Consider the following 115,343-nt stretch of genomic DNA (forward strand, 5'->3'; position numbering starts at 1 on the left):
AACTGTCCCAGAAGGTCTCCGAGTACAAGGCCGCCGCCGATGCCGCAGCCGAAGAGTATACGACCGCCATGTGGAAGCTGTCCAACATCGTCGAGCCGGAGGCTCCGGAAGGCGGCGAGGACGACTACGTGGTCGTCAAGAAGGTCGGCCAGATCCGCGATTTCGCGGCGGAAGGCTTCGAACCGAAGGATCATCTGACCCTCGGCCGTGGCGTTGCCGGCATCGATATGGAGCGCGGCGTGAAGGTCGGTGGCTCCCGTTTCTACTTCCTGCGCGGCCAGGTGGCACGCATGCAGATCGCCATGCTGACCATGGCCGTCGACCAGGCCGAGGAGCACGGTTTCACCTTGGCCATCACCCCGACGCTGGTGCGCCCGGAAGTGATGCGCGGCACCGGCTTCCTCAACTCTCATGCGGACGAGATCTACCGTCTGCGCGAGCCCGACGAGCAGTATCTGGTCGGTACCTCCGAGGTGGCGCTCGCCGGCATGCATGAGAATGAGATCCTCGATCTGTCCGACGGCCCGCTGCGCTACTGCGGTTGGAGCTCCTGCTATCGCCGTGAAGCCGGTGCCGCTGGCAAGGACACCTCCGGCATCATCCGCGTGCACCAGTTCGACAAGGTCGAAATGTTCGTCTACACCAAGCAGGAAGACTCCTACAAAGAGCATGAACACCTGCTGGCCATGGAGCAGGAGATGCTCGGCAAGGTCGAGGTGCCGTACCGCATCATCGACACCGCCGCCGGCGACCTCGGCTCCTCCGCGGCCCGCAAGTTCGACTGTGAGGCCTGGGTGCCGACCCAAGGCCGCTACCGCGAGCTCACCTCCACCTCCAACTGCACCGAGTACCAGGCCCGTCGCCTGAATATCCGTGAGCGTATGGAGGACGGCAACACCCGTGCCGTCTCCACGCTGAACGGAACGCTTGCCACCACTCGCTGGCTGGTCGCCATTCTCGAGAATCACCAGCAGAAGGACGGCTCCATCGTCATCCCGCAGGCCATGCGTGCCTACATGGGCGGCAAGGAAGTCATCGAACCGACCAAGTGGGAGGCCTGATTTCAGGCATTGCTGAATTTGGCATGCGATTGAGATAAAAACGGCGTCAGCGTGGTGCTGGCGTCGTTTTTTGATTCACAATTCGGTGTTTCGCTACGGATCTTGGCTGGGAATCCTCTTTTTCCGTTTTTGGATGGACGAATCGAGATTGTCGTCTCACGACGCTGTTTATGTGTGTGCGATGCTGAAGATTTCCGAATGCTGTGCTATATTGACGTTTCGTGCATTGCACATTGGACAGATGTCTGAGCGGTCTAAAGAGACGGTCTTGAAAACCGTTGAAGGGCAACCTTCCGCGAGTTCGAATCTCGCTCTGTCCGCCTTTGGGCTTATTGGATTTTTCAGTAAGCCCTTTTTCTTTTTGAAGGTGGTTGATTCCTGACCTTATTGAGGGAAACAAGGGAACTCTTACGATTCCTGCAGGGACCGTTCCTGCAGGAAGATATTCGGCGGTGGTGAGTTTCTCCAACGACGCGTTCATCGGAAACCATGACTACAATCCTCAGATTGTGGATTTGGGATTGCAGATCCGCGCAGGTAACGACGAAGGCGAGGAGCTTTCGAGGGATGCATTCAGATACACGTATTCAGATACCAATTTTCTTGATAGAACTTTGAGTGTTACGACGGATGGCGGTGCTCTTGTGTTCGGCAACTGGGATTCCCCGGGATTGGGCCAGGGTGCGGTATCGTGGGGTGTCGCGCCAAATATCGACAAGATCGTGTTCTATCCCATTGTGGCTGGGGAGGTTGTCGGACGCTCTCTTGGATGATGGGCGATTTAAGAACGTCGTAGTTTTGTGAAAACGATACCAAGGCATTCCCGGTTCGGTCTAGAGGTCGGACTGGGAACGCCTTCTGTGGGAACTGCGTAAATCCAACGTTTGCGAAAGCGGGAAATATGTTGCTCTGATTTGACGTGAAAACGTTATCGAAGTACACTTAAGTCATCGAATAAAAAAGCTCGCATTTATTGCAAAGTTGTAGTGCGGGTGGGAATGTTGAATCAACTGTCTTGCTTGATAACGTTATCGGGTGAATATACAGAATGACCTTGCGAAGGAGCGGTCCCATGGAAAGGCAATATATGTGGGGAAACGATAGCGTGTCTCTTGCCTTCGAAGTGAATGCGGACGAGCATGTATCGCTTTCCCGCATCGTCTTTGGGATGGTGGAGAAGGTTTTTGCACAAAGGCTGCCGCTTGCGGAAATCATCCTCTCCGGTACGGGACATTGGATCGCATGTGATCGGCTGATACATACGACCATCGGCAGGGATTTGGTCCTTTTGTCGTTTGATGAGAGGACTAAGGGGGAGTCGCGATGTCTTGACGTCAAAATGAGGGATGAGCAACATGCTCTCGATGTGGTCGTGACATATGTGATTTCTCCGGGAACGTCCGTGGTCTGCGCATATGCGACGGTTATCAACAGGGGGGCGGGGCATGTGTTTCTTGAGTCGGTGACCAGTGCCGTTCTTCCTATGGGGTCGATGTCTAATGATGAGACCTGGAAGAAGGAATGGATCCTGCTTGAAGGTCATTATGATTGGCTTGGCGAGGGGCGTTGGTCCTATACGAAATGCTCGGATCTGTTCCCAGTGCTTCGTCAGGAGCTTACGAATCATAATCCGCGCAGTGAGCATGCTGTCGTTTCCACGGGAACATGGTCTACGGGCGGATCGGTGCCGATGGCGTTCTTGGAGAGCCGGGAGACGGGCAATGTGTGGGCTTTCCAGGTTGAGCATAATGGCGCATGGCGTTGGGAAATCGGCGACAACACAGTGGATGGATACTTCGCGTTGTCCGGCCCTACGAGCGTCAATCATTCATGGATGAAGGATTTGGGGGAAGGCGAGTCTTTCGCGACTGTGCCGGCGTCGTTCGTCATGGGTGGGGACATGCAGACCACCGTTGAGGAAATGACGAAATACCGGCGAATCGGAAGGTTGGTCGATGAGTCGTCCGCTGTTTCCCAAGTGATATTCAACGACTATATGAATACGATAAATGGCGACCCGACCACGGAAAAGTTGTTGCCGCTGATTTCAAGCGCGGCGCAGGTTGGTTGCGAGGTCTTCGTCATAGATTGCGGCTGGTATGACGATTCCGGCGATTGGTGGCCGAGCGTCGGAGAGTGGAAGCCGTCAAAAACCAGATTCCCGGGGCCTAGGGGAATCGGGGAAGTGATTGATGCGATTAAAGAGGCGGGAATGGTTCCCGGTCTCTGGCTGGAGCCCGAAGTCATTGGAATCAAATCACCTGTTGCGCAAGAGCTTCCTGACTCTGCGTTCTTCCAACGCAACGGGCAGCGTGTGGTTGAGCAGGAGCGGTATATCCTTGATCTGCGCGATGAGTCTGCCCGCCGATATTTGGATGGCGTTGTGGATCGACTGATCGGTGACTATGGCGTTCAGTACTTCAAAATGGATTACAACGTCTCTCCAGGGGCTGGAACCGACTACCACGCTGATTCGGTGGGGGATGGATTGCTTGGCCATAATCGAGCCTTCCTTGATTGGGTTGATGGTCTGCATCGTAGATATCCGAAATTGATTCTTGAAAATTGTTCTTCAGGTGGAATGCGTGAGGATTTTGCCCAGACGTCCAGATTCCAAGTGCAATCCACATCTGATCAGCAGGACTACCGCTTGTACCCGGTTATTGCGGCGACGGCTCCGTTGATGGTACTGCCGGAGCAGGCTGCCAGTTGGGCGTATCCGCAGGCCGAGATGGATGCGGAGCAGACGGCGTTCAATATCAATACCACGTTCTTGGGGCGTTTCTTCCTTTCCGGATACATCAATCAAATGGAAGAGTGGCAGAAGAACATTATCCAGCAAGGTATTCAGGCCTATCGAGAGCATGTGCAGCCGATGATTGGGGAGTCGGTGCCCCTCTGGCCGCTTGGGTTGCCATCGTGGGATTCTGCGGTGGTGGCGTTGGGTGTGAAGGCCTCTCGGCGGACGATAGTCACCGTGTGGGCGAGGAACGCTCCGGAAACGGTGAAGGAGGTTGCGCTCTTCTTGCCACACTTACACGGCGAGGGCGTTCAATGCCGAACGATTTTCCCGGTTGGTCCCGCTTTTGATGAATGGGATGCCAAATGGTCAGAAGCTGATTCGAGTCTTATCGTGTCCATTCCGCATGGAATGTATGCGTCAAGATCTTTCGAACTCGTTGAGAAAGGCGGTGAAACCCTTCTTTCGTAGTGAGTTCGTATGAGTGCGTTGCACGAACACAATGGATTGTAATAAAAGAGAAAAGAAAGGTGATATCAATGAAGATGTTCACAAAGGCCCACGTTGCGACGGCGGTCGCTATGGGAGCGGCCCTGTCGATGGTTCTTTCGGGATGTTCGAACCCTACGGCCGGAGATGGCAATGGTGATGTGGATACCTCCGCGAAGGATTACTGGCCGTCTGCCACACAAAAGCTTGACGGTGTGGAATTGACCATGTGGGTTGCACAGAATTCCAACAAGATTCCGGTCAAGGTCGTCAATGATTTCGAGAAGGCAACTGGGGCCAAAGTTAAGCTGGAAACGATTCCTGACCCATATGAGCAGAACATCCAGACCAAGATCACAACGGGTGACACTCCCGATCTTGCTTTCTGGCAACCCACTCAGTCCATGCTTGCTGGATTCATCGCCCAAGACAAACTACAGAAGCTGGATAACGCACCTTGGGTGGACGATTATACGGACGGCATAGCCGATGCCGGCGGCGTAGTCGATGGCACTCGTTATGCGGCACTGGTATCCACTCCGCCAGTGATGGGTGTTTTCTACAATAAGAAAGTCTTTGAGAAAGCCGGCATCACGGAGATTCCAAAAGGTTGGGATGAGTACGTGGCAGTAGCCAAAAAGATCAAGGATGCCAATATCGACGGAGTCGAATCTCCGCTGTTCGAGATGGGTGGATCTCAGTGGGGAACCCAGTACTCCGTTCAGATTCAGCTTGCCGAGGCTGCTCAGGACGGCTTGTGGGATCGTGTTAATTCCGGTAAGGAGAAGTTTACGGACAAGACGATTCAGACTGCCATCGACAACTACAAGCATCTCTTTGATGAGGGGTTGTATAACAAGAATGCCGGTTCGGCGAAGGACACCGATGAGGCTCAGGCCCTTTGGGAAGGCAAGGCAGGCATGATTGTCTGCGTGAACTCCTTGTTCAACCAGATTGCCGCGTTGGCGGACAATGACAAGGCGGCACTTGATGAGAACATAGGTTTCTTCCCGTTGTCTGCCAAGGGCAACATCGGAACGGTCATTCCGGAACAGAATAACTCGGTGGTCGCATTCAAGACGAGTGATTCCAAGAAGGAAGCCGCCGCACGACAGTTCATCAATTATTGGATGACTGAGGATTATGAAACGTTCGTCAAGGATCAGGGCATTGTCTCCGTTATTAAAAACGTGGACACGCCTGACAATGTGCCGCAGGCATTGCTTGACTCGGCAGATTCCATCAAGGATTCCGTCGGTTCCATGCAATCCTTGGCCGTGGCGAATCCGGATCTCTATATCAACTTGGCCGATATGATCAATGGCACCAAGTCCGCAACCGATGTAGCGAAAGCGACTCAGGATCAATTTGCTCAACTTGCAAAGGCGCAAGGGATCAAGGGGTTCTGAAAGAAATCCAAGTAATTACGGTGGGGCACCGCAAATCTGGTGCCCCACACCCATCAGCCACAATCGATAGGGGAAGAACAATGTCAGCACAAGCAGTGGCACGTGCGGTGCCCAGACCAGAGAAGAAGAAAAGAAACAAGAGTCAAAAGGTGCTTATGCGGCAGAACTATCCAGTTCGTTATCTCATTCCGGCTTATGTGATGCTACTCATCTTCTTCTTTGTTCCGACTATTCTCAACCTTATTTACGCCTTCACGAATTGGTCTGCTTATTCCAAGACGATATCGTTCGTAGGTCTTTCCAATTTCGTAGATCTCTTCAGGTCGGGAAATCTGCTGCGTGACCTCCGTATTACACTAATCTATGCTTTGCTGGTCGCGATCTTCCAAAACACATTCGGATTAATGCTTGCGGTTTTCCTTGAGGAGGACACTAGAATCAATCGCTTCGCTAGGACTATGTTCTTCATTCCCGTCATCATGTCCGCTTTGGCGGTTGGCTATATCTGGCAGGCGGTACTCAAGTCCGATGGGGCTTTGAACCAGATTCTATCCTTCCTGCTTGGTGCGAATATCGATGTGGCGTGGCTGGGATCTACGATATGGACGATTATCGTCGTAGCCGCAATCCATGGATGGAAGTGGATGGGACTGTCAATGCTCATCTTTCTGGCTGGGCTCAAAACCATCGATTCTGACGTAATAGAGGCGGCGGCCATTGATGGAGCGACCCGTAGGCAGACCTTCTGGCGTATCAAATTTCCGCTTCTTGCACCGGCTTTCACTTTTAATGTGGCGACGTCTTTACTTGGCTCCATGAACGGTTTCGACATCGTTCAGGCAACAACGCAGGGCGGTCCTGGAAGCACTACCGAAATCATCAATATCTTCATCTGGAGAACATTCGGCCAAGGACTGTATTCGCAGTCCACGACGATGAGTCTTGTTCTGTTCATTATGGTTATGATCATCGCAGTGCCGCTCATTTGGTATCTGCGCAGAAGGGAAGCGAAAATCCTATGACATCCGCAACGTATGGCGCAGCGCCCAAGACCAATGATTCCGTCACGGTCAATAGACCTTCCAAGGGGCATGCCATCTTCCACGCCATCATGGTTTTCGTGGTGATGATAGTACTTCTCGGCATTCCTTTCTGGCTGTTGGTGGTTACAGCAGGGAAAACTCAAGCGGAAGCTGTGGTCCCTAATATGAGTCTGCCAAGTCAGTGGCATCTTCTGGAGAACTTCAAAACGGTATTGGTGGACGGTAAAATGATTGCCGCGTTCTTCGGATCCATCGTTGTTACCGTTCCGTCGGTGTTCCTCGCACTGCTGTTCGGTTCGATGGCCTCGTGGATTCTCGCGAGACGGACGACCAAGCTGCTTGCCGTTGTGTATGCGTTGGGCATCTCCGGTCTGATTCTTCCTCCGGCCGTGGTCACTGTGATGATGCTGCTGAAGATCATCGGCCTGTCCGGCACCGCAGTGGGTATGGTCGGCGTATATGTGGGCATCTACATGTCGACGGTAATTTTCTTCGTCACTGGTTTCATCCGTACCATTCCGGTGTCGCTCGAGGAAGCGGCGCGTGTGGATGGTGCTAAGCCGATACGAATCTTTTTTACCATCATTCTGCCGTTGCTCGGTCCTACTCTCGCTACCGCGACGATTTTGGTAACCCTGTACATCTGGAATGATGTGTTTTATTCGCTGTTTATCCTGTCGGGCAAGATGGATCTCCTTCCTTTGAATCTGTATAACGTGGCTAGCGCCGGCTTATATCTCAACAATTGGCATTTGATTTTCGCTTACATCATTTTGATGAGCCTCCCGCTCCTGATTATTTTCGCGCTGGCTCAGAAGAAGATCATTAGCGGCATTACAGGCGGAGCCGTGAAGTAGATTTGTGGGTGAGATATCGATACCCACCTACAAATCCGTCCAGTAGTATTTTCGGTGCTTTTCATCATTGAATTTGGAACTATATGATGAATAGGTACGGATTTTCTAGTGGGACGCGATGGCGAAAGGGGAAGTATGGCCCGGGGTGCAAGGCAGACGAAAGCAGCCTCAATCAAAGATGTTGCTGCCTTGGCGCAAGTATCGGTTCCTACGGTATCGCGCTACCTCAATGATCGGGAGCGCGTTAGCGACGAGAAATGTGAGAAAATCGCCAAAGCGATAGAAATGCTAGGGTATAGGCCGAATCCAATCGCTCGAGCCTTGGTGAAGGAGCGGACAAAATCGATTGCGGTTCTGTCTACGAATACGACGCTGTACGGCCAATCGCACTGCATTGAAGGCATTGAAGAAAGTGCAAGAGCTGCCGGGTATTCGTTGGCCATCGAGATTTTGTCGGACACCAGCCGTAGCAAGCTTAGGGCAAGTGTGCAATCAAGCTTGGATCAAAATCCTGCGGGTGTGATCCTTCTCAACTTCGATCAGGTGGGCAACGATGCGTTCGCATATCTGCCATCCGACCTCCCCACGGTACTGATTGCCGGTGGGCGGGAGAAAGAGACGGCCCAGATTTCATTGTGTGAGAGGGAAAGCGGGTATGAGCTGACTAAGTATCTTCTTTCACTGGGCCACAGAACCGTATATCACGTGGCGATTCCCGGTGATGGCGGTGATTACACGCGTCTTAGCGGATGGCGCCGAGCGTGCGAGGAGGCCGGCGTGCCGACCACTGTTCCCATTGAAGCTGGATGGAATCCCGAGAGCGGTCGTGAGATCGGGCGAAAACTCGGTGCCGATCCGGAGGTAACCGCGATTTTTGCGGGCAATGATGAGTTGGCTATGGGCATTATCCGTGGTCTGAATGATGCCGGGCGCAAAGTGCCTGAAGATGTCAGCGTTGCTGGATTCGATGACCATCCGATTGGGAGTATCTGGAATCCGGAACTTACTACGATAAGGCAGGATTTCCGTTTGGTGGGCATGAAATCCTTTGAGCTTCTTGAAGCCAAGATCAATGACCTTGTGGAGGGGAACGGACATACGGAGAACTGGAATCGTTATGTGGAGATTCCAGGTGAGCTTATTGTTCGTGAATCCACGAGGAGTGTGCGTTAACGACAACGGTGACTGAGCATCTTGAGTGAGTTGAACTTTTCAGGGTGGCAAATGAGTGCCCCCTGTTTGTGCGTATTTGATGTTGTGAATCCTGGTTCGATTGGTGGGCGTCTTCTCGGTTTGCGGATGAAATTGTCGTCACATTGGAACCCCAACCGGAACGTACCGTAAATGAGACTGTGCTGCTGCGCCGCTGATGGAAGCGGTTATGGGGTAATGCGAACAACTCCTATACCGTCGGCGTGGCCAGCGTGGCGCTGTCGGTCACGCCGACGGGATTCATTACCCCTCCTTCTTTCGGTCTTCCGCCAAAGCTTGGGTATATCGGGTCCTGTTGTGAAATCGACGAGATTCCGGCGTTCGTCACAATCGCTGTATACAATGAATTCCGCAACTTTGCCTCCCCCTCGGAAGGATGACATGACAATGCTGAGTCTTGGCTACTGCATCTTGGGCGTCATGCTCTGCATTGCCACCTTTTTTCTGGCCAAAAAACACCCCAACCGCATTTCGAACGGATTTATTCTGGAGCTGGCCGTCATTCTTCTTCTCGAAAGCCTCCTTGGTCTGATGGCAGCTCACATGGGGGCATCTCCTTGGCTGATGGGCGTAGCTTACGTCCTCGCATACATTCGTCCGGTTCTCTTCGTAATTCTGGGATTCGCCCTGTTGGTCAACGGCATCATCGGGGTGCGGCGCGAAGGTTTCTCCCTTACCAGTGCGCTTCCCTTCGCTTGGGGTATCATGTTGCTCTTTTCCGGTTACTGGTTCCTTTGGGGGCCGGGGCAGGGCATGTCGGGCTCGGAGTTTTACGTCCGCGTTATGACCTTCGTGAGCATGATGGTGAACTACATTCCTATCGCGCTCTTTGGTGTCTGGTTCTCGAACGACATCTGCTATAAGTCCGGCAAGGCTCCTGAAACCGAATACATCATTGTGCTGGGTTGTAGCATTCTCGACGACGGCACGGTCACGCCGCTGCTGCGGGGGCGCCTGGATGCGGCGATCGCGGCTTGGGAGCAAGGCGGACGTCGCGCAACAATCATCACGTCCGGCGGTCAGGGCCATGACGAGGTGATTTCCGAAAGCCGTGCCATGGCCAACTACCTGCTTTCGCAGGGCGTACCGGAAAGCAGCATTCTCTTGGAAGACAAGTCCTCAACGACCGAAGAGAATCTGAAGTTCTCGCATGCCATCATGGATGCCCGCGGTGGAGCCGCACATTGCACCATTGCCACGAGCTCCTACCACTGCCTGCGCGCCGCGATGTTCGCACGACGTCTTGGCATCAACGCAAGCTGCGTAGGCGGACACACGGCGGCCTTTTTCTATCCGGCGGCGTTCTTCCGCGAATATATCGCCCTGATTATGCGTAACCGTCCTGCCGTCATCATCTTCTTCGGGCTCGTTGTCGTTCGCTTTGCGCTCATGCTGATGGATATCGTTCCGGAAGGCGTCTTCTTCTAACCGGAGGTGGACGCATACGGGAGGACCCGTATGGGTTGGTGAGCCTGCCGAGGCAAGTGTGTTTGGCCTGCAACGTCGTGGGGAAGAGCATTGGCCTGTCCATATGGAACATCAACGACGAATCCGACAAGACGATGCCAATGCATAAGTTTCATCATCCGGCGTAGGTGACGGAGCCTTCACCGGCAAGGCAAATAGTCAATCCACGCCGTTCGTGACTCTCATCCATGTCGAGTCCCGTGGTAACGAGCCATTAATTTTCAGAGGGCTTTTCTTTACTGGCACGTAACAGTGCGGTGGTGAGTGTGACGGTCGATTCCGGCACAATCTTGGGTAATAACAACGTGAATCAAAGGTTTTTCGATAAGAGACCTTATCGTTGGTTGTTTTTCCGAAGCGTCATGAATCGAGGTCACTATGGCACAGCAGATCACCAGCCTGCTCGACGACCCGACACAGACCGTCAGCCTCGACACGTTCAGTGGGCTGACCAAAGGGTGTCCGGCACCATTCTGGTTGTTTCAGGGAGTATGCGGCGCATGGGGCATCGACCATTCCCGCGCCCAGCTCAATCTCATCACCGTCTCCGAAAACGCAACGTTCCTGCTGTTGCTTGACGGCGAGCCGCAAGGCGTGGTGCGCGTCTCACAGCCCGGCTACGTGGGCGGACCGGAGGCCGTCGCCTCGGAAATCAGTTGGCTCAACGCGTTGCATGACATCGATGGCATCAGCCTGATCAATCCGGTACCCACCGTACGCGGCACGTTCGTGACGAAAATCAACGACCTCAACGGAATCGGCTGGACGGTCATCTCGACCAAATACGTGGAAGGCACCGTGCTGGAGGATCTCGACAATCCCGCACCTTACTACGAGACCATCGGCCAGTGGGCGGCGAAGTTCCACGAACAATCCCGTAACTGGAACAAGCCATACGGCTTTACCCGTTTCAACTGGGACCTGTCGAACATGGTCGGTCCGGCCCCGCGTTGGGGACGCTGGGAAAGTGCGAATCTCACCGATGACGAGAGGGCATTGTGCGACACCGCCCTATGGAAGGCCATGGACGTGGTGATGAAAGTGCCGCGGACCAACGACACCTGGGGACTGATCCACGCCGACCTACGTCCCTCGAACGTAATCCGCGGCGACGATGGCAGACTGACGGTCATCGATTTCGACGACGCCGGTTACAGCTGGTACCTCTACGACTATGCATCCTCCTTGAGCTTCATCGAACATGAATCCTACGCGCCCGACCTCGCCAAGGCATGGGTGAAAGGCTATCAGGCGGTCGCCGGAACATTCACCGACGACGAACTGCACATCATGTCGGCATTGTCGATGATCCGCCGTCTGCAAATGCTCGGCTGGACCACCAACCATCGTGAGGACGCACTGCCTGACGGCCTGGCGGCTCAACAAGCCCCCGGCAGCGTGATGTGCGCCAAGCGGTACCTTGACGATCCGCTATGGCTGTTGCACTGAACGGCAACGCGCTCCAGGAATTTGATAACTGAATATCCAACCGAATCCAACAACCACAACTGAACGAGGAAATCAATGGCATAACTCGCCGAACAGTAAGAGAGGAAGGCGATTGCAATGACGGCATCAACCGTTTCGGGAAGCTCCATAGGCAGCGTGACCTATGTGGAAACCGACAAGGACTATTTCAAAAAACGTCAACTCAAGCGGACCGCGGGAGCATTCGGCCTATGGGCCATCGGCATCGCGGCAGTCGTTTCCGGCGACTTCTCCGGATGGAACGGCGGCATAGCGCAGGCCGGCTGGGGTGGCATGCTCGTGGCCGCCCTCGTGGTGTACCTCATGTACGTACTCATGCTCAATTCCATCAGTGAAATGGCCTCCGCCATGCCACACACCGGCGGCGCATACTCGTTCGCCCGAGCGGCCATGGGGCCATGGGGCGGCTTCTTCACCGGGCTTGCGGAAACCGTGGAATACGTGATGACCGCCGCCACCATCGTCTACTTCTCTTCGGCATACGCCGACGCGATCCTGTCCGACCTGACCGGCTACTCGCTTGACGACCACGGTTTGCGCTGGATCTGGTGGCTCGGCCTGTATGTCATCTTCGTGGTAGTCAACTGGCTCGGCGCCGAAACCTCATTCCGCTTCGCCGAAGTCGTGTCGATTGCGGCGCTCGCCATCGTAGCGCTGTTCGGCATCGGCGCGTTCGTAACGGGCAAGGCCGACTTCTCCACACTGCTCAACATCACGCCGACGGACGGCAACTCCGCATTCCTGCCGTTCGGACCGGGCGCCATCTTCTACGCCATGCCGTTCGCCATGTGGCTGTTCCTCGGCATCGAACAGCTCCCGCTGGCCGCCGAAGAGGTGCGCGAACCGGAAAAGAACATTCCGAAGTCCTCCCGCCTGTGCATCTTCACCCTAGGTCTGTCCGCACTGATCATCGTGTTCCTCAACCCGGCCGTGGTCGGATCCGAGGCGCTCGCCGGTTCCGATGAGCCTCTACTTGACGGGTATCGTGCGATTCTGCCCGGCAATCTTGCCGCGGTGCTCTCCGCCTTCGCGCTCATCGGCTTGCTCGCTTCCATCCAGGGCATCATGTTCGCTTACGGACGCAACCTGTATTCGCTGTCCCGCGCAGGCTACTATCCGGCGTTCCTGTCGCTGACCGGCAAGAAGAAAACGCCGTATTGGGGCCTGATCGTCGGCGCCATCATCGGCTTTGCCGCGCTGTTCATCATCGCCTACGGCGGTTCCGGCGCAGGTTCGGTGGTACTTAACATCGCCGTATGGGGTGCCGTGCTGGCTTACCTGCTGCAGATGGTCTCCTACGTGTTGCTCAAGAGGAACATGCCCGACATCAAGAGGCCGTTCACCAGCCGCTTCGGCGTACCGGGCGCGGTGATCGCGGGACTGCTGGCCTTCTGCATCTTCGTGGCGGTGTTGCTCAACCCTGACTACCGCCTAGCCGTCTACACCATGGTGGCCATCTACATTCTCGCCACCATCTTCTTCGCGGTCTACGGCCGCAAGCATCTGGTGCTCTCCCCGGAAGAGGAGTTCGCGGCATCCGGAGGCAAAGCCGAATACAAGACCGAGGACTGAACGGCAACACCTCATCGGATAACGGCATGCATCGCGTGGAATTCATCAATGCGGGCATGCCGTTTTCCATGGAGTCGAATCTCGGCAAAAGGTCAACCAAATACGCAAAAAATGGCGGAAATGGTTTGTTTCCGTACTGTATCAGTCCCTCAACAAAGCTGCGTTACCGTTTGGGTAATGCCAAGGAGAGCCAACGAAAGAAGGAATCATGGCCACTCGATCAACCATCATGGACACCAACAGCTTCCGTCCGGAGATGGCGGACGCACTCGATCCGGCAACGCGCAAGCTCACTGAGGAACGCGACGTACTCGGACCGGCTTACCGCCTGTTCTATCGCAATCCGGTGCATCTGGTGAAAGGCGTCGGGTCTCATCTGTGGGATGCCGACGGCGAGGAATACCTCGACGTGTACAACAATGTGGCATCCGTGGGCCACTGCCATCCGCGCGTGGTCGAGGCGCTGTCCAAGCAAGCCTCAATGCTCAACACCCACACCCGCTACCTGCACGAGAACATCCTGCATTATGCGGAAGATATCCTTTCCACCATGCCCGACGAGCTTGACCGCATCATGTTCCAGTGCACCGGCTCCGAAGCCAACGATCTGGCCATACGAGTGGCCCAGACCTACACCGGCGGCGAAGGCGTGATCGTGACGCACGAGGCCTACCATGGCAACTCCGCCCTGACTTCCAAGCTGTCACCGGCACTCGGTACCGCACAGACCTTGGGCCTCACAATGCGCATGATTCCCACCCCCGACACCTACCGTCTCGAAATCGACGGGAAAGCGGCCTCCGAATGCACCGCCGAGGAATTCGGCAACTGGATGGCGGGTGAGGTACGCAAGGCCGTGGCCGATATGGAACGTCATGGCATCAAGTTCGCGGCACTGCTCGCGGACTCCATCTTCTCGTCCGACGGTGTGTATCCGGATCCGGTCGGTTACCTGAAGCCGGTCATCGATACCGTGCACGAGCTTGGCGGCGTGTGGATTGCCGACGAGGTGCAGCCCGGCTTCACCCGTACCGGCGACGCCTTCTGGGGCTTCGGGCGCCAGGGCATCGTGCCGGATCTGGTCACCTCCGGCAAGCCGATGGCCAACGGTCTACCGACCTCGCTGATGGCGGCCCGGCACGAAGTGCTCGAACCATTCGCCGGGTCCATCCCGTATTTCAACACCTTCGGTGGCAATCCGGTATGCATGGCCGCGGCCCAGGCCGTGCTTGACGTGATGCGTGACGAAGACACCATGGGCAATGCCAAGAAGGTGGGCAAGGTATTCAAGGATGCCGTCGCCTCGCTCATGCCGTCTCATCCGTGCATCGGCGACGTGCGCGGCGCCGGTCTGTACATCGGCTGCGAAATCGTCAAGCCGGGTACCAAGGAGCCAGATCAGAAAGCGGCGCTCGATATTCTTGAAACCCTACGTGACAATCACATCCTCACATCGGTGTGCGGCCGATATGGCAATATTCTCAAGCTGCGTCCGCCACTGGTGTTCAGCGAATCCGACGTGGACTGGTTCATGGATGGATTCACCAAGACACTCGAAACATTGAAACTGTAAAACGAAAGGAAATGCAGCAGGGAGGGCACGGATATGGAAGATCGCATCGACGCAGGCCAAGGAAGGCTGGCGACGAGTGAGCTGGTCTACCGTATCCGTGCCCTTATCCGTGACCGGGAACTGCAGCCGGGGGAGAGACTCGGTTCGGAACGGGCGCTCGCACAATCACTCGGCATCAGCCGTTCCGACCTGCGTATGGCTCTGGCGGTATTGGAAGCCTCCCATGAGGTCATCCGCAAGATCGGCCGTGCAGGTGGCATCGTCGTGTCCGACGGTCGGCTGGAACGTAACATCAATACCGTTGAATCGTTGCCGACCATTGCAAGACGGCAAGGCATGCGGGTCTCGTCGAAGGTGTTGCAGGCTGTGATCGCCCCGGCTTCGCCTTCCGACATACGGTTGCTGAAACTGCCCGGCGAGCATCCGATGGTCTACGACATCACCCGTCTGCGCTATATCGAAGACCAGCCGCTGTCTTTGGAACGTTCGCACCTGCCCGCATATCTGTTTCCGATGTTCCTGACGCGCGATCTGACCACGCCGTTCTACACGATGTTCGAGCGTGACTACGACGTTCGCCCGTATAGCGTGGACGAGACGCTGGAATCGGTGGTCGGCGACGCTCAGGAGAACGAGTTGCTCGAAATCGAGCCGGAGACGCCGCTGATGCGCATCCATAGAATCGCGTTCACCGCCGAAGGAACGCCGTTCGAGCGGGCCATCGACGTATACGTCGCGGATCGTATGCGCTTCACCATGCATCATTCCGGTTACGTGCGGCTTTCCGCCACGCATGGGTCGGCAAAATGACTGAAATGGGTTGATTGCCCGGCTGGGTTCGATGCAATCCAACTGATTCCGGTTAAAATCAGCTGATTCCAACGGAAATGATCGATTCACAACGAATACTGCCGTATCTGCACCGGTAAGTGGTCCATTCCCGTAAAAACTGTCTTATCTATGATGTTCAGTGATGGATTTCGACCGGTTTCTGTGGGAATCAGGTGGTTTTTGGGGGAATGGACCACTTACCGGCGGGAATCAGGCGGGAATCAGGCAGGGCGTCGGAAACGGGACGATCGGATCAGACGATGCGACGATCGGCGGCCCAACGGGTGAGCTCGGTACGATTCGACAGCTGCAGCTTGCGCAGCACGGAGCTGACATGCGTCTCCACGGTTTTGATGGAGATGAACAGCTCGGCCGCCACTTCCTTGTAGGTGTAGCCGCGTGCGATCAGGCGCATGACCTCCTGTTCGCGATTTGACAGACGGTCCAGCTCATCGTCGTGAATCGGGCCGTTCGCACCACCGGCCGCCATGCCGCCGGAAGGCGCACTCTGAAAGGCGGAAAGCACGAATCCCGCCAGCTTAGGCGAAAACACGGCATACCCTTCGTGCACCTGTTTGATGGATGAGATCAAGTCGTCGCCGGAAATCGTCTTGGTCACGTAACCTTGCGCTCCTGCGCGGATTACGGAACCGACGTCCTGCGGCGAATCCGATACCGACAGCGCCAGAAACACGGTATTGGGGGAGTAGGCCCGTGACCGGGTGAGAATTTCCGCGCCGCCACCGCCTTCGCCGCCCGGCACGTGCACGTCAAGCAGTACCACATCCGGCTTGGTCTGTGCGATCATCGCCACTGACCCCTCGACATCCGGCGCCTGCCCGACGATGTTGAAGTGCGGTTGTAATGTGGCGATCACGCCCGCGCGGAACATCTCATGATCGTCGACCACGGCGATGCGGATCGGCTGCTCCTGCTGCTCGTTCATTGCTGCTCCTTGATTTGGCTTGCGTCGGGTTCACCGGCTTTGGATTGCCTGGCGACGATCGGCATATGCATGCGTACCTCCGTGCCCCATTTCGGTCGCGACACAATCTCCACTGTACCGCCACGTCGTTTGATACGTCCGATGATCGACTCGCGGATGCCCAGACGATTCGCGGGAATCGTAGCGATGTCAAAGCCTTCGCCGTGGTCACGTACGAACACTTCGACCATGTCATCACCCGCTTCGCAATACACGGAAATCGGTTCTCCGCCGTGGGTCACGGCGTTGATGAGCGCCTGCTGCGTGGCGTCGAGCAGCGCGTCGGTCTGCGCGCTCGGCTGTGCGTCGCCTACCGTCACCACCTCGATCGGCTTGCCATGCGTATCCTCCACTTGCGCCGCGATCTCCTTCAAGCCGGCGTTGACGGAACGATCTGACGTAGTGCGTTCCTGATACAGCCATTCACGCAGCTCACGCTCCTGCGAACGGGCCAACGAGAAGACGGTCTGCTGGTCGTCGGCATGCAGTTGGATCAACGCCAACGTCTGCAATACGCCATCATGCAGATGAGCCGTCATGTCGGCGCGTTCCTCCTCACGTTCCTTCAACGCGCGTTCGGTGCCGAGGTCGCGAATCAGCGCGACGATCCATGGTACGATCGCCAGCATCCCGCCGACCAGCAGTGCCAGACCCGCGATGATGAATGTCCATGTCGGATGGCTTGAACCGGGCAGGTAGCGCACCTGGCCGAAGATATAGACCACATAGCCGATGAAAATCAGTGCGATGCCGCCAAGCATCGTCCACAATTGACCTTCTTCCGCGTTGTAGCGCAGCCAGGATACGCCGATGCCGATGGCTCCGAACAGTAGCGGAAGAATGAGCATACGGTCGATGCCGCTGAGCAGCATTGCGCAACTGATGGCGAGCAGCATCAGGCCGGTCAATGCGATCAACGCGGGTTTCGGTGCGTTTTTCAGCAGATGTTCCAGGCTTTCCCCGGAGGATCGCGTGTGCTCGACATCGTCGACATCGTCGGTTTGCATGCCGTCGAATTGCGATTCGTCCGTCATTGCGCGCGTCGTATGCCGCGCGATGCCTGCGTATGGCGCGTTGCCATGGGAGAGGGGTGACCGGCTGATTGGCTGCTGTTCGGCCAGCCAGTATGCCTGCTGCACGGGGTCGCCCAATGGAACGGTCAGCCATAGGAAGACGTAGGCGATGACGCCTGAACCGAACGCAAACGTCGAGGCGATGGCGATCAGACGAATCAGCCCGACCGACACGCCGAGATGCATGCTGATGCCTTTGCAGACGCCCGCGAACCAGCGTCCATACTGCGGGCGCATCAATGGCAGGCGGGCGGGTCTGATCGGCGCGGACTCGTGCGGATCGCGATTGGCTAGGCAGTAGCGGGCATACACCGAACTGGCGTAGTCATACTCGTATTGCGTATATCGCGGTGCTCCATAGGACTTCATGGTTCCATTGTGCCGTGTGGGGGATGCCGAATCGGGGCTTTTATCTCGTGTTCAGGGCAGATTCAGGGTGTTCCCCGATAAGTATGGCAGTCGCGGGTTGGTGTAATGGAACCATGAGCAATGTACACCATGATCCGCGAAGCAACCAGTGGAACGCGCCGCAGCGGCCTGCAGGCCAGCCGCAACCCTCCTCGTCCAACCGGTTCTTCGCATGGATTCGAAAAAGTCAGCTGAAGCGAGGGCGCGACCGTTGGGTCGGCGGTGTCTGCGATGGGCTTGCCCGTCGTCTTGGTTGGAATGTGGCGTTGGTGCGTGCGCTGGTGATTCTCACCTCGCTGTTCTTCGGATGCGGCGCCGCCTTCTACGGCATGGCCTGGTTCCTGCTGCCGGACGAGACCGACGACCGTATCCTGTGTGAGGAACTGATCGCAGGCCACTGGGATTGGAGCTGTATCGGCGTGTTCGTGTGCATGGCGATCGCCATCTGCCTGCCCGGGGCGGGCTGGGTGGCCTTTGCGGTGGCGGCACTCATATTGTGGCTGATAGTAAATCGGCAGACCTATGTGCCGGCTTGGCAGCAGCAGGCGCAGTATGGTCCGGTACCGCACAATTCTTACGTTCTCGGCGCGCAGGGTGCCGCCGGGCCGATGCCACCGCAGGCCCCACCGTTCGTGGCGACAATGGACGGACCGAAGCCGGTTTCGCCGTGGTATCAACGTGGCATGCCGCAACAGCAGGGAGTCCCGCCGTACGATTCCGTCTATCGGCAGGGGCCTGCGGGCGGTACGGGTGACGTCCCGCCGCAAGCCCATGTGTCGCAGCAGCCGATGAACGGGCCGGCCGCGTTCGCCACGGCCAACGTGCCGCCGACTTTCACCGCGCCAGCCGCCCCGATCGAACCGCAGCCGCGATACGGGCGCAGGAAGCCGGCCGGGCCCTTCCTGGTGCTTATGACCTTCGGTCTCGCACTGCTCGCGGTCGCCGGACTGTACTGGTATGACACGTTCGACGGTTCCAAGACCAGTCAGAACATCATTGCGGACAAGCTGCAGGTGACGACGCTGGTTGCCGGTGGATTCTGCCTGCTGATGGGCGTGATCATCATCATCCTTGGAAGCATGGGCCGACGTGCCGGCGGCCTGCATCCGCTGACGTGGCTCGCCGCGACCATGGCCGTCATCATGGTGATATGCACCGGAACCTATTCCATCTGCTGGTACAGGTTCAAGCAGAACGACACCTACCAGACCGTCGCGCTTGCAGGTACCAAGGTGATGGGCTCGTCCGCCGCGCAGATGAAGCGATACGGCAACGGCATCGCCGTCGTCGGCAACGACTATGACAGCGACATACTGCACATCGACCTGAGCCAGTATGGCAAGAACAATGGCTCGCACAAGGTCAGGCTCAACGACGGCACCATGGGCGACAGCACCTGCCCGACGGGAACGATCAATATGACCGTATCGAGTGCCCAAGTGGTGGTGACCATTCCCGATGGATGCTGGTGGACCCTCGGCGGGTACGAGGACGAGGATTACGACGAGTACTCCGTTCTGGATCACATCGGAGGACCGTCCGAAATCAACATGATGGATGCCGGCGGCGCCATCGACGGTACGCTCTCGTTCGGTTCGGACTATCGGTCCGACGCCATGGCGGGGCAGCGGGCCTTTGATACGACGGACCGCGACACAGGTTGCCGGTTCATGCATCCGGACGATTCCACGGATTCGGACGATTCGGATGATTCCGCCGATGCCACGAGCGGTCAACGGTTCGACTCCCCATTCAAGGACGCCGATACCGACAAAGCCCTGAACAAGGTCTACGCCCAGCATTGGTACTGGCCATGCCTGGCCGGGGAAAGCAAAGCCCCGAAACCGGATCTGACAATCAACCCGCATGTGACCATCGGCGGCAGCGTCACCGTACAGTACGCTTCGCAGAACACGCTGCCGACCTTCAATGGAAAAGAGACGAAATGACCGACGATGATACCCGTGTAATGCCGGTGAACGACACGGCACCGGAAGATGAGCCGACTACGGTATTGCCGACCGACGCGCAGACGACCACGATGCCGACCATGGAAGACACGCCGGATTCGGCGGCGACCGTGCCGACGTTCGAACAGCCGATGGAACCTGCCGGCCATCCCATGGGACAGACCGCAATGCCGGTGAGCATCACCAAATCGAACGGCGATCTGGTGATTCGCCCCTCAGGTCCGTCAGGCGCGACCATCGCCCTGGGCGTGTGCATCGCGCTGATCGGTGTGGTGACGGTGATATGGGGCTTGCAATCCCCGATGAATCTATGGGGAGTCGATCCGCAACTGTTCGTCGTCGGCACCATCGGCGGGCTGGGCCTGATACTGATCGCCGTCGCGTTCGCATGGGCGATCGTCAAACTGGTGCAGGAAGCCAAGGCCGAACGCAAGGCCTCCGAGTCCGCCGATGGCGCGGCCGACCCTCACGACAGTCGAGCATGATGCGGCAGTCAGCCGAATAATCCCCAGAATGCCAGCAGCGCCAACGACAGCGCGGCCGACAGCATCACACACGTGGCCACCGCGACATGGCCGAATCCGACACCCGCTTTTCCATGATCGTTTCGGATTCCCGCCATATTGCGGTGGCCATCATGCGTATCCTCATGCGTATCCACGAGATGCGCGTGCAACGGCCAAGCCGATTCCTGACGGCGGCGCGCACGAACCGCGAACACGCATTCGACCAGCAGCCACGCGAAGGCAATCAGACTTACGATGGCGCCGATCACTATGTACTGCCAGTATCTGGCAAGCAACGTCGAATCATTGGTGAGCGTGATGGCATCCCGCACCACGGCAAACAGGTAGGCGAGGAATATGCCGGTCATGCCAGCGGCGAGTATGGTGTTGACGGCCAACGCCATGCGCAGCGGACCGGCGAAACGACGGGAATCCTGCGGGCTGCGGGACATGCCGACGATCAGCAGTATCAGCGCACCGACAATCGCAGCCAACGCGAGCAACAGGCATGATGCGATGCCGCCGACGAGCACGTCCAATGTCTTGATCAGTGCGGGCTTGGTGCTGAGCGGTGCGGCAATCCGCTGATTGGGCTGCGCGCCGGCGATCATCGGCGTGGCCCAGCCGTCGGCCGTCGTGCCGGCTGCGACGGCGTTGATCCAATCCTCCAGATCATGCGTGTAATGCTCCTCCAACGGCAGCCCCGGCACGGTTGCGTTCGAACCGGTGCGCATCTGATGATTCGCATCGAAATAACGCAGCGTCACGTTATCGTTGCCGGCTTCGTTCGCAGCCTGCATGAGCAATCTCGCACCTTGCTCGATTGGCATGGCACTGTCTCGCACGCCATAGTTGATGAGCAGTGGCATGGTCAGCGACGTGCGGTATTGAGCGGCATCGAAATCCGCGTATTCCAGGCCGATGGATTTGAGGCTCAGACTGGTGAGTCTTGGAATGATCCCCTTGACGGCATCCGGTGCGCCCACGGTGGTCAGATAGCTGGTGGCGGCGAGCGTCATCTGCTGCCGACCCGATACCACCGGGGAAGAGGTGAGAATCGCGAATGCGATGTCCTGATGTTCCTGGGTGAGCACGGTGGCGATCCATGTGCCTTCCGACTCCGCATACAGTCCGGTTTTCGCCGGATCGACGCCAGGCCATTGCCTGAGCGTCTCCAATGATCGTGCATAGTCGTGCGCACTGGACACATAGTCGCGATGCAACGCCGAATAGTTGTCAAGACGTTTGTCGGGCACCAGGGTGGTGATGCCGGCGGAAGCCATGGCGTTGGCGATATCGCCATATGCCTCGGCGGATTTGCCGGTGCCGGAACCATGCATGAGCAGGCATGCCGGATGGCCGTCGGGAGCGCCGATCGGTTCGCGGACGATGGCGTTTACCGTCACGTTGGCTGCAAGCGGCACCGTGATGTGCGTTTCCTTGGTCTGATAGGTGCCTTCCTGCGGGGTTTGCAGGTCAGTCGCGCGAATCGCGGTATCGGCGGATTCGACCGCGATGTGGTCGGTGAACGGCCCGACCCGCCATTGCGGGGTCATATCCCTGCCCAGAGCGCCCAACAGTACGAACAGTACGACGGATGCCATCGCGGTGGCCGCCACGGTAACGCCGATCCTTTTCAACAAAGCATGCACGTTAGGTCACTTTAGGTCATATTTCTTGATGAGGAAACCCTCGGTGCCGGGGCGGATGGGCCCGCCCTACAACGACCAGCTCTCGGCCCGGCAGCGAGCCTCGTAGAATTCGCGATACATGCCGGGCTCCGCAATCAGCTGGTCGTGGGTGCCACGCTGCAGCATGCCGCCGTCGCGTCCCATGACGATGATCGTGTCCGCATTGCGGATCGTCTCCAGCTTGTGCGCGATGACGATCACCGTCGACGTGGCACGCAACTGCGCCATGCACTCGTTGATATGAGCCTCGTTTTCCACGTCCAACGCACTGGTCGCCTCGTCGAACAGTACGATCGGCGCCTGCTTGAGCACGGCGCGCGCAATGGATACGCGTTGGCGCTCGCCGCCGGACAAGGATTTGCCGCCTTCGCCGACGTTCGTCTGCCAGCCGTCGGGCAGGCGTTGCGCGATTTCGCTGACGCCCGCCAACTCGGCCGCGCGCATGACCTCATCATCCGACGCTTCCGGCCTGCCAAGGCGGATATTGTCAATCAGCGTGCCATGGAACAGGTACACGTCCTGGAACACCATCGACAGCTGCGCCACGACATCCGACGCACGTTGATCGCGCACGTCGAGTCCGCCCACGCGCACCGTGCCGGCGTCCACGTCATAGAAACGGGCGATCAGCTTCGCCATGGTCGTCTTGCCGGAGCCGGACGGGCCGACGACGGCAAGCATGGAACCGGGCCGTGCGGTCCACGACACATCGTGCAGCACCGGTGCGGAAGCGGTGTAGCCGAAGCGAACACGATCGAACTCGACCGCGCCCGGTCTCGTCACCGGCTTGGGGTCGGCAGGTTCGGGCAACGGTCGCTCACGCATGACGGACAGGTAGTAGTCCAAAGACTTGCGTGATTCCTCAATGCCGAGCAGCATGGCGAACATGTCGTTGACGGTGTTGGAGAACCGTAGCGAAACACCCATGCAGGCGATGCCGACGAGCGGGGAAAGCGCGCCCTGCAACGTCAATGCCGCGCATGCCATGATCATCGAGACCGGCAGCAACTGGCTGGCCATGCCGTTGAGCAGATTCGCGGCGACGCCCCAGCGCAGCGATCTGCGTTGACCCGCGGTGCGGGCATCCAACGCATCCGTCAACGGCTGGTATGGATGGCTTGCTCCGCATGAACGGAGCGCGCCTTGGCAGGTCGCGAATTCCACGAGTCTGCTTGAAGCTTCGAAATCCAGGGCAAGCATGGCGTCATCCCCGCGATGGAGCATCATCGAAGACAGTTTGCCGGCGCCCCACAGGAGCGGCAGCGGAATGATCAGCGTCAGTCCGATGCGCCAATCCCACAGCAGCATGGCCACGCACAGGGTAACGGTGCTTGCGGCGCCGGTTACCATCGGCGAGATCAGATGCGCGAATGATTGGCCGATGGACATCAGATCGTGTGTCGCGAAGCGGGAGAGTCGGCCGGCGGTGCCTTTGGCGAACCAGCCAAGCGGCAATGATGCGATTTTGTCGCCGATGCCATGCAGTGCGATGGCGAGGAAGTCAAGCGCGGAATTGTAGGAGATGACGGATTTGAAGTAGTCGATGACGCCGGACAGCACTGCGAGTATGGCCAGTACGGCCACCCACTGCCAGAAACCCAGTCCCATCACGGTGGATGCGCCGCCCAGCGTCTGCGCGGCGGGAATGATCGCGGCGAACGTCAGACCGGTGACCACACCGGACATGACGGACAACAGCATCGCTTTGTCGAATCCGCCGACATGACCGGCCAAGGCCTCTCTCAGACATTGCAAAGTGCTGGTCTTACGCATGGTATGCGCCTTCCTGTGCTGCGATTCGATTGTGTCGTGCGACGGCATCCAACGCGCGTACGTGCGTTTCGTCGGCAAGTTGCTCGTGTGTGCCGCAGGCGACGATTTCGCCGCGATCCATGACGACCATCTGATCGGCGCCCACCACGGCGGATGGCTTATGTGCGATGACGATTACGGTCCGGCCCGCGACCAATGCGTTCAACGCCTGCTGAATCTGCGCTTCCGATTCCGGATCGACGCTGGCCGTGGCCTCGTCGAGAATCAGGATCGGCGTGTCCTTCAGCAGCGCACGGGCGATGGCGATACGTTGCTCCTGTCCGCCGGACAGGCCGACCCGACCATCGATCACCGTGTCGTAGCCGTGTTCGAGCGCCATGATTTCGTCGTCGATGAATGCGGCCTTGGCTGCGGTGCGGATTTGTTCCAGCGTTGCGTCAGGACGCCCCAATGCGATGTTGTCGCGAATCGATGCGCGGATTAGCTGCGGATCCTGGAGTACGAAACCGACGGTGCGATACAGTTCCTCGGAGGTGATGTCGCGAAGATCGACGCCGCCGATGCTGATCGATCCTTCGGCGGGATCGTCAAAACGGGCAATCAGCGTGGCAAGCGTGGATTTGCCGGATCCGGATGGTCCGATGAGTGCGGTCATCGTGCCTGCGGCGACATTCAGACTGACGTTGTCAAGCGCCGTGGTGGGGCCGTAGGCGTAGGTCACATGGTCGATGGCCACGTCGTAGCCGTTCGGATGTTTCGGTTGCGTCGTCTCGGCGAGCGGCGTTACGCGCAGATTCCGTTCGATGCGCAATGCCGCAGCGCCGGCGAGTTGATAGCTCCACTGCATATTGCCGATCGTGGTGATGGTGGATGGCAGCATCATGGCGGTCAGCGTGGCGGCCAACACTTGCGGCGCGGTCACATAGCCGGCCTGTACCAGCAGCATGCCGACGGCGAGATTGATCGCGGTAAGCAGGGCGGGGGCGATGAATGCCTCGGCGATCGCACACCAACGAACGAGCGGCCCGCACCAATCGTTGTACTGTTTGATGAAGTCGTCGGCGGCGCGCTCGTATTGCCGCAGTGAATGGCCGCTGCGGCCGAATGCCTTTACCACGGCGATGCCACTGGCGAATTCGACCATCGTACTCGACACGTTGCTGATCTTCGTGTCCATCAGCGCGGTCTTCTCGCTCATGCCGGCCATGCTGAACATCTGAATGCCAAAGTATAGGGGCAGCGTGGCGATGGAGAGCAGGGCCAGACGCCAGTCCAGCACTACGATGTAGGCGAACAATGCAAGCGGCGTCACCGTGGCCGCGGTGCCTTCCACCGGCCAGTGCGCGACCAGTGCATGCAGTGTCTCCACGTCGTCGTGAATTGATTTGCGGATCATGCCGGATGTCGATGCGTTGAATGTGGAAAGCGGTGCCCTTCCAAGGGAATCCGCCATGGCTCGGCGAATGCCGGCACCCAGCGTGCAGTCGGCGAAATGCGTGATGGACAATGCCGCGAAATAGAGGAAGCTGCGCAACATGTATGCGCCGACCAGGATGAACACATACCGCCATACGGTGTTCGCATCCGGCTGCGTATGCTGTTGCCAAGCGCGCAGCAGCACGTCTCCGATACTTACCAGCGCCGCGTAGGGCGCTACGCTCAGCAGACCTGAGATCGCGGCCAGCGCGCGCCCGCAATTCAACCTGCCTTGGATGGGCTTCATGGCTCTGTTCAAGGCGGCCTTGCCCTCCACCGCCTTTGCCTTGTCTCCGGTTTGCGCCGTGGACTCGTCGGCGACGTCATCTGCCACGGTTGGTTCCTTTCTATGCGCCCATCTCCTTGCGCGGGGATGTTCCGATGGTGATGTGCATCATAACGTAAAATGAGAATGATTCTCAATAATAATATAACATGATGCCTATCTCGAAACAATTTCAGGCAGTCTTGCAAAGCTGGATTTCAGGCATACTCCACCTTTGGAAAGACTGCCTGAAAATTGTCGTCACGGAAAAACCGTGACGATGTTCATCGTGGCAATGCTTGCGCAGAAAGTCAATACCTTGGTATCGAAAACCATGAAAAATTCCGAATGGTGATGTTCCGGCCCGCGACTGCCGGAATCATCATCGGGGTCAGACGTGGACTTCGCGCATGCGCTCCATCGCCTGCGTATCCGTCTCATAGCGGCGCGTGTAGGTTATCAGGAACATGACCGCGATGATGGCGATCGGCATGCCGGAAAGTCCGGTGTAATGGTAATTCATGGCCGTGGCGGTCAGTGCGGCACCGCCGACGATCGAACCGACCGCGTTGCCGAAATTGAAGGCGATTTGCACGGCCGCGCCGGCGATGAGTTCGCCACCGCCTTGCCCGGCCTGCACCATCAGCAACTGTTGCGGAGCGGAATTGAAGAACAGGGCGAAGCCGAGCACGAACGTCAGCATCGCCGTGGACATCCGGTTTCCCGGAATCAGGAAGACCAGCAGCAGACCGACCACCGCAATCGACTGCGACAATGCCGCCGTCGCGGCCGGCTTCCACAGATCGGTCAGGCGTCCGCCGGCGATGCCGCCGAGCACCATGCCGAAACCGGCCAGCACCATAAGCAGGGGAACCGCGGAAGACGACCATCCACCGGTCTTCTGTAGCCAGGGGGAGATGTAGCTCCACCAGCAGAAGATGCCGGAATTGCCGCAGAACACGGCCAACAACACAAACCATGGGCCCGGGTGAGTGAGGAACCGGAACTGGCCCTTGATGCCGGCATCCTTGATCGGAGGCACGAACGGCACCCAGGCAAGCGTCAGCAGCATGGTCATCGCGGCCCAAGCGGCCAAAAGGCCGAATGCCACACGCCAAGACAGCATTTCGGCGAGCAGGGTGCCGGCCGGTACGCCCAACATGTTGGCTACCGTCTGACCGGTCACCATCATCGAGACGGACTGCGCCTCCTTGCCCTTATCGGCCAGGGTTTTGGCGATCAGCGTGGCCGTGCCGAAGAATGCGCCGTGCGGCAGTCCGGAAATGAAACGGGCTGTCAGCAGCATGGGGGAGTTCACGGCGACCGTGCTCAACGTGTTGCCGACCAGTGCGATGATCATGAACAGGATGATGAGGTTCTTCGGCGGCACCTTGCGTCCGAACACCAGGATCAGCGTGCCGAAGCATACGCCGATCGCATAGGCGGAAATATAGTGTCCGGCGGCTGGAATGCTCACATTCATAGCGGCGGCGGTCTGCGGCAGTATGCCCATCATCACGAATTCGGCGGCGCCCAGAATGAAGGCGCCCGAAGCCAGGGCCAGAATGCTTCTCTTCAAGGTCTCTCCTATAGGTACGGGCATACAGCGTGCGCGAGTATGTACAACGTTTGAACCAAATGTCATTTTAGGAATACCGTCGACCAGTGCGGCATGCGACGACACCGGTGTCGTGCGTATGATTTGACGATTTGTGCGCCTGTGGATTCGGGGGCCTCGGATTGCGTTTTTCCTATAATGGATCAGGTGATGCACATAGCCGTGGTCGAAGACGATGACGAATGCGCGCAGGCGGTGACGCAGTGCCTGGAGCGCTTCTCGAGCGAGCACGGCGAACCCATCGAAACCACGGTGTTCCGTGATGGCGCGGCAATCGTGGAAGACTATCGGCCGGTCTACGACATTGTGCTCATGGATATCGAAATGCCGGGCATGGATGGCATCTCGGCCGCGCGGGAAATCCGAAAAACCGACCGCGACGTGGTCATCATCTTCGTCACCAACATGGCGCAGTATGCGCTCAAAGGCTACACGGTGCAGGCGCGCTCCTACATACTGAAGCCGGTCAACTACTACGGGCTTTCGATGGAACTGCAGGAGGCGATCGATTACATCAATCGCAACCGGCGCCAGAACGGACGCGCGTTGCTTCTGCCAAGTGGCGGAGGCATTGACAGGGTCAACCTGAGTGACATCACCTATATCGAAAGCCAACGGCACAACCTGTTCATACATACCACCGGCGGTGTGCTGCGCATACGTGAGTCGATGAACGCCATGGAGGCGAACATCGACGATCCGGCATTCGTCCGTTGCGGCGTGAGTTTTCTGATCAATCTGGCGTGGGTCAGCGGCATCACGGAAGGCAGGGAAGTACTGGTCGGCGGCGACCGGGTGCCGATCAGCCGGCAGAAATACAAGGATTTCATGGCGGCGCTGAGCGCATATCTGGGAGGCATCCATGATTGACGTGCTGAATCTGCCATCGTTGCTGCTGTGCGGCATCGCGGTGGAGATGGCGTTGACCCCCGCGGTGCTTCCAACGATCGGGCCCCGCGACATGCGGCAGCGCAACGGCGTGCGCCTAGAACCGCCGGCCGGCTCGCGCATGGTCTGGTATATGGGCATCGTGATCGGATTGGCGTTGTCTATGGCAGTCGTGATCTGGGCTAAGGAGACGCTGGTCGACTTCGACACGAATTCCACCGCATTGGAGGCGCCGATCTGCCTGGCCGTACTGGTGGCGTTCGCCGTGGTGCCGTTGCGCAGTGGCGTGGCGCAGGGCATCTATGAGGCGATATGGGCGCAGGTGATCGCCTCCCTGAGTTTCGAATGCATGGACTGCGCGACCATGTGGCTTCCCGATCCCATGCGCGTCATCGCACTCGGGATGCTTACGCCGATCGTTGGCGTGGCGCTGTTCGCCGCGGTGCGGATGCGGCTGCTGCCGCAGTTGAGGGGCGGTCGCGGCGGTGTCGTAGGCAAACGCAAACTGCTGTTCGCGGTGACGCTGTGCATCATGTTCCTGCTGCTGTCGAACTATCAGATCATCTTCCTGTTGCTCGGTTCGCGTGAGCACACCTATATGATTCCCGCATTCCGCATCATGGTCGAACTGCTGAGCCTGATTACGCTGTACCTGCAGAACGACATCGAACAACGGCAGCATGCGCAGATGGAACTCAATCTGGTGCAACGATTATGGCAAAGCAAGCAACGGCAATATGAGATCTCCAAGGAGACGATCGACCTGATCAACCGCAAATGTCATGATCTCAAATACCAGCTGGCGGCATTCCGCACCATGCAGGACGACGCGGAGACCGACCGGCGGTTGGGCGAAGTGGAACGGTCGGTGATGATCTACGATTCCGCAATCCAGACCGGCAATCGTGTGCTCGACGTGGTGTTGACGGAAAAATCGCTGTACTGCGAAGCCGAGCACATCACCCTGACCTGCATGGTGGATGGCGCGAAACTCGGATTCATCGATCAGGCCGACCTGTATGCGCTGTTCGGCAATGCGCTCGACAACGCCATCGAAAGCGTGATGAAGCAACGGGATCCGGCCAAGCGTGTGATTCAGGTGTCGGTCTACCCCGACAACGGCTTTCTGATGATCCGCATACGCAACTACTGCGACGAACCGATCACGCTGGTCGACGGCCTGCCGGCCACCAGCAAGAAAACCGACAAGGGCTATCATGGCTACGGATTGCGCGGCATCCGTTATACGGCGGAACAATATGGCGGCACGATGAGCGTGAAGATCGCTCCCGATTCCTTTACCCTGCAGGTGGTGTTGCCGCTGAATTGAAAAGGTGCGAACCCGGGGCAGCGGGCTCGCACCTGTGTTGGTTACGGGCTGTCGGAGGATTCCGTCAGCGCTTGATGGCCTTGAGCATCACGTTTTTCAGCATGCAGGCCACGAATATGACGAGGCAGACGATGAATGCCGTAAGGCATGGCCCCATGACCGTCTCGTTCGTTCCGGAGGTGAGAATGTATCCGATCGACCAGCTCAGAATCTGCACGTTCGCCACGGCGAGTACATAGACTACGCCGGCGAGAATGCCGATGGAACTGCTGGCCACGATCAGCAGCAGCCAGATGAGATTGAGGATCGGGGAATCTTTGAGATTATGCTGCGCATTCATTGCGGTTCCTTTCGAGGATGCATCCGTTACTTGCCGGAGGTGGTGACGATGGGCTGCCCGGGTGCGCACCAGGCGCGTACCGGCAGGCAGATGAACAGGGCGAGCGTCACTACCGCGAGCACCACGTCGCCGACAATCCACATCCATTCCCAGTTCACGTCATACTTGCCGGAGACCTCGGAGGCCTTGGAATTGGCGTATACGTAGAGGATGTTCTTGGCGGCGCGTTGCATGTTGCGGATGCCGGCGTCGCTTTTGAGAATGGCGTCGGTGTAGCCGCAGTCGCCGCTGGCGCGGGTGAGCATCATGTCGTTGCCGGCCATGATGGCATAGTCCGGAAGCATGTAGTAGCTGCCGCCGGGGCCGACGCCGTCGGTGATGATCTTGCCTGTGAAGCCCCATTCGTCACGTGGCAGTTCGGTGCACAATGCCTTGGTGGCGGAGCTCCAGGAGGTGCCGATGCGGGAGAGTTCGGTCATCAGGCCCGTGCAGTCGGCGTTCTTGATGGCCAGTTCGAACGGACGGGCGTAGACCTCGCGCAGAGCCTGCTCGTTGCACCAGTTGGCGGCACCGTCTCGATTGGTGTCCTGCGTGTTGAGCATGTAGTGCTTGGCGTATACGTATGCGCCTTCGCCCTGCATGCCGCTGACTTCGGCCGCGCCCATCAGGCCGGAGAGGGTCGGATCTTCGGAGAAGTATTCGAAGTTGCGGCCGCCGAATGGGGAGCGGTGCGTGTTCATGGCCGGCGCGTACATGCCGACGATGCCCCAGGAGAGCGCCTCATCGGCGTAGGTGGAGCCCATCTGCTTGACCAGTTCCACGTTCCAGGTCATGCCCATGAGCACTTCGGAGGCATAGGCGTTCATCTTGGTGCCGGAGAAGTTGAAACCGTTGAGTCCTTGCGGGCCGTCGATGTCGGTGGTGGCCTTCTTGCCGACCGATTCGATGGCGGAGGTCTGCCAACCGGCGTTGCCGGTCAGTTCGACGAGTTCGTCGACGCTCATCTGCTGCACGAGCTTATCCCACTTCTCGTCGTTGTAGTCCACGCCGGTCATGTCGTCGACCTTGAGGCCGTTGTCGGCACCGGTGGTCGGCGTCGCATTGTCGGAGGCATCGGCATTGTCGGAGGTCAGTACGGTGGAACCCGGCCCGTTGGCCTCGAGGCGTTCCTTGACCTTGGCCGGGATCGACGTCGGATTCAGGCGGCGTTCGACTTTCGGGAAGGTGCCCGCCAGATCCGCGCGCGACAGATAGGTCACGTTCGTTTCGAGCGAGCCGGCGTCCTGGAACTCCTGCTGGGAGGTGGCGGCCACCTTGTCGGTGGAACGCTTGCCATCATGGGCGTCGTCGTAGGTGATGGTGTTTTCCACCGTGTAGGTGAAGGTGGCGTCGTCGTTCTTCACGGTGTGACTGTCGGTGCGCAGGGTGAAGGTGTAGTCGCCTTTGTCCATCACGTAGGCTCCGGTACCCTTGTAGTCGAAGGAGGCCATGTCGTCGAAGGTCATGGTCAGTTTCACTTCGTCGGATTCGCCGGGCTTGAGTTCCTTGGTCTTGACGAACGCGCCGAGGTCCACCGCGGACTTTTCGATGCCGCCCTTGGTGTATGGGGCGCTGTAATACAGCTGCACCACGTCCTTGCCGGCGACGTCGCCGGTGTTGGTCACCTTCACGGTGGCGGTCACTTCGCCGCCCTGACCGTCGACCTGGTAATCCTCGAGCTGCCAGTCGAAGGTGGTGTAGCTCAGGCCATAGCCGAACGGGTACTGCACGATGGAATCATAATCGCCGTAATCGTAGACGGTGCCGTCCGAGGCGGTAATCACGGCCTTGTCGGCTGCGGCGGTCTCATACCAACGGTAGCCGGTGTAGATGTTCTCTTCGAAGTAGAAGTACTTGTCGCTCATCTGTTGCTGGTAATCGGTGTAATAGCAATCGCCCATGTTGTAGTAGGACGGGGCGCTCTTCACGTCGTAGGCGTAGGTGTCCACGAGATGACCGCTCGGATTGACCTTGCCGAGCAGCACGTCGGCCACGCCGCGCATGCCGGTGGCACCGGGGCCCGCGATCTGCAATGCGGCATCCACACCGGCATCTTCAAGGAAGCCGAGTTCCATGGCGTGCGACGAGTTCACGAGCACGATCACGTGTTCGAAATTCTTTTCCACGGCCTTGAGCAGGTCGGTTTCCGCGCTTTGCAGTTCCAGATAGCTTTTGCCGGCGTCCCCGCCGATCAGGCCTTCGCCGGATTCGCTGTCTGTGACGCCCATATCCATCGGCAGGTCGCCGCCTTCGCCACCCGCACGGGAGAACACGACTACGGCGGTGTCGCTGTACCGCTTGGCGCTGTCCATCATGTCGAGCACATCGGTGCATTTCGCGTCGTAGATGTTGTAGTCGCCGCCGTTGGGGGAGAACACGTTCCAGGAGCCTGCGCTCTGCGACTGCTTGGTGTAGTAGTTCCACAGATCCTCGTTGATGCTGAGGCCTTCGGCTTCGAACGACTGCTTCAACGTGTCGTTGTAGGAGGCGCCCGACGTGGAGCCGGAACCGGAGCCACCGTACACCAGGTTCACGCTACCGTAGCCGAACACGTTGATTTTCTTGGTGTCGAGCGGCAGTGCGCCGTTGGTGTTCTTGAGCAGGGTGGCGCCTTCTCCGGCGATTTCCTGTGTCAGATTGCGTGCCTTCTGATAGGTGGCCTCGTCGCCGCCTGCGCTGATCTGCTTGTTGAGATCCAGCGTGGACGAAATGGTGTTGGAATATCGGCTGAGCGCCACGTTGGCGACGATCATCACCATCGTGAGCAGTACCGTCAGTACCAGACCGAAGACACCGAATCGCTTCGATATGGGATGGAAGAACTTCCTCTTCATCATCACTCCCTCAATATGTCCGTTTGATTGGATTCAGCGGTCGGGCCGTTGCACTGCATCGTGCATGACGGTTGCCGCTGATGATTCCATTTCAGCTGAGAATGTGTGATTTCGTGTTCCGGCCGGCACTTTCGGTACGTTCCGCGGCACGTTTGGCAATCATGGGATGAGGGAAAAATGAAAAGGCGGAACCGAAGTTCCGCCTGTGTTGTGGTCGGGCTGGCGGGATTTGAACCCGCGGCCTCTTCGTCCCGAACGAAGCGCGCTACCAAGCTGCGCTACAGCCCGTTTTGCAACAGTTGGATATGTTACACGAATGAGCCATGCGCGCAAATCCGGCGTGTCGTGTGTTGTGTATTGCCATCTCGTTACACTGGGGGCTTATGACTGAGACCAACGAATCCCAAGAACATCAGAATGAAGAGGCCCCCGTTCCCGTTATGACCACGGTAGAACGCGCCGAAATGCTGCTGCGGCAGGATGCCGCGATTCGCGCCAAAATCAACGACGGCGCGACCTTGGATGAGGCTGTGGATCCGAGCAACAAGGAATTCGGCTCGCTGGCCCACCCGGAGCAGGTGCAGATGCGTGTGGCCAAGCGCGCCATGATGCTCAAGGAGGGTATCGCGCCGTATCCGGTGACCCTCGATGTGACCGACACCATCGAAGCGGTGCGTGCCAAGTACGATGGCAAGCTCGAAGCGGGCGACGAGACCGAAGACGTGGTCGGCATCGCCGGCCGCGTGCTGTTCCTGCGCAATGCGGGCGGCCTGTGCTTCGTGCAGCTGTCCGCCGGCGACGGTACCAAGATTCAGGGCATGATCTCCAAGAAGGAGATCGGCGCCGACTCCCTCAAGCAGTTCAAGCAGCTGGTCGACCTTGGTGACCATCTGTTCATCAAGGGCCGTGTGATCGCCTCCAAGACCGGTGAACTGTCCGTGTTCGCCACCGAATGGGCCATCGCAGCCAAGGCATTGCAACCGCTGCCGGCCCTGCACAAGGACCTGAACGAAGACACTCGCACCCGTAAGCCGTACATCGGCATGATCGCGGACGAGAAGATCCGCAACATGGTGCGCAACCGTTCCAAGGCCGTCGCCTCCCTGCGCAAGACCTTCGCCGACCATGACTTCATCGAGGTCGAGACTCCGATGCTGCAGACCGTGCACGGCGGTGCCGCCGCCCGTCCGTTCACCACGCACATGAACGCCTTCGACCTGGATCTTTACCTGCGCATCGCGCCGGAACTGTTCCTCAAGCGTTGCCTGGTAGGCGGCATTGACCGCGTGTTCGAAATCAACCGCGATTTCCGCAATGAAGGCGCCGACGCCACCCACGCCCCGGAATTCACCATGGTCGAGGCCTATCAGGCCTACGGCAATTACGACACCATCGGCGCACTCGTCAAGCAGCTCGTGCAGGACACTGCCATGGACGTGTTCGGCAGCCACAAAGTGACCTTGCTCGACGGCACCGAATACGATCTCGGCGGCGAATGGAAGACCATCAGCATGTACGATTCCCTATCCGAGGCGCTGGGCGAGGAAATCGTGCCGAACGGCGGCCCGGACAATCCGGGAACCTCCGTGGAACATTTGGGCGAGATCGCCGACAGGCTTGGCGTGGAACGCGACGACGTGGAGAACCACGGCAAGCTCGTCGAACACCTGTGGGAGCACTTCTACGAAGACAAGCTGTACGAGCCGACCTTCGTGCGCGACTTCCCGGTCGAAACCTCCCCGCTGGTCAAAGGCCACCGCTCCAAGGCAGGCGTAGTCGAGAAGTGGGATCTGTACGTGCGTGGCTTCGAGCTGGCCACCGGCTACTCCGAGCTCAACGATCCGGTCGTGCAGCGCGAACGCTTCGTGGCTCAGGCCAAGGCGGCGCTCGCCGGCGATGAAGAGGCCTGTGACATTGACGAGGACTTCCTCGAGGCCCTTGGCGTCGGCATGCCCCCGGCAGGCGGCATGGGTATGGGCATCGACCGACTGCTCATCGCACTGACCGGTGCCACCATCCGCGAGACCATCACCTTCCCGCTGGTGAAGCCGCTGAATTAATGCGAGGCATTAATAAGTAACGGGCTTCACGCGAGGCGAAACGGCTGACGGCCCACCGGGCCGTCAGCCCGCCAGAGCCATCCTTACAATCTGAAGCCACTGAATTAATGCGGAAATCGCGGTCGGCCTGTTCTCTCGCGACGGCAATTCCAAGGCATATCTTCGTCTCTGCGTTCTGCGAGGTGTAGCGGGCTCTTCGGGAGGGAACGGCTAAACTCCCACATATGGGGATGTTCTTTCGCCGGGGGAGTGCGGTATGCTCAGCTTGGTACATCAGAGCCTGTGGGGGTAGACGATATGTTTGGTTATAGAACAATAGAGGCTGCTGATGACGAAAGAATCGCTCAAATCATTCGTTCAAATTTGGAAAACCTCCATTTGAACATTCCGGGAACAGCATATTTTGATCCCGAATTAGATCATTTGAGTGATTACTATAATAGCCATTCGGATAAACGCATCTATTTTATCGCATTTGATTCTGAAGAGGATATTGAAAAACAGATTGTTGGCGGTGTTGGCGTAGCGGAATTCGATGGAATAGATGATTGCGCCGAACTTCAAAAACTCTATTTGGATGATTCTGCCAAAGGAAAAGGCTATGGAAAAGAACTGATGCAGATAGCCGAAGATTGGGCAAGGTCTGCAGGTTACAGAAAATTGTATCTTGAAACCCATACGAATCTTTCGGTGGCTTTGAAATTGTATGAAAGAATGGGTTTTCATCGAGTTGAAAAGCCATGTTCGACACAGCACGGCGCAATGAATCGTTTCTATGTAAAAGAACTGTAAGATGTCGGCAAATTACGGCTTATCACGCTTGTGCATAGCAGGATCTGTATCTGGAAATTGGAATTATCGATAATAATCGGCATAACGCTTGATTGGCTTTTTTGTTCTGCTGCTGCCTATGCTCATCAAGCTGAAAATACTACGGAAGATAGAAAATATACTTTGGGTAAACAAAGATAAACCAAGCGACCCGTATCTTGCATGCATGTGAGGGCAGGGCATGTCCGGGAATGTGGTCAAGACCTACACCAAACATGCCGTGGCGAAATTCAACGCCAGAACGAGAGGCCGGGCGATCGACATGTGACTCACCGAAAAATGGGAATGCTTGAAAACTGAATCCCGCGCGTAACCCTAGAATGGCACTCATGAAAATGTCGATTTGGATTCGCGGCGCTCGTTTGAAGACCCTGCCATTGGCGATTGCCCCGGTGATCATCGGAACCGCGCTGTCATGGAAGGGCGTGTTCGTCTATTCGCAGGGTGGTGACATACTGCACGAGCCGTGTCCGTTCTTCGGAGGCCAACATGATCTGAGGGAGACGAAACTCGGTTCGATGGTCGGTACATGCCAGACATCCCTGTCATGGTTCGTACTGGTGGCGGTGCTGTGTGGTTGCGTGGCGCTGTTCCTGCAAATCGCCGCGAACTTCGCGAATGACTACTCCGACGGTGTGCGCGGGACGGATGAAGGTCGAGGAGCCGATATGGAGCCGGGCCGCTCCTCCGCCGGAACACTGCCGACCCGTGACACGCCGCGTGGCCCGGCCCGATTGGTCGCTTCGGGCATGAATCCCAGGGCGGTGTTGGCGGCGGCCGGAATCAATGCACTGATTGCCTGCCTGTGTGGCTTGGTGGTATGCGCGTTGACCGGATACTGGTGGTTCATCTTGGTCGGCTTCGCCTGTCTCGTGGCTGGCTGGTGCTATGTCGGCGGCAAACATCCTTATGGCTACCGTTGCCTGGGTGAGGTGTTCGTCTTCGTCTTCTTCGGCCTCGTCGCCACCTGCGGTACGATGTTCGCCCTGTCCGGAACGGTTTCGCTTTCCGGTGTCTGGGGTGGGTGCGCCGAGGGTTTCGTCGCGGTGACGGTCCTGTGCGTCAATAATCTGCGCGACATCGAATCAGACCACGACCATGGCAAGCATACCTGGATGACGGCTTTGGGGCGGTCGAAGGGAGCCGTCCTGACCATCTCATTGCTGACGATGGCCTCGGCCATGGCGATCCTGTTCCTTCTTGTGCTTTGGCGGTCCACGTTCGTCGCGAAAAGCGTTCCAGCAGTATCAATCGTGCCGATTGCGGCAACCCTCATCATGTGCGCGATCCATGCTGCGGCCATCGCGGCCATCGCGAAGGAGCGCTATAAGGCCGCGTTGCCGCTTTGCTCCCTGGGATCACTCGTGCTGGCCGTGACGTTCGCGGTGTCGTCGATGTTCATGTAGCCGGTCGATTTGCGGTGCATGGGCGGGTCTGCAAGTGACCATCGCGGTCAATCGGGCAGAGTGGAATCCTACCAAAATCAGATTGTTGCACAAACGTAACCGGAATAATCGAGAAACCGTTCGTTTTTGGGCGGCAGGGGCGGTAGACTGGCAAGCATGACTTACAAACTAGTACTGCTCCGTCACGGACAGAGCGCATGGAATAAAACCAATCAGTTCACCGGCTGGGTCGACGTCCCGCTGACCGAGCAGGGTGTCGAGGAAGCCAAGAACGGCGGCCGTCTGCTCAAGGAGAAGAACGTCCTTCCGGATATCGTCTTCACCTCGATGTTGCGTCGCGCCATCAACACCGCCAACGTGGCTCTGGACGAGGCCGATCGCCTGTGGATCCCGGTTCAGCGCAGCTGGCGTCTGAACGAGCGCCACTACGGTGCTCTGCAGGGCAAGAACAAGACCCAGATTCGCGAAGAATACGGTGACGAGAAGTTCATGCTGTGGCGTCGTTCCTACGCCACCCCGCCGCCGGAGATCGATCCGAACGACGAGTACGCCCAGAACGGCGATCCGCGCTACACCGGCGATCCGGTTCCGGAAGCCGAGTGCCTGGCCGATGTGGTCAAGCGTGTCGAGCCGTACTTCAAGTCCGACATCGAGCCGCAGCTCAAGGCCGGCAAGACCGTCCTGATTGCCGCCCACGGCAACAGCCTGCGCGCCATCGTGAAGATGCTTGACAACCTCTCCGAAGAGGAGATCGCCAAGGTCAACATCCCGACCGCAATGCCGCTGCTGTACGAGCTGGACGAGAACTTCAAGCCGATCAAGCCGCGTGGCGAGTATCTGGATCCGGAAGCTGCCGCTGCCGGTGCCGCTGCCGTCGCCGCCCAGGGCCAGAAGTGAGCCTGAGCCGCTAACCGCATTCGGCAAACGAAGGGCGGGAATCCACAGTGTGTGGGTTCCCGCCCTTCGCGTTCTCCTCAGCATTGGCAGAACGCGGGCAAGTGAACGATTGCGGCTGCGCGGTCGTACAGGTGCGTATCGAAACCGCACAGCCTTATAATCGGCCTGCCTGCCTCCTGATCTGACCGGTTCGGATCAGACCACGCCATACTCTTTGAGTAGCATGGCGATGTCGGTATGCTCCAGTTTCTTCAGTATCTGCTTGAGCACGGTCTTCTCGATGACATTGAGATTCATGTCGGTGATCGGCTTGCCGTCGCGTAGCATCACCGTGGCGTTGAGCAGATTGCGCACGTCGTAGACCGAACCCCACACTTCCGGCACGCCTCGATCCACGTCGCACAGTGTGTACACCGCCTCCATGCCGGTGCGCATCGAATATTCCGTGGTGAAAATCGTGTCGCGTGGGGTCTCCGCGAACTGGCCGAGGAATGCGAAGTTCACCGCACCGTCCGGCACCACGTCGGGGCGGTCACCGGCGGAACGCGGCATGAAGAACGCGTCGATGTATGGCATCATCACCGGAACCGTGTTGGCATGGTTGTGCGCCAGGTCTTCGATCTTGTCGGTTGGCACGCCCATATGGTAGAGCCACTCCTCGCAGATCTCCTCGCCGGTGCAGTCCTGCATCGGCTTCTTCACATAATTGCCCGGCTTGTCGGGGAATAGTCCGTATACCCACACGCACAGCTGATCCTTCGGCTGGTCGCGGAACTGCTGCTGGCGGTTCAGGGTCCAGCTCATCAGCCAGTTGGAATCCTCCACGGTTACGATGCCGCCGGTCACCACATGGCCGGTGAACGGATCGCGCTTGCAGATCTTCTGGATGTATGGCGGGATCTCCATGTCGAGCGTGGTGACGGTGGCGCTCATCCACTTCGAATGCTCGGGATCGCCGCAGAATACGTCCGGATGGCCAAAGCTCGGATCCTGCTTGGCGATGCGGCGCCACATGTCCCAGCCACCACCGGGGCGGATCTGCGGATCCCACTTGGCCGGTTCGGTCTGTGAGCCCATTGAGGAGTTTTCCACGCAGCCGCCGTTGGTGATGAACACCAGATCGTTGTCGCTTAAAGCGATCGAGCGGGTCGCGCCGTCTGCTTCGGTCAGGTCGATGCGCGTGGCCATTTTTCTGGTCGGCGAGCTGTGCGGATTGCGTACGAACGTGCCGGATTCGGCCTGCTTCTTCAGAATCGTGTCCTGTCCGACGCCGGTGTGCGGGCGCGCAGGGCCCATGCCGCCGCCGATCTTGAACTCGACGTTGTCGACCTTGACGTTGTAGTGGAATTGCACGCCGAAGCCTTCAAGGTAGGTGATCATCGGGAGGATCATTGACTCGTACTGGTTGTAGCGGGTGAACCGCAGGGCGCTGAAGTCAGGCAGGCCGCTGATGTGGTGGATGTAGCGCTTGATGTACAGCTTCATCTCCAGCGCACTGTGCCAGTTCTCGAAAGCGAACATGGTGCGCCAATACATCCAGAAGTTCGAGTCGAATACCTCGTCGTCGAAGAAGTCGGAGATCTTCTTGCCGTACAGTTCCTCGTTCGGGGTGAAGAACAGTTTCATGATCTCCATGGAGGCCTTATCGGTCAGGGCGAACTTGCCGTTCGTGCCGGCGTCGATGCCTCGAGCCCTGGTGGAACGGCATAGCGAATAGTTCGGATCCTCTTTGTTCAGCCAGTAGTACTCGTCCAGTACGGACACGCCTTCGGTTTCGATGGAGGGGATGGAGCGGAACAGGTCCCACATCACCTCGAAGTGGTTGTCCATCTCTCGGCCGCCGCGCATCACGTAGCCGACGCCTGGAATGTTTGCGCCGTCACAGGCACCGCCGGGCACCGCGTCTTTCTCGAACACATGAATATGATCGCCGGGCATCTGTGCGTCGCGCACCAGATAGCAGGCCGCACTCAGTGCCGCAAGCCCCGTGCCGATGATGTAGGCGTTCTTGGAGTCCACGCCCTCCGGCTTCTTCGGGCGGGCGAATGCTTCGTAATTGCCGTTGGAATAGTACATGACTGCCTCCTTTGGATGTCACTGCCTTTTATTGTGCCGCGGCATCGCGCAAAAGTATATAGGCAGAAAATAGACAGGATGTGTGGTTCTAGGCATGCATGTGCCATTTATAAGCGAAATAGGTGGCCTCCACGGGCGTGGAGGCCACCTATTTCGCTTATAAATGGCGGATCAGTCGATATCAGTACCTTCGTCGCGGCTCGGCTCCTTGGTCGGGTCGAAGCCGGAGACGATGAACACCACACGACGGGCCGCGGAGACGGCATGGTCGCCGAGACGCTCCATGAAGCGGCCGATGAGCACCACGTCGATGAGCTGCTGGTTGGTACCCTGCCAATCTTCGGACTGTGCCAGTTCGAAGGTCTTCTTGTGCAGGGCGTCGAGCTTGTCGTCGCTGAGGATGATCTGCTCGGCCACCTGGGTGTCACGGTCGGAGAGCATGGAAACCACGCGATCGGCGGTCTCGTTCAGGAACGCCTGCATTTCGGCGAACAGCGGCTGAGCATTCTCCGGCAGCGGAGAAGCCGGATAGGTGCGGCGTGCGGCTTCGGCGATGTGGCGGGCCAGATCGCCCATGCGCTCAAAGGTGGCCGCCAGTCGCAGGGTGGAAACGACCACACGCAGATCGGTGGCGACCGGATTCTGCTTGGCCAGCAGCTTCACGCACTGGTCGATGACGCTGGATTCCAAGGCGTCGATTTCGATGTCGCCGTCGATGACGGCCTGTGCGGCTTCAAGATTCTGATTCAGCAGCGCGTCGCCGGCACCGTTGATTGCCTTGCGAACGCCGTGTACCATGCGATCGAGGTCATCGGCAACAGCCTTGAGCTCTTCGTTGAAAATAACGCGCATATGACTTGCCTTTCATAACGATTTCACGAATATGGGTCTGATGCAACCTCTCCTAAGTCTATTAGCAAACCGTGGATTGCACAGGCGTTCCTCGTGTTGTTCCGACAAAGTTCACCGGCGCGTTCACCGTATGTTCACGCGGCAGGTCATGCACGGGCATGTCGGGTGACTTAAGGGGAGTGTGCGAGAATGAAAGCATGTTGGAATCCCTGAGCACGTGGTGGCGCTCACTGCCGCACCGCGATGATAATACGCGGAACACCGATGAAGATACGTTGGATGACTCCACGAATGCATTGCTTTCCATGCTTCCGTTGGCTTCCATCGTGGTCGATGATGCCGACGAGGTGGTGCGTGCGCACCCTTCGGCCTACACGCTGGGCGTGGTGCGTGATGATGCCATCGTCGAGGAGTCCGTGCTCAGGGCTGTGCGCGAGGTGCGCAGGGAGGGTGGCAAGAAGCAGTTTGACCTGACCACCACCACTGCGCATGTGGCGCAATCGGCGCCGAGGGCCGGCAAGCCGACCACGCGCGAAGCCGCCAGGCAAGCGCTGATCGGGCAACGCAAGGATGAGCCGGCGGCCTCGGTGTCTCGTCCGAATTGGCTGAAGGTCATCGTCGGCAGACTCAATGAGAAGTTCGTGGTGGTGCTGATCTCCGATGTGAGCGAAACCATCCGCTTCTCCCAGGTGCGTGACTCCTTCATCACCAACGTATCCGAGCAGTTGCTGAAGCCAACGCAATCCCTGGAGCGGCTTGCCGACACGTTGGAACGTGACGGTGCCAACCAAGACGGTGTTCGGGAGAACGCGGCGCAACTGCGCCGGTCATGCACGCATTTGGAGCACATGGTCTCCGATCTGCTGTTGCTCATCAAAGCGCAGGAGCCGATTCTGCCGACCTCTGATAATCGCATCAACGTCATGGCGCAGCTCGAAGCGGTGGCGGCCAGCCATAAGGAGGAGGCCGCACGGCGTGGCATCACCATCGATGTGAGCGGTGACGAATCGTTGGAGACCAATGGTGAGGCCGAGCAGATTCAGACCGCGCTCGCCAAGCTTGTGGAGAACGCCATCATATATTCGCCGGACGGTGCGAGCGTCAATATGACGGCCAAGCCCGACGAGGACGGCGAGCGGGTGGTGATCCGGGTGCTCGATCGCGGCATCGGCATCGCCGACAAGGAGCAGGAGCGCGTGTTCGAGCGCTTCTACCGTGGTGGCAATCAGAATGGGCACTCGCAAGACGGCATCGGTCTGGGCCTGGCCATCGTCAAACATATAGCGCTGACGCATCACGGTTCGGCGTCGGTGTGGAGCAGCCCGGGGCAGGGGAGTACGTTCACCTTGACGCTGCCATTGGCGCGGGCGGCGCGGAACGTGCGGAACTGACCGGCGCTACTCACCGAGCCTGCGGTAATCCCAGCGGTCGAAATGCTCCCATAGGAGCATGAGCACGCCGATGACCGTGCCCGCCGCACACATCGTCTGGCCGCGTTCGACATCGAAGCCGAGCGCCAGCAGAATCATGCAGATGACCAGTCCGACGGCCCACAGCGATGTGCCGACCATGAACACCTTGCGTAGGTCCACGCGTACCGGCTTCGGTGATGGCTTACGTACGCTGGGGTCGATGATCGGGGCTAATTTCATACGGTCACCATACAACGCGGGGTAACCTTGTAGGGTGGAATCGTGAAATAGGCGGAAGGAACGCGGTGTTTTCGATCAGCCCGGTACCGAAGCGCTATGCTTGGGGCTCGAAAACACGGTTGCAGGATCTGTTTTCGCTACCGGCGAACGGTGAGCCGCTGGCCGAGATGTGGTTCAGCGGTCATGAGGAATCCCCCTCCGAAGTGGCGTTGGGGCCGGGCGTGCATGTGCCGCTGCCGCATGCGATTCGCAATGCGCCGGGCATGATGGTCGGCCCGACTTGTTCCGAACGTTTCGGTCCGGTATTGCCGTACCTGTTCAAAGTGATTTCCGCACGGATTCCGCTGTCGATGCAGGTGCATCCGGTCGGTTTCCAGGCTCGTGCCGGCTTCAACGCCGAGAACGTCGCGGGCATTCCACTGAATTCGCCGTTGCGTTCGTTCAAGGACGTGAACGAGAAAAGCGAGATGGTCGTGGCGCTGACTTCGTTCCAGGCCTCGGTCGGGTTCGCGCCACGTGCCTTTGCCCTGCGGAACTTGCATGCCGTCGATCATCCGCTGACCCGCCGCATGGAACATGCGTTGGGAGGCCACCCGCGGCATCATGAGCACTTGGAAGCGGCTGATTTTTCTGAGGCTGATTCACGCATGCCGCTTGCGTCCGTGGTGTGGCCGACTTCCTATATGAGGACTTTTCGAGCCTTCCATGCCGCGATTACGGCGGATGGCGATCAGGCGGCGGGATTGTTGCAGGCGTTGGTGCATGCGCGAGGATCGGTGGCATCGACGAAGTCCAGGATGGCGTTCGATTATGCGATTGCTGCGGCGCGGGCTTTTCCCGATGACGCCAGTGTGCTGACGTTGCTGATGATGAACCCGATTTCGCTGGATGAGGGCGGTTCCGTGTTCATCCCGGCGGGTACTCCGCATGCATACATTCAGGGTACCGGCGCGGAGATCATGACGAATTCCGACAACGTGCTGCGCGCCGGCATGACGGTGAAGCACCGGGACATCGATAATCTGCTGCAGTGCCTGAACTGTGCGTCCGCCGGGCCGATCGACCCTTCCGACGCGCGGCTGGGTACGTTCGTCATGCGAGACATCGTGCTTTACCGTCCGCCGGTCGATGAGTTCATGCTCGCCTACGGTCATGTGGACGGTGCGAGACGGCCGTGGCCGATACTCGATCGTATGGTGCAGCGCTACGGCAGACTTGCCGATTACGTAAGGGCCACCCGCCAGCCATTGCCGCATCGTGGTCCGCGAGTGGTGCTGTGCACCGAGGGCAGGGTGCTGTGCGACAGTGAACGGGATTCGCGCGTGCTCGCCGCCGGTGAGGCGGTGTTTGTGCCGGCGGGCGAAGGCAGGCTGTCCGTCGATGCGGTTCAGGCAACGAAAAAGCCGGAGGATTCCTCCGGCTCGTTCATCGTGGCTTCCACCCCGTTTTAGAGGTGTTCGACCACATAGTCGATGCAATGGATGAGTGCGGTCACGTCGGCCGGTTCCACAGAGGGGAATACGCCTACGCGCAGTTGGTTACGCCCCAGTTTGCGGTAGCCGTTCGTGTCGACGATGCCGTTTTCGCGCAGTGCCGCCACCACTTGGGAGGCGTTGATGGACTCATCGAGGTCGATGGTGACCACGGCGTTCGAACGTGCGGCCTTGTCGGCAACGAATGGCGAGGCGTAATCGGAATGCTCCGCCCATGTGTACAGCAGCGAGGCGGACTTGGCGCAACGTGTCGAGGCCCATGCCAGGCCTCCGTTGTCGTTGAGCCAGCGTATCTGGTTCTCCATCATCACCAGCGTGGCCACGGCGGGAGTGTTCAGCGTCTGATCCTTGCGAGAGTTCTCGATGGCTGAAGTGAGCGACAGGAACGGTGGGATCCAACGGCGCACGCCCGGCAGGTCCACGCTTTTGGCGATGCCGTAGGCACGTTCGATCGCGGCGGGGGACAGCACGGCCACCCACAGCCCGCCATCCGACCCGAAGGCCTTCTGCGGGGAGAAGTAGTAGGCGTCGGTCTGCGAGATGTCGACCGGCAGGGCACCCGCGGCGCTGGTGGCGTCGATCAGCGTCAGTGCACCCTGTTCCTTGGAGCCCGTGATGCGTCTGACCGGCGCGGACACGCCGGTGGAAGTCTCATTATGGGCCCAGCAGTAGGCGTCCACATATTCGGTGAGTTCCGGCAAACGATAGGTGCCCGGTTGCCCGGCGAAGATCTCCGGTTCTTCGAGGAACGGCGCCGACTGCGCGGATTTGGCGAACTTGGTGCTGAAGGAGCCGTAGGTGCCGAAGGCGGCCTTGCGGGTGATCAGCGAAGCGCAGGCGATGTCCCAGAAGGCGCTGGCCCCTCCATTGCCCAACACGATCTCATAGCCGTCGGGAACCTGAAAGAACTCCGACAGGCCTTCGCGTATGGAGGCCACGATCTGTTTGATGGGCGTCTGCCGGTGCGACGTGCCCAGCAAGTGGCGGGCGCCGTCGTCAAGGGCTTGGATCTGTTCGGGGCGGATCTTGCTCGGTCCCGAACCGAAACGTCCGTCTTCCGGCAGCAGTTTGGAAGGAATGGTCACGGTATTCGTCATGGTTCCTAGGGTAGCCAGATATAAGGATTGAGCGTTGCGATGACCGCTAGGCGGACTCAGGATGATCCGTTGGTAAGGGGGATTGATTCCGAGGTAAATCTTGGCCCCGGTGTAACGTGTCCTATCGTGACGGTTTTGTAGCTCCACGTGCTCGAGGGCGTGTGGGTTTAGGTACATCCGCGAGGAATCCGCAAGGAGTGATTGATTTATGAGGCATGCGGCGCATAAAGCTGCCCGGGTTTCGGATGAACGTTTCAGTGCTGCGAAGGCACTGTTCACGTCGAGCCGTGGTTCCCACACCGCCAAGGCCGTGCGTATGGTTCAGCTGGCTAATGGCGGGGGCGCCGTTGTCGGACTGGACCCGGCGGTTGCCGAAAAACTGAACGAAGTGGCTCCGATGACCCGTCGCGCCATGCGTGAGGCCGCTCGTGCGGCGGAACGCCGTTCCACGATTGTAACCTCCGCCTCGCTGGCCGCCTTAGTGGGCACCGCTGCCACGGCGGTGGCGCTTACCCAGCAGAATTCGATGAATCTGTTGGTGGCCGATGCGGCTACCACTACTACGCAGCTCAAGCGCGTATCCGACACTTCCGCAGCCTCCCGTTCCGAGGAACGTACCGCCCTTGACTCGCTGGTCGATTCCTCTGACGCCTCGCAGACTTCCAATAACGGTGAATGGCAGCTTGGTGACGCCAACACGATCGCCGACGTCAGCCAGCTTTCCAAGTCCAAGGCCAGCAATCCGAACGTTGCGGTGCTGATGGATCAGGATTCCGAGTCGTTGCCCGCCGGATTCGATTCCGAACACGCCACCGGCGATTCCGGCAATGCGTATGAATTCAGCCAGTGCACGTGGTGGGCGTATGTGCGTCGCCATCAGCTCGGCCTGCCTGCCGGTTCCCACTTCGGCAATGGATGCCAGTGGGCCGCTTCCGCGAAGGCCTTGGGCTATTGGGTCGACAATACCCCTCGCCATGTCGGTGACATCATCGTGTTCGCCGCAGGCCAGGAGGGTTCCGACTCCTATTACGGCCATGTCGCCATCGTCGAGAAGATCAATGACGACGGTTCCATCGTCACTTCTGAGTGCGGCTCCGTGATGAACGGTAAAACTTACTCCCGTACGCTCACAAATGTGAACGATTTCCAGTACATTCATTACTGATTCGGTTTTTGTAGTCAGCTTGTCGTACACTTGGTTGTTGATGAAGAATCTGACTAAACGTTGCTCAATGCTTACCGCTATCGTCGCCGCTACCGTGCTGTTCTCCGGTGTGGCGCCCGTGGCCCTTGCCGCTGATGATGCAGCAGGCCAAGGTTCTGTTGTCGCTACACGGTCGTTCCCCAAGGTGAGCGCCGTGAAGAAGAACATTCTGGCTGAATCCACCTCCACCGAAGTCGAACAGGATTCCGACTGGGGCGGCGTGGAAAGCCTGGACGTCCCGCAAACCAAGTCTCAGGCCGAAAAGGATGCCGAGGAGCGTGCCGCTGCCGAACAGCAGGCCCGCGAACAGGCTGCCGCGGCAGCCCAGCAGCAGGCTTCCCGTAGCTCGGACCGTAGTGATTTGACCACGGACAATTCCAGCAACAGCACTTCCACCGTCACCGTGACTCCACCGGACGGCACGAGCGTGTCCAGTCTGCTGTCGTTTGCCGGCCAATTCGTCGGCAAGGTGCCGTACGTGTCCGGCGGCAACACCCCGTCCGGCTGGGACTGCTCCGGTTTCGTGCAGTATGTGTATGGACAGATGGGCGTTTCCCTGCCGCATTACTCCGGTGCGCAGGCAACCGCGGGCCGCGCGGTCGGTAGCCTTGCCGAAGCGCAGCCGGGAGATATCATCGCCAACTCGCAGCATGCCGCCATCTATGTCGGCAATGGCATGGTCATCAACTCACAGCTGAACGGTACTCGCTACGATCCGATCGCTTGGGTCTTCCCGGGCAGCTACAGCATTCGTCGTATCTTCTGACGATTCTTGACTTTCGCTGAAGGCGTATCCCCATGACTGGGGATACGCCTTTGTGTTGCATGGACGATTGCAATTCAGTCGCGTCGCTACTGTCGGACACGCATGTCGCGCGGTATTGTTGTGGCTAGAGGCAGTGCACAGCGGCGCTGTACTAGTTCAAGGAGGTCGTCCATGATTAACGACAAGGCAATTCTCGTTGGCGTTGATGGTTCCCACGCCAGCTACAAGGCCACATGGTGGGCAGCGAACTATGCGAAGCATGCTGGACTGACGCTGCAGATCGTTTGCGCGTACTCGCTGCCGAGCTACGCGGCGGTGTCGTTCGACGCCACGTATACGGCGATGGGCGATGACAACGCGGCACACAGCGATGCTCAGGAGATTCTGTCGAAGGCCAAGGCCATCGCCGATGAGCAGGGCGTCGAGGCCGCGACGTTGATCGTTACGGGAGATCCGGCATCGGTGTTCGTCGAACTGTCGCGCAACTACAATCTGATCGTCATCGGCAATCGTGGCAAGGGCGGCTTGGCGGAGCGTCTGCTGGGAACCACCAGCTCCAGCCTGCCGGCCTACGCCTATTGTCCGATCGTGGTCGTGCCGTACACCGACGACGATGGCAATCTGATGCATCTGAACAACACCATCACCAAAGTGGCCGTCGGCTCGGATGAATCCAAGTGGGGTCTGAAGGCGCTCGAGATCGCCGCCGACTTCGCCGATGCCTGGGGCGCCGAACTTGACGTGATCTCTGCGGTGCCGAATATGAAGGGCTCGGAGGATGAAGGCGTCATGGCTTCCTTCAAGGAGGATCTTGACGTGCGTATCAAGCCGCTGGAGGAGTCCCATCCGAATCTGACGATCAACAAGCAGATCGTGCCCGGTCCGGCGGTCGGCGCGCTGACCAAGGCCAGCTACGATCATGACGTTGTGGTGGTCGGTTCTCGTGGCCGCGGCGGTTTCACCGGCCTGCTGCTGGGCTCCACCAGCCAGGGCCTGCTGCAGCATGCCGTCGGACCGGTCTACGTGGTGCCGCGCAAGTATGTGGAGGCTGCGGAAAGCCGTCTTGACACGGTGCCGAGCTCCCCGGCCGATGTTGCACCGAAGTCGCTTGACGATATCAAGGGCGTCGAGGAGGTGCCGGTCACTAAGGCGGAGCCGGAGGTGGTCGAGGCCATTGAGACCAAGATCGACCCGGAGCGCCAGTAAGGCGCCGGTGAGGCGGTAGCGCCTCCGATCGGGGCATGACAAAGGGCTTGCGATTTCCGTTGTGATGGGAATCGCAAGCCCTTTGCTTTTGCCGTTGTATTGCTCTTGTCCGGAGACGTGGCTTAGTGCTTGACGGTCACGTTCATGCGCACCGGAGTCGGCTCGACGTACGTGTGCTTCACCGTGCATCCCTTGTCGATATGGCGGGTGACGCGCTCCTTGAGCTTGTCGGCGTCCTCGTCGCTCAGTCCCGCAGCGGTGGCGTCGATTTCGACCTGTTCGTCGAATCCGATGTAGGCGTCGTTGTCGGCGTCATAGGTGCCGTCGACAACGATTTTCGCGCCTTCGCCCTCGCCCAGCGTGTGTTCGATGGCGAACTGGCTTGACAGCGCCGCACAGCCGGCCAGAGCGATCTTCATCAGATCGCCGGGAGTGAATTGGCCACGGCCCTTGCCGAACTTGATATGGGCGCCGTCCTCGCTGAATGCATCCCAGGAACCGTCTTTGTTGCGCTCGACCCACAGTCGCTTGCCCATGGAAACTCCTCATCGTCTTACCGGGAGCGCCGTTCGCTCCTCACCTCTACTAATGTAATCCATATGGGTTCGTTTGCTGCGAAACGTTCCGAAAAGCATAAGGAATCGCCATGTGGACGGGCCTTGGGCGAATAGACGGCATGCGAAGCTTCTGGCTGTTAAGCTGTGAGACATGGCTTTGACATCGGAACAACTTGCAGACATTCGCACTCGTATTCCCGCACGCCCCGATACCGACATTCCCATGCCGTATGAGGATCTCGTGCGCAGGATCATGACGGAGGGCACCTTGAAGTCCGATCGCACGGGCACCGGTACGATCAGCCTGTTCGGCCAGCAGATTCGTTTCGATCTGAAGGACGGTTTCCCGTTATTGACCACGAAGACCGTGTTCTTCAAGGGGTTGGCCTACGAATTGCTGTGGTTCCTCAAGGGTTCCACCAACGTGCGCTGGTTGCAGGAGCATAACGTGCACATCTGGGATGAGTGGGCCGATGAGAACGGCGATCTTGGCCCGGTATACGGCGCGCAGTGGCGTAGCTGGCCCGCACCCACGCCGGACGATCCGAACCGTACCATCGACCAGATCACGAACGTGCTTGATTTGATCAAGCATCATCCGGATTCGCGCCGTATGGTGGTGTCCGCTTGGAATCCGGCCGAAGTGGAACATATGGCCCTGCCGCCATGTCACGCGCTGTTCCAGTTCTATGTGGCAGATGGCCGACTGAGCTGCCAGCTGTACCAGCGTTCCTGCGACATGTTCCTTGGCGTGCCGTTCAACATCGCCTCGTATTCGCTGCTCACCCTCATGATGGCGCAGCAGGCCGGTTTGGAGCCGGGGGAGTTCGTATGGACCGGCGGTGATTGCCATGTGTACGACAATCATGTCGATCAGGTGCTTGAGCAGTTGGGCCGCGAACCGTATCCGTATCCGAAGATTCGCATTCACGAGGCCGAATCATTGTTCGATTACGATTACAGTGACTTCGAAATCGTCGATTACCGGCACCACCCCACCATCAAGGCGCCGGTGGCGGTCTGAGCGTCTGCGCCAGCCGCTAGACTACTGACCCTAGTCCAATCTCAAGGAGTGAATGAAATGGAGCATGATAGTAGCCGCAGTGGCTATCACGAACCCGAGCCCGGACATGCCGGGCTTGAGGACGAGGAGGATTGGGGTGACGATTTCCCCAAGACCTTCTCGGTGAATCTGATTTGGGCGCAGGCCCGCGACAAGGAAGGTCGCGACGGCGCCATCGGATTCGAGGGCGGCATGCCTTGGCGTCTGCCGGAGGATATGAAGCATTTCACGGAGCTTACTGTCTCACATCCGGTCATCATGGGCAGGAGAACGTGGGAAGCGTTGAGCCCGAAGTTCCGCCCGTTGCCGAACCGCGACAATATCGTGATTTCGCATGATCCGGCATATTCCGCGCCGGGTGCGACCGTGGTCGACACGTTGGATGACGCGCTCGACCTGGCCCGTCAGGAAGCCATTCCGGATGACGGTCTCGACCGTAGCGAAATCTGGATCATCGGCGGAGCGCAGGTGTTCCGCGATGCGTTGCCGTTTGCCGACAAGGCGTATGTGACGCAGATCAGCATGCATGTCGACGCCGACACCTATGCGCCCGACATCGCTTCGCTGGCGGAATCCGGTGCGTGGCGTATGGCCGAGGAAGGCGTGTGGCAAGGCACGCAGAAGGGATCCGACGACATTGCCGGATTCCGCTTTGTGACGTACGAGAAGAACCGCGAGGAGTAAATCTATCCATGTATACCGTGATGACCGTGTGCACGGGCAACATCTGCCGCTCTCCCATGGCCGAAATCATTCTGCGCACCGAATTCGAACGTCGTGGTCTGGCCGACAAGGTCAACGTCGAATCCAGTGGCGTCAGCGATGAGGAGTACGGCAATCCGATCGACCGCCGTGCGGTGAAGGTGCTGAAGGAACGTGGCTACGAGCTGCCGGTGCATCATTTCGCGCATCGCATCACCCGTGACGAGATCGAACGCACCGACCTGTTCCTGCCGATGACCGCCTCGCATATGCGCGCGTTGCTCCGTCAGCTGCCGCAGGCCAAGTGCGACGAGGTGCATATGTATCGTAGCTTCGATCCGAATCTGCCGAAGCCGGCGGCCGGGTATGAGAGCGAAATCGACTTGGTGGACCCGTGGTATGGCGGGGCGCACGAGTTCGAAGTGGCCATCGACCAGATTGAAGAGGTCGCGCCATATATCGCCGATTGGGTCGAACGGCAACTGTAACGACAAAGAAAGCCTCGGAGAAATTCCGAGGCTTTCGTATTGGTGGTGGCTCCGAGCGGCATCGATCCGCTGACCTAACGATTTTCAGTCGTTCGCTCTACCAACTGAGCTACAGAGCCGTGAACATTAAAAAACCCGGCATGACCGGGCTATGTTCGCGACCCCGGCCGGACTTGAACCGGTGACCTCCGCCGTGACAGGGCGGCGCTCTAACCAACTGAGCTACGGGGCCGTTGCTGCTGATCGTTTCCGACTGGCAACAGATAGATATCTTACGGCAAAGTCGACATCGCGCAAATCACGGCGTGTCATCTTCGCCGCGGGCGTCAGGATTGCTGTTCCGATTCCAGCTGATTCAACAGATCCTCAAGTTCCTGACGATCCTGATTGTCGAACGGGGAATCGTAATTGTCGTCGCTGTAGCTGGAACTGTTGAAATCCACACTTCCGAACTCCCGCTGCATCAGATTGATGAAGGCGTTGACGAACAGCATGACTACGATGATGTTGATTAGCATGATGGCTGCGCTGACGATGATGCCGGCAACGGCCATGCCCTTGCTGCGTTCGCCGGATTTGTTGATCTGCACCATGGCGACGATGGAAATGATCAGGCCGGCCAGCGGTATGAAGAACGCCAGAACGAAGCCGACGATGCACAGATTGTTCCAACGCTGGTCCACGGGCTGTTCATACGGTTGATACACGCCCTGCGGAGGGTAGGACTGGCCTGGTTGCGGGGCCTGCTGATACGGATTCTGTGCGTATGCCGACTGGCCGAATGCTGGCTGGCCGTATTCCGTCTGCGGGGGCTGGGGAACGTCCGGCTGCGATGGCATGGTCTGGAAATTCTGCGGAATGGCTTCTGTGGGCTGATCCTGCGGCTGCTGCGGCGCAGGGCTGTTTTGATAATCACTCATAAGGCAAGTCTATCCGATGTCGGCGGCAATGGCACGATTATAAGGAAAGAGCGAAAAAACGAACGGATGCCGCATGAGGGGAAAACTTCCCATGTGGCATCCGTTACAGATGTTGATGCCGTGCGTTGTTCACGGCATCATGCTTTCGGCGGCCTTGGATGGCCTCAGTCGGCTTGCTTCCAGGTCTCGACGTCGATGTGATGCTCAGGATTGGCCTGCCAGGCATCCCAGGCGGACTTCACGATGTCTTCGACGTCGTACTTGGCGTGCCAGCCCATTTCCTCGTTGATGCGCTTCGGGGAGCCGATCAGGTGCGGCGGATCGCCGGCACGGCGGCCCATGACGGCCTCCTTGAACGGCAGGCCGGTGACCTTCTTGACCTCGTCGACGATCTGACGCACGGAGGTGCCTTCGCCGGTGCCGACATTGAAGGCGTCGTACTTGCGCTCATCGCGGTCCAGATACTTCAGGGCGGCGATGTGGGCGTCGGCCAGATCGGACACGTGGATGTAATCGCGCACGCAGGTGCCATCCGGGGTCGGGTAGTCGTCGCCGAAGATCGCAGGGGCCTTGCCCTTCTTCAGACGGTCGAACAGCATCGGGATGAGGTTCAGGATCGCCGGATCCTCAAGCTCGACCGGGCCGCAACCGGCCACGTTGAAGTAGCGCAGGCCGCAGAAGCGGATGCCGTACGGCTCCTCGCAGGCGCGGGCCATCCACTCGCCGAACAGCTTGGTCTGGCCGTACGGGTTGATCGGCAGCATCGGCACCACGTCTTCCGGCACCACGTCGACCGGCGGCACGCCGTAGGTGGCTGCGGAGGAGGAGAACACAAGCTTCTTGGCGCCGGAATCACGCATGCCGATAAGCACGTTGAGCATGCCGTTGATGTTCTGCTGGTAGTACCACAGCGGCTTTTCGACGGATTCGCCGACTTGTTTGCGGGCCGCGAAGTGGATTACGGAATCCACGCCCTCGGCCTTCATGATCTCAGCGAGGCGCTCGCCGGCGCCCGGGGCGGCGATGTCCATGCCGTAGAGGCGGGAGCCTTCGATGCGGGTGGGCTTGCCGTAGCTCAGGTCGTCTACGACAACGACCTGTTCGCCTGCCTGATGAAGAGCGTGGACGACATGGGCGCCGATGTAGCCGCACCCACCGGTGACGAGAACTGTCATGTTCTGGCCTTTCCTATGTTGAGCTGTGAGTGTGCGGGCATGCGGTTGCGGCGAATACGTCGAAAGCATGACCGCTGTTCACTTTTGCTCAGGTTTGTTACCTTTTGAACAATTTGAGTATAACACGTGAACATGAACGCACATAATCGGTTCGTTCCTGCGTTTCCTCTATAAATTAGGGTATGCAAGAAGTGATGAACACGCCGACCGATGGTCGGGAATCCGACGCAAACGCGCACAATGAACACCGTCCGGCGCTGTACGGGCGCAAGGTGCTTTCGTTCGTACGCCGTTCCGCAAGGCTGGACGCGCGTCTGCAACGCGCATGGGATGCATATTCGGATGCGTATCTGCTGGATGTCAATGCGGGTGAGGGCTCGCTCGATGTGCGTAAGGGCTTTGTGCTGGATGAAGCCTATATCCGCGAAACCTGGGGCAACGGCAACCCGTTGGTCGTGGAAATCGGCTCCGGGCAGGGCGAGAACATCGTAGCTGCGGCGGCCGCCGATCCGCAGACCAACTTCCTGGCGTTGGAGGTCTATGACCCGGGTGTGGCGCATACGATGCTGTTGGCTGGTAAGCAGGGGCTCGGGAATCTGCGCATCGCACAGGTCAATGCGCCGGAACTGTTCAAGGTGGCTGCGGATGGCGCAATCGCCGAAGTGTGGACTTTCTTCCCCGACCCGTGGCCGAAGATGCGCCATCACAAGCGGCGTATCGTGCAGCCCGAACTGGCGGGCGAGATCCATCGTACGCTGCAGGGCGGGGGAGTGTGGCGCATCGCCACCGATATCGAGGACTATGCGTTGCATGTGCACGAGGTGATGGACGGACTGGAATCGTTCCGTAACGACGGCGACGTGACCGTGAGTCTGCCGGTGGAGCACGTCGGCAAGGGCAATGCGGATGAGGCGGCCGGCTTGGAGCATGCCGATTTCACTGAGTCCGCACGTTTTGACGGGCGTGTGCTCACCAACTTCGAAAAGAAGGGTCTCGCCGCAGGTCGGGTGATTCATGATTTCACCTATCGCAAGGTCTGATGATTACGGGGTGAATGCCGCGATGACGTTCAGCCTTGCCGTTGCAACGATTTTCAGGGCGACACGCCGGAGGTTGCATGTCGTTGAGATTCGCGTATAGTAGGGCGAGTTGTCACGCGGAAACGCTGAAAGCGCCCCCTTCGTCTAACGGTTAGGACACCAGACTTTCAATCTGACAACGAGAGTTCGACTCTCTCAGGGGGTACTTACCTTGGTAACAAGGTGGCAATGGCCCCGTAGCTCAGTTGGTTAGAGCGCCGCCCTGTCACGGCGGAGGTCACCGGTTCAAGTCCGGCCGGGGTCGCTGGAACAGAAGAACGATTTCGTCTGTTCATGGCTCTGTAGCTCAGTTGGTAGAGCGAACGACTGAAAATCGTTAGGTCAGCGGATCGATGCCGCTCGGAGCCACCACAGCAAGCCCGCAAGTGTGCGGGCTTTTTTGTTTTCCCCTATCGATATGCAGCCTAGCGGGCGAAAGCCCCCGATAATGTGAACACGCCGGAGTGGCAATCGTTCTTTGTGTGATAATCCGTGGTTTTGGGCATGCCCCCTCATTGTGGCAATGTCATTGCCCCTTTATTGGATGGGAGGCACAGAAAAACCTGATATAGGGAGTGAAGCATGGGTCATCAATACAAAATAACGGGGGGGGGGTATAGGTTTGTCGCCTCCCTGTTGGCCGTAGTCGCTCTGATAGTGGCGAGCCTTATCCCGCCATCGGTGCACGTCGCCAAGGCCGACGACGATGCATCTGCCGCATCGGTGACTCCTACGGCGTATGCGGCTAACTATGGCCAACTGGTCAACGCCATCAACGGGAGCCAGAGTGCAGTGATCGCCATTACTGGCAATATCGCCTTCACTGGGCAGATCACCTTGAACCAAGGTAAGAAGATCACACTGGTCTCCGATGCCAGCGCATGCGGCACAGCCTGCGAGCTGAACTACGCATCGGCCAGCGACTTCTCCTTGTTCAATGTCATTGGTGATTCAAGCCTCACCTTTGGCGGTGGCACGGAGGATACCAACAAGCTCAGTTTCAGCAACCACAGCAATGGACGTCTGGTTCAGGTCGGTTCCGCTAGTGACAAGGGAACTGTGACCATCAACGGTGGTACGTACAACAAGAACGGAAGCATCAGCAACACGACCGGTGACGGCAATATCGCCTACGTATTCAAAAACGGCAATCTGACCATCAATGATGGTGATTTCAAAAACAACTATGCGAGTGCCGCTTCAGGCAGCACGACCATCGGTGTCACTAGGTCGGGCGGTGCGGTTGTGCGTTCGTCCGGAAGCGTAACCATCAACGGTGGAACGTTCTATCAGAACTCCTCCGCCGGTCCGAATAGTGAACGAAACGATGAGAATAACCTTGATTTCCACGGTGGCGGTGCGATTTGGAGCGACGGTACCCTTATCGTCAATGACGGTTTATTCAGTGCTAACAAAAGTTACGCGAAGCATTACAAAAAATCCGGCAAGCGACCCATTGGTGGCGGCGCAATCTGGGCTGCCGGACGTTTGGTGGTCAACGGCGGTACGTTCCAAGACAATTGGCAGATGGACAACAACACCGAACTGTATGCGACCGGCGGCGGTGCCATCTACTTCGGTGATGGTACGAAGGGTAAGTCATACAACGGCAGCATGGTCATCAACGGCGGTACGTTCGACTCCAATCGTTCCATGCAGGACGGTGGTGCCATCTTCATGGCGTGGGACTGCAGCGCCGTATTCCAACAGGGTACGTTCATGAACAATTGGTCCAACCGATTGGGCGGTGCCGTATACACTGAAGAGGATTCGACCAGCTACGTGACCAATGCGGCCGCATATGAGAATCATGCCGGCCACTTCGGCGGTGGTTTGTGGCTGTGCCCGTCCGGTAAGGGCCTTACCAGCGAACACGGCGGTATGGCGCTGTTCGCGAATGAGGCGAACGTCAAGTACGACCGTACCGAAACCGGCGTCTTGGTTGCCAATGATAAAAGTGGTAAGAACTATGATAATCCGAATTCTTACCAGTATGGAACAACAGGTGCCGGTGATGATTTCTCCATCATGTACCCGAGCAAGAGCGGCCAAACGAATTACTTCCAGCTGTCGGTCGAATGGTTCACCGGAGATATCATAACCTGGCACGACGATGGGCAGCCGACATCCAAAGCCAATGGCTATCTCTACACTGCTGACGCATTGAGCGTCAACGCTATGTCTCGTCCGGATGGCGGCGTCGGATATACGTCGGATACTAAGCTTGACCCTGGCGGTTCCAATGACTTCGGATATGGTTTGAAGGTCACTGCGAGTATGCATGCACAACAGAATGCCATCCACCAGGCGTTCATAACCTTCACGAAAAACACGGCTCGACTGTCCGGTGGCGCGTTCGGCTCCAACGGCGTAGTGGACTTCGTCAAGGTGTATGACGTCAACTGGAGCAAGGTCAGCAGTGTGGGTACCAGCAAGAATCTTGCCGGCTCCAAGTGGGTGCTGGCCGCCAATGCGGGTTCCGGCCCTCACAACCTAGATTTCGGTAATGTGGCGAATTGCTCTGCTGATGATTCCGGCTCGCTCACTCCGAGTGAAGGCGTGTGGTGCTTTGTTCCCACGGACACCACTGACAGTTACTATGCTGCGTTCAAAGGAAAGTATGTGACGATTGTGTCCGACAACGGCATTCTTGACAAGAACAACGCCAACGGTCAATTCAGAGTCAAAGGCCTACGAGTCGGAACATACCTCATGAAGGAATATCAGGCTCCGGATTGGTATGAGCAGTCAGGCAAGACCTACACGTTCACCATCATTGCGGACACTCAGGTGACCATTTCTGTCTACGAGGATGACGGTAAGGACACCGGTGCTGTGAACGGCAATGCGATTGCCAACAAGCCTTACGGCGCGGTCAGTTGGGGCAAAGTGGATTCCACGGACCAGCTGACGGTGTTGGCGGGCAGCAAGTGGAAACTGCAGGATGCCAACGGCAACGATATTCAAGGCGCTGACAACATTACTGACTGCACCGACCAGTGTTCCTCCTCGTTGGACAATCCGTACCACGACGTGGATTCGGGTGAAGGAACGTTCAGGCTGACATATCTGCCACTCGGCACGTACAGGCTTGTCGAGACCAAGGCTCCGGACGGCTACGACCTGCCCGATGGCGCAACGGTGTACTACACCTTCACCATCAAAGAGAACGATGACCGCATGAACGCCAAGCTTTACAAGGCGGATGGCGTCACTGAGGTCACTGAGAACAAGGTGCCGAACGACCATACGAAGGGCAGTGTCATCTGGTACAAGACCGACTCCACCAAGGAAGGGAAAGGGGATGACGCCCGACTGAAGGGTTCCGAATGGTCCCTTACCCAAACCAAGGACTGGAACCGCGATATCGCTACCGAAGAGCGTACGGTCATTACTGTGACCGACTGCAGCAGAGATACGGGATGCTCCGCAGCATCGAAGGATCAGGCCAAGGAGGCGGGCAAGTTCCAGCTGAAGGATCTTGACTGGGGCACGTACGAGCTTGTCGAAACCAAGGCTCCGGCCGGATTCTACAGGTCTGAGACGATCTACACGTTCGTCATCGACAAGGACCATACCGCCCCTGCCGAGATTCAGATCAAGAACGGCACCGATCCGGTGACGGGCAACATCATCACGAATACGCCGGTCACCGTCAGCAGTCTGCCGTTCACCGGCACCGGTAGCCAGACGCCGCGCATGTTCCTGCCATACGTGCTGGGAACGGTCGGCGCCGGTCTGGCGGTCGGTCTTGGCCTACACGTGGCCCGTCGACGTATGGCACGGCAGGGCTGACCCCATTCATCCAAATCGTTTTCCCTTCGCTTCCGCCGCAGCCAGCGGCGGGGCGGGGCTGAACTTACCCAAAAACAACATAAATTGAAGAAAGAAGGAAGCGAAACCATGACATTCAGGAAACTTTTGGCAGGAGTGGCCGCAGCGGCCACGCTCCTGTCGGGTATGGCGTTCGGCGCCGGCAGTGCAATGGCCGGCGAAGTCGAACCTGCGACCATCACTCTCAACGGTGAGACCGGCGCGGTGAAGGGCCACACCTACAAGGCCGTGAGGATTGGCTCGTATGACCATGCATCCTTCGTCGAGAAGGATGATGGCGTCACCTATGTCGAAAGCCTTACGGTGAACACCGAAGCCGCAGTCGCAACCGGTGCGACGACCGCTCTGAATGCGGCAGTGGCCGAGGGAACCACTTGGAATACCGGCGATTACCAAGACAATCCGGTCGGCTATGTCGCGTCGGAAAGCGGCTACTTCACCAGCAGCCCCAACAAGCCGTGGAGCGGCAATCTGCGCAACTTCGTGAGCTCGCTGGTCAGGCAGGCGGATTTCCAGGCCGTGCTGGCGACTGCCACGGCATACACCGCCGGCACCGACAGCGACACCCTCACCATCAGTGGACTTGAAGAAGGCCTGTACGTGGTGGTCGACACCACCGTCAGCAACGCTGAGAACGTTGACCATACGCAGACTGATTCCATCCCGATGCTTGTGGGCACCAAGGTGAGCGGCAAGGACTTCGAAGGCCAGACGCTGGGCGTGGTCAACGTCAAGAACCAGACCACCTACATCGACAAGGTCATCGTCAAGAACAACAAAGAGTGGGTCGGCACGACCGAACGCGTCGGCGACACCGTGACCTTCAAGCTCACCAGCCGGGTTCCGCTGACCGTCGGCTACCTGAACACCGATGAGAAGCCGTACCGCTTCTCCATCGGCGATACCATGAGCAAGGGCCTGACCTTCCAGCAAGTCACCTCCGTAACCATCGGTAAAAAGACGCTGACCGAGGCCGATGACGGTGCCACCGCCACCGCCGACCAGTACCAGCTGACCACCACCGCCAACCAGAAGTATGATACGACCGACACCGAAAGAAAGGCGACCTCCCTGAAGTTCGACCTGTCCAACGCCGTGTATGCGGCTGGCCAGAACGCGGTTGACAGCAAAGTCGATGCCAAGGCCGAAGACACCATCACCGTCGTATACACCGCCATTCTGAACAAGGACGCGGTCCATGCCGTGAATGGTGCGAACCCGAACAAGGTCACCCTCGACTACACCCACAACCCGGACGACAACACCGAGCACCACGTGCCCGGCCCGGAAGTCAAGGTGTACACCTATGACTTCGGCTTCCTCAAGGTGAAGGCCGACGGCCAGACCAGCCTCGATGGCGCCAAGTTCGTCATCAAGCAGGGCGACCAGTACTTCAGGTTCAACACGACCACCGGTCTGTGGGAGAACGGCACCAAGGGCGCTGATCCGGTGGATGCCGACAAGTTCACCGGAACCGACGGCGTCTTCGAGTTCAAGGGTCTCGCCGAAGGTACCTACGACGTTGTGGAAACCGACGCTCCGGCCGGCTACCTGTCCACCACCAAGGCCAAGTTCCAGGTGGTCATCACCTCCACCAACAAGGACGAGGACGGTAACGTTCGGGGCACCGGACACGAGATCAAGTTCGTGAACGGCAATACCGGCTTCAACCTGCTGACCAACCTCAATGAGGACGGCACCGCCAAGGATGGTGGCGCGAAGGTGAAGAACCTGAAGTCCATCACCCAGCTGCCGCTCACCGGTGCCGCAGGCATCGCGATCTTCGGTGTGATGGCCGCCCTGGTCATCGGTGCCGGTCTCGCGGTCGGCATGAAGCGCCGCGGCATCGCCAGCCGTCTGGCATGATCGGGGCCTGAAACCCCCACGTCGATCATGACCGTAACGCCGCCCCACACGGCCCATCCAGGCCGGTGGGACGGCGTTCCCGATTCCCAAGGGCCGCGAATGGCGGCATGCGTCGGAAAGGAAACCCATGGCACAGCAGGAGCCGGTGCGACGGTACGACACGTTGTCGTTCGACGAGGCGTTGGACGTGTCGGACGTGATGCGCGAACGACGCACATTACGACGCATATCGCAGGTACTTGCCGTGCTCACGGTATTGCTGATCGGCGGCGGTCTGCTGCTCGGCGCGTACCCGTTGGCCCTGCAGTGGAAGTCAAGCCGTGAACTGGCTTCGCAAAGCGAGCAGGTGAGCGAAAAGGTCGACGGATGGCCCTTCCCCCAAGCGCGCGACCAACTGCGTGCCGCCACGGAATACAACGCCAAGCTGGCGGCCAGCGGTCAGCCGGTCCTGGGCGAGGCGGTCGATCCATTCGACATCGCCAACGGCAGCAGCCAGGCTTCCAGCCAATCCGACTCCAAGGCATCCAAGGACGCCGAATACCAAAGTCTTCTGGATACCGGCAACGGGGTCATGGGAGCGGTCGAGATCCCGAAGATAGACGTCGATCTGCCTATCTACCACGGTACGGGAGAAGACCAGCTCGCCATGGGCGTCGGGCATTTGTACGGCACCAGCCTTCCCGTGGGCGGGACGAGCACGCACACCGTCATCACCGGCCATCGCGGACTGGTCAGATCGCCCATGTTCACGCGGCTCGACGAGATGGTGAAGGGCGATTTCATCTACCTGAAGGTCATGGGCGAGACCTTGGCCTACCAAGTGGACGACATCAGCGTCATCAAACCGGATGACACGTCGAAGCTGCGCGTGGTCGACGGGCAGGATCGGATCACGCTGATGACGTGCACCCCGTATGGCGTGAACACGCACAGGCTGCTCGTGTCCGGGCACAGGGTGGACATTCCCGAACCGGCACCCGACCCGACCGACCTGCATGATTGGCGGACCATCGGCATCTGGTCATGCGCAGGCATACTCACGGTCGGCTGGCTGCTGGTCTGGCTGGTCGGTCGGTTGCGTCACGGCGTATGGCGGCGCATGCGTCATGCAACCCGTATCTATGTCCGCATCCAACGTTCCGGCCGGCAGGCGAGTGCGAAACATCGTTAAGGAGGCACGATGAGCAAGGATTTCACCAGAAAAGAAGTCGAATATCTACGGTCCGTTCCCGCAGTCAAAAAGGTCGCGAAGAACCGGATCACCTATGCGCGTGCATTCCAGTTGTACTGCATGGCCAGATATCTGCGGGGCGACGGGCCGACCGCGATTTTTCGCAGCGTAGGCCTCGACCCGGATGTCGTCGGGCGGAAACGCATCGAACGTTGCATCGCACGGTGGAAGCAGGATGAGCAGTTGATGGCGGAAGCACAGCAGATGAATCCCGATGCGGCACCCGACGTGCGTGACAGGATCATTCTGGTGCAATGCAGTCAAATCAAGGAACTGACGCAGCAACTGTCGGAATTGCAGAAGCGTCTCGCCGACCTCATCTACGAGGTGAATGCGCAGGATGCGGGAGCCCTGCCTACCGACGATTCCGATTCGCTCTGATAGACAAGCGGAAGGTGAGACCGCATGCAAAGATCATGCAGGTAACGTACCGAAACTTTTTTGGGAACGTTCACGGAAAATTTGGTGTCGTTGTTTCGGAAATCCCCTTAACGGGGTTTATGATGATTCTCGTCGGGCTGCAGCGACGATGGCTGTAGCCCCCGAACACAGTACCTTTGCTTAAAGGAGAGCACCTATGGTCTATCGCATGATTTTCAACCAGACCGCATACTTCGGCCGTGGCGCCATCAAGGAGATCCCGGGCGTCGCCAAGTCCCATGGCTTCACCAAGGCATTCATCGTCACCGATCCGGTACTGCTTGAAACCGGTACCGCCAAGAAGGTCACGGACGTGCTCGACGAGGCAGGCATGCCGTATGAGGTGTTCAGCAACGTCAAGCCGAACCCGCCGGTCGAATGCATTCAGGACGGCGTAGCCAAGTTCGCCGCATCCGGCGCCGACTTTCTGATCGGCCTGGGCGGTGGCTCCCCGCAGGACACCTGCAAGGGCATCGGCATCATCACCGCCAATCCGGAGTTCTCCGACGTGCTCTCGCTTGAGGGCGTAGCAGACACCAAGAACCCGTCCGTACCGATCTTCGGCGTGCCGACCACCGCCGGCACCGCGTCCGAAACCACCATCAACTATGTGGTCACCGACACGGCCAACAAGCGCAAGTTCGTGGCCGTCGACCCGCATGACATCCCGATCGTCGCCTTCGTGGACCCGGATCTGACCGATTCCATGCCGCGCGGACTCAAGGTCGCTACCGGCCTCGACGCCCTGACCCACGCCATCGAGGGATACATCACCCCGGGTGCGTGGAGCCTGTCCGACTGCCTGTCGATGCAGACCATCCGCATGATCGCCAAGAACCTCGCCAAGAGCGCCGACGGCGACATTCCGGCTGGCGAACAGATGGCCTACGCCTCCTATATCACCGGCATGGCCTATTCCAACGTCGGCCTTGGCCTGGTGCACGGCATGGCCCACCCGCTGGGTGGCCGCCTCGGCGTGGCACACGGCGTGGCCAACGGCATTCTGTTGGCTCCGGTCATGGAATACAACAAGGACTTCACCGGAGAGAAGTACCGTGACATCGCCGATGCGTTCGGAGTCGAAGACGCCTACACCGGCGATCTCGACAAGGTGCGCGAAGAGGCCGTGCAGGCCGTACACCAGCTCACCGTCGACCTGAAGAACCCGACCACCATCTCCGAGGTCGGCGCCACCGAGGCCGATCTGGACGCGCTCGCCAACGACGCCTTCCACGACGTGTGCACGCCGGGCAATCCGCGCCAGGCCACGCAGGAAGACATCCTCGCCATCTACAAGAGCCTGATGTGAGCCCGATCCTCACGATATGAGCCGATCATGGCACGAATCGTGAGGATTCGACGTCGATAATCAATCGTGGCGCGTATCCCATGAATCCACCTCGGAAAAAATTCGGGTGTGCCTTCACGGGATACGCGCCACGATTCCTTTGGACGGTCGGAATGCATGCATTCACGCCGGGATTGTGGGGCCGTAGGGGGATGACGGCTTACTCGTGCTTTTCGCTCCACTCCTCATCGGTGGGAGTGTCATCATATAGCTCGCGGCCCTCCTGCTCGGCCAACTCCATCTGCTCGTTGATCCATGCGGCCTCGGCCGGATTGATATCCGCCGTGTCAAGCACCTTCTGCCACACCGGATACAGCATATGCATCACCGGATAGAGCGCAGTGATGAGAATCTCCGGCTTATGCTTGCGCGAATGCTGCGGATGCGCATTGAACGTGTTCTTGAACCGGCGCATATAGTTCAGGAACGACGTGGGGGAGGTGTCCATGCGGCGCGCGCTGATGCCGGCGATCATGCGCGGGCAATACACCGTCTTCATATCCTTGCCAAGCAGATGCAACGAAATATCGATATCCTCATGCATCACATCGGACTTGTCACGGCACACCTCACCGGCAATCGCATGCCATGCGGACGCACGCAACGCCATATTCGAACCAAACAGCAACGGCTGACCATCATCGGCCTTGTAAATGCGCTTACGGGTGGAATTGTCACTGCGAAGCCCGAAATGACGACTCGGCATATCGTAGTACATCACCGGACCGGTGGCGCCCATGGCCTCCGGATCCTCGGTGAAGATGCCGGCGACCACCTCGACCCAATCCGGGCGGATCATGCAGTCGGCATCGAAACGGCCCAGCACATCACCCGTAGCATGGTTCAGGCCATAATCACGCGTGGGAATCAGCCCCTGCTCCTCATCCTGATGCAACAGGCGCACCGGAGCCTCGGGATGATCCTTCATGAACTGCTCGACCACGGCGACGGTCGAATCGGTGGAGCGGTTATCGACGACAATCACCTCATGCGGCATCACGGTCTGCCTAGTGGCGTTGAGCAGGCAATCGTTGATACGCTCCGCTTCATTCCATGCAGGGATGATAATTGAAACGTTCAGCATGCCTACAAGAATATGTGCCAGTCCGTACACGGTGCCTGTCGCTACAATAAGGAGCCATGAGCGAACGCGTACGGCACATGAATGAAACGACGGACGATACGATGGCTGCCGAAGACACCACGAATACGGCGACAACCATGGCGGATGACGGGCAACGCTGGGATCTGGGCACCCTGTTCCCTGCGAAGGGCGATTCCAGAAGACCACCGGAATGGCTAGGACGCGCCCTGCTGTACATCGCCATCGCCATCGTAGTGTTCAGCTTCTGCTGGCGCTCCTGGGGGCAGATCGCGTATCTGGTCATGGACATCGTGGTATCGCTGTTCCTTGCGCTCGCAGTGGAACCGGTGGTGGTGCCGCTGGTCAAGCATGGCTGGAAACGCGCCTTCGCGTCGCTGTTCGCGCTGGTGCTGCTGGCGGTGATCCTATGTACGCTGTTCGGTCTGTTCGGCAACATGTTCGTGCAGCAGGTGATCGCCATGATCAACGGCCTGCCCGACCTGTACAAGCAGATCTGCGACTTCGTAAGTCAGTACACGAATTTCGAACTGCCGGAGATCAACAGCCTCGGCAGCGAAATCCTCAAGAACATACAGACCTCCTGGGTCACCGATTTCGCCGGCACGGCCCTGAGCACGGTATCCGGCCTGTTCTCCTTCCTGCTGAACCTCATGACCATCGTGATGACCACGTACTACATCTCCGCAGCAGGCCCGAAACTGCGTCGCGCCGCCTGCCAGTGGATGGCGCCGGCCGCACAGCGCCGCTTCCTGTTCGTCTGGACCGTCAGCCAGGGGCAGATTTCATCCTTCCTGTTTTCCCGCGCGATTCTCGCATTGCTCAACGCCACCTTCACCGCCATCTGCCTTGAGGTCCTGCATGTGCCGTATTGGCTGCCGTTGGCGCTGTTCTGCGGCGTCACCTCGCAGTTCATCCCGATGCTCGGCACCTATATCGGCGGTGCGCTGCCGGTGCTGTTCGCATGGGGCAACCGTGGCATCTGGTACGGCATCGCCGTACTCGCATTCATCTGCGTCTACCAGCAGATCGAAAACCTGATCTTCGCGCCGAAGATCTCGCAACGTACCATGAACATCAACGATGCCGTCGCCTTCCTCGCCGTGCTCGCCTTCGGTTCGCTGTTCGGCGCGCTCGGTGCATTCCTGGCGCTACCGGTCACCGCTTCCATCCAGACCATCTTCCGTACCTACACCAAACGGTACGATCTGGTCGATTCCCCGCTGATGAACGATCCGGTTCCGGAAAAGAAGTCGAAGGTGGTGGAAGGCGCCGAGGCGATCAGCGAGCGTGTGCTGCATCACATACCGCGTGCCGTGCAGGGTTCCACCGCACATGTGCCGATTTCGGACGAGGTGCGTCAGCTGCAGGAACAGGCGTACAATATCAGCCCGTCAGATGGTTCGGATGAGGCTGACGATTCACAGACGGTCGCCATCCCGAAGAACGCGCTTTCCGCCCAAGGCGGCAGGCCGTTGAAGGGAACGGCCGACGCGGACGACGCATCCGACGACAATCCGAGAAGTAGGTGGCGCTAAATGGTACTGCTGAGCGTACTGGACATAATCCTGATCGTCGTCGGCGGCGCGGGCATGGTCTATCAGGCGGTGTGCATTCTCATCTCCCTGTTCACCAAGCCGGTCAGGTTCCCCGAAGCTCCGATGGACAAGCGGTATGCCGTGCTGATCTCCGCACGCAATGAGGAGAACGTCATCGGCAATCTCATCACCTGCATCCAGACGCAGACCTATCCGAAGGAGCTCATCGATATTTGGCTGGTGGCCGACAACTGCACCGATGCCACCGCCGAAGTGGCGCGCGGCATGGGCTGCCATGTGATCGAACGGTTCGACCAGCGGCTCATCGGCAAAGGGTACGCGCTGACCTACCTGCTCGACCGGATGAACGAATCCGGTGCTTCCGACCCGTATGACGCCTTCTTCGTATTCGATGCCGACAACAAGCTTGACCGGAACTACTTCGAAGAGATGAACAAGGCGTTCCAGTCCGGCTTCAAGATCCTGACCAGCTACCGTAATTCCGTGAACCTGTCCGACAATTGGGTGTCTTCGGGTTCCGCATTGTGGTTCATCCGTGAATCACGATTCCTGAGCGCCTCGCGCATGTGGCTCGGCAACAGCTGCCACGTCGGCGGCACCGGCTTCATGTTCTCGCAGGAGATCATGCGCCGCAATAACGGGTGGAAGTTCCATCTGCTGACCGAAGACCTTGAATTCACCATGGACTCCGTGTTGCACGGCGATCGCATCGGCTATTGCGGCACCGCGATCCTGTACGACGAGCAGCCCGTCACCTTCTCGCAAAGCTGGCGTCAGCGCCTGCGGTGGAGCAAGGGATTCCTGCAGGTGTTCCGCTACTATGGCCCGGCCCTGATCAAGCGGGCGATTCGCGAACGTGATTTTTCCGCCGTTGATTTCACGCTGCTGCTGTGCCCGTTCACCGTGCTCGGCATAGCCCGTATTCTGCTCGGCCTGCTGTTCGCGCTATGCGGATTCGTGACCTGGCAGAGTCAGCTCAACTCGCTTACCGGATGGACTTCCGGCATTGTGATGTCGGTGGTCGGCATGATGGGATTGGCGGCGTTGACCATCATCGTGGAACGCGATCATGTGGGAGCCACCAACAAGGAACTGTTCGCCTATGTGCTGAGCTTCCCGATCTACATGTTCAGCTATGTGCCGATCTCGTTCCAGGCGGTGTTCTCCAAGGCCGAGTGGAAGCCGATCGAACACAAGGGCTGAAGTCCATCTGCCGAAGGGGCGCCTTCGCCATGCGTTGCGCTTTCCGCTATGCGCTGGACGACAACGTTTCGCTGATGGCATGATGTACGCAGTGCGTTCACCGTGGGCATAATGCGCACGCCGTTATGAGGCTGATAGGGTGGTGGCATGAGTTTAGACAATGTTTCCCCTTCTGTGGGATTTGCCCCGGCCGTTCCCCTAGATGGCTCCGCAGCGGTTTCGATTCGCGGTCTGTTCAAGCGTTTTGGGCAGAAGGTGGCCGTCAACGGATTGTCCCTCGACATTCCGGTGGGTTCCTTTTACGGATTGGTCGGACCGAACGGCGCCGGCAAGACGACCACGCTCAACATGGTGACCGGCTTGCTCGTGCCGGATGGCGGTGCGGCCATGATTCTCGGGCGTGACGTATGGCGCGATCTGAACGCAGTGAAGCGTTCCATCGGCGTGATGCCGCAACCGGACCAGATCTTCGACAGGCTGACGGGCCTGCAGCTGCTCGTCTATGCGGGCATGCTGCGCGGCATGAAACGCGACGAATCGGTCAAACGTGCCAACGATCTGCTGGGGGCGTTCGACCTGACGGGTGCCGCGAACGTGATGGTCGCCGACTATTCGGCCGGTATGACCAAGAAAATCTGCCTGGCCAGCGCCATGATCCATAGTCCGCGCGTCCTGGTGCTCGACGAGCCGTTCGAATCGGTCGATCCGGTCTCCAGCGCGAATCTCAGGGACATTCTCATCGAATACGCCTCCACCGGCGGAACCGTCATCATCTCATCGCACGTCATGGCGCTTGTCGAGAAGATGTGCACGCATGTGGCCGTCATCAACAAGGGTCAGGTCTGCGCGGCCGGCACCGTGGAGCAGGTCGCGGCCGGCGAAGATCTCGAGGACCGTTTCCTGCAGCTGGTCGGCGGCCGTCATGCGGCGGCGCGACTGTCGTGGCTGGACGGTGGTGCGCAGTGAACGCCGTCGGTACCATCATGAGATTGCGCTGGGCGCTGATGCGGGCGACCATGCGCAAATCGACCATGATGCTCGTCAGCTACATCATCAGCGCGATATTCGGCGCCGGCGCAATCGTCGGTTCCGTGGCGTTGGGTCTTATGCTCGGTCCGCTCATCGGCGGCACCGACGGCATGATCTGGCAGATCCTACGCATGGTGATGGTGCTGTGCGGCGCCTTCACGACAGCCATCGTGATCATCGTGCAGATCATGTATTTCGGTCAGGGCACGGCCATGAATCCGCAGAAATTCGAACTGTACGGAATCGATGACCACACCTTGGTCAGCGGCCTGTTCCTATCCGGTCTGACCGGTCTGGCCACGATCTGGGGCGTACTCGTCATGCTCGGCCTGGTGCCGATCTACCAGTCCGCGGGTGCCATCGGCATCGTGGCGGGCATCGTCGCCGTCCCATTGGCAATCATCACCATGATGGTGCTGTCGAAACTCGTGATCTCGCTGCTGACCACGTTGACGAATTCCAGCAGCGGCAAAAGCACGATTTCCATCATCACCATCCTGCTGTTCGTGCTGCTGTGCCAGGTTCCGGGCATGGCGATGAACAGCCAGGATCTGGATCATTTCAGCCTCAAGCCGTTCATGATGGTTGCGGACGTGTTCTCGTGGACGCCGTTGGGTGCGGCGTTCCAGCTGCCGTTCGACGTGGTCGCCGGTTCCTGGGGCTTTGCGGCGCTTCGCCTGCTGATACTCGTCGCCACATGGGTGGTGTGCTACCTCGGCTGCCTGTGGTGCCTGAAGAAGGACCGCACCATCGCCGGCTCCACCGCGCATGCCGTTTCCTCGAAGGGCATCGGCCTGTTCTCCACGATGCCGGATTCCCCGTCCGGCGCGATTTCGGCCCGTTTGCTCACCTACCTGCGCAGGGATCCGCGACAGGCGCCGATGATGTTCATGCCGTTGCTGTTCATTGTGGTGTTCACCATACAATCGCACGGCATAACCGCGATGGTATGGCAGTCGATCATCTGGGCGGGTCTCTTCCTGGTGCTGCTTGAAGGTAACGGCCTGTCCTATGACGGCCGGGGCTTCACCATGGAGGTGATCAGCGGCGTTCGCGGTGTGGATGACCGCCACGGCCGCGTGCGGGTCTATATGGTCATGCTGATCGCCTACATCGCGATACTGATGGTCATCGTCTATGCGATCACCGGCGACTGGCGCAGTACCGAAGGGCTGATCATGGGATTGGTCTTCGGCTGCATAAGCCTGTGTCTGGGATTCTGCGGACTGGGCTTGGCGGAAGTGGTCTCCTGCGTGTTCATGTACCCGGTACCGTCCATATCGCGCCCGTTCTCGTCGCCGCAGGGCAGGGTGGGAGCCCAGATGCTGTTCCCCTTCCTGCACATGTTCGGCATGATTCTGCTGTTGCTGCCCACCGGCATCGTTGCGTTGGCGCTGGGATTGACGGGCAATTGGGAGCTGTATTGGCTGTTGGCCCCTGTTTCGCTGGTCAACGGCATCGCCGCGCTTGCGATTGGTACATGGCTTGGCGGTAAGCTGTTGGAAGCTCGGATGCCGAGAATCCTCGCCACTTTGGACTCCTTCGCATCCCTGCAACAGTAAGGACGGATCTTTGTCGGATTGAGGGGGAGCGGTCGGTGACGCGCAGAGCAGGAGCATTCCAGCAGAGGACGATTCGCCGCCGCGTCACCGTATTGCTTTCCGTGGCCGTCACCGCGGCATTGTGCCTGGGGTATGTGGCAGGCGACCTGTATGACGTGTTGCCGGGCGTCCTGACGCTCAACGAGGTGGAACGTGCCACAACCGCGGAGCCCCGTACCGTAATGTCCGCTTCGAAGGTCGTCGGGAATCTGGATTCGTCGATCGCCGTGGATGCCACCGCCGCACGGCGGCTTATCGACGAATTCGCCGCGACCGAGGGCATCGGCGGCGACTATTCCATCGCCATCGCCGACGCCAAGGGCGAGGTGGTGGCCGAAAGCGGCATCGACGAGACACGGGTGCCGGCTTCCACCATGAAAACGTTGACCGCATACGCCGTTGCGACCACACTCGACATGGGCAGCACCCTCGCCACGCAGACTTATGTGGAACAGAAACAGGACGGTACCGCGAATCTGGTACTCGTCGGCGGCGGTGACATGCTGCTTGGCGCGGGGAACAGCGATTCCGCGCACGTCAATGGGCGGGCGGGGCTCGGCACGCTGGCCAGCGACACCGCGCGGGCGCTGAAGCAGCGTGGCATCAGCGAGGTGACCCTGCGCTATGACGATTCGTTGTTCGGCGATGATCGTTGGCCGTCCGGCATCGCCGAACTCGACACCGAACACCTGTATTATGCGCCGGTCTCATCCATGGCCGTGGACGGCGCGCGGCAATGGGACGGCGCGAATCCGCAGAATCCCGATGTGTTCTCCACCTATCCCGCCTTGAGCATGCAGCCGGCGTTGGATGCCGTGCAGACGTTCCGGCAACGTTTGGAGGAGCAGGGCATCACCGTGCAGGGTGATGTCGAACAGGGCGTCGCACCGGCGGAAACCAGCCCGATCGCACAGGTGCAATCAGCCTCTCTGAGCGAGATCATGGCATTCATGCTGCGGCATTCCGACAACACCCTGGCCGAGGAATTCGGCCGTCTGCTGGCCATCGATAGAAAAACGGGCAATTCGCCGGCAGGCGCGGCCCGAGCGGTCAAGAGCGTTCTGGAACAGGCGGGAATCTCCACGAACGGATTGCGTATGATGAACTGCTCCGGCCTTGCGGAGGAATCCAAGGTCACCGTGCGCACGTTGCTTGAAGTGCAGCAGCGTAATCTCACCGCCGGGACCGGTGCCGCGGCTGCGGAAGGATTGTCCATCGTAGGATTCGTCGGCACCGCGGCCGACCGGCTGAACGACGCCTCCGAAGCGGGTCTGCTGCGTGTGAAGACCGGCAGTCTCGACGGTGTCACCGCCATGACCGGCAACGTGTCACGCACCCGCGGGGGAGCGCTGACCTTCGCCGTCATCGTCAACGATCCCGACGATATGCAGGCCGCGCGCGACGCCATCGACACGTTCATCGCCGGTTTGCCGAAACTGTGATGCCCCATGGTGTACTCCCCACGACTGCGTAAGGCCATAGGGCATCTTAACGCCGCGCTGGTCGACGCCGGATTCGGACTGCAGGACGCGCGGTTCGCGCGGCACGGCGAGCATGAACCGAATGCGGACGCGCCATTGATCATGGTCGCATGTTCCGGCGGACGGGATTCCATGGCGCTGGCGGCGGTCTGCGCAACCGTATGCGCCAGTCTGGGATTGCGCTGCGGTGCCATCATCATCGACCATCAACTGCAGAACGGTTCCGCCGAGGTAGCCGCAAAGACCGCCCGTCGTTGTGAGGCGCTGGGCCTTGATCCGGTACGTGTGCGTGCCATCGAAGTGCACGGCAACGGGCAAGGCCTTGAAGCCGCAGCCAGGGAAGCCCGATATGCCGCCATCGTCGAGGAATGCTCCGATGCTGCGGCCGTGCTGTTGGCGCATACGAAGAACGATCAGGCCGAAACCGTGCTCATCGGACTGCTACGTTCGGCCGGGCTTGACGCCATCGCCGGCATGGAAGGCTCGTTCAGTCGTGACGGTGTAACGTTCCTGCGCCCTTGGCTGGATGTGACAAGGGAGGAGACCACCGGCATCTGCGAGGATCTGGGGCTCGAATGGTGGGACGATCCGACCAACGGTCCCGACGCGATCCGGGAAGACGGTTTGCCGCCGAACGGCCCATTGCCGGCGAACTATCCGTTACGCTCACGCGTACGGCACGATCTGATGCCGTATCTGCAACGTTTCGCAGGGGGCGATGTCGTTTCGCGGCTTTCAATCGGCGCGGGACTTGCGCAGACCGACAGGGATTATCTCAACAAGCGGGCGCAGGAGATCGCCGAACGGGCGGTGACGTTCAGCGAAGACCAGGTGCGGTTCAGCGTCGGCGTACTGCAATCGCAGCATGAGGCGATTCGACTGCGCGTCATCGCCCACGCACTCGGCCAGGCCGGCATCGCATGCTCCGCACGGCATGTCAGGCAGATCGACCGGCTTATCACCGACTGGCATGGCCAGCACGGTGTGGCACTTCCCAGCGGATATTCAGCCAATCGCCAGAAACACGTCATTCGCGTGTGCCAAGATGGTGGGCATGCGAATCGCTGACGTGCAAGAAGACATTGATCATGAACTGATCACCAAGGAACAGATTGAAGATATCATCAACCGTGCTGCGGCCCAAGCCAGTGAAGACTATCGTGGCAGAAATCCGTTGCTGGTATGCGTGCTCAAAGGCGCGGTGAATACGATCGCCGCCTTCGCGCAGGCCATGAGCATTCCGGTGCAGATGGATTTCATGAGCCTGTCAAGCTACGGTTCAGGCACCGAATCAAGCGGTACGATCACCGTTCGTCAGGATCTGTCGACCGACGTGCGTGGCCGGCATGTGCTGATCGTCGAGGACATCATCGATTCCGGCATCACGCTGTCGTGGCTCGTCGACGAGCTGAAGCGCCGCGGCGCCGCTTCCGTGGAAATCTTTGCGCTGCTGGAAAAGCCCGCCCGCCGAAAGGTGGATGTGGATGTGAAATATAAGGGATATGAGATTCCCGATGAATTCGTGGTCGGCTTCGGTCTGGATTATGACGAGCGCTACCGCAATCTCGATTCGATTGCGGTGCTGAAGCCGGCAGTCTACCAAGGAGGTCAGGCATGAGTTTTCCTTCAGGCCAGCCACCGCAGAACAACGGCGGCAATTCGAATCGTCCGAACAACGGTAATCCGTTTACCAATCCGTTCGGCCACGGCAACAACGATGGCGGCAATGGTCCCCGTCCGTTCTGGCAGTCCCCGTGGCTGTGGGTGGTGGTCGTGGCGCTGCTCGCCGTGACGATGTTCCAGCTGTTCGCCGGCACCGGATCGCAAACCATCGACACCAAGGACGGTATGCAGATCCTCAACGGCGGCAACGTCGAATATGCGCAGATCGTCGACAATACGCAGCAGGTCAAGCTCAAACTGAAGTCCGACTATTCGGCCACCGATCCGACGACCGGCAAGGTCAAGAACTACGGCAAGAACGTGCAGTTCTACTACACGTACGCCCAGAGCGCCGCCGTGGTCAAGGCCGTGCAGAAGGCCGACCCGACCCAGGGGTGGACGGCGACCATGCAGCAGACCAGCGTCTGGACGTATCTGATCACTTCGATTCTGCCGTTCATCATCGTCTTCGCGCTGTTCTGGTTCCTGATGAGCCGCATGGGCGGTGCCGGCGGCATGTTCGGCATGGGCGGCAAGAAGAACAGCGGCAAGCTGCTCGAAGGTCAGACCCCGACCACCAAGTTCTCCGACGTGGCAGGCGAGGATGCCGCCGTGCAGGAAGTCGAGGAGATCAAGGACTTCCTCAAGGATCCGTCCCGTTACAAGGCCTTGGGTGCCCGCATTCCACGTGGCGTGCTGCTGTACGGCCCTCCGGGCACCGGTAAGACGTTGCTGGCGCGAGCCATCGCAGGCGAGGCCGGCGTACCATTCTACTCCATGGCGGGCTCCGACTTCGTGGAGATGTTCGTCGGTCTCGGCGCATCCCGCGTGCGTGACCTGTTCGACGAAGCCAAGAAGAACGCTCCGGCCATCATCTTCATCGATGAGATCGATGCGGTCGGCCGCAAGCGTGGCGGTTCCGGTATGAGCGGCGGTCACGACGAACGCGAGCAGACCCTGAATCAGCTGCTTGTCGAAATGGACGGCTTCAACAACGACACCAACCTGATCATCATCGCCGCGACCAACCGTCCCGACGTGCTTGATCCGGCATTGTTGCGCCCGGGTCGTTTCGACCGCCAGGTGGCCGTGGAAGCGCCTGATCTGGAAGGCCGTGAGGCCATTCTGAAGGTGCACGCCAAGGGCAAGCCGTTCGTGCCGGACGTCGATCTGCACATGATCGCCGTGCGTACGCCGGGCTTCACCGGCGCCGATCTGGCCAACGTGCTCAACGAGGCCGCATTGCTGTGCGCCCGTGCCGGTGCCCAGCTGATCGACAACCGTGCCATCGACGAGGCCATCGACCGTGTCCAGGCCGGCCCGAAGCGCCGTTCCAAGGGCATGGCTCTCGAGGAATTGCGCAACACCGCCTACCATGAGGGTGGTCACGCCTTGGTTGCCGCCGCCATGAACGACACCGATCCGGTCACCAAGGTCACCATTCTGCCGCGTGGCCGTGCGCTCGGCTACACCGCCGTGATGCCGACCGAGGACCGCTACTCCATGTCGCGTAACCAGCTGCTCGACCAGATGGCTTACGCCATGGGTGGCCGCACCGCCGAAGAGGTCGTGTTCCACGATCCGACCACCGGCGCCTCCAACGACATCGAGAAGGCGACGAACATCGCCCGCCAGATGGTGCTCGACTACGGCTTCTCATCCAAGCTGGGTGCCATCAAGTGGTCCGACGACGAACAGGGCGATCTGGGATCCCTTAATCACAAGTATTCCGGCCGCACCGCCGAAATCATCGACGAGGAGGTGCTGAAGCTCGTCGAAACGGCGCATACCGAAGCATGGAACGTCATCAACGAGAACCGTGACATCCTCGACGAGCTGGTACGTCAGCTGCTCGTCAAGGAGACGCTCAACGAAAAGGAACTGGCCGCGATCTTCGCCAACATCAAGAAGGCGCCGAAGCGTGACGTATGGCTGAGCGACAACCAGCGGCCCGATTCGGACAAACCTCCGGTCGAGATTCCCGAATCCCTGAAGAAAAGCGCAGGATTGACCAACTGATGAGCGATACCGAAGCATTCGATACCATGCTTGACGACAAGGCCCGCGCCGCTCATGCGGCCGGGCCTGTCGGCTATGACGAGGAAGGCGTACGCCAGGCGGTACGCCTGTTTTTGCGATCCATCGGCGAAGACCCGGATCGCGAAGGCCTGCTCGACACCCCCAATCGCATCGGCCGTGCATGCAGGGAATTGTTCGCCGGTCTGGGGCACGGTCCCGAAGAGGTACTGAAAACCAAGTTCAAGGTCGACACCGACGAAATGGTGTTGGTGCGTGACATCGAGCTGTTCTCCGTATGCGAGCATCATCTGCTGCCGTTCCACGGCGTAGCCCATGTCGGCTACATTCCATCGAATGGGCAGGTGGCGGGCCTCAGCAAGCTGGCCCGACTGGTGGAGTTGTACGCCCGGCGTCCGCAGGTGCAGGAACGCCTCACCCAGCAGGTCGCCGATGCGCTGATGACCGGCATCGAGGCTCGCGGCGTGATCGTGGTCACCGAATGCGATCACATGTGCATGGCCATGCGAGGCGTCAAGAAGCCACAGTCGCGTACCGTGACCTCCGCCGTGCGAGGCTGCATGCGAGATGCCGCCACAAGATCCGAGGCGATGAGCCTGATTCTGTCACAGCATTCGTGAGATGCCGCACAGGCCATATAACGGAAGGGGAAACATGGTGGCACAGGATATGAAGGCGATTCACGATAGCGAACGCACCCTGGTGATGGGCGTGCTCAACATCACCGAAGACTCGTTCTCAGACGGTGGATTGTGGCTCGATCCGGCAAAGGCCAAGGCACACGGCGAGGCGATGATGAAGGATGGGGCCGACATCATCGACATCGGAGCCGAATCCACCCGGCCCGGCGCCAAGCGCGTCAGCGAGGAAGACGAGAAATCCCGCGTGCTGGGAGCCGTGGATGCGTTGGTTCCCGAAGGTGCCATACTGTCCATCGACACCACACGCGCCTCGGTGGCGTCGGCGGCACTGGAGCATGGCGCGCAGATCATCAACGACGTGTCGGGCGGACGGCTGGATGCCGAACTGCCCCACGTGGTGGCCGATCACCCCGAAAGCCTGTACATCGTACAGCATTGGCGCGGTTGGCTGGCCGGAGCGGCCGGCAATGTGCCTGACGCCGACACCTCCGTGTACGCGAACGGGGTGCTGAACGACGTGTATGACGAACTGATGGCGCAGGTCGACGCAGTGCTGAGCGTCGGCGTCAAACCGGAACAGGTCATCATTGATCCGGGCCTGGGCTTTTCCAAACCGGGCATCGAACATAATCTGCCGTTGCTGGCCGGACTGGAACGGTTCAATGCCACGGGCCATCCGGTGCTGGTCGGTGCTTCGCGCAAGCGTTTCATCGGTGCGGTACTGGCCGCGGCGGGCGTCAGCGAACCGACCATGGCCGACAGGGACAACGCCACCGCCGCCATCAGCGCTTTGAGCGCCGAACATGGTGCCTGGGCGGTGCGTGTGCATGACGTGGCCCGTACCCGCGACGCCATAGCCATCGGCAGCGCTTGGCGCGCATACAGTAAGTAGTTCTTCCTCCCTCTGATGAGGCAATGACGGACGGAAAGGTTGGCATGGATCAGATTCGACTGACGGGAATTCGCGCGGCGGGTAAGCATGGCGTGCTTGATTTTGAGCATGAACGTGCGCAGACCTTCGTAGTGGACGCCACGCTGTCGCTCGACTTGGCACCCGCAGGCCGTTCCGACGCCCTTGACGACACCGTGGATTACGGTGCCATAGCCAAAGGCATTGTGGCCATCATCGAAGGTGAGCATGCCGATCTGATCGAAAGACTCGCCGCTCGCATCGCCGACATGATTCTGCAATATCCCGCGGTGCAACGTGCGGAAGTGACCGTGCACAAGCCGAACGCACCGATCGTCGTGCCGTTCGACGATGTCAGCGTCACCGTGGAACGCTTCCGTGAAACGGGCCGGGCCGAATCCGCCGACACGCATCATGCCATCATCGCCATGGGAGGCAATCAGGGTGATGTGCTCTCCACGCTACGCGATGCGGTGCGTTGTATCGACGGACTCGACTCCACTCAGGTCACCGGCATTTCGCCGCTATATCGCACCGACGCATGGGGCATGCCAACGGGAACACCCGACTTCCGCAATGCGGTCGTTTCCGTCAACACCAAGCTGACCGCACCCGAACTGTTGGCCGGATTGCAACGCATCGAAGCCTCCCATGGCCGCGTGCGCACCGACCATTGGACTTCGCGTACGCTCGACCTTGACATCATCGACTTCGACGGCATCGTCAGCGATGATCCAGATCTGACATTGCCGCATCCACGTGCGTGGCAGCGTGCCTTCGTGCTCGGCCCCTGGCTGGCATTGGATCCCGACGCCGAACTGGTCGGCGCGCATGCCGGATCCGTGGCACAACTGCTGTTCGAATCCTCCGATCGGGAGCACATCAACGAGCTCGCCGAAGACTGGATGGTCGCCGATGACGCCGCTGCGTCTCCCGTTACCGGTTCCTGCCACGAGGAGCCGGCCTCTTTACAAACCGGAAGCGGTCAACATCGGATCGAATCCCTAGCACGATCCCGTCGAGCCGTAATCTCCATGGACAGCCCTTCCACCGATGCAGAACGGCGGTTCCGCAAGGCGATCGTGTCGATCGACGGCATCCCCGGCAATCAGGTGGAAGGCATTTCGCCGCTGTACCATGTCAGCCAACTTGACGGCAAACCCGACAACATGGCCGCCGTCATGCAGATTTCCACACGCATGGGTGCAGCCGAACTGATCACAGTGCTCGGATCCATCGAAACATCGGTCGGCGGTAGCCTCGATCTCGATCTGGTCGATATGGAAGGCGTCGTCAGCGACGAACCGAATTGCCAGGTGCCGTGGCCCACCGCCCGCAACCATGCGGCCGTACTCGCGCCGTGGCTCGACATGGATCCGGACGCCAGGCTTGGCGGAGATCCGGTGTCGTTCCTCCTGGCCATGGCTCCGGATACGTCGCAGGTCGGTCTGCTCACCGACAACTGGATTATTGGAGATACGCTATGAAGGCACGTCGCACCCCTTGGTGGCATTACGTTCTGGCCGCGATGCTCGGCCTGCTTGCCGGACTTGGTTTTGCGAAATACGGTGAGATCACCGGACTACCGCTGGTCGGTGCGCCATGGGTGGTGCCGGTGGTGCTGATCGCATTGGGCCTCATGGTGCTGGTTCTTGCGTTGCAGGTGCACAAATACACCACGAAGGATCCGCTCAAACGTGCGCAGCTGAAGCCGCTCGATCCGCAGAAAGCATTCGGCACGCTGGTGTCATGCAAGGCCATGGGATTGGCGGGAGCCGCATTGACCGGTTGGTATGGCGGGCAGATTCTGGCGAGCCTGCCTCATATGGAAGCGGAGTTCTACAGCCAGGCCGTCATCGAATGCACGGTGGCGGCGGTGGCCTGCCTGATCGACATGATCATCGGCATCGTAGGCGAATGGCTGTGCCAGCTGCCGCCTATCGACGGCCCCGAAAATCCCAAGATCAAGGAAGCCGCCCAACGTCAACGCTATGCGGCAGCGGCCACCAAATCCTCCCACGTCCAATCATCCTGCTGAAAGGCGGAACCGCTTTCCGTAATTTCCCGAAGCGGTCTACCGCAGATCCTCTTGCGGCACGCGAATCATGGCCTCTTGCGCCATGCACGCCACCAGCGTGCCGTCCTGCGTATACACCTTCGCTTGGCCCAAGCCTCGTCCGTGCGCTGCGGTCGGCGTATCCTGCACGTACAGATGCCACTGGTTGATGTCGATGTCGCGGTACCACCACATCGAATGATCAATCGACGCGAACGAGATGCCCGGAGTGGCGATGCTCAGACCGGCACGACGCAGCACCGGCTCCAGCATGACCTGATCGCAACCCATGGCCAACATCGCACGATGCATGACTTGTGGCACATCCACCTCGCCATCCGCCCTCATCCAAACCATCTGCTTGCCGGAATCCCTGCGGGCACTCTTCGTATCGGCCCCCAGCATGATGGTCTGCGTAACGTGCCGGATGTCGAACGGCGACTTCTGGGCATAATACTTGGCATACGACGACTGCTCCGCGTACGGTTCCATGATTTCCTTCGCGCTTGTCAGCGTCTCCGGATCCGGCACATCCTCGGGCATCGGATCGGCGAACTCGACACCCTCCTGACCATGCTCCTGGAAGCTGGCGATGGCGGTCAGAATCGAACCCTGCGCCTGCGTGACATTCACTCGACGGGCCGAGAAGGAACGACCGTCGCGAAGGTTTTCCACGTCGAACAACAGATCCTGATGAATATCGCCGGCCGATATGAAATAGCCATGAATCGAATTGGGCAATCGTGACGGATCCACCGTTTTCGATGCGGCGATCAGCGACTGCGCGATCACCTGACCGCCATAGACGCGTCCGGTGGGGAAGTACAGGCTTTCGCCGTTCACATACGTATGATCGCGGTAAGTGGAAGGCGTACCCAGCTTGAGCACTTTCGTCAGTCGCTGCAACGGTGTGACTTCTGGCTGTGGCATGAAGGGCCTCGATTCTTGTTCTGTTATGGTGCTACAAGTGCCGTAATGCCTTCGAGTCTATCGAGAAGCAGTAAATTTCATCGGATTGTTTTGTAACGACTGCGTGAGAAGAGTGAACGGCAGGTAATCGGCAAACGATTGAACAACGACAAAGGCACCACCCCCGTAACGAGGGATGGTGCCTTGTCGAAATCCGCGCGTAACGCCGAAGCTATGCCGGCGGTGCGATTAGCGGGTCAGCTTGCGGTGCAGGCGGTGCGGGCGGGCCGCGTCCTCGCCGAGGCGGGCCACACGGTTCTCCTGATAGGCCTGGAAGTTGCCTTCGAACCAGTACCATTTGGCCGGGTTCTCGTCATCGCCCTCCCATGCGAGGATATGCGTGGCGACTCGGTCAAGGAACCAACGGTCGTGGGAGATCACCACGGCGCAACCCGGGAATGCGAGCAACGCGTTTTCGAGCGACTCCAAGGTTTCGACGTCGAGGTCATTGGTCGGTTCGTCGAGCAGCAGCAGGTTGCCGCCCTGCTTCAGGGTCAGGGCTAGGTTCAGACGATTGCGTTCGCCGCCGGACAGCACGCCGGTGAGCTTCTGCTGATCGGAGCCCTTGAAGCCGAATGAGGCCACGTAGGCGCGGGTCGGCACTTCCACGCCGGCCACCTCGATGAAGTCAAGGCCGTCGGACACGGCTTCCCACAGGTTCTTGTTCGGGTCAAGGCCGGCACGGTTCTGGTCGACATAGCTGATCTGCACGGTGTCGCCGACCTTGAGCGAGCCGGAAGTCAACGGCTCGAGACCCACGATGGTCTTGAACAGGGTGGACTTGCCCACACCGTTCGGGCCGATCACGCCGACGATGCCGTTACGCGGCAGGGTGAAGCTCAGATCGTCGATGAGTACGCGGTCGCCGAACGCCTTATGGATATGCTCGGCTTCCAATACGGTGGAGCCCAGACGCGGGCCGGCCGGAATCTGGATTTCGGAGAAGTCGAGCTTCTTGTTGCTACGTGCCTCCTGCTCCATCTGGTCATAGCGTTCCAGACGGGCCTTGTTCTTGGCCTGACGGGCCTTCGGCGAGGAGCGCACCCAGTCGAGTTCGTTCTTCAGGTGCTTGGCGAGCTTGGCGTCCTTGGCGCCCTGAATCTCCATACGCTTGGCCTTGGTCTCCAAGTAAGTGGTGTAGTTGCCCTTATACGGGTACAGGTGACCGCGATCGACCTCGCAGATCCATTCGGCCACGTTGTCCATGAAGTAACGGTCGTGGGTGACGGCGATGACGGCACCCTTGTACTGGTGCAGGAACTGCTCCAGCCACAGGATCGACTCGGCATCGAGGTGGTTGGTGGGCTCGTCGAGCAGCAGCAGGTCCGGAGCTTCGAGCAACAGCTTGCACAGTGCCACACGGCGGCGTTCGCCACCGGAGCATACGGTCACCGGAGTGTCCGGGTCCGGGCACTGCAGGGCGTCCATGGCCTGCTCGAGCTGGGAGTCGAGATCCCAGCCGTTGGCGGCGTCGATGTCGTTCTGCAGCTTGCCCATCTCTTCCATCAGGGAGTCGAAGTCAGCATCAGGATTGGCCATTTCCTCACCGATCTGGTTGAAACGGGCCACCTTTTCGGCGATTTCGCCGAACGCCATCTTGATGTTCTCGCCGACGGTCTTGGTCTCGTCCAGCGGCGGCTCCTGCTGCAGAATGCCGACGGTGAATCCCGGGGTCAGATAGGCTTCGCCGTTGGAGACGGTGTCGATGCCGGCCATGATCTTGAGCAGCGTGGACTTGCCCATGCCGTTCGGGCCGACGACGCCGATCTTGGCGCCCGGCAGGAAGCTCAGGGTCACGTCATCGAGAATCACGCGGTCGCCGTAAGCCTTGCGGGCCTTGATCATCTGATAAATGAATTCAGCCAATGTTGTGTTCCATCCTTAAGAAACGTTGGAATTCCAGCGTGTTGCATGAGCAAGTCAACGGAAATCTCACGTTTGGAGGCCGGACCGTGCATCACGCAAAGTACCGTCCTTGATTATCCCATACCCCGTCTACACGCAGGAACCAATGTGTTGGATTGGTGGCCGGAGCTTCGGTCAGGCGGTCAGCGGGCCGAACAGGTGCTCATGCAGCGCAGGACGCATCACATTGTCGAAATCACCGGATTCCGGGCATTGCACGGCAACGACCAGTCCCTGCTTCGGCAGCACGGTGGTGATCTGACCGTACGCACCGTCCGCACGATACGCGCCATCGTACGGTGACATCCAGAACTGATAGCCATAGCCGCATGTCCAGATATTGTCGTGCGGCGTTTCGATCTGCTGACTTGATGCGGCGCTCACCCACGATTCACCTACGACGCGCGTGCCGTGCCATGCGCCGCCGTTCAGATAGACCTGTCCGAGTTTGAGCATGTCGGCCAGCGTCATGAACATGCCCGCGCCGGCGATGGGATGCCCTTGCGGATCGCACTCCCAGATCGGCCACCCCTGTTCGAGCCGCGAGAAGATCGTGCGATGCAGGTACTCGCCAAGGTGTTCGCCACAGGCCCGCTCAAGCATGCGGCCCGCCAGGTACGAATCGGCGGATGAATAGCAGAACGCACCGCCCGGCTCCACCTCGATTCGACGGGAGAACATGTATTTCAGATAATCCGGTGCTCCCACGCCGCCACGACGGTCGGGACTCATGAGATACGCATGGTTGAAGCCACTCGACATGGTCAGCAGGTGGCGCAGCGTGATACGCCCCAACTCCGGCTGCGCGTCGGCCGGTACGTATTCGGGGAACGCGTCGACCAGTTTGCCATCGAGACTCAGTATTCCTTCTTCGACCGCGATGCCGATGGCCGTCGACACATAACTCTTCGTATGCGAATAGATGTTACGGCTCTGATCGGGCGTGAAATGCCTCTCGGCGACGATCCGCTCACCGTCAGCCAGCGCCACCGCCTCAATCGGCAGATCATCGCTGTCGACGAGATTCACGAAATCATTGAAGATGGTGACGGCGTCCATAAGAATCTCCTTTGATGCCACAGGGGAAGCACAGGAATGATTATAGTGACGTCAAACGATTTTCAGCGAGGATATCGTGTTGTCTGGGCGGGTCGCCGATGGTCGAGATCATGCGTGGACGTCGTCGTCAAACGTGCAGGCCGGACGCTTGACGGTCGTCGGTGCGATCTTGCCCGGTGCGGGCATGCACTTCAGATGATAATTCCGGCGCAGTGATCGACCTCATGCTGAATGATCTGCGCGGTGAAACCGGTGAACGCGGCATGGCGTTCGCGGAATTTGCGGTCGAAATACGTCACCTCGATGCGTTGGTGGCGCACGGTGTGGCGTTCTCCTTGAAGGGAAAGGCATCCTTCGGAGGTGTCGAACGCGCCGTCCCTCGCGGTGATTTCGGGATTGAACATGATGAAGATGCGGCCGCCGAAATCCTCATCCACAAAGGCGATGATGCGCTTGGAGACGCCGATCATGTTCGCGGCCATACCGACGCAACTATTGCGGTGCGCGTCAAGGGTGTCCTTGAGGTCCTGAGCCACGGCAAAGTCCTCGTCCGTGTTCTGCGCGTCCCGGGACGGTTGTTCCAAAAACGGGATGGATGTCATGATCTCTCGCTGCATGCCCTATTCCTTCCTTCCGTGTGACGGATTTCCTCATTGTACGTACGGTGTAGTTCCCTATATCGCTTATAGATGGCGGGTCCAAGTTGCGTTTAGGGTTAAAAACACAGAAAACGTACCCCCTAACCATAGGGTCTCGTGGATTATCCGCCATCTATAAGCGAGATGCGGTCAACGCTGGTAGGTCCAGCGCCCGCTTAGCATGGTACCGACTATGTGTTCGGGCATGGCCTGCATGGATTCCGGTTCATCGATGATGCTTGGGTCGCGGTCGAGCAGCACCAGATCGGCGTTGTCTCCGACCCGCAGATCCGTGCGCCCCTGTGCGGTGGACGATGCGAGGGCGTGTTCGAAGTCAAGGCACTGTTCCGGCTGGAACGGTTCCCGGTCGGAGCTTTCCGTACCGAACACGGCGGCGGAAATAGCCAACCATGGGTCGAGAGGCGCGACCGGCGCGTCGGAACCCATAAGAAGTTTCGTTCCGGCTTCGTGCAATGCGTTGAATGCGTAAGGAACTCCGGTCGGATTGCCCCAGAATCGAGTGATGACGTCGCGGTCATCCATGGCATGTTGCGGCTGGATGCTCGCGGCGAGACCAAGTTGCGCCAACCTCGGGATATCGCTTTGCTTAAGCATCTGGGCGTGCTCGATGGAACCATGGGCATGAGTACGCTCTGCGCAGTCGAGTACGACGGTGTTCGCCTTATCCCCGATGGCATGGCAGGCGATGTCGAAGCCATGCTCGGTGGCCAATCGCATGTAGGATTCGATCTGTTCCGGCGTATAACTCAAGGTTCCGAATGTTTCCGGAGTGACGCCTGAGTATGGTGTGGAACAGTAGGCGGAACGAGTGTTCAAGGATCCGTCCGAGATCATCTTCATCGCGCCGACGTGCCCAAGGCCATGGCTTCCGGGAAGTTCGTCCCCGGTGTGCCATCCGTCATCGATGGCCTGCCGGAGGCGCTCCGGATACACGCCGGCCTGAACTCGAAGTCCATCAAGGCCCTGCGCGAATCGGTCGATCCAAGTGCCGATGTTTTCGGCCATTTCGTAGTCGCGGATACCGACCACACCTTTGCGTGCGGCGTCGAGCTCGGCGTTGCGTAGGAATCCCATCAGTTCACTGGCGGCGTTCGGCCCCTTGTCAAGCTTGCAGTAGGCGTCGAACCATTCCAGCTCCCCGACCAATCCAGATTCGTCGACGTGCACGCCAAGCTTTTCGGCGGCGGCGGAGTTCACCCAGCCGCAATGCATGTCGGCGCTGGACAGGGCGACCGGCTGATTTCCCGTGACGGCGTCGATGGAAGCCAGCGTCGGCTGCGCGTCATCGGCCCACAGGGAGTGTCTGAACCGCATGCCGACCACGTATTGGTCCGGATTGAGCGTGCCCTTCGCGCGCCGTGCGTCCAAATGTTCGCGGAGCATGTCAAGGGCTTCTTCGGCGCTGCGGGCCTCAATCAGATCCAATCGTCCCAGGGTGTACGACCACTGGGTGAAGTGCGTGTGGCGGTCCCATAGTCCGGGAATGACCCATGTGTTTGAGAAATCATCGGATGGGTTGACCTTGGCGATCCGACCATCTTCGATTTCGAGATCGACTGACGTGTCCGTGCCTACGAATCGTAGGCCTTTCAGACTTGTCTCCTTGCTCATGCGTCCTCTTTTCCGTTGAGTGGGCCCGTTGTGCCCACGATACCGTTCAACGATTCCGTGCGCCGTTCGTTATCCACTTATCCACAAGTTTTTAGGGGTCTGTAGACAGTGCATTGTCGGCTCCTTTACCTTTTGTGTATGGGCAATGGGGCACAGTATTCGGAGGAACTTGCGATGGCAAGGGCCCGAACCGTCGAACGATGCCTGGCGGCGCAGCGAAGGACCGGCAGGCAGTTGGTCTTCGCCTTGGGCACCGCATTGGATTTGCAGGGTATCGAGCGGCCCAGATATCCACATGGCAGTGGTCTCGCTGATGGGCTGTATGCGGTGATCGGAAGTAATGGTTCCCGTACGGTGTTGCGGGATGTGCGTCTGGTGCTCTGGCCCGGGCCGCAGAATCATGTCTCGGCTTATCTTGGCCGCTTGCGCTGTACCGACCCCGTGACGACTTGGGCGATGCATGCCAATCGGCTGGAAGACGAGGAACTGGTCGTGTTGGGGGATTCAATGATGCGGCGCAATGGGCGTTTGAAAAGGGCCGGGCTTGAGGATTTCCAGTTGTATGTCGACCGGCTTGATGATCTTGAGCGGTATGCTGACCTGAAAAGAACCCGGGCCATACGGGGGATCACAAAGATGAGAAGGGCCATCCGCCTGATGAGGGAGGATACGGATTCCTCTCAGGAGACGAGAACGAGAATCGCTCTGATGCGCTACGGACTTCCCTGCCCGGAAGTGAACCACCCCATCAGAATCGGAAGGTCTTCGCAGATGTTCCTTGCTGACATGGCTTATCCCGATTTGAAGGTCATCGTTGAATACGATGGTCGTCATCATGCCTCCCAATGGTTGGCGGATATCAAAAGGCGCGAGGCATTGGAGGATGAAGGGTGGCTGTATGTTCAGGTGACCGCCGAGAATCTCGCGGATGAGTCATCCCAGGAGATGTTGGCCGAACGTGTGGCCCAGAGGATGTCGCGGCATTCGGTCAAGCCGGTGAAATTGCGCGATCGAATGATCGTGAGGGAGATCGTTGACGGGCGCAGGAAGCACGGATGAATGGTTATCTTGCTTATAGATGGCGGATACCAGCCGGCATAGCCGGCTTAGGGGGCATCTTTCCTCTGTTTTATGTTTGCCGGTCGTCTGGTATCCGCCATCTATAAGCGAAATAGCGCTACCTTGAATCCATCTACTGTATGGAGGCTAGGGCCTGATCGAGATCGGCGATGATGTCGGCCGCGTTTTCGATGCCACAGCTCAGACGCACCAGATCGATGCCCACGCCGGCTTCCTCAAGCTGTTCGTCGGTAAGCTGACGATGCGTGGTGCCCGCCGGATACAGCGTGCAGCTGCGCGCATCGGCCACATGCGTGGCGATCGACACCATCTTCAGGTGGTCGAGGAATGCGGAGACCTTCTCGCGTCCGCCCGGCACGCCGAAGGAAATCACACCGCAAGTGCCGTTCGGCATGTACTTCTCGGCCAGCGCATGGTACTTGTCACCTTCGAGCCCCGGGTAGCTCACCCAGCTGATGCGCGAATCGGCATCCAGCCACCGGGCCACGGCCAGCGCGTTCGCGCAATGGCGTTCCATGCGTACGCCCAACGATTCCATGTGCATGCCCATGATCCACGAGCTGATCGGGGCCGGCGTGGAGCCGAAATCACGCATGAGCTGTGCGGTGGCCTTGGTGATGTAAGCCGCCTTGCCGAACTCCTTCGCGTAGGTCACGCCATGGTAGGACTCGTCCGGCGTGGTCAGGCCGGGGAACTTCTCCGCATGCGCCATCCAATCGAAGTCGCCGGAATCCACGATCGCGCCACCCACGCAGGAGCCATGGCCGTCCATGTATTTGGTGGTGGCGTGGGTCACGATGTCCACGCCGTATTCGAACGGTCGGCAGTTGATCGGCGTCGGGAAGGTGTTGTCGACGATCAGCGGCACGCCATGGCGGTGCGCGGCGCTCGCAAACTTCTCGAAATCCAATACGATAAGCGCCGGATTGGAAATGGATTCGCCGAACACGGCCTTGGTGTTCGGCCGGAACGCCTCCTCGAGTTCCTCCTCGGTGCATTCGGGACTCACGAACGTGCATTCGATGCCCATCTTGCGCATGGTCACGTTGATGAGATTGAAGGTTCCTCCGTAGATTGCGGAGGAGGCTACGATGTGGTCGCCGTTGTTGCAGATGTTGAACAAGGCGAAGAAGTTCGCCGCTTGGCCGGATGAGGTCAGCATCGCGGCGGCGCCGCCTTCCATCTCGCAGATTTTCGCGGCGATGGTGTCGTTGGTCGGATTCTGCAGGCGAGTATAGAAGTATCCGGCTTCGGATAGGTCGAACAGCCGGCTCATCTGTTCGCTGGATTGGTATTTGAAGGTCGTCGCCTGAATGATCGGTGGCGTGCGGGATTCGCCGTTGCCTGGCTGGTAGCCTCCCTGCACGCAGGTGGTGTCGACGTTTTCGTACATGGTATCAACTCCTTCGCGCATCTTCGCGGCATGTGTGATGCTGCAACAAACATGGCTACTTTAGCATTGCGCGGGCATTCGGCTGTTTTCCAACGGAAACGCCGAATAGTTCAGCGAATTGACAAACTTAGGTAGATGAATTTATTATGTACATCAAGACGGGCGGAAGTCCGCCGGGAAGAATGCTTTACCAAAGTAAAAACCAACAGCAAAGGAGCACCCCATGGGTCTGTGGGATATCGATAAGATTCCGTATGTCGGTCGCGAAAAGGGACCGCAGGAAGGTCTGGCTTTCCACTACTACGACGCCGATAAGGTCGTCGCCGGCAAGAAGATGAAGGATTGGCTGCGCTTCGGCGTCGCTTGGTGGCACACCTTCGATCAGGAGCTCGTCGATCCGTTCGGCACTGGCACCTCCCAGCGTCCATGGTACGGCAAGTACTCCAATGCCATGGATCAGTCCCTGGCCAAGGTCGATTACGCCTTCGAGTTCTTCCAGAAGCTCGGCGTCGAATACTTCTGCTTCCATGATCGCGACATCGCTCCGGAAGGCGACACCCTGCGCGAGACCGACGCCAACCTCGACAAGATCGTCGACAAGATCGAGGAGAACATGAAGTCCACCGGCGTCAAGCTGCTGTGGAACACCTCCTCCCTGTTCACCAACCCGCGTTTCGTCTCCGGCGCCTCCACCTCTCCGTTCGCCGACATCTACGCATATTCCGGTGGCCAGCTGAAGCACTCCCTCGAGATCGCCAAGCGTCTGGGCGCCGAGAACTATGTGTTCTGGGGCGGCCGCGAAGGCTATGAGAACCTGTGGAACACCCAGATGAAGCGTGAGCAGGAGCACATGGCCAAGTTCTTCCACATGTGCCATGAGTATGCTCAGGAGATCGGCCTGGATGCCCAGTTCCTGATCGAACCGAAGGCCAAGGAGCCGACGATGCACCAGTACGACTTCGATGCATCCACCGCCATCGCCTTCCTGAAGACCTACGACATCGACTTCATGAAGCTGAATCTGGAAGGCAACCACGCCAACCTGGCCGGCCATACCTACCAGCACGAAATCCGTACCGCCCGTGAAGCCGGCGTGCTCGGCTCCCTCGACGCCAACCAGGGCGACAAGCTCATCGGCTGGGACATGGATGAGTTCCCGACCGACCTGTACGAGACCTCCACCGTCATGTGGGAAGTCCTCGCCGCTGGTCAGATCGGCCCTCACGGTGGCCTGAACTTCGACGCCAAGCCGCGCCGTACCTCCTTCTACGCCGAGGATCTGTTCCGCTCCCACATCGCTGGTATGGATTCCTTCGCCGCAGGCCTCCTGGTTGCCGCCAAGATGCACGAGGACAAGTTCATCGAGAACCTGCAGGCCGAGCGTTACAGCTCCTACGACTCCGGAATCGGCGCGACCATCGAAGACGGCACCGCGACCCTGGCTTCCCTCGAAGAGTACGCTCTGGACATCCCGCAGGCCAAGCTCATCGAGGCCACCAAGTCCGATCATCTTGAGTCCGTCAAGGCCACGATCAACAACTACATGGTCGAGGCTCTGGCCGAGGCCTGAGTTGAGGTCCGGGTTCGTCCGAACCCATGATTCATCACTGAATCGCACAGTCCGGCCCGACTGCAACGGGGCCGTGTAAGGCGAACCGGGGCATCGTGCCCCGGTTCCCTCCGATCTTTCTCTCCTGATACTCCTTCCAAGAAGGTCGCCTGCGGGGCAGCATAGCCCGCAGGCGATTTTCCGTTGTACGCATCACTTCGAGATGTTCGATTCTTTACCGCGAGATCCGTCCGCAAAGGCGCGAGCCATGACGATTGCAGCAACAACCATCACCAATCCGATTCTCAGTGGCATGTATCCCGATCCAAGTTGGATCTGGGATGACCTTCGTGGGCAGGTCGTACTTGTCAATTCCTCATTCGAATGTGTTCCCGGTCTGCCGATCCATGTGTCCGAAGACCTTTCGCATTGGAGCCATGTGGCCGATGCCATCGATGCCGATATGGCCCGACGTCTGCTGATTCCGTTCGTTGAGGATTCGGGTGGCGTCTATGCTCCGACCTTGCGCAGCATCGCGGGCAAATATGTGATCGCCTCCACGGTGGCCCGCATCGACATGGATAAGGCGATTGCGGCGGGGTGTGCACGGTCGGAACTGGATGATGCGATACGGTCCGCAGGTAATTTCATCATCGAAGCCGACGCGATTGAGGGACCTTGGCGTGGCCCGTTCTGGATTTCCGGTGCGGAGGGCATTGATCCGGATGTGTTCGAGGACCGGGACGGCAATGTGTATTGGACGCAGACCAGACCCGCCATTCATCCGCAGTGGGAGGGACAGACCGAAATCTGGACCCAACGCATTGATGCGGATTCCTGGTCATTACTCGAAGATGGGGCTCCGGCTGGCCGAGGGAAGACGATTATCTGGCGTGGATACGGTATGGAGGCGGTATGGGCCGAAGGGCCGCATTTGTACCGTATCGGTGATTACGTATATCTGCTGACGGCTGAGGGCGGTACGGGTTTCGAACACAGTGAGATGGCCATGCGGATGTATGCTCCGAATGGTTTGGCTGAAGCGTTCGCCAAGTATGAACGTATGGCCGTCGAAGTGGGGGAGCGGATACCGTCGGTGCGCGAAGGCGAACGGTGCTACTTGGGCAATGCGATTCGCGCGTTTCATGTCGATAGGAAGAATCCGATACTCACGCATCGCCATTGGGGCATGTCCGAACCGGTGCAATGCGTCGGTCATGCGGATTTGCTGCAGCATCCGCAATTCGGTTGGTGGATGATGGCCGGGTTCTGGCCGAATTCGATGCGCGGTTCCTGAGTGCGGAATGGGCGGGTGGTTTTGTTGGCTGTATGGCGGGATTGTCCGATTAGGTCGAGGCATATGCGCGGGATGGCGCGGCTCGACCGTTCCGACCTGACTATTGGTTCAACTGCTGCGTGCTATTACGCACCACCAGCGACGTGGGCATGATGACGTGCGGTTGCAGTACGTCATCGGTGGTCAGCGCTTCGACGAGCATGCGTACCGAGGCGCGAGCCATGTCCTGCAGAGGCTGTTTGACGGTGGTCAATGCCGGACCGAGGAAGGATGCCGTCTGCACGTCGTCGAAGCCGACGACCGACAAATCCTCCGGAATGCGTAGTCCGAGCTGTCTGGCAGCTTCGTACACGCCCATCGCTTGCAGGTCGCTGCCGGCGAAGATGGCGGTCGGCCTGTGTGGGTTTTCCAGTAGCGAGATGGCCTGCGCGTAACCTCCCGGGGTGGTGAAGTCGCCTTCGGTGATGAGTTCAGGGTCGGCGGAGATGCCGTGTTCCGCAAGGGCGGACGTGTATCCGTCGAGACGCGCTTTGGAGCACATCATTTCCTCCGGGCCGGTGATGATGCCGATACGTTGGTGTCCGAGGGCGAGCAGATGTCGGGTGGCGATCACGCCACCGGTCCAATTGTCCGCCTGTACGGACAATGTGGCCGGATCCGGGTCTCCGAATGGGTCGAACAGAACGAAGGGAATGCCGCGGGAATGCAGTTTGTTCCGTTCGATGCGGGTCAGGTTGGAGAAAACGAGGATGGCGCCGGCGATTTGCCTGCGCAACATGTTGTCGATCCAGGTCGAGTCGGGATGCCGACGGTCGCCGCCCTCCGTGGTGATGACGCTGAGGTCATGCAGTTTGGCTTCCCGAATGGCGCCGCGCATGACTTCCAGGGCCCAGACGTTATCGAAGTCCTGGAAGACGATTTCGATGAGTTTTTGTTTTTTGCCGGTTGTCGCCTTGCGTGAATAGCCGTATTTTTTGAGGACGGCGTTGATGGTTCGTCTGGTTGCTTCGGATACGTCCGCACGTCCGTTGAGCGCCTTGGATACCGTGGCGAGGGAGTAGCCGGTTTCCTTGGCGATGTCGGCCAGTCTGATTGACTGTTTGCCATGTTCTGTTGCTTTACGAACCATGAGTGGGTCTCCTTCTGACATCATTCTATACGCTTGGAGAGCGAAAGTTTCGAATTACGGATTTCGAAACTTTCGGATTATGTGGATGTATTGGATTCGTTGAAATATCAACGATTTTTGAAGTTAGTTTGGTGAGTATATTAATTTGACTCGCAATATATTATTCAATTATCCTAGTGATACAACGAAATTAAAACGAAAATTTCGAGGCAAGATGAATCAAAGGCCGATTCCATCTTTCCAAGCTGATATGCGTTGCGAACGTTTCATCAGCTGTTCGCCAATCCATCGTTGATATGCGCTTTCGAAGCTTTCGTTCTTTCGATGCCGTCAGTATCGATGGCGATTCATAACAAGGAGAAGACAATGAAGTTCAAAACCGCTGCCGCGGCCGCACTGGCCGTGGCCACCATACTGGGCATGGGAGCCTGCGGCTCCACTGATTCCAGCTCCGGAGGAAAGACCGAAATTGTGGTGTGGGAGAATTCCACCACCGGTGACGGCAAGAAGTTCTGGGAAGACGCCGCTGCCGCTTATGAGAAGAAGAATCCCAACGTTCATATCAAGATCGAAGCCATTCAGAATGAAGATATGGATGGCAAGCTCCAGACGGCCTTGCAGGATCCTGATTCGGCGCCGGACGTCTTTCTTGCACGCGGCGGTCAAAAGTTGCGTGATGTAGTTGAGGCAGGCCAGGCGATGGACCTGACCGATAAGATTTCCGATACCGTTAAGACCCAGATGAAGACGGCACTTGCCGCGGATACCATCGATGGAAAAATCTATGGTGTTCCGCAATCCGTGCTCCCCGGCGGAATCTGGTATTCCAAGGATTTGTTTGCCAAGGCCGGAATCACCGAGGTTCCGACGACTTGGAGCGAATTTGCGACGGCAGTGCAGAAACTCAAGGATGCAGGCATTACGCCGATTGCCGTAGGTGGCAAGGACGCCTGGCCCGCCGCGCATTGGTGGTACTGGTTCGCCCTTCGTGAGTGCTCGGCCGATACGTTTGAAAAGGCGCAGTCCACCAAGGATTTCAGTGATTCCTGCTGGACCAGAACGGGAGATGATGTTCAGAAGTTGCTTGATCTTGATGCATTCAATGATGGCTTTCTGACCACGTCGGCGCAACAGGGCGCAAGCTCATCCGCAGGTCTTCTTGCCAACCATATGGCTGCCATGGAGCTTATGGGAGGTTGGGAACCGGGTGTGGTCCGTGACCTCACTCCCGACAAGAAGGATATGGCGGATCTTGGGTATTTCGCTTTTCCCACCGTTGAAGGCGGACAGGGTGATCCCAGCGCGATTATGGGCGGTTCCGATGGCATGACCGTAGGCGCTTGGGCACCTGAAGAGGCTGTCGATTTCCTGAATTTCATTTCGGAGAAGGAATGGCAGGAGAAGTTCGCCAAGGCATTTGCTACGATTCCAGCTTCTAAGGAGGCGCAGGATGCGGTGACCAGTGACGCATTGAAGCAGGTTTTGTCGGTGTACGACAATGCGTCTTCGGTCTCCATGTGGCTGGACACGGTGTTCGGACAGAACATCGGCAACGCCCTTAATGAGGGTGTGGTCAACATGATGGCCGGCAAAGGCAGCGCCGAAGACATCGTCAAGGGTGTTGAGAAAGCGGCTGCCAAAGGCTGACGATATCGACCGGATGTGGGGGCTTGCCGGAAGCGGGCAGGTCCCCACGGCGCAAAGAGGAGATTCCACCCATGTCAAAGCGTTGCGATCAAAGCGGGATTCGACCGAATGGTCTGTCGGATACGGCTCGTAAGCATTTCGAGATTGGAGTGCTTTCGATTCCTGCCCTAGTGATGTTCCTCGGTTTTGTGATTCTTCCTGTGATTATGGCGGCATATTACGGCTTCTTTCGATGGAAGGGATATGGGAAGCCGCAGGTCAACGGCCAATTCGTCGGATTCGAGAATTACAAGATCATTCTCACGGATCCGAACTTTCAGGAGGCACTCGGCCATACGCTTTTCGTAGTCGTCGCTTCCTTGGTGATCCAAGGCCCCCTGGCCATTCTTTTCGCTCTCCTGCTGAACCAGAAATTTAAAGGCCGTGCTCTGATTCGGACCCTGATTTTCGTGCCATACGTCGTATCGGAAGTCATCGTTGGCACGGGTTGGAGCCTGATGCTGCAACCGACCGGCGCGGTGAATGCGGTATTGGCGAAATTCGGCATCAGCGGCGCTGATTGGATTGCCGATCCGAAGATAGCGATATGGACCCTTATGTTCATCATTTCGTGGAAATATATCGGCTTCGCCGTCATTCTCATGATTGCTGGCATGCAGTCGATCCCTGAAGACCTGTATGAGGCGGCAAAAGTCGATGGTGCCGGATTCTGGCGGCAGCAATGGAGCATTACGCTGCCTCTGCTGGGGCCGACGATTCGTATGTGGGCCTTTATGTCCATCATCGGCTCCTTGCAGTTGTTCGATCTGGTGTACATCATCTGGGGACAGTACGTGTCATCGACCGCAGGCACCTCCACAATGGCGACATACATGGTTCGAGAAGGGCGCTTGGCGAATAACTACGGATATGGTTCCGCGGTGGCTGTGGTGATTTTCGTCATTTCCTTGGTCATCGCGCTGACATATCAGCATATTGTCATGAACCGTGACCTGGATGGCGCTTTGACGGATGGCAAGCGCGGGAAACGTTCACATGGAACAATCGTAACAAGCGAGGTGGCATGAGCATGACTACCGTATCTCAAACGAGCGGCCCGAACGCTCGAGGCGATACGCACGACCCGTATGCGTTGAGGAAATCGTCAAAGACTCCCTGGGGCCATCCCATTGTGTACGTTCTATCCCTTGTATTGGTTCTGATTTGCGTGACGCCGGTAGTGTATATCATCATCGGCGGTTTCCGAACGAATTCGCAAATCACGCGCGACCCTGCAGGGATGCCGAACCCGTGGAATTTTGAAAACTATAAGACGGTGTTCGCTTCGAACACGTTCTGGAGCGAACTGGTCAACTCGCTCATCGTCTCCTTGGGAACCATGGTGGGAGTCGTGGCCCTGGCGCTCATGGTAAGCTTTGTCATCGCACGGTACCGTTTCAGGCTCAATAAGGCCTTGTATTCACTGTTTGCTGCGGGAATGATGTTTCCGATCACGGTGGCCATCACGCCGTTGTACCTCTTGCTGCGCAATCTGCACCTGATCAATAGCCACCTCGGCATTGTTCTGCCTCAGATTGCCTTCGGGCTTCCCCAGGCGATCATCATCATGGTTCCTTTTTTGAAATCGATTCCCTTGGAACTTGAGGAGGCCGCCGAACTTGATGGTTGCTCGCGACTGGGATTCTTCTTTAGGATGGTGCTGCCGCTAAGTGGCCCCGGCGTGGCTACCGTGGCCATTCTGACGTTCGTCAGTAGTTGGAATGCGTATATGTTGCCGTTGTTCCTGCTCAATGATTCGAGCAAGTATACGTTGCCGTTGGGCGTTCAGATGTTCAGTTCGCAACATTCCGTGGACACTGCTCAGGTGCTGGCGTTCACGTCGCTTTCCATGATTCCCGCCTTGATCTGCTTCACGATCTTCCAGAAGAAAATCGTCGGCGGCCTTGCCGGCGCGGTCAAGGGCTGAGAGCGAAAGGAACCCTACCATTATGCAGATTTCCAACCCCGTACTCACCGGCTTCCACGCCGATCCGTCGATGATCCGAGTCGGCGACACCTACTACATTGCCAATTCCACCTTCGAATGGTTTCCTGGCGTGCGCCTGCACGAATCCAAGGATCTGGTGCATTGGAACACATTGCCCAGCCCGTTGAGCCGCGTCAGTCAGCTTGACATGAAGGGCAATCCATCATCCGGTGGGATCTGGGCTCCCGACCTGAGCTATGCGGATGGCAGATTCTGGCTCATCTACACCGACGTGAAGGTGGTCAACGGCGCATTCAAGGACTGCGTCAACTACCTGGTCACCGCCGACGACATCCGTGGGCCGTGGAGCGATCCGATCCGCATCAACGGCGTCGGCTTCGATTCCAGCCTGTTCCACGACGATGACGGGCGCAAGTACCTTGTGCAGCAGACTTGGGATTTCCGCGAATATCATCATTCGTTCAACGGCATCACGCTTACCGAATTCGATGTGGATGCCATGCGGCTCAAGCCGGAAACGGCACGAACGATCTGGGACGGTACCGCGGTGAAGGTGGTGGAAGGCCCGCACCTGTACAGGAAGGACGGTTGGTATTACCTGTTTGCGGCCGAAGGCGGCACCCAATATGAGCATCAGGAATCCGTGGCCCGCTCGCGTACGCTCGACGACCATTCCTTCGAGGCCATGCCTGACGGTCCGTTCATCGGTAACTACGACACTCCTGACTTCTACCTGCAAAAGCAGGGACATGGTGCGCTCGTGGACACGCCATCAGGGGAGTGGTATTACGCGTCCCTATGTGGTCGCCCGTGGCGTCATGCCACCGAACCGTCGCATGGCGTGCGCGGCTGGTGCACGCTTGGGCGCGAAACCTCCATTCAAAAGGTGGAGTGGGATGAGGATGGCTGGCCTCGCGTGGTCGGAGGCCGTGCAGGTCAACGGTATGTGGACGCTCCAAAGGATGCCATTGAAACCGCGGCTCCACTAAGTCGCGACGAACATGACGAATTCGAATCCGACATGCTTGGCGTGAACTGGAACACCGTACGTGTGCCGTTCACCGAAGCCATGGGCAGGGTCGGCGGCGGCAAACTGACGTTGCGAGGACAGGGATCCCTGTGCAATGCATTCGAACAGTCGATGGTGGCCCGCCGCTGGCAGGCGTTCGACTTCGATGCCGAGACGAAGGTGCGTTTCGACCCGAACAACTACATGCAGATGGCCGGACTGACGAACTATTACGACGACCTGTGCTGGTCATGGGCGTTCGTGACCTGGGATGAGGGACGCGGAACGCGCGTCATCGAAGTGGCGCAGAACGACTTCAACCAGTACACCTCGTTCCTCAAAGACAACGCCATCGAAGTACCTCGGGATGCCGAAGCCGTATGGCTGCGCACCAAGGTACGGACGGAATACTATTCCTACGAATACTCCTTCGACGGCGAGCATTTCACTGAGATTCCGGTGCGACTGGACGCTAAGATCCTCTCTGATGATTACGTCGTGCAGCGATATGGCGGCTTCTTCACCGGAGCATTCGTCGGCCTTGCCTGCGTGGACCTGTCCGGTTACGGCTTGACGGCCGAATTCGACTACTTCGACTACAAGGAACTTCCTGACTGCGAATAGCTGTGGCTCTTTGAGGCGGCAGGCGGGGAATCGATACCTCTGCCGCCGATTCGCCAATTTGTTAGATGGTCGAAATAATATGTTGCGTGAACGCTCACAACATACGCGGGAAATGGAAGACGGGAGAGGATATGGCACGGGATGCGGAAGCGCTGATCAACTCTGACGAGGAACTGTCCAGACTGTTCGGCGGCAGGCCGACGCAGTACCGCAAGTCGAAGTCCTTGCCGAAATACACCGGTGAGGCGGCGCGTGTCTGTGCAAGGATCAATCGGATCTTCTTCGATGATCCGGGTGAGGCATACCGCCTGTTCCACGAACTCATTCCGGAGGCGGGCGAAGGCGTGGAATTCACGCCGCCGTTCACGGTCGATTACGGCATCGGGCTCAGGATTGGCCGCGACACGTTCATCAACAAGGATTTCATGATTTGCGGCGGTGGCTATGTGACCATTGGCGAGAACTGCCTGATTGGTCCGCGCTGCACCATCGCCACCCCAAACCACGCCAAGGATGCCGCCACCCGCCTGGCCGGTTGGGAGTGCGCCTCGCCAGTCACCATCGGCAGCAACGTGTGGTTCGGCGCAAACGTGACCGTGACGCCGGGCGTGACCATCGGCTCGAACTCCATCATCGGCGCCGGTTCCGTGGTGACGCATGACATTCCCGAAAATTCCATAGCCGTGGGTAATCCGGCCCGCGTGATCCGTGAGATTCCCGATCATGATCCCGCCTTCCGTGAGGTCGAAGGCATCATCTGACGTAGGAGTGGGGCGGAGGCTTCATGGTCAAGAGGGGTGCAAGGGCGGTATGTTGTCATATCCGCTCCATGTCGGCGTGTTGCGATATTCGTAAAGTTTGCGCACTGATAAATATTTGAAAGGTATGAAACAGAAGATTGATATCGCTACTTTTGCAATGAGATAGCTGTTACTGAATCGCCGCTTAGTAAGTTAGATGAGTGCACTAAATTATGCCGGAATTTCGCCGTTTCCGATGGAAATGGCGAAACAATATGTTTAATCAATGAACTAAGTGCTAGAATTGTTACTAGACCACATGAAAGAACATGTGGTTCTCAAGGAAGAGAAATCGCAAGATTCAGTTTCATCGGTGAAAGGAATCTCATGAACAAGTGGACCAAGGCCATCGCTGCCGTTGCCGCAACCGCAATGCTCATCCCTCTGACTGCCTGTGGAAGTTCCCGCAGCAGCAACTCCGGCTCCAGCTCATCCAAAGACGCTTCCGATGTGAACATCGGCATTTCCATGCCGGAGCAGATGCTCGAGCGTTGGAAGATCGACGGTTCCAACCTGAAGAAGCAGCTTGAAGGCTACGGCTACAAGGTCACCCTGCAGTATGCGGATGGCAAGACCGATCTGCAGACCTCCCAGATTCAGAACATGGCCAACAACGGCATGGATTACGTGGTCGTCGCATCCATCGATGGCACCTCCACCGGCGCGGCCTGCGAGCAGGCCCAGTCCAACGGCGCGAAGATCATCGCCTACGATCGCCTGATCATGAATACCGACGCCGTCGACTACTACGCCACCTTCTCGCTTGAGGAAGTCGGCAAGATGCAGGGCGAATACATCGAAAAGGCCCTCGGCCTCAAGGACGGCAAGAAGGGGCCGTTCAACGTCGAGCTCATGGCCGGTTCCCCGACCGACAACAACGCGGGTTACTACTTCAAGGGCGCATGGTCCGTGCTCGGCAAGTACTACAAGTCCGGCGTGCTGCAGGCCAAGTCCGGCAAGGTTCCTGCCGACGAGACCGAATGGCAGTCCATCGGCATCGACAACTGGGATCGTCAGAAGGCCCAGAACGAAATGGAGAACCGCATCAACTCCTTCTACAACGACGGCACCAAGCTTGACGCGGTCCTCGCCCAGAACGACGCCGAGGCCCTCGGTACCGTGAACGCCGTCGAGGGCGCAGGCTGGGACTACTACCCGGTCATCACCGGTCAGGACGCCGAGAAGGCCAACGTTCAGGCCATCGTCAAGGGCAAGCAGTCCGAAACCGTGTACAAGGACACCCGCGAGCTGGCCAAGGCCACCGCGCAGATGATCAAGGACCTGGTCGACGGCAAGGAGCCGGAAGCCAAGGACACCTTCAACAACGGCACCAAGGATGTGCCGACCCAGCTGCTGACCCCGGTCTCCGTCGACAAGACCAACCTGAAGGAGGTTCTCGTGGACGGCGGTTACATCTCCGCCAAGGATGCGGGACTCGAGTAGCGGATCCTTACGGAACAAGGCGAGCGCCGCGCCTGCACCGCGCCGGAGCGGCGCTCTCGTGTTCCCCGAAAGTCAGTAAGCAATCGTGAAGCAATGACGCAACGGAGGAGGTTGCTGTGGCTACCAATAATGACGTGATTCTGCAGATGAATCATATCGTCAAGCGTTTCGGCCCGGTCACTGCGCTCAAGGATGTGAATATCACCGTGAAACGTGGCCAGATATTCTCCATCTGCGGCGAAAACGGCGCCGGCAAATCGACGTTGATGAACGTGCTGTCGGGCGTGTATCCGTACGGCACCTATGAAGGCGATATCGTCTACGACGGCGAGACCTGCAAATTCAAGACCATTCGCGATTCCGAAAGCAAGGGTATCGTGATTATCCATCAGGAACTTGCCCTGGTGCCGTATATGTCGATCCAAGAGAACATCTTCCTGGGCAATCAGATCAAGAAGGGCATCGCCATCGACACCGACGCCCAGCGCAAGGAAGCCCTGCGCGTGATGAATCTGGTGGGACTCAACGAAAACCCGGACACCCTGATCGCCAACATCGGCGTCGGCAAGCAACAGCTCGTCGAAATCGCCAAGGCCTTGACCAAGGATGTGCGGCTGCTCATTCTCGACGAGCCGACCGCGGCCCTGAATGATGAGGATTCCTTCAAACTGCTCGACCTGATCGATCAGTTGCGCAAGGAACACGGCATCACCGCCATCATCATCTCGCACAAGCTCAATGAGATCGCGGCCTCCGCCGATGCGGTGCAGGTCATTCGAGATGGCCAGACCATCAGCCATATCGACATCGACGCCGAACATCCACTCGACCAGGATGCGTTGATCCGCGACATGGTCGGCCGTCCGCTAACCAACCGCTATCCGGACCACCAGTCGCATATCGGCGCCGAGATGTTCCGCATCGAGAACTGGAGGTGCCACCATCCGCTCGACGAGAACCGTCTCGTGTCCAAGGACGTGTGCATGAACGTACGCAAGGGCGAGATCGTGGGCGTCGCGGGCCTTGTCGGTGCCGGGCGCACCGAAACCATGATGAGCATGTTCGGCCACCAGTACGGAACCCACGCCACCGGCACACTGTATCTGGAAGGCAAGGAAGTGCACTTCCCGTCCGTGCGCAGCGCCATCGACAACGGTGTGGCGTACGCCACCGAGGACCGCAAGGTCTACGGCCTGAACCTTATGGATACCATCCGCGGCAACACTTCGCTGGCCAGCCTCAAGGCACTGAGCAGGTTCGGGGTGATCGATGAGACCCAGGAGAAGAAGGTCGCCGAAAAGTACCGCACCGAATTCCGCACCAAGGCGCCGACCATCGAAATGCCCTCGGGTAACCTCTCCGGAGGCAACCAGCAGAAGGTCGTGCTTGCGAAGTGGGTGGCCACCAATCCCAAGGTGCTGATTCTCGACGAACCGACGCGAGGCATCGACGTCGGCGCGAAATACGACATCTACGAGATCATCGACCAGCTTGCCGACGCGGGTTCGGCCGTGATCGTGGTCAGTTCGGAACTGCCGGAACTGCTCGGCATCTGCGACCGCATCTACACGATGTGCAACGGTACGATCACCGCCAATGTGGATGCCAAGAGCACCAATCAGGAGGAGCTGATGCGCTACATGACCGCCGAGGTTCCGATCGATCCGAGCAAGGTATACGCCTGAAAGCCTGAAATCCTCAAGTCCAATGACGGGCTTGAACCGTGACTTGAACCGTGAAAGGAAACGCATTCAAATGTCAGCTGCAAATTCCGCCGCCGTCAAGAAGGGCGACGACAAGGTAGAAACCCAGTCCCTCAAGGAGCTGCTGCTCGGTAACGCTCGCTCCTACGGCATCTTCTTCGCGCTGGTTGTGGTGATCATCGTATTCCAGATCCTCACCGGCGGCCGCCTGCTCAATCCGAACAACGTGGTCGCGCTGTTCCAGCAGAACGCCTACGTGCTCATCGCCGCGATAGGTATGCTGATGGTCATCATCGCCACCCACATCGATCTGTCCGTCGGCTCGGTGGTCGCCTTCATCGGCGGCGTCGGCGCACTGGCCATGAAGAATTGGGGTCTGAACTGGTTCCTCGCCATCGTGCTGATGATCGTCATCGGTCTGGCCATCGGCGCATGGCACGGCTTCTGGGTCGCCTACGTCGGCGTTCCGGGCTTCGTCACCACCTTGGGCGGCATGCTGATCTTCCGTGGCCTCGCCACCGTCGTCGCCGGCGAATCCATTCCGGTCTCCGATCCGACCTTCCGCGCCATCTCCAAGGATTACCTGCCGAACGTCCTCGGATTCTGGGGAGACTTCTCCAGCAACGCAATCATCGTGGGAGTCGTCGCCATCGTGCTCGTCATCTGGATGCAGTTGCACAAGCGCAACAATGCCATCAAGAACGGCCTTCCGGTCCAGCCGATGAGCTTCGTGGTTCTCAAGCTGGTCATCGCCGTCGCGGCAATCGCCTACGTGACCTACCTGCTGGCCTGCTCCGGCAACGCCACCCAAGGCGGCATCCCGATCGTGATGCTCATCATCGGCGTGCTCATCGGCGTGTACTGGTTCGCACTGAACCGCACCGTCTACGGCCGTAACGTCTACGCCGTCGGCGGCAACCGCAAGGCGGCCATCCTTTCCGGCATCGACACCAAGGCGACCGATTTCAAGATCTTCCTGAACATGGGCTTCCTGACCTCCATCGCAGCCGTCATCACCCTGTCCCGACTGGCATCCGCAACCGCGCAGACCGGTATGGAGTTTGAGATGGACGCCATCGCGGCCTGCTTCATCGGCGGCACTGCGGTCACCGGCGGCATCGGCACCATCCCGGGCGCCATGGTCGGCGCTCTGATCATGGGCGTGCTGAACCAGGGCCTGTCCATCATGGGCGTTGACGCAGCCTGGGTCAAGACCATCAAGGGCCTGGTCGTGATCGCGGCTGTGGCCTACGATCTGGTCAGCAAACGCAAGAAGGGCTGATTCCTCCTCCGCAAGGCGTCGTCCCTCCTCTTGGAGGGGCGGCGCCTCTTTCGTTGCGTCCATAGGCAAATGAACAACCGCAACCCGTATGGATTGCGGTTTGCCGTTTTTTTTACTTGCGCCTGCGTTGTTTGGATTTCTTCGGCTCATAAGGCTTGAGAAAATCCCATTTGGAAACAAGGAAATTATGTACCGGTGGGATCTTGCCGATGCCGAAGCCTGCGAAAATGCCGCCAAGCATCGTCCATGTGGCCAGATCCTGTCCGGAGAACAGCAGCACGATGTACACGATGGCGATGATGAAGCACAGCAGTGAAGAGACGCGGCGTTGCCGTTCGGTCATCTTGCTGTTTTGCATCGGCATTGCGCCCAACAGCAGGCCCGAGGCCAGGCAGATTATGCCAAGCACCACGGCCATGGCGATGGATAGCGGAGAAGTCATCAACATTCCTTTCGTTACCTGACATCACTCGGCATCGTCGGAGGATTCGTCGGATTCCTCGGATTTGCTTTCATCATGCTGACGGCCTTGCGCAATCCATAGTTGCGCCGCGTTGAAGCCGGTATACAGCACCGCCACGGCGATGCAGATGATCAGGATGATGCTGGGGGCGGTCGTCAGCGTGCCGTCCTTCAGCGCGGAGGTGACGGACTGCGCCAGCCAGGCGATGCATGCGATGCAGGTCAGTGCGTAAAGCCTCATACGGAAGCCGTCGTTCATATTCCACCCGTCTTTCGAGTATATGTGCCGATGATAGTCGAAACGGGACGGTACGTCAGGTACCGTCCCGTTTCGAATGTGCGTCGTGTGCGTTCGGAGGATCAGCCGCGGGCCTTGGCGTAGGCCTCATAGACGGCTGGGGTCGGCTCGCCGGTTTCGACGCCGTCGATGGTGAGCTTCCATGCCGGTGGCTCGGTTTCGCCGGACAGCACCCAGGCGGCCTGGCGTGCGGCGCCGATGGCCACGTACTCGTCGGTGGCCGGGCGGGTCACGTCCATGCCGAAGATACTTGGGGCGAGCGTGCGAATGGCCTCGGATTTCGCGCCGCCACCGATAAGCAGGATGCGCTTGATCTCGGCGCCGAGGGAACGGATGAGCTCCAGGCAGTCACGCTGGGAGCACAGCAGGCCTTCGACGAAGGCGCGCGCCATGTTCTCCTTGGTGGTGTTGGCCAATGTCAGACCGGAAAGGGTGGCGGTCGCGTCCGGACGGTTCGGGGTGCGTTCGCCGTCGAAATACGGTACCAGGGTGATGCCGCCGGCCCCCGGTTCGGAGGCGAAGGCCAGCTTGGCCAGCTCGTCGTAGTCCACGCCGAGGGCTGCGCGGCCGGCATCGAGAATGCGGGAGCCGTTGATGGTGCAGGCGAGCGGCAGGTAATGGCCGGTGCAGTCGGCAAAGCCCGAGACGGCACCCGTCAGATCGTAGGTCGGGTTTTCGGAGATGGCTGCGGCCACGCCGGAGGTGCCGAGGGATACGGATACGTCACCGACCGCCATGCCCAGTCCCAGCGAAGCCATGGCGTTGTCGCCGCCGCCCGGTGCGATCAGGCATCCGCCGTCGACGTCTCCGCCTGCGATTGCGGGGGAGGCCTTGACTGCCGCCGCGTCGCGCGGTCCCAATACGGTCGGCAGGACGATGGCGTCGGCATGCGCCTTGGCGGATTGATCGCCTTCGGCCGGCTCGAGCACCATGGCGATCAGGTCGCGGCGGTATTCGCCGGAGGCGGCATCGTAATAGATGGTGCCGGAAGCGTCGGAACGGTCGGTGAACAGGGCGTCGAGATGGGCGTCCTCACCCTCGGCGACCGGGCCGTAGCCAGCGATGCGCCAGCTCAGCCAGTCGTGAGGCAGACAGACGGCCGCGATCTTCTTGGCGTTCTCAGGTTCGTTTTCCGCAACCCAGGCCACCTTGGTCAGCGTGTAGGAGGCGACGGGGGAGGAGCCGACGGCCTTGACCCAGCGTTGCTTGCCTCGGGCGATTGGATCTTCCGGTTCGCCGTCGACGGCCGGGGCGGCGCCCATCTTTTCGATCAGGGCGGCGGCCTGCGGAGCGGAGCTTACGTCGTTCCACAGCATGGCGTCACGAATCACGTTGCCCTGCCTGTCCAGAATCACCATGCCATGCTGCTGTCCGCCGACGGCCAAGGCTTCGACGTCATCCAGTCCGCCGGCCTGTTCCGCGGCCTGAAGGAACGCATCCCACCAATACGAAGGGTCGATGGATGTGCCGTTTGGGTGCTTCGCCTGACCGAAACGCACCAGCTCTCCGGTTTCGGCGTCGGTCACGCGCACCTTGCAGGATTGGGTCGAGGTATCGACGCCGGCCACGAGTTTTCTGGTCATTATGCCTCCTTGCCGTGAGCCGTGCGTCATTGGACACGGACGTCGGCCACGCTCTATTAGTTAGATGAATGAACTATAATGTCCAGTGTACCATCATAAATTGGTTTGACTAACTGATTTGGTGTACTTTCCTTGCAAAGTCGCGTCGGGAAGGAGTGTCGATGACATCGCTGAGAAGAATCAACCAAGATGATCTGCGCAATCACAATCTTTCCGTGGTGCTCGACTCGCTATTGCGGGCCACGGATCAGCTCAGTCGTGCCGACCTCGCCAAGGAGACGGGGCTGACCAAAGCCACCATGTCGGTGCTGGTGTCGTTGCTGATGGACAACGGCGTACTGGAAGAGGGCGTGCCCACCGGACAATCGCTATATGGCCGCCCTAGCATCCCGTTGCTGATCCGAGGCGGTCGGCTGTGCGGCATCGGCCTGCAGGTCAATACCGACGGCTACGGCATCGCCGTGCTCGACATCAACGGCACCACCGTGGACGAGCAGTGGGTGGATGCCGATATGACGAACGCCAATGCCGACGAAGTGTTCCGCAACCTTGATGAACTCGCAAAATCACAGGAGGCGTCACTTGACCGTATGGGGTATACGCTGGTCGGCTCGGGGCTCGCATTGCCGGGCCTGGTCACCGATGACCTTCGTCTGCTGGGAGCGCGCAACCTTGGTTGGGAGCATCTTGACCTGAAGACCTTCGACGTGGTGCGCCGGCTCAATCCGAAAGTCGACAACGAGGCGAATGCGGCCGCATTGGCGCAGATTCCCGGTTATGCCACGCAACGCAGGGGAATCGGACTGGTCGAACCGACCGACTCCTTCATCTACCTGTCCACCGATGTCGGCATCGGCGGCGCCGTGGTGCGTGACGGCCATGTGGTGCGGGGCGATCATGGGTTCGGCGGCGAACTCGGCCATGTGTCGGTGGATATGCGCGGACCGATCTGCCGTTGCGGTCGCCGCGGATGCCTGGAGGTGTACGCAGGCCGTCGGTCGATGGTCAGCGCAGCCGGCATCGCCAGCAGCGATGCCGCGGCCACGCGCGAATCGATCAACGAGCTGATCGACCATTGGCGCCAGCGCGACTCCAAAGCCGTGGCCGTGGTCGAGAAGGCCCTGGAGGCCATGGCCTCGGTGATCGCGTCGATCATCAACGTATGCGATATCGATACCGTGATGCTCGGTGGCCTATGGGCGCATTTCGAACCCGACCTGATCCGTCGGATCGGGCGCATGGTGCGACCGCAGGCGCTGTCGTACCCTGAGGTGCAGGCCCGGGTGATGATGGCCGATGTCGTGGCGCGGCCGGCCCTGATCGGGGCCGCCGAAGTGGGTCTGCGCAACTTTGTGGACAATCCCCTGGAGTTTCTCGAACGGGAGTAGTCCACCCGTTTGCTAGACTGGGCAAGTTGGCATGTTCGCATGTTGCAACGTGGGGCGTTAGCTCAGTCGGTTAGAGCATCGGACTCATAATCCGCCGGTCCACGGTACAGTCTCATTTCTTGATGCTCGCTGGCCGCCATCATTAGGGTCGTCAGTAGTGTTTATGCCTAGCAAGTCATCTGATGTCAACGACGGATTAAGCAAAGTCGCTACATCCGTCTTCAAGTAGTCGGCTGCGGCCTGTGTTTCGTCGATGGTCCACGTGATCTCGCTGCGAAGTTTGCGAGCTATCGTTTGTGGTGCTAGGCCCAATGCTTTGGCGAAGTCTTTTTTTGGCAATCTTCTAGCTGTAATCATGAGATTTACATTCATTGCCACAATGTCTTGTGCTCTTCTGGTTGGTGTGTTGATTACTGTAGTCATAGGACAATAATACAACCAGATTTTACTTAACACGGCGTGTTGAATTTGATTCTTGATGTTTTTTCGCGTACAAAGTAACACATGGTTTTAGTTTGTACGTCTGAAGTGGCTTCATGCAGAGTGCGTGCCTTGCTACGGAAGAATCACATGACTCAAAGAATGCTTGCTGATGGCATTGGTACTTCTTATCAATTGCTTAATGCGAAGCTTCGCGGCCGAAGTAATTACACACTTCATGATTTGTCTCGCATCGCTGATTTTTTCGGTGTCTCGCTGGACTATCTCACGGGTCGTTCGGAATACGCGAAACCGTTGGAGGTGGAGTGATGGATTGGTCTTTGATCCTCGCGATCGTATCGCTTGTTGTTTCCATCATCGTTCTCGTCTTCTCTGACGAGGGGAGGTGAAGCGATGACGACTGTTTTCAGTGTTTCCGCGCCGGTGTCCGCGTCGTCCGGCATGGTCGAGGTGCTGAGCATGGATGTGGACGAGGGTGAGAGCGTCGATGTCTCCGTGTCCGTCTCTGGGAGCCTGACGACGGATAGGGCCGATTGGCTTGCTCATGCCCTGCGCCTCGCGGCCGATCACCTCGACGTGTTGCGCAGGGCGGTGTGATCAATGGTAGCGAATGCCTATCTGCTGGTGGTCGTTGAACCCGAGGCTGTCACGCCATTCCACAAGCACCTGCACCGTCATGGGGTTGGTGTCGGCCTTGATTGCCCTGTTGTACGCGTACATGGCGTAATACTGGCTGACGACGCCGGTTCGTTCCGTGAGGAACGTCGTGGAGGGCATCACGAGCGTCTCGCCGTTTCCGCAGTCCCCGAGTTGCTGGCTTTCGATGTGCTCGGTCCCCTCGATGAAGACATGGGCCGTCACGTCATGCGCCGTGCTGGTTCCGATGTTCCGAAACACGAAACGTTTGTTCTCGCGGTCCGCGTGCACGTGCCAGTACACGTATTCCGCGCCTATCTGGCGATGGAGCAGCCTGCTGTTGAGTTCATCGATCCTACTGGAGTGCCAGAGGGCTATGCCCGCCACCACGACGGCGGCCACGGCCGCGATGGCGGCCACCCATTCCGCCACGCTTCCCAAATCGATTCCCATTGTCATTCTTCCTTCCTTCGTTGTCTGAAAGGTTTGATTTGTGCGATTACAAGCCTATCGCGGCGGAGGAAGGACACCACTTTTCAAGCGAAGGAGCATGCGATGAGGCAACTGCTTATGGAGATCTCGGTCGCGGGCGCGTGCCTGAGCGCGTTCACCGGCCTGTACTGGCTGGCCGTGGCGTTCGGTATCGCGGCCATGGCCGCGGGAAGGATTGAAGGCAGATGAGCGTGACGGTGAAGCGTGTCGATGGGAGGGCGTGTTTCTTCGAGATGATCGTCGAGACGGATCGGGGCGTGACGATACGCCTGCCGCTTACCGGCGTCGAGCTCGAGGAGCTGGAAAGGCGGATAGAGCGATGCTTCAGCGAAGTGTGAGACGCGTCTTTCGGGCGGTTTCCCTGCTTCTGTTGAGTCCTTTCGTGTTCCTCGCGTTGGGACTGGCCCTTGCCGTTGTCCGTCTTGGTGATTTCCTCACGGGTGACGACTGACCATAATCGAATGGCTGTGATGGACCGTACGGCGTAGTCCTAGCCACCGCTGAGCCGGGTTAGCGACCGGTGACGCCAGGCGCGTGGCTGTCGCGCTATTTGAGAGACGAAGTTCAGCTCCCGACCATTTCAGACCGTCGGTAAAGGCGGAATCGGGCGGCCATGGGCGCGCTTCATGCGCGTGGTCTGATCTGGGACCATTCCCGGCGGCTTCGGCCGCTCTTGTTATCGACGGCGCGGCTCCGACCGAAACGTTGTGCGAGACCTTTGGAATCCGTTGACCGGCTCGGCCGAGAACTCTCGGCCGGGCATCCTTCGTCAACGGATTCCAGGTCTTGACCTCTCAAGCGCTCACCAACCGAAAGCTACATGAAGGAGTGAAATTGAGCAGGGTTGCATTCCCCGACAAACTGAAGACGCAGATGGCACGGACCCTTCCGATGATCGACTCGAATCTCCGCTCCCACGCCAACACGTCACGCCGGTCTCTGGCCAAGGCATCCGGTCTGGACGACAACCAGGTGCAGGCCGCGTTGAGATTGGCCTATGAGTCTCGTGGCGGCAGGGTTCCGAGTCCGGTCTACCGTTCCCCGACGGCTGGCAAGATGTATGATTCCGAGTCTCTGCTGAGGACGTTGGCCCTATGGTGCGGGATGTGGGCGTATGTCATCGCCGACTAGACCGTCGTTGTCCGAGGTGCTGCATTATTCCGCGCCGGCCGATGATCCCGAGGCCGTGGAGCGGATGGCATGGCATCAACGACAGCTGCTGAAGCATTTCGCCGACGAGGTGGACCGTGTGGCCGCCAACAACGGCAAGACCGACCTCGAGGTATGGCAGCTGGTCAAGTCGTTCAACGAGCCGAACGCGGTGGCCATCATCTGCCTGAAGGCCGACGGCCTGCCACTCTACAGGAAAGGCGGCTGGTATCTCGACAGCCGTGACTTCCGTGCGTGGGCCACCGCCTGGCGGCCCGCGACATGGAAACCGGAACGACGACAGCAGCAGACGAAACCAGTGAAAGGAATCCTGTTCTGATGCGGACACGAATGCACATCGGCATCGGGGAGGCGTGCCCATGACACGGATCGCCATGCTGACCACCGCGCAGACGGCCGAACGTCTGGGCGTGAGCGAACGGACATTGAAACGGTGGCGTGGCGACATACCTGTCTTCGGCCCGCCGCCAATCCGCTTGGGCGGACGTGTCATGTACGCGGAGGCCGACGTGAACGGGTGGCTACTCAGACAACGAGGGAAAGGAAGGGATGGCGATGCCAAGAAGACAGACCGTTGACCCGCTCATCCGAGCGCAGGTCATCGCCGCCTGGGGCAACCAATGCTGGCTGGGCATGCCCGGCTGTCGGATCACCGCCACGGAGGACGACCACATCATCCCGTACGCGCATGGCGGCAAGGACACCGTGACGAACCTGCGACGCGCCTGCAAGCATTGCAACGCGGCCCGCCAGGATCGCGTGCTGTCCGGCTACGGGGCCACGTTGCACGCCGTGATCGGTCCGCCTCGCGCCGACTTCACCGGCTACCTGACGGGGCTCGTCGGCCGCGACAGCGTGGTGGTCAGCTTCGACAGCCTGATCCGCGACATCTATCCGCTGCCCGACCCGCCCGACGGCGTGCGCCTGGCGGCGGCCATGGCATGGGATGGCGCGTACCGCGCCCTGGCCAAGTGCGGCCAGCCCTTGGACATCTGGCTGGTACGCACGCTGCCACGCAGCCGCCGCCATCCCGACATGCTGGGCGAATGGCTGGCGTTGGACTATGACATCCATGTGGTCGAGACCCCGGCCGAGGCCACGTTCGACCTTGACCTCACGCCTCGGGAGTATCGTGCGGCGCAGCAATGGTATGCGATGCGCATCACCCAGCGCATGGTGGACGCGAGGGCCCTGCAACGCCGCCAGCGGCTCGCCTCGCTGGGCTTGCGCGCTTCGGACGGCCAGACCGCGGGCCGGCCGACGTGGTGAGCCGGATTTTTTAAACGCCGGCAGGCCGGAAGACCCCGCGCCCAGTCTTTTCTCCCCCCGGAATCGAACAAAAAAACGTTGGAAACGCTGGAAAACCAAGGAAAACGAAAAATGATTCAGGAAACATTGGAAGGATTCGAGGAATACGCGCCAGCCTTCGGTGGCATCGTCGGATTGCAGGAACGGGCGACCATGAATCTCATCAAAAGCTTCGTCGAGGGCAAGACATTGACGCCCGAGGCGACCTATATCTGCAAATCCATGCTCTCGATAGCCAGGAACATCGACGCGCAGAATAGCAGGGGCCGTGAGATCAGCCGTAACATGACCAGCCTGCTCACATGGTTCCAGGAGCTCAAGGCCATGTATCCCGAACAGCCGCAGCTGGACGACGAACTGGCCGGCTTCCTCCGGGCCGCCAAGGCCGGCACGGAGGATAAGTGAGCGTGCCGCTGCGCGGCGGCACCGAACGCCATGCCGGCCGGCCGACCGATGGCGCCGTGGTGGCCCGGACCGCCGAACTGCTGGGCAAGCCCCTGCTGCCATGGCAACGGTACGTGGCCGACGTGGCCGGCGAGATCGACCCGGCCACCGGCACCTACTATTACGACCGCGTCATCCTGAGCACGCCCCGCCAATGCGGCAAGAGCACGCTGATCGACACGGAGGACACGCGCAACGCCCAACTGGGACCGGACAGGAAGATCTACTATCTGGCGCAGACCGGCAAGGACGCCGAGAAACATTTCAAGGACTACGTGCAGCAGCTGGCCAAAAGCAGGCTGGCCCCGATAGCCTGCCGTCCGCGCCTGTCGAACGGCGGCATGGAGCAACGGTTCATCAACGGAAGTTTCATCTGCCCGCTGGCCGTGACCAAGGTGGCCGGCCATGGCACGCAGATGGACAAGTTCACCATCGACGAGGCGTTCAGCCTGGACGACGAGACCGGCAAGCTGATCCTGGACGGCATGGCCCCGACCATGAACACGCGACTGCATTTCACTGGCGTGCAACCGCAGATCTGGATCACCTCGACCGAGGGCACGGCCGACTCGACCTTCCTCAACGGCCTGTTGGACGGACTGCGGGCGGGCGACGTGCCGCGACGCACCTGCTGGTTCGATTTCGGCATCCCGGCCGACGCCGACCCCGAGGACCTCCAGACGATTCTGAAATGGCATCCGGCCGCGGGCCTGCTGTGGGGCCTGGACCAGCTACGCGACTTCCGTGGACAGTTCGAGGGCAACGCCGCCGGCTGGGCGCGCGCGTTCGGCAACCGGCGCGACACGGGCGTGGCCGACCGTGTCATCGACGAGACCCTGTGGCAGGCGACCGTGGCCACGCCCATAGGACCCGACCGGTTGGACGGCCGGCCCCTCGTGTTCGCCGCCGCCGTGGACGTAGACGCCACGCACACATCACTGGCGGCCGGGATCAGGGACGCCGACGGCACCGTCACCGTGCAACTGCTCCAGGTCCTGGACGGTACCGGACGCGCGCCCGGCGAGATCATGCGACTGTGCGAACGGTACAAGGCTCCCCTGGTCATGGACGACCGCGGGCCCAACGCCGACCTGCACGACCGGCTCCGCTCACAGGCCGACGACGTGGGCGAGCCCGTCATCCAGTTCGTGCCCATGCAGGCGGGCGACTACCTCGCCATCGGCCAGGCATTCGTCAGCGGGTTGCACAACCGGCTGATCCGCCACGCCACCGACATGCAGCTGGACGAGAGCGCGGCGCAATGCGCACGCACATGGAGCGGCGACGCCTGGCGGGTGACCCGACGCGGCAGCACCGGGCTCACCAGCCCCTTGGAAGCCTGCATGCTGGCCGCATGGGGCGTGAACCACCGGCCCGACACCGATACCGACCTGCAGATCTACTAGATGTCCCCTCATGGCACCGTATGGCACCGTATGGCACCATATGTCCCCGGATTCTTGGCGGTGAGGGCCCGCCGCGAGCATGATGGCAGGCATGAATCTTTGGCAGCGAATGAGACTCGCCGGCCGGGTGCTCACCCGCGGCGGCGATGACGTGGACATGCCCGACGGCGTCAGGCCGCCGGCGTGTTCCACGACGTATGAGCCGTTGCAGCTGTCCACCGTGTTCCGTGGCGTGCAGGTGTTGCAGACCGCCATCGCAGGCCTGCCGGTATACGAGATGCGCAACGGCGTCAAGCTCCCCGATGTCTCCGCTCTGGTGGCCCAGCCGGACGTGACGCGCTCCCGGCGTGACTTCCTCGCCGACCTCGTGGCATCGCTCGTGCTGGACGGCAACGCGTTCACCCGTCTGATCCGTCTCGACGGCGAGATCGTGACCTGCGAGATCCTGCCTCCCCAGTACGTGACCGTGACCGACCTGGGCAAGGATCCCGCAAGCCCGGACCTGCGCTACGGCTATCTCGGCCGCACCTACGGGCCCGACGACATCGTCCACAGCAAGTTCCTGAACGTACCCGGCCGCCTGCGCGGCCTCGGCCCCATCTCCGCGGCCCGCGAGGAAGTCGAGGCCGCGCAGATGGCGCGCGACTACAAGACCCGCTTCTACAGCGACGGATCCAACCTCAAAGGCTACCTACACACCAAGAAGCCCGTCAGCGAGGAAGCCGCGAAGCGGGCCAAGGCGGCATGGAAGACGGACGGCGGGGCCGGCGACGTCAAGGTGATCGGCGACGACCTCGAATACGTGCCGCTCGACCTGAAGCCCGCCGACCTGCAATTCCTGGAAACCCAGAAGTTCGACACCACGCAGATCGCCCGACTGCTGGGCATCCCCGCATCCATCATGCTCGCCGCCGTCGATGGCTCGAACCTCACCTACTCGAACATCGAACAGTCCTGGATCGAGTTCGCCGACTACACGCTGGCGGCCTACGCGGGAGAGATCGAGGAGGTGTTCAACCGGCTGCTGCCACGCGGACGGACCGCCGAGTTCGATTGGGACAGCAGCCAGCGGGCCAACATGAGCGACCGGTACAACGCGTACAAGACCGCGATAGAGGCCGGCTTCCTGACCGTCAACGACGTGAGGGGAAAGATCAGGATGCCATCATTGAGCGCCGACGAATCGGCGCGGATCGGAGCGAAGCATGAACAGGCATGAGATAGCGGTGCGGGGCTTGAGCCTACGAACCGAGGACGAGAGCGACGGGCGCACATTGGAAGGCATCGCCGTGCCCTACGGCGACGTCATCGACACGTGGGACGGCCCCGAGACGTTCGACCGCGACTGCGTGTTCGACGATCTCGACCAAGCGAAGCTGTGCTACCAGCACGGCGAGGTCATCGGCCGTATCATCGGCGGCGAGTCGCGCGAGGACGGCCTGCACATCACCGCGCGCGTGTCCGACACCGCGAAGGGCCGCGACGCCGTGACCCTGGTCCGCGACGGCGTGCTCGACAGCTTCTCGGTCGGATTCATCCCCATCGAAAGCGAAAGGGACAAGGCCGGCATCACGCACCGCAGGCGCGTACGCCTGCTGGAGACCAGCATCGTGTCATGGCCGGCCTACCAGAACGCGAGGCTCACCGGCCAGAGGGATTCGGACGCACTCAAGGAAACCAAGGAAACAAGGAAGGAAACCACCATGGATGACAACGAGATGATGGACCTGCTCAAATCCATGCAGGATGAGCAGCGCGGCCTCAAGGCGGCCATCGCCAAGACGGCCGGCGGCCGTGAGACCCCGAGAATCGTCGGCGGCGAGTACAGGAGCCGCGGCGAATACCTCCAGGCGCTTGCCCGCGGCGACGAGGCGGCCGCCAAGATCATGGAGGAATGCCGAGACCTGATCGTGACCGGCGACACCGGCGACACCGCCACCTGGATCGCCGACGACCTACGCCTGATCACCGAACGCCGCAAGGTCTCGAACCTGCTGACCCACGACAGCCTGCCGGCCACCGGCATGAGCATGGAATACCATGTGGTCACCTCCGACACCACCGTGGCGGACAAGCAGGCCAATGAAGGCGACGCGCTCACCTTCGGCAAGCTCACCTTCGGCACCAAGAGCGCCGACATCAACACGTACGGCGGCTACACGTCCCTGTCGCGCCAGGTCATCGAACGGTCCACCACGCCCATGCTCAACACCGCCCTGCGCGCTCTCCAGAACGCGTACGCGAAGGTCACCGAGAAGGCCGTGCGCGACCACCTGTACGGGGAGATCAAGACCCAACGCGACGGCACGAACCACATCGACACGGCCAAGACCCTCGCCAACATGGGCATCAACGACTGGGTGGGCCTGATCGTGGACGCGGCCGAAATGGCCGACGACCGCAACGTGGCACTGACCCGGCTGGCGGTCTCCAAGGACGTGCTCAAGGCGCTCGTCGGCCTGAAGGACACCGGCGACCGGTTCTTCAACCTTTCCGGCGACGGCTCCGACACGATCGGCAGCTTCGACCTGACCGGCGTGGCCGGCGAGTTCATGCGCGTGCCGGTGGTCATGCTGCCGAAGGCCGAAGCGGGCACCGCCGCGTTCATCGACCCCGCGAGCGTGACCGTATGGGAATCCGGCGGCCCGACCCAACTCACCGACGGCAGCGTCACCAAGCTGACCAACGACTACAGCGTATACGGCTACCTGTCGGTCGCCACCACGCTTGCCGACGGCCTGATCCCGGTGAAGTTCGCAGCGGCATGATCGGCGACGAGGAACTCCTGCGACGCCTGCGCGACGAGGTAGGCGTGCCGGCCGGCGACGACGACCGGCTGACCGTCAAACTCACCGCGGCGCAACGCTACGTGGCCGCCGCAGTCGTCGGCACGCAGGTGGAAGACGAACTGCTGGCCGACTGCATCGTGGCGTGCGCGGCCGACCTGTTCAACATGCGCGACGCCCGCCTGGGCGTCATGCAGGTGTCCGACACGACCGTGGAACCCTTCAGAATCTCGACCGACCCGCTCCGCTCGGTCTGGCCGAAACTGAAGGCCGCCGGCATCCTGACCGGAGGGATGGTGATCGCGTGACCTCGATGGTGATCGTCCAACGCACGGCCCTCATGGACACGCTCACCGACATGCTCGACGACCTGGTGTCGTCCGTATCCACCGACTCGGCGCTGGTGCACCCCCAGCCCGGCAAGGTCGCCATATACGTCGAACCGCCCTACGTGGAATACCCCACATGGGACGGGGTACCCGACATCACATGGACGTTGGATCTCGTGGCGGGAACGCCCGCCACCCAGGCCACGGCGCTCGACGACATCATCGACGCCATCGACCGGCTGGCCGCCAAGGGCCTGAACGTGAACAAGGCCCAGCCCGTCGGCTGGAACCTCGCGGGCGCGGGCACCCTCGCGGCCTACCAGGTCACGTTGAACCCCTTGGAAATCATCGAAACCGAAGAATAGAAAGCAGGAAGAACATGACAGGCAAGATCAGGACCCTGGGCCCCGGCATCTTCAAGATCACGGACGCCGCGAACGGCCACGACTTCAGCGCCGACCTGACCAAGGCGCAGCTGAACCCCTCCAACTCGTCCGACGACCCGACCAAGTACCTGGACGGGTCCGAGGAGACCAACACCTCGACCACATGGACGTTCGAGGGAACCGTGGGCGACGACTTCAGCGAGAACGGCGTGAGCGTGTGGCTGTTCGACCATGCCGGCCAGACCCTGGCGGCCGAGTTCGTGCCGAACAAGGACGGCAAGGTCAAATGGACGTTCAACGTGACCATCACGCCGGTCGCGGTGGGCGGCGACGTGAAGTCCAAGAACACCAACGACCTCAGCCTGCCGGCCACGAACGTGGCCCACGCGGCCTACACGAAGGTCTGACCGTTGTCCGACAAGGCCTTGATGGTCATCGGCCAGCGACGTTTCGTGCAGACGATGCGCAAAGCCGGAGCCGACATGGACGACCTGAAAGGCGTGAACGCGCAAGCCGCCGAAACCGCGCTGCCGGCCGTCCGGTCACTCGTCCCGCACGGCGCGACCGGCCGGCTGGCCGCATCCCTGAGGACCGGCGCGACCAGACGCGCCGGCGTCATCCGCGCG

Annotated in this window: 100 protein-coding genes, 8 tRNA genes and 2 pseudogenes (2 of these 110 only partly in view); 79 read left to right on the forward strand and 31 right to left on the reverse strand. The window is 59.2% G+C overall.

Annotated elements, in window-relative coordinates; genetic code table 11:
• The 13 genes from serS to BBDE_RS02425 all read left to right on the forward strand — a co-directional run.
• Positions 1-1,061 carry the 3' portion of a serine--tRNA ligase gene (gene serS / locus BBDE_RS02365; RefSeq protein WP_003837283.1) on the forward strand. Its footprint begins 226 nt before the window's first position, so only the last 1,061 of its 1,287 coding nucleotides appear in the window; the start codon falls outside the window, past its left edge; it ends in the stop codon at positions 1,059-1,061.
• 235 nt (positions 1,062-1,296) lie between these two features.
• Positions 1,297-1,381: transfer RNA gene (locus BBDE_RS02370), tRNA-Ser, on the forward strand.
• A gap of 135 nt (positions 1,382-1,516) precedes the next feature.
• The gene (locus tag BBDE_RS02375) at positions 1,517-1,834 is read left to right on the forward strand and encodes a hypothetical protein (RefSeq protein ID WP_228369742.1); all 318 of its coding nucleotides are present in this window, start codon (positions 1,517-1,519) and stop codon (positions 1,832-1,834) included.
• Positions 1,835-2,133: 299 nt separating this feature from the next.
• On the forward strand, positions 2,134-4,272 hold the full coding sequence (locus BBDE_RS02380; RefSeq protein ID WP_003837279.1) for an alpha-galactosidase: 2,139 nt from the start codon (positions 2,134-2,136) through the stop codon (positions 4,270-4,272).
• Positions 4,273-4,340: 68 nt separating this feature from the next.
• Entirely contained in the window at positions 4,341-5,699 is a 1,359-nt protein-coding gene (locus tag BBDE_RS02385) for an ABC transporter substrate-binding protein (protein WP_003837278.1), read from the forward strand.
• 80 nt (positions 5,700-5,779) lie between these two features.
• Entirely contained in the window at positions 5,780-6,721 is a 942-nt protein-coding gene (locus tag BBDE_RS02390) for a carbohydrate ABC transporter permease (protein WP_003837276.1), read from the forward strand.
• A complete protein-coding gene (locus tag BBDE_RS02395; protein WP_003837275.1) occupies positions 6,718-7,599 on the forward strand; it encodes a carbohydrate ABC transporter permease in 882 nt (293 codons plus the stop codon). Before BBDE_RS02390 ends, BBDE_RS02395 begins: the two co-directional genes overlap by 4 nt.
• A gap of 135 nt (positions 7,600-7,734) precedes the next feature.
• Positions 7,735-8,772, forward strand: a complete 1,038-nt coding sequence (locus tag BBDE_RS02400) for a LacI family DNA-binding transcriptional regulator (RefSeq protein WP_003837274.1) — start codon at positions 7,735-7,737, stop codon at positions 8,770-8,772.
• A gap of 420 nt (positions 8,773-9,192) precedes the next feature.
• Positions 9,193-10,239, forward strand: a complete 1,047-nt coding sequence (locus BBDE_RS02405) for a YdcF family protein (protein ID WP_003837272.1) — start codon at positions 9,193-9,195, stop codon at positions 10,237-10,239.
• Positions 10,240-10,656: 417 nt separating this feature from the next.
• Entirely contained in the window at positions 10,657-11,727 is a 1,071-nt protein-coding gene (locus tag BBDE_RS02410) for a phosphotransferase enzyme family protein (RefSeq protein WP_003837271.1), read from the forward strand.
• A 117-nt stretch (positions 11,728-11,844) separates the two neighbouring features.
• The gene (locus BBDE_RS02415) at positions 11,845-13,338 is read left to right on the forward strand and encodes an amino acid permease (protein ID WP_003837270.1); all 1,494 of its coding nucleotides are present in this window, start codon (positions 11,845-11,847) and stop codon (positions 13,336-13,338) included.
• Between the two features lie 208 nt (positions 13,339-13,546).
• The gene (locus BBDE_RS02420; protein ID WP_012901893.1) at positions 13,547-14,911 is read left to right on the forward strand and encodes an aspartate aminotransferase family protein; all 1,365 of its coding nucleotides are present in this window, start codon (positions 13,547-13,549) and stop codon (positions 14,909-14,911) included.
• A 33-nt stretch (positions 14,912-14,944) separates the two neighbouring features.
• Complete coding sequence (locus BBDE_RS02425; RefSeq protein WP_012901894.1) at positions 14,945-15,721, forward strand: GntR family transcriptional regulator; 777 nt, start codon at positions 14,945-14,947, stop codon at positions 15,719-15,721.
• 274 nt (positions 15,722-15,995) lie between these two features.
• Here BBDE_RS02425 and BBDE_RS02430 read toward each other — a convergent pair whose 3' ends face one another.
• Complete coding sequence (locus tag BBDE_RS02430) at positions 15,996-16,688, reverse strand: LuxR C-terminal-related transcriptional regulator (RefSeq protein WP_003837267.1); 693 nt, start codon at positions 16,686-16,688, stop codon at positions 15,996-15,998.
• The gene (locus BBDE_RS02435; protein WP_003837266.1) at positions 16,685-18,169 is read right to left on the reverse strand and encodes an ATP-binding protein; all 1,485 of its coding nucleotides are present in this window, start codon (positions 18,167-18,169) and stop codon (positions 16,685-16,687) included. The genes BBDE_RS02430 and BBDE_RS02435 overlap by 4 nt, the downstream gene beginning before the upstream one ends.
• 113 nt (positions 18,170-18,282) lie before the next feature.
• Here BBDE_RS02435 and BBDE_RS02440 point away from each other — a divergent pair, with 113 nt between their 5' ends.
• Positions 18,283-20,157, forward strand: coding sequence for a PspC domain-containing protein (locus BBDE_RS02440; protein ID WP_012901895.1), 1,875 nt, complete (start codon positions 18,283-18,285; stop codon positions 20,155-20,157).
• The gene (locus tag BBDE_RS02445; protein WP_003837264.1) at positions 20,154-20,663 is read left to right on the forward strand and encodes a hypothetical protein; all 510 of its coding nucleotides are present in this window, start codon (positions 20,154-20,156) and stop codon (positions 20,661-20,663) included. The genes BBDE_RS02440 and BBDE_RS02445 overlap by 4 nt, the downstream gene beginning before the upstream one ends.
• Positions 20,664-20,671: 8 nt before the next feature.
• Here the strand turns inward: BBDE_RS02445 and BBDE_RS02450 are convergent, their stop codons facing one another.
• The 4 genes from BBDE_RS02450 to BBDE_RS02465 form a co-directional block, all read right to left on the reverse strand.
• Positions 20,672-22,327, reverse strand: coding sequence for an alpha/beta hydrolase family protein (locus tag BBDE_RS02450; RefSeq protein ID WP_003837263.1), 1,656 nt, complete (start codon positions 22,325-22,327; stop codon positions 20,672-20,674).
• A gap of 75 nt (positions 22,328-22,402) precedes the next feature.
• Positions 22,403-24,148, reverse strand: a complete 1,746-nt coding sequence (locus BBDE_RS02455; RefSeq protein ID WP_003837262.1) for an ABC transporter ATP-binding protein — start codon at positions 24,146-24,148, stop codon at positions 22,403-22,405.
• Complete coding sequence (locus tag BBDE_RS02460) at positions 24,141-25,958, reverse strand: ABC transporter ATP-binding protein (RefSeq protein WP_003837261.1); 1,818 nt, start codon at positions 25,956-25,958, stop codon at positions 24,141-24,143. The genes BBDE_RS02455 and BBDE_RS02460 overlap by 8 nt, the downstream gene beginning before the upstream one ends.
• 322 nt (positions 25,959-26,280) lie before the next feature.
• Entirely contained in the window at positions 26,281-27,468 is a 1,188-nt protein-coding gene (locus BBDE_RS02465) for an MFS transporter (protein WP_003844931.1), read from the reverse strand.
• A 189-nt stretch (positions 27,469-27,657) separates the two neighbouring features.
• Here BBDE_RS02465 and BBDE_RS02470 point away from each other — a divergent pair, with 189 nt between their 5' ends.
• Complete coding sequence (locus tag BBDE_RS02470) at positions 27,658-28,377, forward strand: LytR/AlgR family response regulator transcription factor (protein ID WP_228369766.1); 720 nt, start codon at positions 27,658-27,660, stop codon at positions 28,375-28,377.
• Positions 28,370-29,725 carry a sensor histidine kinase gene (locus BBDE_RS02475; RefSeq protein ID WP_003837256.1) on the forward strand — a complete coding sequence of 452 codons (1,356 nt, stop codon included), beginning with the start codon at positions 28,370-28,372 and terminating at the stop codon, positions 29,723-29,725. The genes BBDE_RS02470 and BBDE_RS02475 overlap by 8 nt, the downstream gene beginning before the upstream one ends.
• Positions 29,726-29,789: 64 nt before the next feature.
• Here the strand turns inward: BBDE_RS02475 and BBDE_RS02480 are convergent, their stop codons facing one another.
• From BBDE_RS02480 to BBDE_RS02490, 3 genes are all read right to left on the reverse strand, one after another.
• Positions 29,790-30,065 carry a hypothetical protein gene (locus tag BBDE_RS02480; protein ID WP_003837255.1) on the reverse strand — a complete coding sequence of 92 codons (276 nt, stop codon included), beginning with the start codon at positions 30,063-30,065 and terminating at the stop codon, positions 29,790-29,792.
• A 26-nt stretch (positions 30,066-30,091) separates the two neighbouring features.
• Entirely contained in the window at positions 30,092-32,941 is a 2,850-nt protein-coding gene (locus BBDE_RS02485) for a glycoside hydrolase family 3 C-terminal domain-containing protein (protein WP_003837253.1), read from the reverse strand.
• A gap of 208 nt (positions 32,942-33,149) precedes the next feature.
• Positions 33,150-33,226: transfer RNA gene (locus BBDE_RS02490), tRNA-Pro, on the reverse strand.
• A gap of 95 nt (positions 33,227-33,321) precedes the next feature.
• Between BBDE_RS02490 and lysS the strand changes: the two genes are divergently transcribed.
• From lysS to BBDE_RS02510, 4 genes are all read left to right on the forward strand, one after another.
• Positions 33,322-34,998: a lysine--tRNA ligase gene (gene lysS, locus BBDE_RS02495; protein WP_003837252.1), complete on the forward strand. Its 1,677-nt coding sequence runs from the start codon at positions 33,322-33,324 to the stop codon at positions 34,996-34,998.
• Between the two features lie 297 nt (positions 34,999-35,295).
• On the forward strand, positions 35,296-35,790 hold the full coding sequence (locus BBDE_RS10995) for a GNAT family N-acetyltransferase (protein ID WP_074695932.1): 495 nt from the start codon (positions 35,296-35,298) through the stop codon (positions 35,788-35,790).
• Positions 35,791-36,158: 368 nt separating this feature from the next.
• Positions 36,159-37,235 carry a 1,4-dihydroxy-2-naphthoate octaprenyltransferase gene (menA, locus tag BBDE_RS02505; protein WP_407921651.1) on the forward strand — a complete coding sequence of 359 codons (1,077 nt, stop codon included), beginning with the start codon at positions 36,159-36,161 and terminating at the stop codon, positions 37,233-37,235.
• A 156-nt stretch (positions 37,236-37,391) separates the two neighbouring features.
• Positions 37,392-38,132 carry a phosphoglyceromutase gene (locus BBDE_RS02510; RefSeq protein ID WP_003837243.1) on the forward strand — a complete coding sequence of 247 codons (741 nt, stop codon included), beginning with the start codon at positions 37,392-37,394 and terminating at the stop codon, positions 38,130-38,132.
• A 195-nt stretch (positions 38,133-38,327) separates the two neighbouring features.
• Here the strand turns inward: BBDE_RS02510 and BBDE_RS02515 are convergent, their stop codons facing one another.
• The gene (locus tag BBDE_RS02515; protein ID WP_003837240.1) at positions 38,328-40,208 is read right to left on the reverse strand and encodes an oleate hydratase; all 1,881 of its coding nucleotides are present in this window, start codon (positions 40,206-40,208) and stop codon (positions 38,328-38,330) included.
• 171 nt (positions 40,209-40,379) lie between these two features.
• Positions 40,380-41,060: a phosphate signaling complex protein PhoU gene (gene phoU, locus BBDE_RS02520; RefSeq protein WP_003837238.1), complete on the reverse strand. Its 681-nt coding sequence runs from the start codon at positions 41,058-41,060 to the stop codon at positions 40,380-40,382.
• A gap of 158 nt (positions 41,061-41,218) precedes the next feature.
• On the opposite strand from phoU, the gene BBDE_RS02525 reads away from it, so the two are divergent.
• Positions 41,219-42,451 carry a sensor histidine kinase gene (locus tag BBDE_RS02525; protein WP_003837237.1) on the forward strand — a complete coding sequence of 411 codons (1,233 nt, stop codon included), beginning with the start codon at positions 41,219-41,221 and terminating at the stop codon, positions 42,449-42,451.
• A 6-nt stretch (positions 42,452-42,457) separates the two neighbouring features.
• Here the strand turns inward: BBDE_RS02525 and BBDE_RS02530 are convergent, their stop codons facing one another.
• Entirely contained in the window at positions 42,458-42,712 is a 255-nt protein-coding gene (locus tag BBDE_RS02530) for a DUF2530 domain-containing protein (protein WP_003837236.1), read from the reverse strand.
• Positions 42,713-42,777: 65 nt separating this feature from the next.
• On the opposite strand from BBDE_RS02530, the gene manA reads away from it, so the two are divergent.
• Positions 42,778-44,163 (forward strand): mannose-6-phosphate isomerase, class I, encoded by a 1,386-nt coding sequence (gene manA / locus BBDE_RS02535; RefSeq protein ID WP_012901899.1) that lies wholly within the window; start codon positions 42,778-42,780, stop codon positions 44,161-44,163.
• Here the strand turns inward: manA and serC are convergent.
• The gene (gene serC / locus BBDE_RS02540) at positions 44,160-45,302 is read right to left on the reverse strand and encodes a phosphoserine transaminase (RefSeq protein WP_003844956.1); all 1,143 of its coding nucleotides are present in this window, start codon (positions 45,300-45,302) and stop codon (positions 44,160-44,162) included. The genes manA and serC overlap by 4 nt on opposite strands.
• A gap of 208 nt (positions 45,303-45,510) precedes the next feature.
• Between serC and BBDE_RS02545 the strand changes: the two genes are divergently transcribed.
• The 3 genes from BBDE_RS02545 (at position 45,511) to BBDE_RS02555 (ending at position 48,478) form a co-directional block, all read left to right on the forward strand.
• Positions 45,511-46,467 carry a CHAP domain-containing protein gene (locus tag BBDE_RS02545; protein WP_003837232.1) on the forward strand — a complete coding sequence of 319 codons (957 nt, stop codon included), beginning with the start codon at positions 45,511-45,513 and terminating at the stop codon, positions 46,465-46,467.
• Between the two features lie 67 nt (positions 46,468-46,534).
• Entirely contained in the window at positions 46,535-47,272 is a 738-nt protein-coding gene (locus BBDE_RS02550; protein ID WP_003837230.1) for a C40 family peptidase, read from the forward strand.
• Between the two features lie 171 nt (positions 47,273-47,443).
• Positions 47,444-48,478, forward strand: a complete 1,035-nt coding sequence (locus tag BBDE_RS02555) for a universal stress protein (protein ID WP_003837228.1) — start codon at positions 47,444-47,446, stop codon at positions 48,476-48,478.
• 122 nt (positions 48,479-48,600) lie between these two features.
• On the opposite strand, the gene BBDE_RS02560 is transcribed toward BBDE_RS02555, so the two are convergent.
• Positions 48,601-49,014, reverse strand: a complete 414-nt coding sequence (locus tag BBDE_RS02560; protein ID WP_003837226.1) for an OsmC family protein — start codon at positions 49,012-49,014, stop codon at positions 48,601-48,603.
• A gap of 172 nt (positions 49,015-49,186) precedes the next feature.
• Between BBDE_RS02560 and BBDE_RS02565 the strand changes: the two genes are divergently transcribed.
• The 3 genes from BBDE_RS02565 to BBDE_RS02575 are packed head-to-tail and all read left to right on the forward strand — an operon-like array spanning position 49,187 to position 51,288.
• Positions 49,187-50,059: a thymidylate synthase gene (locus BBDE_RS02565; protein ID WP_003837224.1), complete on the forward strand. Its 873-nt coding sequence runs from the start codon at positions 49,187-49,189 to the stop codon at positions 50,057-50,059.
• 57 nt (positions 50,060-50,116) lie between these two features.
• Entirely contained in the window at positions 50,117-50,782 is a 666-nt protein-coding gene (locus BBDE_RS02570) for a dihydrofolate reductase (RefSeq protein ID WP_003837222.1), read from the forward strand.
• 8 nt (positions 50,783-50,790) lie between these two features.
• Positions 50,791-51,288, forward strand: coding sequence for a low molecular weight protein-tyrosine-phosphatase (locus BBDE_RS02575; protein WP_012901902.1), 498 nt, complete (start codon positions 50,791-50,793; stop codon positions 51,286-51,288).
• 43 nt (positions 51,289-51,331) lie between these two features.
• Here BBDE_RS02575 and BBDE_RS02580 read toward each other — a convergent pair.
• The 4 genes from BBDE_RS02580 to galE all read right to left on the reverse strand — a co-directional run bounded on the left by BBDE_RS02580 (position 51,332) and on the right by galE (position 53,383).
• Positions 51,332-51,407: transfer RNA gene (locus BBDE_RS02580), tRNA-Phe, on the reverse strand.
• A gap of 39 nt (positions 51,408-51,446) precedes the next feature.
• A tRNA-Asp gene (locus tag BBDE_RS02585) sits at positions 51,447-51,520 on the reverse strand.
• A 94-nt stretch (positions 51,521-51,614) separates the two neighbouring features.
• The gene (locus BBDE_RS02590; protein WP_003837218.1) at positions 51,615-52,208 is read right to left on the reverse strand and encodes a DUF4190 domain-containing protein; all 594 of its coding nucleotides are present in this window, start codon (positions 52,206-52,208) and stop codon (positions 51,615-51,617) included.
• Positions 52,209-52,372: 164 nt separating this feature from the next.
• Positions 52,373-53,383 (reverse strand): UDP-glucose 4-epimerase GalE, encoded by a 1,011-nt coding sequence (gene galE / locus BBDE_RS02595; RefSeq protein ID WP_003837216.1) that lies wholly within the window; start codon positions 53,381-53,383, stop codon positions 52,373-52,375.
• 182 nt (positions 53,384-53,565) lie between these two features.
• Between galE and trmB the strand changes: the two genes are divergently transcribed.
• From trmB to fucO, 9 genes are all read left to right on the forward strand, one after another.
• Positions 53,566-54,423 carry a tRNA (guanosine(46)-N7)-methyltransferase TrmB gene (gene trmB / locus BBDE_RS02600; RefSeq protein ID WP_003837212.1) on the forward strand — a complete coding sequence of 286 codons (858 nt, stop codon included), beginning with the start codon at positions 53,566-53,568 and terminating at the stop codon, positions 54,421-54,423.
• A gap of 133 nt (positions 54,424-54,556) precedes the next feature.
• A tRNA-Glu gene (locus tag BBDE_RS02605) sits at positions 54,557-54,628 on the forward strand.
• A 25-nt stretch (positions 54,629-54,653) separates the two neighbouring features.
• Positions 54,654-54,727: transfer RNA gene (locus BBDE_RS02610), tRNA-Asp, on the forward strand.
• Between the two features lie 31 nt (positions 54,728-54,758).
• Positions 54,759-54,834, forward strand: a tRNA-Phe gene (locus tag BBDE_RS02615).
• A gap of 264 nt (positions 54,835-55,098) precedes the next feature.
• On the forward strand, positions 55,099-58,257 hold the full coding sequence (locus BBDE_RS02620) for a SpaA isopeptide-forming pilin-related protein (RefSeq protein WP_126622055.1): 3,159 nt from the start codon (positions 55,099-55,101) through the stop codon (positions 58,255-58,257).
• 108 nt (positions 58,258-58,365) lie between these two features.
• Positions 58,366-60,162 carry an isopeptide-forming domain-containing fimbrial protein gene (locus tag BBDE_RS02625; protein WP_003837207.1) on the forward strand — a complete coding sequence of 599 codons (1,797 nt, stop codon included), beginning with the start codon at positions 58,366-58,368 and terminating at the stop codon, positions 60,160-60,162.
• Positions 60,163-60,289: 127 nt separating this feature from the next.
• Positions 60,290-61,333: a class C sortase gene (locus BBDE_RS02630; protein WP_003837205.1), complete on the forward strand. Its 1,044-nt coding sequence runs from the start codon at positions 60,290-60,292 to the stop codon at positions 61,331-61,333.
• A 9-nt stretch (positions 61,334-61,342) separates the two neighbouring features.
• On the forward strand, positions 61,343-61,774 hold the full coding sequence (locus BBDE_RS02635; RefSeq protein WP_003837202.1) for an HTH domain-containing protein: 432 nt from the start codon (positions 61,343-61,345) through the stop codon (positions 61,772-61,774).
• A 196-nt stretch (positions 61,775-61,970) separates the two neighbouring features.
• Positions 61,971-63,122, forward strand: coding sequence for a lactaldehyde reductase (fucO, locus tag BBDE_RS02640; protein ID WP_003837200.1), 1,152 nt, complete (start codon positions 61,971-61,973; stop codon positions 63,120-63,122).
• Between the two features lie 199 nt (positions 63,123-63,321).
• Here fucO and BBDE_RS02645 read toward each other — a convergent pair whose 3' ends face one another.
• Positions 63,322-64,245: a glycosyltransferase gene (locus BBDE_RS02645; protein ID WP_003837196.1), complete on the reverse strand. Its 924-nt coding sequence runs from the start codon at positions 64,243-64,245 to the stop codon at positions 63,322-63,324.
• A 56-nt stretch (positions 64,246-64,301) separates the two neighbouring features.
• Between BBDE_RS02645 and BBDE_RS02650 the strand changes: the two genes are divergently transcribed.
• The 12 genes from BBDE_RS02650 to BBDE_RS02705 all read left to right on the forward strand — a co-directional run bounded on the left by BBDE_RS02650 (position 64,302) and on the right by BBDE_RS02705 (position 78,424).
• The gene (locus BBDE_RS02650) at positions 64,302-65,801 is read left to right on the forward strand and encodes an AI-2E family transporter (RefSeq protein ID WP_012901905.1); all 1,500 of its coding nucleotides are present in this window, start codon (positions 64,302-64,304) and stop codon (positions 65,799-65,801) included.
• The gene (locus BBDE_RS02655; protein ID WP_003837192.1) at positions 65,802-67,025 is read left to right on the forward strand and encodes a glycosyltransferase family 2 protein; all 1,224 of its coding nucleotides are present in this window, start codon (positions 65,802-65,804) and stop codon (positions 67,023-67,025) included. It abuts the gene before it with no gap.
• 147 nt (positions 67,026-67,172) lie between these two features.
• Positions 67,173-67,991: an ABC transporter ATP-binding protein gene (locus BBDE_RS02660; RefSeq protein ID WP_003837190.1), complete on the forward strand. Its 819-nt coding sequence runs from the start codon at positions 67,173-67,175 to the stop codon at positions 67,989-67,991.
• Positions 67,988-69,616, forward strand: coding sequence for a hypothetical protein (locus BBDE_RS02665; RefSeq protein WP_003837189.1), 1,629 nt, complete (start codon positions 67,988-67,990; stop codon positions 69,614-69,616). Before BBDE_RS02660 ends, BBDE_RS02665 begins: the two co-directional genes overlap by 4 nt.
• 35 nt (positions 69,617-69,651) lie before the next feature.
• Positions 69,652-71,097, forward strand: coding sequence for a D-alanyl-D-alanine carboxypeptidase/D-alanyl-D-alanine endopeptidase (gene dacB, locus BBDE_RS02670; protein WP_012901906.1), 1,446 nt, complete (start codon positions 69,652-69,654; stop codon positions 71,095-71,097).
• A 6-nt stretch (positions 71,098-71,103) separates the two neighbouring features.
• A complete protein-coding gene (gene tilS, locus BBDE_RS02675; protein WP_012901907.1) occupies positions 71,104-72,204 on the forward strand; it encodes a tRNA lysidine(34) synthetase TilS in 1,101 nt (366 codons plus the stop codon).
• Entirely contained in the window at positions 72,182-72,754 is a 573-nt protein-coding gene (gene hpt / locus BBDE_RS02680; protein WP_003837186.1) for a hypoxanthine phosphoribosyltransferase, read from the forward strand. Before tilS ends, hpt begins: the two co-directional genes overlap by 23 nt.
• Positions 72,751-74,817 (forward strand): ATP-dependent zinc metalloprotease FtsH, encoded by a 2,067-nt coding sequence (gene ftsH / locus BBDE_RS02685; protein WP_003837184.1) that lies wholly within the window; start codon positions 72,751-72,753, stop codon positions 74,815-74,817. The genes hpt and ftsH overlap by 4 nt, the downstream gene beginning before the upstream one ends.
• Complete coding sequence (gene folE / locus BBDE_RS02690; protein WP_003837182.1) at positions 74,817-75,455, forward strand: GTP cyclohydrolase I FolE; 639 nt, start codon at positions 74,817-74,819, stop codon at positions 75,453-75,455. The genes ftsH and folE overlap by 1 nt, the downstream gene beginning before the upstream one ends.
• A gap of 34 nt (positions 75,456-75,489) precedes the next feature.
• Positions 75,490-76,368: a dihydropteroate synthase gene (gene folP / locus BBDE_RS02695; protein ID WP_003837180.1), complete on the forward strand. Its 879-nt coding sequence runs from the start codon at positions 75,490-75,492 to the stop codon at positions 76,366-76,368.
• Between the two features lie 44 nt (positions 76,369-76,412).
• Positions 76,413-77,873 carry a 2-amino-4-hydroxy-6-hydroxymethyldihydropteridine diphosphokinase gene (folK, locus tag BBDE_RS02700; protein ID WP_012901909.1) on the forward strand — a complete coding sequence of 487 codons (1,461 nt, stop codon included), beginning with the start codon at positions 76,413-76,415 and terminating at the stop codon, positions 77,871-77,873.
• A complete protein-coding gene (locus BBDE_RS02705) occupies positions 77,870-78,424 on the forward strand; it encodes a DUF3180 domain-containing protein (protein ID WP_003837177.1) in 555 nt (184 codons plus the stop codon). Before folK ends, BBDE_RS02705 begins: the two co-directional genes overlap by 4 nt.
• Positions 78,425-78,460: 36 nt before the next feature.
• Here BBDE_RS02705 and BBDE_RS02710 read toward each other — a convergent pair whose 3' ends face one another.
• The 5 genes from BBDE_RS02710 to BBDE_RS02730 form a co-directional block, all read right to left on the reverse strand.
• Entirely contained in the window at positions 78,461-79,372 is a 912-nt protein-coding gene (locus tag BBDE_RS02710) for an acyl-CoA thioesterase (protein ID WP_003837175.1), read from the reverse strand.
• Positions 79,373-79,600: 228 nt separating this feature from the next.
• Positions 79,601-81,277, reverse strand: a complete 1,677-nt coding sequence (gene ettA, locus BBDE_RS02715; protein ID WP_012901910.1) for an energy-dependent translational throttle protein EttA — start codon at positions 81,275-81,277, stop codon at positions 79,601-79,603.
• A 174-nt stretch (positions 81,278-81,451) separates the two neighbouring features.
• Positions 81,452-82,375, reverse strand: a complete 924-nt coding sequence (locus tag BBDE_RS02720; protein ID WP_003837171.1) for a serine hydrolase domain-containing protein — start codon at positions 82,373-82,375, stop codon at positions 81,452-81,454.
• 191 nt (positions 82,376-82,566) lie between these two features.
• A complete protein-coding gene (locus tag BBDE_RS02725) occupies positions 82,567-82,992 on the reverse strand; it encodes a peptide deformylase (protein ID WP_003837168.1) in 426 nt (141 codons plus the stop codon).
• A 171-nt stretch (positions 82,993-83,163) separates the two neighbouring features.
• Entirely contained in the window at positions 83,164-84,645 is a 1,482-nt protein-coding gene (locus BBDE_RS02730) for an amidohydrolase (RefSeq protein ID WP_012901912.1), read from the reverse strand.
• A gap of 246 nt (positions 84,646-84,891) precedes the next feature.
• On the opposite strand from BBDE_RS02730, the gene BBDE_RS02735 reads away from it, so the two are divergent.
• Positions 84,892-85,704: a DUF559 domain-containing protein gene (locus BBDE_RS02735; RefSeq protein ID WP_228369743.1), complete on the forward strand. Its 813-nt coding sequence runs from the start codon at positions 84,892-84,894 to the stop codon at positions 85,702-85,704.
• A gap of 133 nt (positions 85,705-85,837) precedes the next feature.
• Here the strand turns inward: BBDE_RS02735 and BBDE_RS02740 are convergent, their stop codons facing one another.
• Complete coding sequence (locus BBDE_RS02740) at positions 85,838-87,118, reverse strand: O-acetylhomoserine aminocarboxypropyltransferase/cysteine synthase family protein (RefSeq protein WP_012901913.1); 1,281 nt, start codon at positions 87,116-87,118, stop codon at positions 85,838-85,840.
• Positions 87,119-87,341: 223 nt separating this feature from the next.
• On the opposite strand from BBDE_RS02740, the gene xylA reads away from it, so the two are divergent.
• The gene (xylA, locus tag BBDE_RS02745) at positions 87,342-88,688 is read left to right on the forward strand and encodes a xylose isomerase (protein ID WP_003837160.1); all 1,347 of its coding nucleotides are present in this window, start codon (positions 87,342-87,344) and stop codon (positions 88,686-88,688) included.
• Positions 88,689-88,935: 247 nt separating this feature from the next.
• Positions 88,936-89,925 (forward strand): annotated as a pseudogene (locus tag BBDE_RS02750) (family 43 glycosylhydrolase); the annotation flags it as partial.
• Positions 89,926-90,064: 139 nt separating this feature from the next.
• Here BBDE_RS02750 and BBDE_RS02755 read toward each other — a convergent pair.
• Positions 90,065-91,093: a LacI family DNA-binding transcriptional regulator gene (locus BBDE_RS02755; RefSeq protein WP_012901914.1), complete on the reverse strand. Its 1,029-nt coding sequence runs from the start codon at positions 91,091-91,093 to the stop codon at positions 90,065-90,067.
• A 366-nt stretch (positions 91,094-91,459) separates the two neighbouring features.
• Here BBDE_RS02755 and BBDE_RS02760 point away from each other — a divergent pair, with 366 nt between their 5' ends.
• From BBDE_RS02760 to mmsB, 8 genes are all read left to right on the forward strand, one after another.
• A complete protein-coding gene (locus BBDE_RS02760) occupies positions 91,460-92,740 on the forward strand; it encodes an ABC transporter substrate-binding protein (RefSeq protein ID WP_012901915.1) in 1,281 nt (426 codons plus the stop codon).
• A gap of 71 nt (positions 92,741-92,811) precedes the next feature.
• A complete protein-coding gene (locus BBDE_RS02765; protein WP_033489584.1) occupies positions 92,812-93,807 on the forward strand; it encodes a carbohydrate ABC transporter permease in 996 nt (331 codons plus the stop codon).
• Positions 93,804-94,706 carry a carbohydrate ABC transporter permease gene (locus BBDE_RS02770; protein WP_003837146.1) on the forward strand — a complete coding sequence of 301 codons (903 nt, stop codon included), beginning with the start codon at positions 93,804-93,806 and terminating at the stop codon, positions 94,704-94,706. The genes BBDE_RS02765 and BBDE_RS02770 overlap by 4 nt, the downstream gene beginning before the upstream one ends.
• A 22-nt stretch (positions 94,707-94,728) precedes the next feature.
• The gene (locus BBDE_RS02775) at positions 94,729-96,360 is read left to right on the forward strand and encodes a glycoside hydrolase family 43 protein (RefSeq protein WP_003837144.1); all 1,632 of its coding nucleotides are present in this window, start codon (positions 94,729-94,731) and stop codon (positions 96,358-96,360) included.
• 131 nt (positions 96,361-96,491) lie between these two features.
• A complete protein-coding gene (locus tag BBDE_RS02780) occupies positions 96,492-97,121 on the forward strand; it encodes a sugar O-acetyltransferase (RefSeq protein WP_012901918.1) in 630 nt (209 codons plus the stop codon).
• A 366-nt stretch (positions 97,122-97,487) separates the two neighbouring features.
• Complete coding sequence (locus BBDE_RS02785; RefSeq protein ID WP_012901919.1) at positions 97,488-98,603, forward strand: substrate-binding domain-containing protein; 1,116 nt, start codon at positions 97,488-97,490, stop codon at positions 98,601-98,603.
• A gap of 146 nt (positions 98,604-98,749) precedes the next feature.
• Entirely contained in the window at positions 98,750-100,288 is a 1,539-nt protein-coding gene (locus tag BBDE_RS02790; RefSeq protein ID WP_206689487.1) for a sugar ABC transporter ATP-binding protein, read from the forward strand.
• 70 nt (positions 100,289-100,358) lie between these two features.
• On the forward strand, positions 100,359-101,588 hold the full coding sequence (mmsB, locus tag BBDE_RS02795; RefSeq protein WP_003844893.1) for a multiple monosaccharide ABC transporter permease: 1,230 nt from the start codon (positions 100,359-100,361) through the stop codon (positions 101,586-101,588).
• A 112-nt stretch (positions 101,589-101,700) separates the two neighbouring features.
• On the opposite strand, the gene BBDE_RS02800 is transcribed toward mmsB, so the two are convergent.
• The 3 genes from BBDE_RS02800 to BBDE_RS02810 all read right to left on the reverse strand — a co-directional run bounded on the left by BBDE_RS02800 (position 101,701) and on the right by BBDE_RS02810 (position 103,931).
• Positions 101,701-102,030, reverse strand: coding sequence for a hypothetical protein (locus tag BBDE_RS02800; protein ID WP_012901920.1), 330 nt, complete (start codon positions 102,028-102,030; stop codon positions 101,701-101,703).
• Positions 102,031-102,054: 24 nt separating this feature from the next.
• Positions 102,055-102,309, reverse strand: a complete 255-nt coding sequence (locus BBDE_RS02805; protein ID WP_003837135.1) for a hypothetical protein — start codon at positions 102,307-102,309, stop codon at positions 102,055-102,057.
• A gap of 101 nt (positions 102,310-102,410) precedes the next feature.
• Positions 102,411-103,931, reverse strand: a complete 1,521-nt coding sequence (locus tag BBDE_RS02810) for a xylulokinase (RefSeq protein WP_012901922.1) — start codon at positions 103,929-103,931, stop codon at positions 102,411-102,413.
• A 161-nt stretch (positions 103,932-104,092) separates the two neighbouring features.
• On the opposite strand from BBDE_RS02810, the gene BBDE_RS02815 reads away from it, so the two are divergent.
• The gene (locus tag BBDE_RS02815) at positions 104,093-105,319 is read left to right on the forward strand and encodes an ROK family protein (RefSeq protein ID WP_003837133.1); all 1,227 of its coding nucleotides are present in this window, start codon (positions 104,093-104,095) and stop codon (positions 105,317-105,319) included.
• A gap of 53 nt (positions 105,320-105,372) precedes the next feature.
• Positions 105,373-105,458: transfer RNA gene (locus tag BBDE_RS11385), tRNA-Ile, on the forward strand.
• 116 nt (positions 105,459-105,574) lie between these two features.
• Here BBDE_RS11385 and BBDE_RS11675 read toward each other — a convergent pair.
• Positions 105,575-105,742 (reverse strand): annotated as a pseudogene (locus BBDE_RS11675) (hypothetical protein); the annotation flags it as partial.
• Between the two features lie 147 nt (positions 105,743-105,889).
• Here BBDE_RS11675 and BBDE_RS02820 point away from each other — a divergent pair.
• Both BBDE_RS02820 and BBDE_RS02825 read left to right on the forward strand, forming a co-directional pair.
• On the forward strand, positions 105,890-106,069 hold the full coding sequence (locus BBDE_RS02820; RefSeq protein ID WP_003837131.1) for a helix-turn-helix domain-containing protein: 180 nt from the start codon (positions 105,890-105,892) through the stop codon (positions 106,067-106,069).
• Between the two features lie 84 nt (positions 106,070-106,153).
• Positions 106,154-106,357 (forward strand): hypothetical protein, encoded by a 204-nt coding sequence (locus BBDE_RS02825; RefSeq protein WP_003837130.1) that lies wholly within the window; start codon positions 106,154-106,156, stop codon positions 106,355-106,357.
• On the opposite strand, the gene BBDE_RS02830 is transcribed toward BBDE_RS02825, so the two are convergent.
• Complete coding sequence (locus tag BBDE_RS02830) at positions 106,358-106,849, reverse strand: hypothetical protein (protein ID WP_012901925.1); 492 nt, start codon at positions 106,847-106,849, stop codon at positions 106,358-106,360.
• Between the two features lie 102 nt (positions 106,850-106,951).
• On the opposite strand from BBDE_RS02830, the gene BBDE_RS11625 reads away from it, so the two are divergent.
• From BBDE_RS11625 to BBDE_RS02890, 14 genes are all read left to right on the forward strand, one after another.
• Positions 106,952-107,077, forward strand: a complete 126-nt coding sequence (locus BBDE_RS11625; RefSeq protein WP_261793860.1) for a hypothetical protein — start codon at positions 106,952-106,954, stop codon at positions 107,075-107,077.
• On the forward strand, positions 107,074-107,226 hold the full coding sequence (locus BBDE_RS11400) for a hypothetical protein (RefSeq protein WP_003837127.1): 153 nt from the start codon (positions 107,074-107,076) through the stop codon (positions 107,224-107,226). The genes BBDE_RS11625 and BBDE_RS11400 overlap by 4 nt, the downstream gene beginning before the upstream one ends.
• 490 nt (positions 107,227-107,716) lie before the next feature.
• Positions 107,717-108,019 carry a hypothetical protein gene (locus tag BBDE_RS02835; RefSeq protein WP_003837124.1) on the forward strand — a complete coding sequence of 101 codons (303 nt, stop codon included), beginning with the start codon at positions 107,717-107,719 and terminating at the stop codon, positions 108,017-108,019.
• Entirely contained in the window at positions 108,003-108,377 is a 375-nt protein-coding gene (locus BBDE_RS02840; protein ID WP_126622058.1) for a hypothetical protein, read from the forward strand. The genes BBDE_RS02835 and BBDE_RS02840 overlap by 17 nt, the downstream gene beginning before the upstream one ends.
• 40 nt (positions 108,378-108,417) lie before the next feature.
• Positions 108,418-108,636 (forward strand): helix-turn-helix domain-containing protein, encoded by a 219-nt coding sequence (locus tag BBDE_RS02845; protein WP_003837122.1) that lies wholly within the window; start codon positions 108,418-108,420, stop codon positions 108,634-108,636.
• The gene (locus tag BBDE_RS02850; RefSeq protein ID WP_012901930.1) at positions 108,614-109,327 is read left to right on the forward strand and encodes an HNH endonuclease; all 714 of its coding nucleotides are present in this window, start codon (positions 108,614-108,616) and stop codon (positions 109,325-109,327) included. Before BBDE_RS02845 ends, BBDE_RS02850 begins: the two co-directional genes overlap by 23 nt.
• A gap of 111 nt (positions 109,328-109,438) precedes the next feature.
• A complete protein-coding gene (locus BBDE_RS02855; RefSeq protein ID WP_003837120.1) occupies positions 109,439-109,771 on the forward strand; it encodes a hypothetical protein in 333 nt (110 codons plus the stop codon).
• Complete coding sequence (locus tag BBDE_RS02860; protein WP_126622059.1) at positions 109,768-111,216, forward strand: terminase large subunit domain-containing protein; 1,449 nt, start codon at positions 109,768-109,770, stop codon at positions 111,214-111,216. Before BBDE_RS02855 ends, BBDE_RS02860 begins: the two co-directional genes overlap by 4 nt.
• 91 nt (positions 111,217-111,307) lie before the next feature.
• A complete protein-coding gene (locus tag BBDE_RS02865) occupies positions 111,308-112,435 on the forward strand; it encodes a phage portal protein (RefSeq protein ID WP_126622060.1) in 1,128 nt (375 codons plus the stop codon).
• Positions 112,422-113,984, forward strand: coding sequence for a phage major capsid protein (locus tag BBDE_RS02870; RefSeq protein ID WP_033489580.1), 1,563 nt, complete (start codon positions 112,422-112,424; stop codon positions 113,982-113,984). The genes BBDE_RS02865 and BBDE_RS02870 overlap by 14 nt, the downstream gene beginning before the upstream one ends.
• The gene (locus BBDE_RS02875) at positions 113,981-114,310 is read left to right on the forward strand and encodes a hypothetical protein (protein ID WP_003837116.1); all 330 of its coding nucleotides are present in this window, start codon (positions 113,981-113,983) and stop codon (positions 114,308-114,310) included. The genes BBDE_RS02870 and BBDE_RS02875 overlap by 4 nt, the downstream gene beginning before the upstream one ends.
• A gap of 5 nt (positions 114,311-114,315) precedes the next feature.
• Positions 114,316-114,696 (forward strand): hypothetical protein, encoded by a 381-nt coding sequence (locus tag BBDE_RS02880; protein WP_003837115.1) that lies wholly within the window; start codon positions 114,316-114,318, stop codon positions 114,694-114,696.
• Positions 114,697-114,710: 14 nt separating this feature from the next.
• Positions 114,711-115,124 carry a hypothetical protein gene (locus BBDE_RS02885; RefSeq protein ID WP_003837114.1) on the forward strand — a complete coding sequence of 138 codons (414 nt, stop codon included), beginning with the start codon at positions 114,711-114,713 and terminating at the stop codon, positions 115,122-115,124.
• Between the two features lie 21 nt (positions 115,125-115,145).
• On the forward strand, positions 115,146-115,343 hold the 5' portion of the coding sequence (locus BBDE_RS02890; RefSeq protein WP_003837111.1) for a hypothetical protein. It continues 168 nt past the right edge of the window; only the first 198 of its 366 coding nucleotides appear in the window; it begins with the start codon at positions 115,146-115,148; its stop codon lies beyond the right edge, outside the window.

The organism is Bifidobacterium dentium JCM 1195 = DSM 20436 (assembly GCF_001042595.1).
Lineage (GTDB): Bacteria > Actinomycetota > Actinomycetes > Actinomycetales > Bifidobacteriaceae > Bifidobacterium > Bifidobacterium dentium.

Coding starts and splice junctions, on each gene's coding strand:
- BBDE_RS02380 (WP_003837279.1), top strand. CDS start 2,134: ATGGAAAGGCAATATATGTGGGGAAACGATAGCGTGTCTCTTGCCTTC.
- BBDE_RS02385 (WP_003837278.1), top strand. CDS start 4,341: ATGAAGATGTTCACAAAGGCCCACGTTGCGACGGCGGTCGCTATGGGA.
- BBDE_RS02390 (WP_003837276.1), top strand. CDS start 5,780: ATGTCAGCACAAGCAGTGGCACGTGCGGTGCCCAGACCAGAGAAGAAG.
- BBDE_RS02395 (WP_003837275.1), top strand. CDS start 6,718: ATGACATCCGCAACGTATGGCGCAGCGCCCAAGACCAATGATTCCGTC.
- BBDE_RS02400 (WP_003837274.1), top strand. CDS start 7,735: ATGGCCCGGGGTGCAAGGCAGACGAAAGCAGCCTCAATCAAAGATGTT.
- BBDE_RS02405 (WP_003837272.1), top strand. CDS start 9,193: ATGACAATGCTGAGTCTTGGCTACTGCATCTTGGGCGTCATGCTCTGC.
- BBDE_RS02410 (WP_003837271.1), top strand. CDS start 10,657: ATGGCACAGCAGATCACCAGCCTGCTCGACGACCCGACACAGACCGTC.
- BBDE_RS02415 (WP_003837270.1), top strand. CDS start 11,845: ATGACGGCATCAACCGTTTCGGGAAGCTCCATAGGCAGCGTGACCTAT.
- BBDE_RS02420 (WP_012901893.1), top strand. CDS start 13,547: ATGGCCACTCGATCAACCATCATGGACACCAACAGCTTCCGTCCGGAG.
- BBDE_RS02425 (WP_012901894.1), top strand. CDS start 14,945: ATGGAAGATCGCATCGACGCAGGCCAAGGAAGGCTGGCGACGAGTGAG.
- BBDE_RS02430 (WP_003837267.1), bottom strand. CDS start 16,688: ATGAACGAGCAGCAGGAGCAGCCGATCCGCATCGCCGTGGTCGACGAT.
- BBDE_RS02435 (WP_003837266.1), bottom strand. CDS start 18,169: ATGAAGTCCTATGGAGCACCGCGATATACGCAATACGAGTATGACTAC.
- BBDE_RS02440 (WP_012901895.1), top strand. CDS start 18,283: ATGAGCAATGTACACCATGATCCGCGAAGCAACCAGTGGAACGCGCCG.
- BBDE_RS02445 (WP_003837264.1), top strand. CDS start 20,154: ATGACCGACGATGATACCCGTGTAATGCCGGTGAACGACACGGCACCG.
- BBDE_RS02455 (WP_003837262.1), bottom strand. CDS start 24,148: ATGCGTAAGACCAGCACTTTGCAATGTCTGAGAGAGGCCTTGGCCGGT.
- BBDE_RS02470 (WP_228369766.1), top strand. CDS start 27,658: ATGCACATAGCCGTGGTCGAAGACGATGACGAATGCGCGCAGGCGGTG.
- BBDE_RS02475 (WP_003837256.1), top strand. CDS start 28,370: ATGATTGACGTGCTGAATCTGCCATCGTTGCTGCTGTGCGGCATCGCG.
- BBDE_RS02480 (WP_003837255.1), bottom strand. CDS start 30,065: ATGAATGCGCAGCATAATCTCAAAGATTCCCCGATCCTCAATCTCATC.
- BBDE_RS02485 (WP_003837253.1), bottom strand. CDS start 32,941: ATGATGAAGAGGAAGTTCTTCCATCCCATATCGAAGCGATTCGGTGTC.
- lysS (WP_003837252.1), top strand. CDS start 33,322: ATGACTGAGACCAACGAATCCCAAGAACATCAGAATGAAGAGGCCCCC.
- BBDE_RS10995 (WP_074695932.1), top strand. CDS start 35,296: ATGTTTGGTTATAGAACAATAGAGGCTGCTGATGACGAAAGAATCGCT.
- menA (WP_407921651.1), top strand. CDS start 36,159: ATGAAAATGTCGATTTGGATTCGCGGCGCTCGTTTGAAGACCCTGCCA.
- BBDE_RS02510 (WP_003837243.1), top strand. CDS start 37,392: ATGACTTACAAACTAGTACTGCTCCGTCACGGACAGAGCGCATGGAAT.
- BBDE_RS02515 (WP_003837240.1), bottom strand. CDS start 40,208: ATGTACTATTCCAACGGCAATTACGAAGCATTCGCCCGCCCGAAGAAG.
- phoU (WP_003837238.1), bottom strand. CDS start 41,060: ATGCGCGTTATTTTCAACGAAGAGCTCAAGGCTGTTGCCGATGACCTC.
- BBDE_RS02525 (WP_003837237.1), top strand. CDS start 41,219: ATGTCGGGTGACTTAAGGGGAGTGTGCGAGAATGAAAGCATGTTGGAA.
- BBDE_RS02530 (WP_003837236.1), bottom strand. CDS start 42,712: ATGAAATTAGCCCCGATCATCGACCCCAGCGTACGTAAGCCATCACCG.
- serC (WP_003844956.1), bottom strand. CDS start 45,302: ATGACGAATACCGTGACCATTCCTTCCAAACTGCTGCCGGAAGACGGA.
- BBDE_RS02545 (WP_003837232.1), top strand. CDS start 45,511: ATGAGGCATGCGGCGCATAAAGCTGCCCGGGTTTCGGATGAACGTTTC.
- BBDE_RS02550 (WP_003837230.1), top strand. CDS start 46,535: ATGCTTACCGCTATCGTCGCCGCTACCGTGCTGTTCTCCGGTGTGGCG.
- BBDE_RS02555 (WP_003837228.1), top strand. CDS start 47,444: ATGATTAACGACAAGGCAATTCTCGTTGGCGTTGATGGTTCCCACGCC.
- BBDE_RS02560 (WP_003837226.1), bottom strand. CDS start 49,014: ATGGGCAAGCGACTGTGGGTCGAGCGCAACAAAGACGGTTCCTGGGAT.
- BBDE_RS02565 (WP_003837224.1), top strand. CDS start 49,187: ATGGCTTTGACATCGGAACAACTTGCAGACATTCGCACTCGTATTCCC.
- BBDE_RS02570 (WP_003837222.1), top strand. CDS start 50,117: ATGGAGCATGATAGTAGCCGCAGTGGCTATCACGAACCCGAGCCCGGA.
- BBDE_RS02575 (WP_012901902.1), top strand. CDS start 50,791: ATGTATACCGTGATGACCGTGTGCACGGGCAACATCTGCCGCTCTCCC.
- BBDE_RS02590 (WP_003837218.1), bottom strand. CDS start 52,208: ATGAGTGATTATCAAAACAGCCCTGCGCCGCAGCAGCCGCAGGATCAG.
- galE (WP_003837216.1), bottom strand. CDS start 53,383: ATGACAGTTCTCGTCACCGGTGGGTGCGGCTACATCGGCGCCCATGTC.
- trmB (WP_003837212.1), top strand. CDS start 53,566: ATGCAAGAAGTGATGAACACGCCGACCGATGGTCGGGAATCCGACGCA.
- BBDE_RS02625 (WP_003837207.1), top strand. CDS start 58,366: ATGACATTCAGGAAACTTTTGGCAGGAGTGGCCGCAGCGGCCACGCTC.
- BBDE_RS02630 (WP_003837205.1), top strand. CDS start 60,290: ATGGCACAGCAGGAGCCGGTGCGACGGTACGACACGTTGTCGTTCGAC.
- BBDE_RS02635 (WP_003837202.1), top strand. CDS start 61,343: ATGAGCAAGGATTTCACCAGAAAAGAAGTCGAATATCTACGGTCCGTT.
- fucO (WP_003837200.1), top strand. CDS start 61,971: ATGGTCTATCGCATGATTTTCAACCAGACCGCATACTTCGGCCGTGGC.
- BBDE_RS02645 (WP_003837196.1), bottom strand. CDS start 64,245: ATGCTGAACGTTTCAATTATCATCCCTGCATGGAATGAAGCGGAGCGT.
- BBDE_RS02650 (WP_012901905.1), top strand. CDS start 64,302: ATGAGCGAACGCGTACGGCACATGAATGAAACGACGGACGATACGATG.
- BBDE_RS02655 (WP_003837192.1), top strand. CDS start 65,802: ATGGTACTGCTGAGCGTACTGGACATAATCCTGATCGTCGTCGGCGGC.
- BBDE_RS02660 (WP_003837190.1), top strand. CDS start 67,173: ATGAGTTTAGACAATGTTTCCCCTTCTGTGGGATTTGCCCCGGCCGTT.
- tilS (WP_012901907.1), top strand. CDS start 71,104: ATGGTGTACTCCCCACGACTGCGTAAGGCCATAGGGCATCTTAACGCC.
- hpt (WP_003837186.1), top strand. CDS start 72,182: ATGGTGGGCATGCGAATCGCTGACGTGCAAGAAGACATTGATCATGAA.
- ftsH (WP_003837184.1), top strand. CDS start 72,751: ATGAGTTTTCCTTCAGGCCAGCCACCGCAGAACAACGGCGGCAATTCG.
- folE (WP_003837182.1), top strand. CDS start 74,817: ATGAGCGATACCGAAGCATTCGATACCATGCTTGACGACAAGGCCCGC.
- folP (WP_003837180.1), top strand. CDS start 75,490: ATGGTGGCACAGGATATGAAGGCGATTCACGATAGCGAACGCACCCTG.
- folK (WP_012901909.1), top strand. CDS start 76,413: ATGGATCAGATTCGACTGACGGGAATTCGCGCGGCGGGTAAGCATGGC.
- BBDE_RS02705 (WP_003837177.1), top strand. CDS start 77,870: ATGAAGGCACGTCGCACCCCTTGGTGGCATTACGTTCTGGCCGCGATG.
- BBDE_RS02710 (WP_003837175.1), bottom strand. CDS start 79,372: ATGCCACAGCCAGAAGTCACACCGTTGCAGCGACTGACGAAAGTGCTC.
- BBDE_RS02720 (WP_003837171.1), bottom strand. CDS start 82,375: ATGGACGCCGTCACCATCTTCAATGATTTCGTGAATCTCGTCGACAGC.
- BBDE_RS02725 (WP_003837168.1), bottom strand. CDS start 82,992: ATGCAGCGAGAGATCATGACATCCATCCCGTTTTTGGAACAACCGTCC.
- BBDE_RS02730 (WP_012901912.1), bottom strand. CDS start 84,645: ATGAGCAAGGAGACAAGTCTGAAAGGCCTACGATTCGTAGGCACGGAC.
- BBDE_RS02740 (WP_012901913.1), bottom strand. CDS start 87,118: ATGTACGAAAACGTCGACACCACCTGCGTGCAGGGAGGCTACCAGCCA.
- xylA (WP_003837160.1), top strand. CDS start 87,342: ATGGGTCTGTGGGATATCGATAAGATTCCGTATGTCGGTCGCGAAAAG.
- BBDE_RS02755 (WP_012901914.1), bottom strand. CDS start 91,093: ATGGTTCGTAAAGCAACAGAACATGGCAAACAGTCAATCAGACTGGCC.
- BBDE_RS02760 (WP_012901915.1), top strand. CDS start 91,460: ATGAAGTTCAAAACCGCTGCCGCGGCCGCACTGGCCGTGGCCACCATA.
- BBDE_RS02765 (WP_033489584.1), top strand. CDS start 92,812: ATGTCAAAGCGTTGCGATCAAAGCGGGATTCGACCGAATGGTCTGTCG.
- BBDE_RS02770 (WP_003837146.1), top strand. CDS start 93,804: ATGAGCATGACTACCGTATCTCAAACGAGCGGCCCGAACGCTCGAGGC.
- BBDE_RS02775 (WP_003837144.1), top strand. CDS start 94,729: ATGCAGATTTCCAACCCCGTACTCACCGGCTTCCACGCCGATCCGTCG.
- BBDE_RS02780 (WP_012901918.1), top strand. CDS start 96,492: ATGGCACGGGATGCGGAAGCGCTGATCAACTCTGACGAGGAACTGTCC.
- BBDE_RS02785 (WP_012901919.1), top strand. CDS start 97,488: ATGAACAAGTGGACCAAGGCCATCGCTGCCGTTGCCGCAACCGCAATG.
- BBDE_RS02790 (WP_206689487.1), top strand. CDS start 98,750: ATGAATCATATCGTCAAGCGTTTCGGCCCGGTCACTGCGCTCAAGGAT.
- mmsB (WP_003844893.1), top strand. CDS start 100,359: ATGTCAGCTGCAAATTCCGCCGCCGTCAAGAAGGGCGACGACAAGGTA.
- BBDE_RS02800 (WP_012901920.1), bottom strand. CDS start 102,030: ATGACTTCTCCGCTATCCATCGCCATGGCCGTGGTGCTTGGCATAATC.
- BBDE_RS02805 (WP_003837135.1), bottom strand. CDS start 102,309: ATGAACGACGGCTTCCGTATGAGGCTTTACGCACTGACCTGCATCGCA.
- BBDE_RS02810 (WP_012901922.1), bottom strand. CDS start 103,931: ATGACCAGAAAACTCGTGGCCGGCGTCGATACCTCGACCCAATCCTGC.
- BBDE_RS02815 (WP_003837133.1), top strand. CDS start 104,093: ATGACATCGCTGAGAAGAATCAACCAAGATGATCTGCGCAATCACAAT.
- BBDE_RS02820 (WP_003837131.1), top strand. CDS start 105,890: ATGACTCAAAGAATGCTTGCTGATGGCATTGGTACTTCTTATCAATTG.
- BBDE_RS02825 (WP_003837130.1), top strand. CDS start 106,154: ATGACGACTGTTTTCAGTGTTTCCGCGCCGGTGTCCGCGTCGTCCGGC.
- BBDE_RS02830 (WP_012901925.1), bottom strand. CDS start 106,849: ATGGGAATCGATTTGGGAAGCGTGGCGGAATGGGTGGCCGCCATCGCG.
- BBDE_RS11625 (WP_261793860.1), top strand. CDS start 106,952: ATGAGGCAACTGCTTATGGAGATCTCGGTCGCGGGCGCGTGCCTGAGC.
- BBDE_RS11400 (WP_003837127.1), top strand. CDS start 107,074: ATGAGCGTGACGGTGAAGCGTGTCGATGGGAGGGCGTGTTTCTTCGAG.
- BBDE_RS02840 (WP_126622058.1), top strand. CDS start 108,003: ATGTCATCGCCGACTAGACCGTCGTTGTCCGAGGTGCTGCATTATTCC.
- BBDE_RS02845 (WP_003837122.1), top strand. CDS start 108,418: ATGACACGGATCGCCATGCTGACCACCGCGCAGACGGCCGAACGTCTG.
- BBDE_RS02850 (WP_012901930.1), top strand. CDS start 108,614: ATGCCAAGAAGACAGACCGTTGACCCGCTCATCCGAGCGCAGGTCATC.
- BBDE_RS02855 (WP_003837120.1), top strand. CDS start 109,439: ATGATTCAGGAAACATTGGAAGGATTCGAGGAATACGCGCCAGCCTTC.
- BBDE_RS02865 (WP_126622060.1), top strand. CDS start 111,308: ATGAATCTTTGGCAGCGAATGAGACTCGCCGGCCGGGTGCTCACCCGC.
- BBDE_RS02870 (WP_033489580.1), top strand. CDS start 112,422: ATGAACAGGCATGAGATAGCGGTGCGGGGCTTGAGCCTACGAACCGAG.
- BBDE_RS02875 (WP_003837116.1), top strand. CDS start 113,981: ATGATCGGCGACGAGGAACTCCTGCGACGCCTGCGCGACGAGGTAGGC.
- BBDE_RS02880 (WP_003837115.1), top strand. CDS start 114,316: ATGGTGATCGTCCAACGCACGGCCCTCATGGACACGCTCACCGACATG.
- BBDE_RS02885 (WP_003837114.1), top strand. CDS start 114,711: ATGACAGGCAAGATCAGGACCCTGGGCCCCGGCATCTTCAAGATCACG.